Raw genomic sequence first — 115,343 nt, forward strand, 5'->3', positions numbered from 1 at the left:
GGGCGCTCCCATGGATTGTGCCCAGCCGTTGATCCCCCACATCACGGCGAACGTCACGAATATCACTGCCGTGGGAATTACGGAATGCGCCAGCCCCAGCAGTCCCATCAGGGCGTTCACCGCCGCCGAGAGGATGAGTCCCGTAGCCATGAAGCGTTTGATGTTGCAGTAGTCGGCAATGAATCCGTTTACGAATTTCCCGACGGCATAGGCGAAGAGGAGCGCCGATCCGATGACTCCCAGCTGCGAAGCATCCAGCGCTCCGCTGTCGAGAATGGGTTTCTTCATAACATTGAGACTCGTGCGGCAGACATAGTAGAGACTGTATCCGAGCGTCGCCGCCGCGAATGCCTGCAAACGCAGGCGGCGGTAGTATTTCGAGCGCGCGTCGGCATCCATCTCGCGGGCCGGGGCCGGGGGACTGATGCGGTAGAATTCCGTGAAGCGGTTCATGGGGTTCGGATTCGTCGTTGTTTAATCGAAAAGATCGTTCAATATGCGGGCAAGACGGTATCCGGCCTTTTGAATCTGACTCTCGACCAGCGGCAGCGCCTTGTTCAGGAAATCCTGCCCCAGCCGTTCGTCGGGTTTGGCCCATTCGAACTGCACTTCGCAGCACACGGCGGCATCGTGGAGCCAGTCGCGGGGCGTTCCGGAGGCGATGGCCTGCCGTTCGGCTTTGGAAACCCGGTCGAGTTCGTCGGCCCATTCGCTGACGGACCAGATGCGTGCGGTGGTGATGATCTCGTTGTCCCAGACGCTGTGAACGTAGAATTTGTGCGGTTTGTGGTACTTGTCCTCGAACAGTACGTCGTATTTCATGTCGTGGGTCGTGTATTTGATGTGCGCCGGGCAGTGCATGTCGCCCACCAGGTGAATGACGTATTTGAGGTTGACAGCCACGGCCGAGTCGGTGAGACTGCGGTAGTTTTTCAGGTTTTCGACGGCCAGTTCCAGTCCGTAGATGGCGTTGCCCCGTTTCGGGTTCAGCAACTCGTCGGTATAGCGGAGTCCGGCATCGACGGGTGCCGTGTGCCAGCCGTCGGTGAAGGCGTATTCGGGGGTTTTGCGGTATTCGTCCATCCATTTGGCGTAGTAGACGACGGAGTGTCCCCCGAGGTATTTTTCGATGCGTTTTTTAGCTCTCTTCGTCAGGTTGCGCTCGGCGATTTTGGCGATGGTTTCGTGCCCTTCGCGTCCCCATCCGAAAACGGGTCCGGCCTGAAGGAATCCGGCGCACAGCAGCAGGAACAGTAATTTTTTCATAGCGGTCGATGGTTTGGGGTTAATCGTGGAGTCCGCGCGAGCGGAGATAGGAGATCAGCAGTTCGGGACGGTCGGTCTGGATCATGGTGGCACCCATATCGACGAGCTTTCCGTAGACGGCGGCGGGATCGCCTTCGAAAGCCCTGTCGTCGTCCAGTCCGCCGCAGAGCGATGCCCAAAGCGAGTTGACCCAGAGTTTCGAACCTCCGGCGACGACTTCCCGCATGCAGGTTTCGACCTCGGGTGCCGGGCGGTCCCAGCAAATTTCATAGGCCAGCGGCACGATGCCTTTTTCGCGGTATTCGGCGAAGAGCGCCTGCCCTTTGGGTTTGAGGATGTCGATGATGGGCATGTACATCATGTTGCGGGGGTGTTCGGCGAACTTCGCGGCCACGATTTCGGGCGCGCGCTTGCCTTTGATGAGAATCTGCTCCGTGACGCCCAGCTCCTCGGTGACGGCCAGTACGAGGTCGTAGTATTCGTAGCCCTGGTCGATGTTCACCACGATACGGTCCTTGCAGGCTTTGAGCGCTTCGCGCAGCGTCGGCATCCGCAGGCTGTCGGTGACGACGTTGTGAGCCCGGCGCAACTTGCAGCGGCGGATCGAGTCGTAGGTGATGTCGCGGACGCGGCCCTTGCCGCTGGTCGTGCGGTCGATGGTGTGATCGTGGCAGAGCACCAGCACGCTGTCTTTGGTCAGTTTCAGGTCCAGCTCCATGATGTCTACGCCCATGCGGATCACCGATTCGATGGCCGGAATCGAGTTTTCGGGGTAGTTGCGCCAGTCGCCGCGGTGCGAAGCGACGAGGACTTTCCGCGAGGAGGGGTTGTGGATTTCGGTCACGATGGCTTCGGCGCGGTTGGCCGCAGTCGGCGTCCCGGCCTGTTCCCCGCAGGCGGCTCCCGAAAGAGCCGCTGCGAAGATCAGCAGTTTGTTGATTTTTCGTATCATAGGTTATCGTTGGATTAAGTATTCGTTTTCATGTCCCAGTACGACCTGCTCGGCGACGCTGCGCAGGTAGGCGGCCTTCGATGCCTCGATGCCGCAGTCGGCGGGTGAGTTGCCGAACGCCTCTCCGAAGAGCACGAGGTAGTTGACGCAGGCTTTCAGATAGGCGCCGTAGACCGACTGGTGCTTGTTGTCGGTGTGGTAGAGGTTGATGCCCGAAGAGCCTTCGCGCACGATACGGAACGCCACGCCGATCGGCGATACCCACGTTCCGGCGGCTTCGGCCATGGCGTGTGCGCCTTTGGCGTTGTAGTTTTCGAAGGTTGCGAAGTCGGTGAATCCGCCGTAGCTGCTGGCCGAGAAGGTCCAGGTCTGTTCGAGAATGACTTTGCAGGAGGCCGATTTCGCCCGGATTTTGTCTGCCAGCGCCGTGCAGTTGGCGGCTATCGACGCTGTGCCGTCGCGCCCGTAGGTCGCGGGATTCTGGCTTTGGTCCTGAATGAAGGCGTAATCGTAGCCTCCGATGTCGATGGCGTCGGTCGAGAATGACAGCTCCAGATGCTGCCCGAAATTCTGCGAACCCTTGAAGTGCCCTTTGACATTGAGGTAATGCCCCTCGTTCCAGGCGATCTCTTTGAGCATCCACGCTGGATTGCTGTAATAGGAGAACGAGTTGCCGAGGCAGAGCACCTTCTTCGTGTCGCCCGGGATCGCCGTGCCGAGGTTCTGGACATAGGAGCCCGAGAATCCGAACGGCGGCAGCAGGCTCGCCGAACTGCTCGCCGAGATGTTCTGCGTACCTCCCGAGCAGGTGTAACGTCCCACGGCGCGGCAGCGGATCTGCACCGCTCCCTCGACGGGATCGGTGAAACGGACGGTCTGCATGACGCTGGCGTGCTGGTAGCCGCTTCCCGTGGCTGTGCCCGAGCACTTGTAGGTGTAGCGGATCGAAGGGTCTTCGGGTGCGGTGAGCAGGTCCTCTTCGACGCTCTTCCAGACACCTCCGTCGAGATACTCCACGATGAAGTATTTGGGCGAATTGGCCTCGCCGGCCATCGTGGCGTCGAACTCCACGGCCGTGCCGGCTTCGAGCCGCTTCACGGGCAGGGTGTAGAGCCAGTAGTCGCCCTCGACCATCGTCGAGACGGCGGGCTTGTAGGAGTTGACCGTGCGGGTGAATTCCCGTCCGGCATTGGCCTCGCCGTGCACGACGGAGATGTAACCCGAGCTGCCCGAGGTGGCCGGGAGCATGTTCGACACACTCCACGGGGTATTGTACTGTCCGACAGTCGATGCCGAGAAGATCCACTGGCTCGGGAAGGCCGGGCCTGCCGCCTCCTGCGTGACCGATACGGTCGCCGTCTGCGTCAGGTCCGTGGAGGCGAAGGTAACTGTTGCGGACCGCGGCTCGGTCTGCGGGTTCACGTCGGCCGTGATGCGGATTTGCTGGACGTAGGGGCTTTTCGTGCCCGCTGCGAGCGGCGTGTCGTTCAGGTCGGTGACCTTCACCCATTCGCTGCCGCCCGTGCTTACGGTCCAGTCGTAGTCGGCGGCCGAGAGGCTCACGACGGCGGCGTCGGTTCCCAGGGCGTTCAGTCCGACCGATCCGGGAGCGACGTTGAAAGTCGCCTCGGCGGGAGTGGTCGATCCGGCAGGGTAGTAGAGGATGTTCTCCCGCGTGACGTTGACAGCCGCAGCGCTGTGGGTCCCGAGGTAGTCCATGTAGTTGTCGGCATTGATTCCGACCATGACGTAATTGCCGTCGTTGTAGGTTCCCACGTCGCCCTGCGCGATGCAGTTGCGGAATACGGCGGCCTTGTTGCACTGCCCGAAAAAGCTGCCTTTGTATTTGTTGTTGTCACGGTCGGAGATGACGCGGCCGTAGTTCTCGCATCCCACGAACTCGTTGTCGTCGTGGTTCACGAGGCACACGATGCTGCCGCAGCACCCTTCGTTCTTGCAGATCACGTCGCCGCGGTTCACGACCTTGGTGAATTTGGCGCCTGTGCCCGTGATGCAGGTGATGTTGCCGATGCGGGCGCCGCCTGCGGTGGCGAACTCGTTGAAATTGTTGCCGTAGTTGGCGCAGTCGGTCAGGTGGGTGTAGCGGTTGGCTGCCGCGACGATGCCCGATGCGCGGCCGACTTTGGTGGTGAGGTTGCCGCGGTTGACGCAGGCGGTGAACGCGACGGCGTTGGCCGAGCTGGCGTGGTTGGTGCTGAATCCGCAGATGCCGCCGATCTGTACGCCGGTTGCATCGCTCTTGCTGTTGCCGCCGTTTTCGGCCGTAAGGTCGGCTTCGTTGGTCAGACGGTCGAGCACGACCCCTTCGTTGGCGAACGCGAGTCCGATCATGCCCATCGTCATGCGGACGTTGCCCGCCGAGCCGTCGAACGACATCGGGGCTTCGTTGGTGACGTTGCGCACGGCGGCGTCGTAGACCAGTCCGGCGAGGATGCCGCAGTCGGTGGCTTTCGAGGCCGTGATTTCCAGCGAACAGGAGGAGTCGAAGACGAGGTTTTCGACGACGGCTCCGGGACCCAGTGCGCCGAAAAGTCCCCAGGCGCGGTTGGGAGTGGCGTTGTCGCACACCATCCTGAAATTGCTGATCGTGTGATCCTGTCCGTCGAAGAAGCCCGTGAAGGGGCGTCCTGAGCTGATCGTGAGGGCGTTGCTGGCCAGTGCGAAGGTCGCGTCGCCGATCGGCGTCCATGTTGTGACGCCCGTCATGTCTATGTCGTCGAGCAGTACGACGACGCCCTCCTCGTTCTGCCACGGGGCGAGGGTTTCGCCCGCGTTGACCGCTGCGGCGAACTCCACGAGGTCGTCGGCCGTCCAGATGCCGCCCGGAGGTGCGAAGGCGTAGAGCGCTTTCGCCAGATGGCGGGCCGAGAACACGCCGTCCTTTTCGTTATAGGTGCGGATGCCCGATTTGTAGACGTTTTTCGTGTAGGTCTTGTCATCGGCGGTCGTCAGCGTGAGTTTCAGCCCGGCCGGGGAGGTGAAGCGTCCGACGGGGAATTTGATGGTCTGGGGCTTGGTCAGATCGGCTCCTTCGGGAAAATCCAGCGTCAGCTTCGTGCCGGTCCCGTCGGGTGCCGGGGTGAGGGCGAGCGTTGCGGGATCGACCGTGCCGGTGAAGGTCAGCCAGCCTTCGAAACCCTCTTCCGAGGCGGGTTCTACGGTGATCGACCGGGCCGGACTGTCCAGCTCTCCGGCGTCGATGCGCAATTCGACGACCGAGAAGATGTTGCGGAACGAGACGTGCAGCGCCCCTTCCGAGAGGTTGTTTTCGAGCGGCGTGCCGACCAGCGGCGCGCAGGCCGTGTTGACCTGTTCCGCACTCTGGAACGAGATCGTGCGCCGGGCCTCCACGCCGACCGTGCCTTCGGCGGTCGTGGCGGGGTAGTAGGCTGTCAGCGGCTTGGACGCATCGTAGGAGGCGATGCCCGCTTCGCTGGTGAAGGTGGTCGTGGTGCCGGCTTCGGCGGCGGTGTATTCGTAGGCAGCGCCGTCGTATACGACCGTGATGCGGTCGCCGGCTTCCCACGTGCTCTTGCCTTCGTTGATGTCGGTGCGGGTCGCTGCCGTGCAGGCGGCTTTGATGATCAGCCCTGACGAGGCGGGAAGCGGGGCCGGGTCGGTGATTTCGGGGTCCCGGGTGCAGCCGGCGAGCAGCAGCGCCGCGCTTAACAGAATGATATGCAGTTTTTTCATGTCGGTCGGGATTTACTCTTTGTTCTTGTCGTCGTCGAATTCCGTATCCTCGATGCCGTTGTCGGGCTTCTCCTGGTCGATGTCCGACATGTCGGTCACGGCGTAGGGCGTTGCGAGGGCATAGCGTGCCGCCTGCAAGGCTATCGGGGCGTTGGCATCGGTGACGGGCGTCGAATAGCTGCCCGCCGTGGAGTTCGAGGTCGTGTAGCGGAACGTGTTGCCGTCGAGCGTCACGCCTCCGAATGCCGGAGAGATCAGTTTCTCGAAGACGGCGCACGAGGCGGCGTAACGCGCGATGCCGTAGTCCATGTGGTATCCGTCGCGGGTCATGTCCATCGAGTTCTGGAGCTTCGACGTGCGGAGGTTTTGCAGGACGGTTCCCGTGGCGATCACATCGTCGAACGAGACTTCGGCCATCACCTTTTTACCCTGCGCGACGATGGCGGCGTACATGTCCGCCTGCGACGAGGCGAAATTGTTGACGATCACCGTCTGCTGCGAGTAGCTGACGATCGCCGGGTCGCCGTAGGCTTGCGAGAGGATATAATAGAACTTGGGCATGGCTCCGGTCTGCGTCGATTTGACATTGTCGATCAGTCCCTGAAGGGCCTCCTTTTCGGTCGAAGTCCACGACCAGGCGTTGACCTTGCCGGTGTGCTCCTGGATGGTCACGATGTCCCATCGGTCCGATGCGGCGACCTCTTTGATCGTCTTGTTCATCAGTTCGGTCCATCCGGCGGCTCCCGGACCGCACTCGTAACAGCGGTAGTCGTTCACGGTGGCGAATCCGTTGTTGTACTCGGGGACCGTGCGGCCTCCGTAGTACATGTGCGTCATCTTCACCTTGTCGAGACCTGCGGCCTTCAGCATGCCGGGCAGGTGCTCCACGGCGTCTTTCGTGAAGCTGTTGCCGATGAAGAGGATGCGCAGTTCGGCATCGCCGCCCGTACCGCCTCCGCCCGTGCTGCCGATTTGGTAGACGATGTTCGTGAGCGTCGATTTGTTCGAGCCCTGCTTGCCCAGGTAGTTGGCCTGATCGGCTTCGGCGTAGGAGTCGAAGACGGGCGAGCCGTTGTTGTAGGTGCCGACTTTGCCGCCTGCGGTGCAGTCGGTCCACTGCGCCACGCCGTTGTTGTAGGCCCAGAAAACGCCGCGGTTGCCGTCGCTGAGGATCGTGCCGTAGTTGGCGCAGTTCTCGAACGTAGCGGTGTTCGACATCGACGTGATGCCGCCGCAGCGGGCGCCGGTCGTCGAGGTGAGGTTCCCGTAGTTCGTGCAGCCGCTCATCGACGAACCCGTGCCCATGTTGCAGGTGATGTTGCCCAGACGCCCGGCGTCCTCCTTGGGGCACGTGTTCATCTGGTCGCCGTGGTTGACGCAGTTGGTCAGCTGGGTGTAGCGGTTGGCCGCGGCGACGATGCCCGACGTGCGGCCCGTCGCCGAAGTCATGTCGCCGTAGTTGATGCAGTCGGAGATGATGACTTTCTGCTGCGACGATCCGTCGTTGGAGGAGAATCCCACGATGCCGGCGATGTGGTAGCCCGTGGCGCCTCCGGCGGTGTTGTTGTCGCGGTTTTCGGCCGTGATCGCGCCGTTGTTGTTCACGTTGTCGATCGTGACGCCCGCCGTTTCGGCGAAGGCCGTGCCGATCAGGGCCATCGTGATGCGGACGCTGCCCGCCGTGCCCTGAAAGTGCATCGGTGCGCTGCTCGTGATGTCGCGCACGGTGGCGTCGTGGACCATTCCGGCCACCACGCCGTTCGACGAACCTGCCGTGGCCGTGACAGTCAGCGAACAGCCCGTGTCGAACGAGAAATTCTCGACCACGGCGCCCGGGGCCAAAGCCCCGAACAATCCGTATGTCGCGCCCGCCTCGCTGCCCGCGGCGACCATTTTCAGGTTGCGGATGCGGTAGCCCTGCCCGTTGAAATGCCCTGCGAAGGGCGTTCCCGTGAGGGTGAGCTTGTTGCTTGCAAGTTCGAAAGCCGCCTTGCCGATGGGGGTCCACTCCGTGACCGCCGACATGTCGATATTGGTCAGCAGGCACACTTCGCCGTCCTCGTTCAGCCATTCGTCGAGCGATCCTCCGGCGTTGACCGCCGCTGCGAAGGCCACCAGATCGTCGGCGGTGCGGATGCCCTTGGCCGTCGAGATGTCGCCTCCGTATTTGGTGTTGGTCACCTTGTCCTCATTGCCCGTCTTGATCAGGCCGATGTAGTCCATGTAGTTGGTTTCGTCGATCTGCACCATCACGTAGTTGCCGCCGTTGTACGATCCCACGCCGCCTCCGGCGGTGTTGTTGTCCAGTTTCGCGCCGTTGTTGATGTTGGCCACGAGCGTTCCGCGGTAGGTCGCCAGGTCGGTGATCACGTTGCCGTAGTTGGCCGAATTGACGACCTCGCTGTCGGCGGAGTTGGTCAGACAGACGAGCCCTCCGGCGTGGGTCTTGGCATTGGTGGCAACGATGTCGCCGTAGTTCGTGCAGCCATCGACCGCCGACGAGGTGCCGAGGATACAGGTGATGTTGCCCAGGCGTCCGCCGCCCGATTCGCCGTAGGTGTTCAGCATGTCGCCGTGGTTCTCGCATTCGGAGACGACCGTAAAGGTGTTCGCTGCGGCCACGATGCCCGAAGCGCGGCCCGTCGAGACGGTCATGTCGCCGTAGTTCGCACAGCGTGTGATGAGGTTTCTGAAGGTCGATGTGCGCGAGGTGTTCGAGACGCCCGCGATGCAGCCCGGCTGCGTCGAGGTGAACCCGGCGCCGCTGGCGGCTCCCGGCACGGCCTTCATGGCACCGTAGTTCTTCAGCCCGATGAGCTTCGTGACGGTTTCGTCGCTTGTGCCGGCTCCGTAGACGAAGCCTACGAGGCCCATGGTCATCAGTTTGTTCGAAGCGCCGTTGCCCAGACACTCCATCGGGAGGTAGCTGGTGCACTCCTCGATCGTTGATTCGACGCTGGCCCCGGCGATAACGCCCGTCGAGGTGACGCCGTTGCCCGAGACCTTGAACGACCCCGTGTCGCCGTTTTCGGCTCCCAGCACGAGGTTCTTGACTGTCGCGCCTTTCAGCACGCCGAACAGGCCGTATGCCTGGTTGTCGCCCGTGAGCGCCGCTTCCATTTTGAGGTTGCGCAGAGCGTATCCCTGCCCGTCGAACGTCCCTTCGAAGGCGGCTCCGGAAGGGGTGGACGCCGCCGTCGTGGCGGCGAACGTGCCGTTGCCGATGGGCGTCCACTGGGCAACGTCTTTCAGGTCGATGTCGTTCATCAGCACGGCGGTCATCAGCTGTGCGCCCGTGCCGGCGTTGACATCGGCAGCGAACTGCACCAGTTCGGCGGCCGTCCGAATCTCGATGCGGTCGCTCGCGGCCTTTGCGAAGAAGACCGGGCGCAGCACCGTGTGCTCCATCATGTCGTAGGCCACCGCGATCAGGTGTCCCGCGCTGAATCCTGCCGGGAACGTGACGACGATCTGCTGCTGCTCCTTGTCGAGCGCGGCTTCGACGCCCTCGGCTGCGGCGATGCCGACCAATGCGTCGGCGGCGTGTTCGCCGTGCAGCGTGTATTTGACCGTCATCGGGGCGGATGTATCGACCACCGTGGTGTTGATCGCCGTCGAGAGCGTGAGGTTCAGCACCTGCTGGATGGGCAGCGTGATGACCTTCCCGTTGCCGAGCGTCAGCGACAGATTGCCGTTGGCGTCGCGGGCGATCTCCCTGAACAGACAGCTTTCGCCGTCGTTGGCCTCGATCGGGCGCCCTGCGGCGTCGTTCAGCCGTTCGCTGTTGACGGTCCAGAATCCCTGTTCATCGACCGACACCACGGGGGTGTGGCCGCTTACGGGAACCCGTTCGCCGTCTTTGTCCAGCAGCGGCGCGGTCTGTCCGTCGGCCGTCACCGTCCAGTAGTAGAGACCGCTTTCCGCATCGGGCTCCACGCCCAGCAGCGGAACGTTGAGCATCTGGTCAACGGTGGCCAGCACGACGCTCTTCTCCTCATCCTTGTTGTCCTTGTAGGTGATGATGCAGTTGCCTTCGGAATCCTGCGTCATCGCGGTGATGACGTTGCCCGAGGTCAGCTCGCTCAGGTCAGCGAGCTGCTCGTTGAGCGATGCGATGCGGCTTTGGAGCCTGGCGATCCGCTCCTTGAAACCGTCGATGCGGCCGCCGAGTTCCGAATCGTCGTAGTCGCTGCAACCTGCCGCGAAGGTGACGGCGGTCAGAAGCAAGAAATATAGGAATCGTTTCATGAATGTCTGGATTAAGCGTTAGTAGTTCTGCGACGGATCGAAATATTCGCTGTTGCGGTAACACAGAGCGTTGTCGTTCGTGGCTTCGGGGGCGCCGCTCGGGTTGTCCTTGTAGGTGTCCCATTCGCCGACGCGGCCGCCTTTGGCGCATTGCGTGACGAGCCCCTTGGCGCTGTAACCGCAGGCCCATCCGGGACCGTGCTGCGGCGCTCCTGCGTCGTAGGTGATGTTGGCCAGGATCGTGCCCTTGTTCACGCAGCCGACGATCGTGGCTTGGTTGTGGCCCACGAAACCGCCCGTGCGGCATCCCAGCTGCGAGAAGACATTGCCGTTGTTGGTGCAGTACTCGATGCGGATGTTGTTGTTCGTCACCGTACCGCCTACCAGACCGCCCATGCGCTTGTAATTGTAGTAGTCCCTGCTGCCGCCGTACTGGCCCGCGGCGTCGTCCTGCACCGTGCCGTTGTTGACCGAGTTGCTGACCGCAGTGCCGTTCTCCTCGCTCGTCGAACCGCCCAGCGTGCCGACCAGTCCGCCGCCGCGTCCCGTCGGGGCGCTCACTTCGCCGTTGTTGGTGCAGTAGTCGATCTTGATGCCTCCGCCGAGCGTGAAGGCGCAGATACCGCCGACGTTCATGCCCGTGCTGCCGTTGGCCGTGTTGGTAATGCGCCCGGTCTTCACGTCGCCGTTGTTGACGACGGCGTCGGCTTTCGTTTCACCGCCGATGACCGTGGATTTGGCGCATCCGGCGATACCGGCGAGCATCATCAGCGTCGCATCGGGGTTGTCGCCCGTGAGGATGACCGAAACGTTGTTGGTGACGGCGGTGATCGTCGAACCTTCGGCGTATCCCGTCAGCGCACCGACGGCCACGACGTTCTGACTGGCCCCCGTGACGGTGATTTGGTCGCCCGCGGCGCCCAGCTTGAGGTTCTTGACCGTGGCGCCCTTCAGCGCACCGAACAGGCCGTGGAGGTGGGTCGTCTCGCTCTCGGCGTCGAAGGTCCACTGAATGCCGCTGATCGTGTGGCCCTGGCCGTTGAATACGCCCGAGAACGGATTGACCAGCGTATTGTACGAGGGTGTTCCCGTGGCTTTGCCCGCTCCGATCGGAGTCCACTCGGTGAGCCCCGAGAGGTCGATGTCGTTGAGCAGCACCACTTCGCCCGAGGCGTTCTCCCAGCGGCTCGTGCTGCCGCCGGCGTTGACCGCTTTGGCGAAAGCCACTAGGTCGGCGCCCGTTGCGATGCCCGGTTCGGCCGGAGTGTCGGGAATGACGGGCGACTGGCGCACGCCGAGCGTCACGGTCACGCCGTAGGGACGGTTCGAGAAGGTGATCGACCCTTTGCGGTCGGCGCCGCTGTCGTTCTCATAGTAGTCGGCCACGAACGAATGGGTCGTGGTGACCATCTGCGCGCGCGTCGCAGGGGCGGGTTTGAGCCACGACTGGCACTCCTCGGCGATCGTCACGTCGTATGCGATGTCGGCCGACACCTTGATGTCGAACTCCGTGAATTCGCCTTCGAGCGCTACCTCGGTTCCGGTTCCGAACTGCGGGTCCCACGTCGGGGGTGCGATCTGGGCCGTTCCGTAGGTGAAGAAGAGGGGCTTGAGCACGGTGTTGCCTCCGGCCGAAACTAAGATGACCGTGTTGCCCTCTTCGGCTCCCTCGTCCAGTTTCACCGAGATCGTGCGGGTGTACTTGTCGATCTCGACCGTCACGTTCCAGGCCGTGAAATAGTCCACATACGCCTCTTCGGCTTCGCTGCCCGACACGGTGTACTTGATGTAGGCCGGAGCCGAACGGTCGGGGACGGCCGTCACGGGGGCGGCGTCGAACGTGATGCTCAGGGCCTCGAATACCGGAATTTCGAACGTGCTGCCGTCGGCGAGCGTGAAGCGGACCCTGCCGCTCTCCTCGTCGGTCTCGACCTTTTGGAACAGCGTGTTGCTCACGTCATTGGCCAGCACGGGTTTGCCGTCCTTGCCCGTGAACCGTTCGCCGTTGACCGTCCAGAAACCCTCGGCGTCGATGCCCATCGTGGGAGGCACGCCGCCCACGGGCATCATCTTGCCCCCGGCGTCCAACAGCCATTCATAGGTCTCGCCGTTGTCCGCCGTCGTGCGCCAGTAGAGCTTTCCTTCGAACTCCCCGGCTCCGACGATCGGGGCGGTCACCACGTCGTCCTGCGTGGCGAGGGTGATGGTTTTCGTCTCGCCGCCGCGGTCGCGGTAGCAGACGACGTAATTGCCCTTGTCGTCCTGCTTGAGGTAGGAGATGAAGCTGCTGTTGACCAGCGCTGTGAGCGAGTTCATCTCGTCGTTGAGCTCCGCGACGCGCTTTTCGGCCGCTGTAAGTTCCTGCTCGATGGCGTCGATGTTTTTCCGAAGCTGCCCGTCGTCGTACTCGTCGCATCCCCAAAGGAGGACGAAACCGGCGGTAAGCAGTATGATGTTCAATAACTTTCTCATTGTTCTCTCGGTTTAAGGGTTACTGTTTGATCCGCACATGCATGTAGTTCATGCAACTGCGCTCGCCTTTCGAGTCGGAGGGCTTGTTGACCACCTTGCCCGCACCGTCGGTGTAGAGCCACATGGTCGTCGAGCCGCCGCCGTCGAAACGGGTTACGTTCCAGCAGTCGAATTTCTGGGCGATGCGGACCATCTCAGGGAACTTCACGCCCATCGATACCCAGTCCTGACGGCCGTCGATGACGAAGAAATATACCTTCGTTTTGGACTGGTCCACACCCACATAGGTCATCGGGTCGTAGACCGACGAGGAGAGTTTCTTGTCCACGCCGTCGTCCAGCAGGTGATACATCGTCGAGTTCTGCGTGAGGATCGGGGTCGACACGCCGTCCACCGCCACATCGGCGCGGATGCGGAGCGTCGAACCCACGGAGAGTTTCGCGGCGAACGCCTCGGCCGTCGCTCCGGTGAGCTGTACGGCCCATTCGTCGGGGGCCGTGAGGTAGGGTGCCTCGGCGAGTTCCGTCGTGCGGCCGTCGTCAATGCGGGTCACGGTGGCTTCGAACCAGCCGTCGTTGACCGTCATGGGGTTGCCCGAGGTGTTCTTCGCAACGACGTAGAGCGCTTTTCTGAGCAGCGGGTTGGTCAGCGACGGAGTCCCGGGGTGGGGCGTCTTCTTGTATCGCGCCGTGTAGAGGTTGGCCTCCTGCGAGACGCTGCCCTGACGCAGGATCGTGTCGTTGATCGAGTGGTATTCGTACTCGGTGCCGCCGACCTCGATCCTGCCCGTGAAGACCTTCTTGCCGCAGCTTGCCGTGCGGTCCTTGAAGACGGTGAAGGCGTTGGCATGGTTGGTCAGCGACGTGCGCACGGTCTTGTTGTTGACGAAGTCGGGGCGTCCCTCCTCGATGTGCAGGCCGCGGGGGAATCCGTCGTGCGAATTGAAGAACCCGGTGTTGATGCCGGCGATGATGTTCTGCCCCTCGGCGCGCTTGCGGGCGCAGTTCTCCGACAAGGTTTCGCGGATGTTCTTGCCGTTGTTGCCGTTGTTGTTGCCGTTGGGGTTGGGCACGAGGTCGTCGGCCATCGAGGTTGCGATCTCCACGGACTCGTTCGTCAGGTCGATTTCCAGCACATGCATCTTGCGCGGCAGGTTGGTGAACTCGTAGTAGGTGTATCTCACGCCCGGGTGGAGCTGGACACTCTGTTTGAGCTCCCAGTCGTAGTAGGCCGGCAGCGACCAGTCCACGGTGTTCTCCTCGGTGTCGTAATTCGACTGCTTGTGGCAGACGGCCGTGGTGTGCATGGCCGCGGGAGCCGTCGCGGGGGCGTCCTTGTAGGTGTCGTAGTCGCCGACGAAGCCGTATCCGATGCAGCCCTTGATGAGCGATGCGCTCTGGTTGTATCCGCAGGCCCAGCCGGGACCGTGCAGGTTCGTTCCGTCGACGGTCACGTTGCCGATGATCGCCCCGGTGTTCTTGCAGTTGCGGATCGTGCCGAGGTTGTGGCCCGAGAAGCCGCCCGTGCGGCATCCCAGATGGGTGATGACGTTGCCGAGGTTGTTGCAGTTCTCGATGACGCAGCCCGTCGTGGTCGAACCGCCGACCAGTCCGCCCATGCGCTTGATGCCGTATTTGTCCTTCTGCCCAGCATACTGCCCGGCGGCATCGTCCTCGACGAGTCCGTTGTTCAGCGAGTTGGCGATGGTGCCTTTCTCGAAGGTTCCGGCCAGTCCGCCGCCGCGTCCCGAAGGTGCGTTCACGCGGCCGTTGTTGGTGCAGTAGCCGATGAGGTTGTTCTCCGCCGCCTTGACGTAGGCGCAGATGCCTCCGACCTGCATGCCCGTGGCGCCGTTGGCGGTGTTGGCGATGGGCCCCGTGGTGATGTCGCCGTTGTTGGCGCACTTCACCGCGGCGGAGGTGCCGCCGATGGTCGTTCCGGTCATCTGCCCGACGATTCCCGCGAGCATGACCAGCGTCCCGGCGGGGTCTTCGGCCTCGAACGAGATCGAGACGTTGTTGGTCACGCTTTCGAGGAGCGACTCCGTGGCGAACGCTGCGATGCCCGCTATGGCCGTTCCTGCCCCGGCGGTTCCCCGAATGGTGTGCTTGTCGCCCTTGACGCCGACCGTGAGGTTCCGGACGGTGGCCTGATTCAGCACGCCGAACAGACCGTGTGCCGTCGATTTCGCGGCGTCGGCCGTCCAACCGATGTTTTTGATCGTGTATCCCTTGCCGTCGAACTTGCCCGTGAAGGGATTCTCGGCCGTACCGATCGGCGTCCATTCCGTCGTGCCCGTCATGTCTACGTCGCTCAGCAGCACCACGTCGCCGCTCTCGTCGCGGTAGCGGTCGTAGCTGCGTCCGGAATTGACGGCCTCGGCGAATTTGCGCAGGTCCTCGGCGGTCTTGATGCCGTAGTATTCGGGCTTCGCGCTTTTGGCCGCGAGGCGCACGACGCGGATCAGGACGTTTTCCTCCGTGTCGCAGAGCATCACGGCGAAGCTGCCCTCTTCGAACGCATCGCCGAAGGTGACGGCGATGGTTCCGGCAGCGGTGTCGGCCGCGGCCGCGAGTTTCTCGGTGCGCATGATTTTGAGGATCGTTTCGCCGGCCTTCTCGCCTGTGATCTCGTAGCCGATCGTGAGCGGCTGCGAGGTGTCCTCAACGACATATTCGTCCCCGAGCACCGTGTCGCCGACCTTGAAGACGATGTTGAAGGCGTCGAAGACCGGAGCCGACACCGTCGAGCCGTCGCCCAGCGTGAAAACTGCGTTGCCGGCGGCGTCGCGCGAAATGCCTGTGATGAGCGATCGTTCCTTGCCTTCGGCTTTCAGCGGACTGCCTGCCGCATCGGTCAGCCGACGGCCGTTGACGGTCCAGTAACCCTCCTTATCGACAGCCACTTCGGGCGTGCGTCCGGCGACGGGGATTTTGGCCCCGTCGGTGTCTTTCAGGAAGTCGGTTTTGCCCCCTGCGGTGGTCGTCCAGTAGAGCACGCCGCCCTCCTCCTTCGTGCCGAGGATCGGCGCAGTGGTCACGTCGTCCTTCGTGGCGACGGTGACGCTGTGTTCGACGTTGTCGGCGCCTTTGTAGCGGACGACGTTGTTGCCCTCGGCGTCCTGCGTGATCGAGGTTACGACCCCGCCGTTGACGACGGACGCGAGCAGCCGCACCTGGCTGTTGAGTTCGTCGGCCTGTTTTCCGAGTTCGGTGAGCTGGTTGTATATCTCATCGACGCCTTTCCACAGCGCGGAGTCGTCGAAGTTGTCGCTGCACCCGCCCGCGAAGAGGAGGACCGATGCCAAAAGCGTTGTTATCATGGTTCGTTTCATTGCCGTTTGTTTTTTCGTGGTTGCAAAAAGCATCAGTCGAAATTGGTGCTGTCAGTCCATCCGGGATTCTGGGTCAGCAGTCCGCCCGTCAGCACGCGCTGGTCGGCCGGAATGGGCCACAGGTAGTCGCGTTCTTCGTTCCAGGTGTATTTCAGGGCATTCCACGCCACGACGTAGCCGCGGTTGTCGGCGGCTTCGGAGAGGACGATGTCCGAACCGATTTTCAACACCGTCAGTCCGTCGGCCGGGGTGCTGGTCTGCTGTGTGGCGTAGAGTTCCAGATCGTTTTTGCCGTCGCCGTCCATGTCGTAAAGGCCCGGGCCGGGGAAGTAGATGCCGTGGTAGGGTGCCGTTTCGTTGACCATCTGCGCACCCTCTTTCCAGCGGAACATGTCCCACATGCGCTGGCCTTCCATGACCATTTCCACGGTGCGTTCGCGGCGGATTTCGAGGATTACGCCCGTGTTGGCGCTCTTCGTGACATTGGGGTAGCAGGCCAGGAGGAACGGATCGGGATCGGCGTTGGCGGCCTCCATGTCGAGTCCGCCCATGCCGGCGCGTTCGCGGATCTTGTCGATCGAAACGGTCAGGTCGTCCTGCGTCAGCGTGCCCAGCTCGGCCTTGGCTTCGGCATAGTTGAGATACACCTCCGCCGTGCGGAACAGCGGCCAGTCGGACGTGCCCTTCGAGGCGCCGCTGTGGGCCGCCGTCGAGACGAATTTGATCGGCTCGTAACCCGTCATCGCGGTCATGTCGTTCGGCGTGGCCGAGCTTTCGCCCTTGGCGACGTATCCCGGGCAGAGCACCGTTTGCGCCATGCGCGGATCGCGGCCTGCGGTCTCCTCGGTGTAGAACATCGTTTCGTGGCCCTCCTTTTCGGTGAAGCGCGAGCCGTCGGCCATCAGATAGTGGTTCATGAAACGGCGCGTGAAGCCCGTCGCCGCATTGCGGATGTTGAACTGTACGCTGTGGGCGAGGTTCAGCCCCTCGAAATTGTAGAGACGGGCCAGAATGACTTCGCTCTGCTTGGCGTCGTCGCTGCAAAAGAGGTCGCGGTAAGGCTCCGTGCCCTCCTTGTAGAGCGAGTATCCGCTTTCGGCGATGAACGTCGCCGCGGCGTCGGCGGCCTGTTGCAGGTATTTGTCGGCGTCGGGCAGGCCGCGGTATTTGCGCCACGTACCTTCGTAGAGCGCGGCGCGCGACTTGAAGGCCAGCGCCGCCCAGCGGGTCACGCGGGCTACGTCCTTGTCGCGCGGGAGCATGTCGATCGCGTCGTCGAGGTCGGACATCACGTGGTCCATGATGATGCCGCGATCCTCGCGGGGCTTTTTCAGCAGCTCTTCCTCCTCGGAACCGATCACCGTGTCGTACCAGGGCACGTCGCCGTAACGGCGCACCTTCACGTAGTAGAAATAGGCGCGGAAGAAATAGGCCACGCCGTCGTATTTGGTGCGGGCCGCCTCGTCGGTGCAGTTGTGGGAGTTTTGCAGGTAATAGTTGATCTTGCGCAGGGAAGTCCAGGTCCAGCCGCTTTCGTCGGAGGCCATGCGGGTTCCCGAGATCACGTCGCCCATGCTCTTGTCCACCATGTCGTCGGCGTTGAGCCCCGAGGCGCTGTCGGGGGAGTCGAGCAGCGTGTAGAACTGATTGGTCCACAGGCGGAGGTCCACTTCCGACTGGAAATAGGTCTGCGGGGTGACCTTGTCTTCGGGAATGAGGGTCAGGTCGCAGCCCGAGCAGGCGGCGCCCAGCAGCAGGGTCGCCAGTATTTTGTGCAGTGTTTTCATCTGTCGTTCTCTTTATGCGTTAGAAGCTGATATCGACGCCTACCGAGAGGGTCTTGGGATAGGCGTATCCCGTTCCGGAGTCCTTCTTGCTGGTGCTCGACGATCCGGCGAGTTCGGGGTCGATGGTCTTGTTGTGCCGTTTCAGCGGCGACCAGTAGCAGAGGTTCTCGCCCGAAAAATAGACGCGGGCGCGGTCGATGCCGATCTTGCGCGTGAGTTTCTGCGGCACGGTGTAGCCGACCGTGAGGTTTTTCAGCCGCAGGTAGGCGAGATTTTGGATGTAGCGGTCGTTCGTCTCGCCCAGCGAGCCGCCGGCATAGGCGTTGTAGCCGCGCGGACGGGGGAAGTAGGCGTTGCGGTTGTCCTCGGACCAGCACTCCGAATAGAAATCCTTGTGGATGAACGACGTGGGCGGGAATGCGTAGGGGCCCCAGAAGTCGTAGGACGCCTGCCCGGCGGCCGGATACCAGTCGCGGCGCCCGATGCCCTGGAAAAAGGCCGATACGTCGAAGCCCAGCCAGTTGAATCCCACGCGGAACGAGTAGTTGTAGCGCGGCAGCGAGTTGCCGATGATGCGCTTGTCGCCCGGATCGTCCACCGTGCCCGAGCCTTCGGAAATCACGTTGTCGCCGTCGAGGTCGGCGAAGCGCACGTCGCCCGCGCGAAGGTAGTTGCCGGCCGGGCCCTTGCACTGATACACGCGGTTGTTGACCGCCTTGTCGTCGATCCTGGCCTGGTATTCGGCCGCTTCGCGGTCGGTCTTGAACAGTCCTTCGACGTGATAGCCCCAGATTTCGCCCAGCGTCTTGCCTACGTAGTGGTCCGAGATCAGCCGGTCGGGATTGTGGTATTTGGTGATCTTGGTGATGTAGTCGCCCACCGAGGCCGATACGTTGTAGGAGAAGGGGCTTCCTGCCAGCTGGAATTCATCCTGCCAGCTCAGGGTGATCTCCCAGCCCTTGGTGCGCAGGTTGGCGCAGTTGGCCTTCGGGGTCTTGGCGCCGAAAACGTCGGGCAGGGTGAGCGAGGTGGTGAGCATGTCCTTCGTGTCGCGGATGTAGTAGTCGCCCGTGAAATTGAGACGGCCGTTGAGCACTCCCACGTCGAGTCCCACGTCGTAGGTGGTCACGGTCTCCCACGTAAGTCCCGACGACAGCGGATCGGAGACGTTGGCGTAATAAGCCTTTTCCAGTCCGTCGAAGGTGTAGCTCATCTGGTTGTCGGTGCTGATCTGCTCGATGTAGGCGTATTCGGATACCTGCTGGTTGCCCAGGCTGCCCACCGAAAGACGCAGTTTGAGGTTGTTCATTACGTCGCGCACGGGCTCGAAGAACGACTCTTCGCTGATGCGCCAGGCGGCCGACGCCGAGGGGAAGAATCCCCAGCGGTGGTCGGGCTCGAAGCGCGACGAACCGTCGCCGCGGGCGCTCGCCTCGAAGATGTAACGCCCTTCGTAGTCGTAGTTCACGCGGCCGAAGAATCCCAGCGTGCGGTAGGTCAGGATTTCCTGTGAGAGGGTGATGGGGCCCGTCGCCACGGTGAACGAGTCGATGTTGTCGCTCGACAGGTCGGTCTGCTTCACGTCGAGCGACGTGGAACGGTAATCCTCGTACTGGCCGCCGGCGGTGGCTTTGAAATGGTGGCCGCCCCACGAATTCTCGTAGGTGCCGTAGATGTTGACGTTGTGGCCCTTGTAGCCGTAGTGCACCTCGCGGTAGGAGTTCTCGACCGATCCCGAGGTGAAGGTCTCCATGACGCCCTCCTGACGCGAGTATTCGAACGTGTTGTTGCGGTATTTGTAGAGCCGGTCGCGCTGGCGGTAGTCATAGGCCGCCGTGAGGACGAGTTTTTTGGCGATCGTGATGTCGAACTGGTTCGAAAGCGTCAGGTAGCGGTTCTCCTTCGAGTTCTTCGAACGGTCGGCGGTCATCTGCCCGCCGCGGCCGGCGCCGATCGGGGAGTTCTTGCCCAGCTGGTTGACGTACTGGACGATCGAGCCGTCGGGGTTGTAGGGGAGGAATGCGGCGCAGATGTTCGATTGCAGGGCGTTGATCGTTCCCTCGTAGTCGTAGTGTCCGCCGTATTTGTAGCCCGAAGTGTCGAAGCTGATGTTGTTCGAGTATTTCAGCCATGGGGTCATCTGGGCCGAGACCTTGGTGCGGAAAGCATAGTCGGTGTACTTGTCCTTGTTGATGTTGAACATGCCGTACTGCTGGTAGAAGCGGCCGCTGGCGTAGTAGGTCACCTTGTCGGTTCCGCCCGAGAGCGAGAGGTTGTGCTCCTGCTGCGAACGCACGCGGTTGTAGAAATAGCCGTACCAGTCGAAATTGCCGTAATAGTAGTACTTGCCGTCGTCGCCTACTTCGACCCACGGTCGGTCGGGATGTTCCGTGCGGTCGTTGCGGCGGTCGTAGAGCTTTTGCAGGCCGCCGTTCTCCTCGGTGTAGCGGAAGATGTTCATCGTGCCGTCCGACGAGTCGTTCATAAACTGGTTGACGATGCGCACGTGGTCGTAACCCGTGTCGATGAAATCGGTCGAGGTGGTGTTGCTGGCCCAGCCGAAGCGGCCGTTGTAGGTGATGCGCGCGCGTTCGCCCTTCTTGCCCGCCTTGGTGGTGATGAGCACCACGCCGGCCGACGCCTTGGCGCCGTAGATGGCGCACGACGAGGCGTCTTTGAGCACCGACACCGATTCGATGTCGTTGGGGTTGATCTGGCTGAGGCTCACCTCCACGCCGTCGGCCAGCACGAGCGGCGAACCGCTGTTGAGCGAGATCGAACCGCGGATGTTGATGGCGTAGGACGATTCGGGGGAGCCCGTTCCGAAGGTGATGTTCACCGAGGGGTCGGCGCCTTGCAGGGCGTTGGCGGCCGAGACCACCGGACGGGCGTTGAGATCCTTGCCGCTGATGGTCGCCACGGCGCCCGAGAGGTTGGCCCGCCGCTGCGTGCCGTAGCCCACGACGACCACCTCGTCCATCAGGTTGTCCGACTCTTTCAGGACGATTTCAAGCGGAGAATTTCCCCCCCCCCTCCTTGACTTCCACGATCTGGGATATGTAACCCAGATAGGAGACGTTGAGCTTGGCGGGGAATTTCATGTCCGTCAGTTCGAAATCGCCGTCCACGCCCGTCAGCGTACCTTTCTGGGTGCCCACGACGGCCACCGTCGCGGCGATGATCGGCTGTCCTTTGATGTCGGTCACCCGTCCGCGCACGGAGTTCGGTGCGGCGGCCGGTTTGGCTGCTGCCGAGGGTTGTTTCTTGGTGACGGAGATACGGTGTCCGTCGATGGTGCAGGTCACCTCCTGCCCGGCGAATACCTGGTCGAGGACTTCGCGGATGGTGGCGTTTTTGGCCGAAACGGAGATGCGTTTGGTGAGGTCCACCTCGTCCGAACTGACGATGATGGAGTAATTTTCCGTACGGTTCAGCGTGGCTATGGCCTCCTGAACGGTTACGTTCTTCAATTCGAGGTTGATTCTCTTCGTCTGGGCGAAAACCCCGGCGGGGCTGAGCAACATACAGAGAATAACCAGGTAGAGGAGTCTCGCAAAGCGAGTTCCCCGACGATTGCAGTCGTTTCCCATGATAGGTTTATTTAAGGTTCGAGTTTAAGGCGGGTATGCCGGGATCGGTGGCATCCGGGCGGGTCACAGAGAAGGAACAGAAAAAGGAGGGCGGTGGGGCGGTCAGTCTCTCATAGGCATTTCGGGTTTGTGTGTGAGGTTCGTTTTTCGGCGTAAAAGTTTAGCGGGATCGGTTCGACGAGAGGTAGATGACTCCGTCGCGGCGCAGAATCTGCATCTTGCGATCGGAATTGATGGCGGAAAGTATCTGGTCCAGATTCTCGTTGTTGGTGAAATAGGCGAAATAGCGGGCTTGGGCGAGCGCTTCGTCGAGGATGACGATGTGCGTGCCGAACAGCCGTTCGAGGTCCGAAGCGATGTCGCGCATGCGCAGGTTGAAGAAATGGATGGCCCGGTCGTCGGCGAAGGACTTGAAATGTCCGGGCTGGAACGTCGTGAGGTCGATGTCGCCCGTGGCGCGGTCGTACTGCACCATGTCGCCGGGCTTCATCGTCAGCTGTTGTTTGCGCGTCGGGGCGTCGATGTCGAACCGGACGGAGCCTTCGACCAGCAACACCTCGATACAGTCGGTATTCGCGTAGGACTTGAAGTTGAAGCGGGTTCCCAGAACGCGGATGCCGACTTCGCCCGACTGGATGATGAAGGGTTTGCGGGGATCTTTCGCCACGTCGGCGAATATCTCGCCTTCGACGAAAATCCGGCGCTCCTTGCCCGTGAAAGCCGACGGATAGGTGATGCGGCTGCCGGAGTTCAGGTGCAGCTGCGTGCCGTCGGGAAGTGTCAGGGAGGCCATTTCGCCGTACGGAACCTGCTGCTCGAGCCATTCCGCCTCCGGCTTGCGGTCGGCGTAGAGCAGCCAGACGGCGCACAGGAGCGGAACGACGAGTATGGCGGCGATCCGCTGGCTCCAGGCGACGATACGTGCACGGCGCGAGGGTGCGGACGGCTGCCCTCCGGCGATCCCGAGCCGGTGGGCGACGCGCCCGAAAGCCGCACGGGCCGCTGCGTCGTCGTCGATGTGCAGGCTGTCGAAAAGTTCGGCCAGCTGTGCTTCCGAATCCGGGCTGTCCCCGTGCTCGGCGAGCCACATCTGGATTTCGAGCTGCTCCTGCGCGGAGAGTTCATTGTCGAAATATTCGTTTAATTTGGTCATAGGTCCTTTTTCTCTGTTCGCCGCCGGATGCGGAGCCTCGCTCCGGTCATCCTGCTGTATAAAGAACAACCGAACGGCCCCGGTTGCGTAACCGGAACTGCAAAAAAATCGAAAAAAACGGAAAAATCAACAGAGCGAGCTGTGGAGGTCTTTCAGCGCCAGTTCGATGTGCTTATCGACGGTACGCACCGAGAGACCCAGCCGTTCGGCGATCTCGCGGTTGGAGAGGTGTTCGTAGCGGCTCATGCGGAAGATCAGTTGTCGCTGGGGCGGCATTTTCGAGATGCCCTGCATCAGCAGCGCGTTCAGCTCCGTATAATTGTATTGTTCCTCGGCCGAGGCTCCGCGGTCCGCCACGTCGCGGTCGCTGAGCTGAGGCAGCAGCGAGAGCATGGTGGTGCGCTTGGCCTTGAAGATGTTGTATATCTCGTGCTTGGCCAGCACGAAGAGGTAGTTTTTGACCGACTGCGTGCTGTCGAGCTTTTCGCGGTGTATCCAGAGCTTCATGAAAATATTCTGGGCGATGTCCTCGGACATGTGGTCGTCTTTGAGCATGCCGCGGATGAAGTGCAGGAGCGTGGGGTAGTAGCGCACGAAGAGTTGTTCATAGGCGCCGACATCGCCCCGAATGATCGCGGAGATCAGTTCGCTGTCGTTTTGCTGTCTGCCGAAAGTGAATTTCATGGACGTTTGTCTGGGTTTGCGTACGTGCCGTGCGGCGGCCTGCGGTTCAAAGATAAGAAAGTTTTTCACAAAGACGGAATACTTTCCTGTGACAAAATCGTAAAAAAACAGCCGGCATCGTAAAAAGATGCCGGCCCGGCGGATTTATCTCGCTGTCCGTAACGCTGTTATGGGAACTATGCCTTTTTGCCGGCTCCGCTTTCGAGGATCGAGACGATGGAGTAGAGCGTGAAGCAGATGGCCCCGAAGCCTGCTAATACGCGTGCAGGGACGAAAAATTTGGCCTGGAAGAGGGCCTCTTCGTAGAGGAATGCCGCGAGGAACAGGCACGTCAGAGCCGTCAGCACGGGGATGATCGGGATGCGGTTGGCCAACGGGAAATCGGCGTGCCAGATCTTCGCCAGCAGGATCACCTTGCTCGAGATGCTCCAACAGATCAGCGCCAGGCCGATCAGCACGAATCCCACGAAATTGATCGTTTCGCCCCGGAGTGCGAATATCAGGATCAGCCCCAGCACGAAAGCCAGCGATCCCATCGTCAGCACGAGTCCCATCCATTTGCGCTTCTCGGCCATCGTATAACTGCCGCGGGCCTGCCGGGCGATGCTGGCGACCAACGCGATGAGCGACGTGCAGACGCAGGCGATGCCGAACATCACGCTGCCCGCGACGATGTGTGCCGGGAGCGTTCCGAACACGTAGAGCAGGATGCACCAGACCCAGGCTACGGCGGCGACGGCCGAGACGATGAAGATCAGCAGCGACGACTGCGCCCGGGTGAATCCGGCGGTGTTGACCGAAAAGGTGTCGTCGGCGGAGTTCTTGGGGATCAGGCTGAACCGTGTCGATGAGGTCGCCGCCGTGGCCACGCAGGCCGTGATGAGGCCCAGTCCGCAGACGACGTGTCCGGTGACGAGTGCCCCGGTCCATTGCGACGAGAGGATGAAGGCGCCGCTGACGAGCGTCAGCAGGGCGAACGTGTATCCGATTGCCGGAAAAAGGTATTTCGCGGTAGCGGTGTAGGTGCCGATGATCTGGCGGATGATCGTCGCCGCGGTGCAGTAGAGCGCGACGCAGATCGCCCCGAGGTAGAAGACGACGGGACCTGCCGTGAGGCGTGCCGTGTCGGTCCCGGCCGAAAAGATGTAGGCCCCGTATGCGAAGCAGAAGGCAGCCATTGCGAGCGGAATGGCCCGGAAAAGAATGCTTATACCGTGATTCATGGCGATAAAGTTTTCCGGAGCCCTTGCAAATCCCGCACCAAGTCTCGGCAAAACCGCAAACGTCGTTTGCATTTGCTCTCGGCTTGCACTATCTTTGCGGCATGAAAAACATCGTTTTCGATCTGGGCGGCGTGCTGTTCGCCCGCGATAAAAGCAAGTGCACTCCCGAACTGCTCGAATTTTTCAGCTTCCTCCGCGCTCCGCGGATGCCGCTCTTCTGGGAGGAGTACGACCGCGGCACCTCGACGCTGGACGAGGTGACCGCCACGATCAGCCGAATGACCGGGCGCTCCGTGGAGACCTGCTCCGCCGTCCTGCAACTGGCCATCGACCTGCAAGAACCCGTGAAACCCACCGAACGCCTCGTCCGTGACCTGAAAGCGGCGGGGTATAAGCTCTATGTGCTTTCGAACATGTCGCGCGAGTTCATCGACTTCCTGCGCCGCTTCCCCGTCTACGGGCTTTTCGACGGCGAGGTCGTTTCGTGCGAGGAGCACACCGTGAAGCCCGAGCCGCGCATTTACGAGATTCTGCTCGAACGCTACGGCCTGACGCCTTCGGAAACGCTCTTCATCGACGACCGCGAAGCCAATATCGAAGCGGCCGCGGCCCTCGGCATCCACGGTTTCCTCTTCGATCACCGCGATCCCGCCTCTGCGTGCGAGGCCCTGCGGAGCCGGCTGCTGTAATCTAACGGAATAAACAAGGAGGGCAGGTTTTCACCTGCCCTCCTTTGTCGTATGCGGTTCCGAAGGATCAGTTGAAGGTGTAGCGGATGCTGAACATCGCCGACCAGGTCGATACCGTGCTGGCATACTTCGACCATTTGGGTGCGGTGAACGTGTAGTTGCTGCCGTCCCATGCCAGGATCGAACTGGAGTTCATGCGCTTGATGTTACCCCAGTCGCGGTTGAGCATATTGGCCAGGTTGGTGACATCGAGGCCGAGGGAGATCGTGTTGCGCTTGCCTTTGACGTTGATGTAGAAATCCTGCGAGAAGCGGAAATTCAGCGTGTGATACCACGGCATCACAGCCCCCCCCCGCTTGGAGTACTCGCCGACGTGCTCGGACAGGTAGCTGTCTTTCTGGATGAAGTTCCAGAACGCCTCCTTGTTCTCGTCGCTCGTGAACGGCATGTCGTCGAGTTCCGAACGGGTCGGGATATAGAGCAGGTTCACGGCACCGCGGTCGTTGGTCACCGCATTCTGATACTTGCCGCTCTGCACGTACATCGTATAGGAGTAGCGCGAATAGGAGTAGCTGCCGATGTAGCCGAGCTGGCTGGCCTCGTAGTAAAGGCCGAAATTCGAAGCGCCGTTCTTGTTGGCGAGGCGGTAGCCTACGTTGAGCAGGATACGGTGGGGCGATACGTAGGATGCGAATCCGGTTTCGGGTATGTTCGAACCGTTCTTGTTGAACGTGTTGGTGCTGAATGCCGAGGTTACCTGGTCGCCGATACCGTCGATTACGTTCTTGGCGCTCGAATAGGTGTAGGCCGCCATTACCGACAGACCGAAGCCCCACGTCTTCGACAGCTGTGCCGAAATCGAAGCATAGTATCCGTCCACGTCGTCGGTATTGGTGATCAGATAGGGGTTGATGGTCTTACCCTCTTTGTTCTTGATATTCTGGCTATTCCAGTAGACGCGCGCCTCGGGCTCGCCCGGGAGCTGGATGCCGCCCTCTTTCTCGACCATGCCGAGTTTGGTGACGGTTACCGAGTTGATGTCCTTGTTATAGATACCCTCGATATTGAGGTTGACATCGCCCGGCAGTTTGAGGTCCAGAGCCAGCGAGGTTTTCCACGTCGAAGGCATTTTGAGCTTTTTGTCCAGAATGGTCGGCTGCGTGTTGGCTGCCAGGTCCTGTTTCTGATAGGTTCCGCCGTATACGTCTTTCAACATGTCGCCGACATTGGTATGGAACGAAGGCATCTTATTTTCTCCGACCTCGCTTTTGTAAAGCGTCAGACCATTCTGGATACAGTTGCTGTTTCCGGCAACCGATACGAGCCATACGAACGGCAGGCGGCCGGTGAAGATGCCCGTGCCTCCGCGGAGGATGTATTTGCGCTCGCCGGTCATGTCCCAGTTGAAGCCTACGCGGGGAGCCACCGAAAGACGTGCCTTGGGCATGTCCGAGGTCTTGTAGCCGCCGTAGTCGGCGAAAGCCTGCGTGAAGTCCTTGTTCTCGTTGTCGGAGATCGACGGATAGACCGGAACTTCGAAGCGCAGTCCGACCGTAGCCTTGAAACGCTCGCTGAAATTGATCTCGTCTTGCAGGTAGATCGAATACTGCATATGGGTGAACGAAGGATATGCCTGTGCCAGGTCGTCGTTGTTGCCGTGGGCGATACGGAACGCCAGCGGCTTTTTGTTGTTTTTGAAATCGTCCCAGCTTTCGTAAACATAATAACCCGCGCCGCCCTGCTGGTAGCCGTTGGTCGTGAAGTTATGCTCGAATTGCAGACCGGCCACCAGATGATTCTTGCCGATGGTGTAGCCGATCTCGTCGGTTACGATGTGGGTCGATACTTCGCGGAGGTTGCCCTCGGTGAAAGGATCGAGACCGAACGAAGCGTACAGGGCGCTGACGCCTTTGTCCGTAGGCTCCAGAATATCCACTGTCGGGAAGATGCCGCCGTCGTAGCTGCGCGGCTCGTACTGATGCGAATAGGTGTAGCGCAGCGTGTTGGTCAGACGGCTGTCGAGGAAGCGCGAGTTCAGTTCGGCGGCTACCGACGTGAAATTCTGTTCCTGATAATAGCGCGAATTCTGGAAATACATGGCGTAGTTCGAGGTACGGCCGTAAGTGTCTTTGTCATACACTTTGCTGGCATCGAGCGGGGAGATCGACGACGACGGGGCCGACGAATACTTGTTCTGGGTGCGGCTGAAGCGTACGTTGAGCGCGTGGTTGCGGTTGATGTTCCAGTCCACGCGGGCCATGAGCTTGTAGCCGGGAGTTTTCACCGAGTAGTTCTGATAAGCGCCGGGGTTGTAGCCGTAGTTGTCGATCAGGAACTGGCTCATCTCGTCGAGTTTCGAAGCCGTCGGACGGTTGTACTGCGTATTGCCGCCGAATTCTCCGGTGTCGTTGGTCCGGGCCAGACGCGAGTTGCCCGGGGTGGTGTTCCACTCGCGCTCGAAGTTGGCGAACACGAAGAGCTTGTTCTTGATGATCGGGGCGCCGATGCTGAATCCGAGGGTGTTGTCGCGCATCTCGCTCAGCGACAGCTTGCCGCCGTCGTACTTGTCGCCCTGAAGCTGGTCGCTCTTGGAATAGAGGTATGCCGATACTTTCAGGTCGTTGGTGCCCGACTTGGTGACGGCGTTGATGGCGCCGCCCGTGAAGCCGCTCTGGCGTACGTCGAAGGGAGTTACCGATACCGATACCTGCTCCAATGCGTCGAGCGAGATGGGCGATCCGCCTGCGGGCAGGTTGCCGCCGATGCCGAACATGTTGTTGAAGGCGGCACCGTCCACCGTCACGTACGACTGGCGGTAGTTGCCGCCGCCGATGGCCAGGCCCGACGTGGTGGACGAAGCCTGCGGCGTGAGTTTCATGATGTCGTTCATGCTGCGGTTCACCGTAGGCATCAGTTCGATCTGCTCGTTGGAGATGCTGGTGACGGCGCCCGCACGGTTGACGTTCATCGAGCTGTTCTTGCCGTCGGCCTTGATGACCACGGCTTCGAGCTCCTGGCTGTCTTTGAGGAATGCGTCGCGCTTGAGGGTCTGGCCCAGCGACAGCATCAGTCCCGGGAACTCGACCGACTGATAGCCTACGAACGAGAAGGTCACCGAGTAGGGACCTCCCGTGCGCAGGCCCTGCAAGTTGTAGTTACCGTTCTTGTCGGTCACCGCGCCGTACTGGGTGCCCGAGGGGGTGTGGACGGCGATGACCGTGGCGCCGACGAGCGGCTGTCCGTTCTGGTCAACCACCGTACCGTTCATTCCCGATGTCGTCACCTGCGCGTTCGCGGCGCAACAGGCGAAAATCGAGAGCATGAGTAGAAAAAGTTTCTTCATACGCTTGTGAGTTTAATGGATAATTGGAAAGGGTTGTTTGTTTTTTATTGTTCGTAAAAGCATCGAGGGACATTCCCTTCGACAGGAATATCCCTCTTTATTCTTCATTCTACACGGTATGATACCGCCGCTTTCGCCACATGGAACCCATATTGCGATGGTACCCGGATTTATGACAGACCGATACCCGGACGATGCCAACCATAATTTTCATGGCACAAATATAAATCAAATATTTATGCGCCGCAATAGAATATCGGGATTTTTATTGGACAATGTTTCAACAATTTGCAGAACCGGCCCCGGAGGCTTGCGGCACGTTACTTGCGTCGGGGCGAAGTATGCTTTCGATCCGGGAAAAATACTGGCATTACTCGCTTTTCGTCCTGATCGTCGGGTTGGGCGTGACGATCTTCGTCGAGCTGACACCCTTTCTGGGGGGCCTGCTGGGAGCCGTCACCATCTACGTGCTGCTGCGGCGGCAGATGTGGTTCCTGAGCGAACGGCGGCGCTGGCGGCGGAGCCTTGCGGCTTCGCTGCTGCTGGGCGAAGCGGTGCTCTTCTTCCTGATCCCGATCAGCCTGATCGTCTGGATGGTCGTTGACCGGATTCAGGGTGTCACGCTCGATCCCGATTCGATCCTGACGCCCGTGAAGCATGTCGCCGGGCTGATCCGCGAAAAGACGGGCTACGACGCGCTCCAAGAGGGCAATGTCCGGTCGCTCATGGCCTTCATCCCCCGGATGGGGCAGTGGATCGTCGGCGGCCTTTTCGACTTCGCCGTCAATGTCGTCGTGTTGCTGTTCGTGCTCTACTTCATGCTCATCGGCGGCCTGCGCATGGAGACTTACTGCCGCGAACTCCTGCCTTTCAACCGCCGCACGGCGCGCAGCGCGATGCGCGAGATACACATGATCGTCCGTTCGAACGCCATCGTCATTCCGCTGCTGGCCGTCTCCCAGGGCATCGTGGCTTATGTCGGCTATTTGGTCTTTGGGGTTTCCTCGCCGCTTTTCTGGGGTGTGCTGACCTGCTTCTCGACGATCCTCCCCATCGTCGGCACGGCGCTCGTGTGGCTGCCGCTGGCACTCTACATGGGACTCGACGGCAACTGGGGCGCGGGGATCGGGCTGGCGATGTACGGCGGGCTGGTGGTCACGCAGATCGACAACCTCGTGCGGATGGTCATGCAGAAGAAGATGGCCGACACGCATCCGCTCGTCACCATCTTCGGGGTCTTCATCGGATTGTCGCTTTTCGGGTTCATGGGCGTCATCTTCGGGCCGCTGATGCTGGCGATGTTCATTTTCTGCGTCAATATCTTCAAGCGCACGTATCTCGACCGCAGGTCCGAGTGAGCTTTCCGCTCCGGACGACGGCCCGGAACATCGGGGTGGTTTCTCGGATGTTTCGTCTCGGTGAGCGGGCGAATATGCCGGTTCCGTTGAAAATTTTCCGGAAAATGATTGCATATTCATAAGGGTTTATTACCTTTGTTATTGAAATAACAAAGGATTCATGCCAAGAACCCTTATAAATCAATAAAATACAAAAATGGCGAGAAATCTCAAAATCAGAGACCTTACGTTGCGCGACGGCCAGCAGTCGTCGTTCGCGACCCGTATGAACCAGGAGCAGATCGACCGCTGTCTGCCGTTCTACAAAGATGCCAATTTCTATGCTATGGAGGTCTGGGGCGGCGCTGTACCCGATTCGGTGATGCGTTATCTCAACGAGAATCCCTGGACGCGCCTCGAAACGATCTACAAGGCGGTGGGCGATGTCTCGAAACTCACGGCGCTTTCGCGGGGCCGCAACCTGTTCGGCTACTCGCCCTATACGGACGAAATCATCGACGGCTTCTGCCGCAATTCGATTCAGAGCGGCTTGGGGATCATGCGTATTTTCGACGCCCTGAACGATGTCGATAACGTGAAATCGACGGTCAAATACGTCAAGCAGTACGGCGGCATCGCCGACTGTGCGGTTTGCTACACGGTCGATCCGAAATACCCCGAACTGGGCTTCTGGGCCAAGTTGACGGGCAAATCGAATCCCAAGCCGGTCTTCACCGACGCCTATTTCCTCGACAAGGCCAAGCAGATGGCCGCGCTGGGCGCCGACATGATCACCATCAAGGACATGTCGGGACTCATCCCGCCGCGCCGCGTCGCCACGCTCGTGCGGCTGTTCAAGAAGAACCTTTCGATTCCCGTCGATTTCCATACCCATTGCACCCCGGGCTACGGACTGGCCTCGGTGCTCTCGGCCATCATCGCCGGGGTGGATGTCGTGGACACCAACTGTTGGTATTTCGCCGAGGGCACCGGAGCTCCGGCCATCGAACTGATCCACGTCTTCTGCAAGAAGCTGGGCATCGAGACGGGCGTCAATATGGAGGCCGTCGCCAAGATCAACACCCAGCTGCGCGACATCCGCAAGGAGCTCAACCAGTCGGTGTTCGGCGTCGAGAAACCCGAACCCAAGGCGTTCAATCCGCTGACCGACACGCTGCCCGACGAGATCGACGCACTGTTCGACAAGGCCATCGCCGCCGCCCAGCGTGATGACGAGGACGCTACGCTCGACGCCTGCCGCAAGATCGAGGCTTACTTCGGCTTCCCGGCTCCCAACGAGCTGGTCCAGAAAGCCGAGATTCCCGGCGGTATGTATTCGAACATGGTCGCCCAGCTCAAACAGCTCAAGGCCGAGGAGATTCTTCCCCGCGCTATGGAGCTGATCCCGACGGTGCGCCTGGCCGCTGGCCTGCCGCCGCTGGTGACCCCGACTTCGCAGATCGTGGGCGCCCAGGCCGTCAACTGCGCTCTCGACGAGAAGGCCGGACGGCCGATGTACTCTAACAAGTCGTCGCAGTTCGTGGGGCTGGTCAAGGGCGAATACGGCAAAACGCCGGTGAAGGTCGATCCCGAATTCCGCTTCAAGATCTGCGGTGTCCGCGAAGAGACGCCCTACGACACGTCGAAATACCAGATGCAGCCCAATCCCGAACTGCCCGAGGCCGGCGGTGTGAAGCTCGCGGCCGACGAGAAGGAGGTGCTGTTGCTCGAACTCTTCCCGCTCGTGGCCAAGACGTTCCTTACCAATATGAAAGTAAAGGCTTACGAGGCTTCGAAGCCTGCCGAACCCGCCGTGAAGGCCGAGGAGAAGCCCGCTGAAGCGGCGAAGGCCGTGATTACGGGCAACACCGTGACGGCTCCGCTGCCGGGGCGCGTGATCGAACTCAAAGTGAAAGTGGGGGATACGGTCAAGGCGAACGACGAGGTTCTCGTGCTCGAAGCCATGAAGATGGAGAACTCCATCACGACCGATTATGCAGGTACGGTGAAGCAAATTCTGGTCGCCGAAGGCCAGACGGTCGCCACCGATGCCGTGCTGATGGAGATTGAATAAGCTCTCTCCGCTTTTTGCGTGCATTTTTCCGTCCGCAGCGCCCGAATGCGTTGCGGACGGAATTTTTTTGCGCCTCTTGCTGCTCTATTCCCGCTGCAAGGGCGTTCCGTCCATCCGGTCGGTGTAGAGGATGCCGTCGAGGTGATCGACCTCGTGCTGGAAAATGACGGCCGTGAAGCCTCCGATGCGCTCCGTCCGTTCGGCGAACTGTTCGTCGCGGTAGCGCAGCACGATCTGCTGCGCGCGCGTCACTTCGCCGTAGCAGCCGGGAATCGAGAGGCATCCCTCGCGTCCCGGAGCCGTTTCCGCAGAGTATTCGACGATTTCCGGATTCAGATAGATTTCGAAAGGCTCTCCCGGCTTGTCGAACCGCTGTACGGCGATCATCCGCCGCAGGATGCCCACCTGCGGGGCGGCTATCCCTACGCCGGTGTTCTCCGGGTCCCGCACCGTGGCGAGCATCCGGCGGCGCAGCGTTTCGTAGTCGTCCGAACGCTCCATGCCCTCGGCCATCGGGGCCGATTTGCGGCGGAGCGTCAGCGAATCGCTGCGGTCGGTGACCGTCAGTACGCGCATGATTCCGCCGTCTCCGGCATTTATGATCTCTTTCTCGGCGCTTTTGAATTTTTGCGAGCACCCTGCGAGCGCGAGTCCGGCGGCCGTGCCCAGACAGATTCTGCATAGTGTTTTCATGATGCAAATATAAAAAAAGAAAACCGGAGGTCCGACACGACCTCCGGTTTTTCGAAGTAGCGGGTCCGAGACTTGAACTCGGGACCTCATGATTATGAATCATGCGCTCTAACCAGCTGAGCTAACCCGCCATTGCTGAAAGCGAGTGCAAAGGTAATAGAAATTTTCAATCGTGCAAAATCTTTCGGCAAAAAATCGCATGAAAAATTCACCGCGAAATGCTGTGGCATTGATTTTGAACCTCCTGCATGAAAATTTCAAACCTATGTCCCTTACCGATACCGCCCGTGACGGGCTTGCCGATACGCTCGGCGCCGTCAAAGTCGCCGCAGGACTGGTGCTTCTCGCAGCTCTCTCGTGGGAGATCATCGCCGGAGACCATGTCCACATGTCCGGAACGTACCTGACCATTCAGTTTATCGTCTGTCTCGTCTTTCTGTGCGATTTTTTCGTCCGCTGGACCGCAGCCGAACGCCGCACCCGTTTTTTCTGGCGCAACCTGCCGTTTCTGCTGCTGTCGGTTCCCTACCTGAACATTCTCGCGTGGAGCGGCCTGCGCATGACCCACGACTGGGCGATCCTCGTGGGGCTGATTCCGTTGCTGCGGGCTTTTCTGGCCATGATTATCATCGTGCGGTGGCTCGTCCGCGGCACCAAGATGCGGCGGCTGTTCGTCGCCTATATCTTTACCGTGGTGGTCTTCACCTATATCTCGGCCCTCGTCTTCTACGACTACGAGGCGCTCGCCAACCCCAAGCTCCACGGCTTTGGCAACGCGCTCTGGTGGGCGTGGATGAACGTCACGACCGTCGGCGCCGAGATCTTCCCCGTCACGGTCATCGGCAAGATCTTCTGCGTGCTGCTGCCGTCGCTGGGCATGATGTTCTTCCCGATCTTCACGACCTATGTTTTGCAGGAGTATGCCCCGGACGAAAAGTCCGGCCAGTAGGCCGGACCCTTCGTGTCATTGCTGCGGTTTGGCGTCGTAGAAACTCTTGTAGTCGCCGTGGCGCGGCGCCCCGGGTTTGTCCGGATACCATCCCGGCAGTTCGTCAACCCGGGCTTTCAGCCGTGCGTGGAGCGCCTGTACCTCGGGCGTGCAGTCCGCAATGTCGAGAGGATGCTCTTCCAGCGGGTCTTCAGCGTAGTGGTAGAACCGTCCGTCCCAGTAATATTTGTACTCCTTGTCGTAGGCGCACCGCGCGGCCCGCGGGTAGGTCTTGTGGGGCCACAGCGGGTTGAAGTGCAGCAGCGAGAACTCCCTTTCGAGCGGCTCCTGCCCGCAGAGCTCCGGGTAGAGCGATATGCCTTCCGCGCCCCACTCCTTGGGAATCTCGATCCCCATAGCGTCGGCTATCGTCGGCATGAAGTCCGTCAGGTCCACCAGACGGTCGCTGACCCGTCCCTCGCGGATCTTGTCGCCCCATGCGATCAGCAGGGGCACATGCGTTCCGTAAACCGTCGGAGAGCCTTTTCCGCCCTCTATTTGCCGGCCGTCCTCCATCTGCGACGTGATGAGGGGGCAGGTGCCGTTGTCGCCGACGAAGATCAGGATCGTGTTGTCCCAGATGCCGCGTTCCTCGAGTTTCGCCACCAGCTGCCCGACCTGCTTGTCGAGATAGGCGACCATGTCCGGAAAATGGCGGGAGTCTTTCTTGAACCGTGTGTCCGGATCGTCGGTCCAGCACTCCGAATCGGGCGTGGCGACGTGCGGCGTGTGTACCAGCGGGGTGGGATAGTAGAGCAGGAAGGGTTTGCCGGCTTCGGTCTGCCGGTCGATGTATTCGAAGGCGTAACGCTGGAAATCGTCCGGCGCATAGTAGCTGAATTCGTAATGGCCGTTGTCATCGACGTAGGAGAATGCGTAGCGGTCCGTCGCCCGCTCTCCGGCCAGCTCCTTGTAGATTTGCAGCTGGGTGAGGCACCATTCGTCGAATCCGAGTTTGCCGACCATTTCGCGCGACCGTCCGAGCTGCCATTTTCCCACCACGGCCGTCGAGTAGCCGGCCTGTCGGGCCAGATGGGCGAACGTGTGGTCGTCGTCGTTCATGTATCCGAAATTGACATAATTGCGGTCGTTGTAGACGCCCGTCATCAGCTGCACGCGCGACGGGGTGCTGAGCGGTGTCGCGTGCATGTTTTCGTAGCGGATGGCCCGTTCGGCCAGCGCGTCGAGGTGCGGAGTGTTGTAACTGGTGCCTCCGTAGCATCCGAGACATTCGGCTCCCATGTCGTCGGCCAGTACCAGGATGATGTTGGGGCGCGTTTCCTGCTTCGGGGCGCATCCCGCGGCGGCGACCGCCAGCAGGCCGAGCCCTGCCGTTCTGAGTTCCCTGTTCATGGTTGGGTTTCGTTTTTATGGGTTTGTGTTTCGCAAAAATAATAATTTTCGGCTAAACAACAATCATTTCTTTCGGTTTTGTGTTTCGTTTTATTTTGAACCCGCTCACATACATCGAAAAATCCGGCTCCCTCGGGGAAGCCGGATCGCCGCAGGGCCGTTGCCGTGCGTTTATTTCTTCTGCTCTTTCAGCAGGTCGCGGATCTCCGTCAGCAGCAGTTCTTCCTTCGACGGTGCGGGCGGTTCGGGAGCGGGTGCCGGAGCCGCCTCCTTTTTCTTCATCAGGCGGTTCATCAGCTTGACCATCAGGAACACACAGAGCGCCAGGATGGTGAAGTCCACGCACTGCTGGATGAATGCGCCGTAGTTCCAGTAAATCGGTTCCGCGGCGGCCGCAGCCTGCGCGGCATCGCCTTGGGTCACGATGCCTTCTACGGACTGCACGGCGCTCGACGTGATGTCGCGCACTTTCGAGATGTCGAGTCGGAGTTGCGAGAAGTCGGTGTTCCCGATCAATGCGCCGATCGGGGGCATGAGAATATCGTTCACGAGCGACGATACGATCTTGCCGAATGCGCCGCCGATGATGACGCCGACGGCCATGTCCATTACGTTGCCTTTGAGGGCGAACTCTTTGAATTCTTTGAGAAATGCCATGTCTGTTACGGTTTTAGTGTTTTAATTGAGAACAAAAATAGGAATTTTTTCCGGTTTTCCAATAAAATATACGATCTTCTGCCGGACCTATAAAATCGGCTTCGTACGTCCGCCGTGTTCCTATTTTTTGTATCTTTGGGGGCGTAAAGAGACTTTTTTTCCGTAATTATGACTCCTGCTGCTGTCATTGCCGCCGTTTTGGGCTACATAGCCGTCCTGTTCGTCGTGGCGTGGGTTTCGGGCCGCCGTGCCGACAATGCCGGGTTTTTCACCGGAAACCGCCGCACGCCGTGGTACATGGCGGCCTTCGCCATGATCGGAGCCGCCATGTCGGGCGTGACGTTCATCTCGGTTCCGGGCTCCGTGGCCGTCGATTCGTTCTCCTACATGCAGATGGTCGCGGGCTTCACGGTGGGGCAGCTCGTCGTGGCTTTCGTGCTGATACCCACCTTCTACCGCCTGCGGGTGGTCTCGCTCTACGAGTACCTCGACGATCGTTTCGGCGTCGCATCGCACCGCACTGGGGCGTGGTTTTTCTTCATCTCCAAGATGCTGGGGGCCGCGTTGCGGGTTTATGTCGTCTGCGCCGTGATGCAGTTGCTGGTCTTCTCGCACTACGGCATTCCGTTTTGGGCCAATGCCCTGATAACGATGCTTTTCGTGTGGCTCTACACCCAGCAGGGCGGCGTGAAGTCGCTGATCTGGACCGATACGCTCAAAACCCTCTGCCTCGTGGCGAGCCTCGTGCTGTCGATCGTCTTCATCATGCGGGGACTCGGACTTTCGTTCTCCGATACGGTCCGTGAGGTTTCGGCCTCGCCGATGTCGCGGATTTTCTTCTTCGACGATCCCGCTTCGGACCGCTATTTCTGGAAGATGTTCGCCGCAGGCATCGTCCTGCTGGTCGCCATGACGGGACTCGATCAGGATATGATGCAGCGCAACCTGAGTTGCGCCACGCCGCGTGATTCGCAGAAGAACATCGTGCTGACGGCCGTGAGCCAGATCTTCGTCATCTTCCTTTTCCTGGTGCTGGGCGTGCTGCTGTACCTCTACATGGAGCGCAGCGGCCTGACGCCGCCCGCCAAGAGCGATCAGGTCTTTTCGCTGGTCGCCGTCGATGGCGGACTGCCGCTTGTCGTTGGCATCCTGTTCGTTGTGGGGCTTATCTCAAGCACCTATTCAGCCGCCGGATCGGCCCTCACGGCCCTCACGACCTCCTTTACGGTCGATATTCTCGAAGGCACGAAACGCTGCGGCGAGGAGCGTCTCACGCGCCTTCGCAAAGGGGTTCATATACTGATGGCGCTGGGCATGGCCGCCGTGATCCTCGCTTTCGAATACTGGGCCGACGACAGCGTTATCAACCTGGTCTATAAGGTCGCCGGCTATACTTACGGCCCGATTTTGGGTATGTTCGCTTTCGGGATGTTCACGCGCCGCAAGGTCCGCGACCGCTGGATTCCGCTGGTCGCCGTCGCGGCTCCGGTGCTGAGTGCGCTGGTGCAGTGGTGGGCCCGCGAGGCGTGGGATTACCGGATCGGGTTCGAATTGTTGATTTACAATGCCGCATTTACGATGATCGGCATGTCGTTGCTTGTTGAACGAGATGAAAAATAAAATTTTATCCCTGCTTATATCAATCTTTGCTTTAGGCGTTGTCTCTGCCGCCGAGGTCGGAACGGCCTCCCGTGCCGAAATCGCCCGGATGCTGTCGCGTGTCGTTTCCCGGGAGATCACGGGCGGCTATCAGAAAGCCGAACCGACCACCGTGCGGATCGAGGCCGTGAAAGCCTCTCGCAGCCGGGTGCAGATCTATGCCACGGTCGGATTGTCCTACTATCCGTTCCGCGAGGACAATGTGCGCGCCCTGCGCGATTCGGTGCGCGCGCTGCTGCCGCGGGAGTTCCGCAAGGCCCGCATCGAAATCTATACCGACCGGCGCGAGATCGGCGAACTGGTGCCGCTGGCCTGCCGCAACGCCGCACAGCTGAAGAAGCAGATTGCAAAACGGCAGATCGTGCCGTTCACCAACCGTTCCGAACGGCCGCTGGTCACGCCGCTCTCGGCCGCCGCGACTCCGTCGAAAGGACTTTCGGGGCGTCATATCGCCCTTTGGCAGAGCCACGGACGCTATTTCGACCAGCCCGAAAACTGTTGGAAATGGCAGCGCGCGATGCTGTGGCAGACCTGCGAGGACCTCTATACGCAGAGCTACGTGCTGCCGTATCTGGTCCCGATGCTCGAAAACGCCGGGGCCTGCGTGATGCTGCCGCGCGAACGCGACGTGCAGAAATTCGAGGTGCTGGCCGACAACGATGCCGCAGGGCAGTATGTTGAGACGGGGAGCTGGGAGACTGGCGGCCCGGGCTTTGCACACCTGCGGCAGGTCTATCATACGGGTGAAAATCCTTTCCGCGAAGGTACGACGCGCCGCACGCGGACCGTGTCGGACGATGCGACGGACCGTGCCGTCTGGCGGGCCGACATTCCCGAACAGGGCGAATATGCGGTCTACGTGAGCTATGAATCGACGCCCGAAAGCGCCGACGATGCGCATTATACGGTGCACCACCTCGGCGGCGAGACCGAATACGCCGTCAATCAGACGATGGGCGGCGGCACGTGGATCTACCTGGGGCGCTTCGCCTTCGCTCCGGGGCGCCAGGAGGTCGTGACCCTTTCGAACCGTTCGCGCGCGGCGGGCCGCATCGTTTCGGCCGATGCCGTGAAGATCGGCGGCGGTTTCGGCAACGTCGCCCGCACGCCCTGCGACTCGCTGCGACTGCCCGACACGGAGTATGTCGAGGAGACCAGCGGCTATCCCCGTTTCTGCGAGGGCGCACGCTACTGGCTCCAGTGGGCGGGTTTTCCCGAGGCGGTCTACACGCCGAAAAACAATACCGACGATTACAAGGACGACTACATGTCGCGCGCCCATTGGGTCAACGCCCTGATGGGCGGTTCGGAGCGTCTGCCCGACTCCGCGGGACTGCGCATTCCGGTCGATATGGCGCTGGCGTTCCACTCGGACGCAGGCGTCCGCGACGGCGACGGCATCGTCGGGACGCTGGGCATCTGCTACACCCGCGAGAACGGGGGCAAGTTCGTCGGCGGGGCGGACCGCTACCGTTCGCGCGACCTCACGGACCTCGTGCAGACGCAGGTCGTCGAAGACATCCGCCGCACGTTCGAACCCGACTGGCAGCGCCGCGGGCTGTGGAACCGCGCCTATTACGAAGCGCGTGTTCCGGGTGTTCCGACGATGCTGCTGGAATTGCTTTCGCACCAGAATTTCGCCGACATGCGTCTGGGCAGCGACCCGCGTTTCAAATTCCTCGTGAGCCGCGCTGTCTATAAAGGTATCTTGCGGTATATCAGTTCGCAATACGGATTACCTTATGTCGTGCAGCCGCTGCCCGTCGAGGCTTTCGCCGCGGAGTTTACGGCGGAGGATCGTGTCGCGCTGTCGTGGAGCCCGGTGATGGACCCGCTGGAAAAGAGCGCTGCGCCGACGGGCTATGTGGTCTATACGCGCATGGACGACGGCGGATTCGACAACGGGCGTCCGGTCGATGAACCCGGTCTGGTCGTCGAACAGAAGCCGGGACATATATACAGCTACCGGGTGACGGCCATGAACGAGGGCGGCGAGAGTTTCCCGAGCGAGACCCTCTCGGCCTGCCGCGTAGCGGATGAGAGGGGCCGGGTGCTGATCGTCAACGGGTTCGACCGTGTGAGCGCTCCGCTGAGCGAACGCAGCGATTCGCTCGCGGGCTTCCGCATGGAGATCGACGGCGGGGTTCCTGACCGGCAGGACATCGCATTCGCCGGGGCGCAGCATGTATTCGATCTCTCGCAGGCGCGCTGCGATGTGGACAGCATCGCCCTCGGGGCCTGCGGGTGCGATTTCGAGACCGACGTGATCGGCGGCAACACGTTCGACTATCCGGCTCTGCACGGGCGTTCCGTGGCAGCGGCGGGCTACTCCTTCTGTTCGGCTTCGCTGAAAGCCGTGGAGCGCGGTGAGACGACGCTCGGGCGCTATCCGGCCGTCGATCTCATCCTCGGCAAACAGCGGACGACGACGATCGGCCGCGGTGTGCAGGACCCCGCGTTCGAAACCTTTTCGCCTGAATTGCAGAGCGTTCTGCGGCGTTATCTGGCCGACGGAGGTGCGTTGTTCGCTTCGGGCGCCTATGTGGTCTCGGACCTTTGGGCGGAGGAGGCTCCGGGCGAGGGGCGTGCATTCGCCGAGGAGGTGCTGCATTGTGCGCTCGACACCGGGCGGGCTGCCGAGAGGGGCCGGGTGCGGGTCGTGACGGCGCACAAGGACTTTTCGCGCGGCGAATACCGTTTCAACGACGAATACCGCCCCGACCGGTACATCGTCGAGTCGCCCGATGCGCTGAAACCCGTGGGTGAGGGGGCTTTCGCCGTGATGCGCTACGTCGAGAACGACCGTACGGCGGCTGTGGCCTGCGAGGCGCAGGGGAGGACTTTCGTCGTGGGATTTCCCTTCGAAGCGATCCTCAGTCCTACGGAACGCGACCGGCTGATGCGCGACGCGCTGCGGTTCCTGCTGAATGAAAACATCAAATAGTCGGTACAGTAAACTTAAAATCAAAATACTATGTCGCTGGAACAACAGATCTCGAAAGGGATCATGGAGGCCATGAAGGCCAAGGATACGGTGCGTCTGAGCGCACTGCGCAATGCCAAGAAGTACATCATCGAAGCCAAGACCGCAGGTCCGGAGATCGCCGAACTGCCCGATGCCGACGTGCTGAAAATCATCTCGAAGCTCGCCAAGCAGGGCACCGATTCGGCGGCGATCTTCACCGAACAGAACCGTGCGGACCTGGCATCGGAGGAGTTGGCCCAGGTGGCCGTATATCAGGAGTTTCTGCCCAAGCAGCTGACGCCGGAGGAGCTGACCACCGAGGTGAAGGCCCTGATCGCCGAAGTCGGCGCCACGTCGATGAAGGAGATGGGCAAGGTGATGGGCGTTGCGTCCAAAAGGCTCGCGGGCCGTGCCGACGGCAAGGATATTTCGGCCAAGGTGAAGGAGCTGCTGTCGTAAGATGCGCCTGCTGGAACACCTGCACCGCAACGTGAAGACCGTCGCCATGCCGACGGCCATGGTGGTCGGGGCGTTGCTGTGCCGTCCGATTTCGGCGCTCGAAGCGTGGACGCATCAGATGATCACCCCGACGCTGATCTTCCTGATGCTCTTCGTCACCTTTTGCCGCGTGAAACCCAGGCAGATGAAACCTTCGATGCTGCACGTCTGGCTGCTTTTGTTTCAGACGGTGGTCTGCATCGGGGTCTACCTCGCGCTGCGGCCTCTGAACGACATCGTGGCGCAGGGGGCGATGATCTGCGTGCTGGCTCCCGTGGCGATGGCCGCGGTGGTCATCGGCGGCATGCTGGGGGCCAACGTCGCCACGATGGCCACGTACAGTCTGCTGTGCAACATGGCGGTCGCTCTGCTGGCTCCGGTGATCCTCACCTTCACGGGGACCGGGACGTGTACTTTCACGCAGATTCTGGCCCGCATCGCGCCGCTGTTGGTGATGCCTTTCGCCGCGGCGCAGTTCTGCCGCTTCGTCTTTCCGAAAGCGGCGCAATGGGTCGGGGATCACAGTCAGATTTCGTTTTACATGTGGCTGGCGTCGCTGTTGGTGATCATCGGCCGCACGACGGCTTTCATCATCGACCTGCACGATGCGTCGCTCTCCACGGAGTTGTGGCTCGCATTCGCCGCGCTGGTGATCTGCCTTGTGCAGTTCAAGGTGGGGCGCATGCTGGGCCGCCGTTACGGCGATCCCGCCGCGGGCGGACAGTCGCTCGGGCAGAAAAATACGGTGCTGGCGGTGTGGATGGCGCAGTCGTTCCTGAATCCCATTTCGTCGATCGCCCCCACGGCGTATATCGTCTGGCAGAACTTCGTGAACTCGTATCAGATATGGAGAAAGGACCGCAGGAAATGAACCGGGCGGGCAGAACGGTCTATCCGATCCTGCTGATGGTCTGTGCCACCCATCTGCTCAACGATATGATGCAGTCCGTCATTCCGGCGGTCTATCCGTTGCTCAAAGAGAAATTCGGCTTCACGTTCGCGCAGATCGGCCTCATCACGCTGGTTTTTCAGCTCACCTCGTCGCTCCTGCAACCTGTTGCCGGGCGGTTGGCCGACCTCCATCCGCGGCCCTATTCGCTGGCCGTGGGGATGTGTTTCACGCTGTGTGGACTGCTCGCGCTCGCCGCTGCCCCCGGATTCTCGCTTATTCTGATGTCGGTCGGACTGATCGGCTGCGGTTCGTCGGTCTTCCACCCCGAATCCTCGCGCGTGGCCCAGCTCGCCTCGGGAGGCCGCAAGGGACTGGCGCAGTCGATTTTCCAGGTCGGCGGCAATGCCGGAAGCGCCTTGGGGCCCCTGCTGGCCGCGCTGATCGTGATTCCGTTCGGGCAGGCTTCGATCGGGTGGTTCGCGCTGGCCGCGCTGTTGGCTATCTTCATCCTCGTGAAGATCGGAAACTGGTACAAACGCCAGTTGGCCCTGTCGGCCCGCAGGCCGGCCGCTGCCGTAGGTGCCGCGGGCCCCGGCCTTTCGAAACGGAAAATCCGGAATGCGCTCCTCATCTTGGGCGTGCTGGTCTTTTCGAAGTATTTTTATATCGCTTCGATGACCAACTACTTCACGTTCTTCCTGATGGAGAAGTTCTCGATGTCGGTGCAGGGGGCTCAGTACGCGCTTTTCGCGTTCCTCGCGGCTTCGGCGGCGGGGACTTTCATCGGCGGTCCGGTCGGCGACCGCGTCGGGCGCAAATACGTGATCTGGGGCTCGATCCTCGGCGCGGCTCCCTTTACGCTGATGCTTCCCTATGCGGGTCTGACCGGGACCATCGTGCTGGCCGTCGTCATCGGACTGGTCATCTCGTCGGCTTTCTCGGCCATTCTGGTCTATGCCACCGACCTGATGCCCGGCAAGGTCGGCATGATCGCCGGGGTCTTCTTCGGGCTGATGTTCGGACTGGGCGGCCTCGGCTCGGCCTTCTTCGGGTGGCTGGCCGACCGGACGAGCATCGAATTCATCTTCCGGGTCAGCACTCTGCTGCCCCTGCTGGGCGTCATCACGGGCTTTTTGCCGAACATCGAATTGAAAAGAGATGAAAAATAAGATATATCCCCGCGAGGGGGACCGGCAGACGGTCTATCTGAAAGAGGTCGTCAGCGACCCGAATATCGAGGTGGGGGAGTGGACGATCTACAACGATTTCGCGGCCGACCCCGTCGATTTCGAACGCAATAACGTGTTGTACCACTATCCGGTGAACGGTGACCGGCTGGTCATCGGGAAATTCTGCTCGCTGGCCTGCGGCGCGCGGTTCTTGTTCAACAGCGCCAACCATACGCTCAAGTCGCTGTCCACCTATCCGTTCCCGATTTTTTGGGGCGAGGAGTGGGGCATCGACAAGTCGGAGGTGGCTTCGGCGTGGGACAACCGGGGCGACATCGTTGTCGGCAATGACGTGTGGATCGGTTACGAAGCGGTCGTGATGGCGGGCGTCACGATCGGTGACGGGGCGATCGTCGCCTCTCGGGCCGTCGTGACGCGTGACGTGCCGCCCTATGCCATCGTCGGAGGCGTTCCGGCCAAGGTCATCAAATATCGTTTCGACCCGGCGACGGTCGAAAGCCTGTTGAGAATAAAGTGGTGGGAGTGGCCTGCGGAAAGGATTCGCCGGGCCCTGCCGCTGATCCGCGGCGGGAAGGCCGAAGAGCTGGCGCTATTTGCGGAAAATGAAGTAGACAGCCAGGATCAGGCATAGGAATCCTGCGAGGTGGTTCCAGCGCAGAGTGTCGGATTTCATGAAAACCAGCGCGAAGACGGTGAACACCGAGAGCGACACGACCTCCTGAATGACTTTCAGCTCCCAAATCGAGAACGGGCCCCCGAATTCGGCGCTTCCGATGCGGTTGGCCGGGACCTGGAAACAGTATTCGAACAGCGCGATGCCCCAGCTCAGCAGGACGATGGCGAGAAGCCCGAAGCGTTCGAGTCTGGATTTGAAGGCGATATGCCCGTACCACGCCAGCGTCATGAAAGCGTTGGAGACGACGAGCAGCAGAATGGTGGCGATTCCCTTGAACATGACGCACTAAGCCAGCAGGGCGCCGAGGTCGGTCAGCTCGGCGAAATTGTTGACGATCATGTCGGCCGGGGTTTCGCGCTCCAGCACCGCACGCGGCAGGGTGGTCGTGAGGGCCACGATGCGGCCCGCTCCGGCCCGGCGGGCGGCTTCCAGCCCCGCTTTGGCATCCTCGAAGATCACGCAATCGGCGGGTGCGACGCCCAGCGCGGCGGCAGCCGTGAGGTAGATTTCCGGATCGGGTTTGCAGCGCGTGACCATGTCGCCCGAGATCTTCGCGTCGAAGTAAGGGCCTATGGAGCACTTTTCGAGCACGAAATCGACGTTGGCCTTGCATCCCGACGAACCCACAGCGCAGCGGACACCCGCGGCGCGGAGCCGTTCGAGCAGTTCGACGAGCCCTTCGACGGGGTGGATGTCGGGGGCGTAGATTTCGCGGTAGATGGCCTCCTTCTCGTCGGCCAGCGCCGCGAGACCCTTTTCGCGGATGATCTCTTCGGGCATGACGGCGCGCATGATGTCGTCGCTGCCCATGCCGAAGCTGTCGGCGAGTTTCTCTTTCCAGTCGGTCACGCCGTAACGGGCGTAGAATATCTCAAAGGCACGGACATGCACCGGGGAGTTGTCCACCAGCGTACCGTCCATGTCGAACAAGGCTGCTTTTTTCATCGTCGGTTTCATTTTGACAGCGCAAAGGTAGTCAAAATCCCCGACACCTCCGCGGGCGTAGGTCAGAATTTGAGCCGCAGGCTGAGGTTGACGGCGAAATTCTGCGTCTCCTGCCCGGGTGTGGGGTCGCGGTGGGTGAGCCTCCAGATGCAGTCCACGCGGAAGAGTCTGAAGATGTTCTCCACGCCGAATCCCATCTCCACATAGGGGTCCGATACCGAGGTCATGCCCACGGGGAACAGCAGGTCGGCTTCGGTTCCGGCCAGCGAGCCGTTGTTCTCTCTCGACAGCGTGCCCCAGACTCCTTTGCAGACCAGCACCTCGCGCCATTTGAGTTTTTTGATGAGCGGCAGGCGCCCCAGCAGGATGCCGTTGAAGTGGTGCTCCCAGAACCACGACACCCAGGTATCGGAGGCGAATTCGTAAAAATTCATGCACGAAAAGGCGTAGGGATCGTAGAAATAGGTGCCGTTGCCCTCGTGGAGTTTGAGCAGCAGGTAGGGAACCTTGCCGAAGATGCGGCCGCCCTGCACCGTGATGTCCGAATAGCCCACGGGCGGCAGTTCGGGGCGGTAGCGGATGCCGGCGTCGAGACGGTAGTATTCGGGACTGCCGGAGAGGGCGTCGCGTATCCCGGCCGTGAATCCGAGCGTGAGGACAGGGTAGGTCGATCCCAGGTACTGCTTGTCGAAAGGCATGCGGTAGACCGTCTCGTTCTTCGAAAGGCGCAGCCCGACGCTCGCCGCGACATCCGATACGGAGTTGACCGGCGTGCCGTCGGGCCTCAGCATCGGGACGTAGCGGTTGGCGAAGATGCGCTGCATGCGCGCTCCCGCGAACGCACTCACGCCGTGGCGCCACTCGTGTTCGTAGACCGCTTCGCCGCGGTTGACCATCGAGAGCCGCTGGTCGCCGCGCGAGAGGATCGACGAGAGTATGTTGCTTTCGGTCAGGGCGTTCTGTCCGGCGCCCAGCTGCATCACGTCGTGCCGGGCCGAGAGGGTCAGCTTGCGCGTCAGCCGCCGGTTGAAGGCCAGTTCGACGCTTCCGCCGCCCTTCATGTCTTCGTCGCGCGTGCCGTAGGCCACGTAGCCCCCGACACGCACCGTGCGGCTGACGTTGGTGGTCGTGCGCCCTCCCAGCTGCATGCGGAAGCCTTCGAGCTTGTTGAAACTGGCGAGTTTGTAGTAGGGACCTATGCCGATGTATTTCGTGTTCCAGTAGCCGACGATGACGGTGTTGACGAAGGTGTAGATGTTGCGATAGAGGGGCACGTTCTGCACCGAATCGACCATCGAATAGATGCCCTTCTCCTTTTCGCTCAGCGAGTAGGGGCGTATGCGCTCCCAGTAGGCTTCGTCGTGCTGCCCGGGCCGGTCGTCGCAGACTACGACGTTGTTGTCCATGCGCAGGATTTCGTCGGGAATCGGTTCGCCGATCCGCACGTCGCTGTACGCCACCTCGCGCGTGCCGATGAACGACGTGAGCTTCGACGAGTCGGCCGTCGAGACGGAGAACTCCGCCGACACGCGGTCGCGGCTGCGGAACCAGCGGCCGCCGTCGGTCCGCCGGTTCTCGTTTCCGAGCATCAGGTGCCTGATCCAGTTGACGTTGACCCCTTTGGGCATGCGTGCCGACGCCGATTGCAGGGCGTAGGTCGCCGAGTCGATGTTGACCTCGCCGTCGAGCACCGGGGTCGTGAGACGCTTGGGATGGAAGCGGATTTTGTAGGTCTTGCGGCCCTCGTGCATCACGCTGTCCACGAGGAAATAGTTGTAGAACGAGCGGCCCCCGTCGGCCAGCGGACTGGCGAAACGCACGTTGAAGATGTCGATGAAGTTGTCGTAGAAATTCACGTCGCCGTGCATCCCGCCCGTGAACTGCGCCACGGCGAAACTGTCCTCGACGCCCGAAACGCGGCTGGCGAGGATCACCTCGCGCTTGAACTCCGGACGGCTGCTGCGGTGGAGCTCGGCCGTCGATTCGGAGATCATCGCCGGAAGGTAAGCCTGCCCCGTGAGCGCCGAGGTGTCCACATAGTCGAACACGAACCCGAAGTTGCGTTGCAGGCGCTTGCTCCGGAACTGCGGCCTGATGTTGGTCAGGTCGAGTTCCATCTTGGTATAGGTGCGGCAGCTGTACGTGTCGTAGCGGTCGGGGTCGTTCTGCGGTTTGTTGCGGATCACGCCGTCGAGGATCGGATGCGCGGGGTTCTCGCCGGGGGTGATGACCACCTGCCCGATGCCGAACTCCACGGCTTCGAGGGCGAAATCCACGTGGTTGAACGTCCCGGGCGTCACCGGGAGGGTCTGCGTGGCGTAGCCGACCATCGAGGCTTGCACGCGGCTCACCGTGTCGCGGGTTTCGAGGGCGTAGATGCCCTGCTCGTCGGTGGTGATGCCCGTCGTGGTGCCGGGGAATACGACGCTGACGAATTGCAGGGGCTTTCCGTCGGCGGCGTCGGTCACCCGTCCGCGGACACGTGTGGTCTGTGCCGAAGCTCCTGCCGCCCAGAGGATTCCGAGCAGAAACATGATGATCGTCCTTTGCGTCATACCGCGGCAAATGTAGCAAAAATGTACACATTCGGGCAATTTGAATTACCTTTGCGGCAGATTAGCCGATAAAAGGAACAATATGGCACACGGGAGAATCGAGAAGACAAATGCCGCGCGGCTGCTCGACCGCGCGAAGATCGCCTACGAACTGATACCTTACCGGGTGGACGAGGAGCATCTCGCCGCCACGCACGTCGCCGAACAGCTGGGCGAGGATATCGCCTGCGTCTTCAAGACCCTCGTGCTGAAAGGCGACCGCACGGGTTATTTCGTCTGCGTCGTGCCGGGCGATCACGAGGTCGATCTGAAAGCCGCGGCGAAGGTCTCGGGCAACAAGAAGGTCGATCTGATTCCGATGAAGGAGCTGCTGCCCGTGACGGGGTATATCCGCGGGGGCTGTTCGCCGATCGGCATGAAGAAAGCCTTTCCGACCTACATCCACGCATCGGCTTCCGAACACCCCTTTATCTATATCAGCGCCGGGGTCCGCGGCTTGCAGCTCAAACTCGCTCCCGCCGACCTGGCGGCCTACGTGCGGGCGGCGTTCGCCGAGATCAGCCGGAGAGGCGAAAGCTGAAAATGGGACAGGTCCGATGGATCGTGTCATTGCGGGGAGGACGTGCCCGACGCGGTGATCTGCGCCGGAGTTGCAACGTCCCGATTTTCGATCGGATTGCCACGCTCGCCGCGCTCGCTCGCAATGACGGTAGCGGCGATTTTACTTTTTATATATCTCTTCGTAGTATTTCTCGTACTCTCCCGAGGTGATGTCGTCCATCCATTGTTGGTTGTCGAGATACCAGCGGACGGTCTTTTCGATCCCCTCCTCGAATTGCAGCGAGGGTTCCCAGCCTAATTCCTCTTTGAGTTTGCGCGAGTCGATGGCGTAGCGCAGATCGTGCCCCGCGCGGTCGGCGACGTAGGTGATCAGCTTCTCCGAAGTCCCCTCGGGACGCCCCAGCAGGCGGTCGGTGACCCGGATGACGACCCGTATCAGGTCGATGTTGCGCCACTCGTTGAATCCCCCGATGTTGTAGGTTTCGCCGTCGCGGCCCCGGTGGAAGATCGTGTCGATGGCCCGGGCGTGGTCCTCGACGTAGAGCCAGTCGCGGACATTTTCGCCCCGGCCGTAGACCGGCAGCGGCCTGTTGTGACGGATGTTGTTGATGCACAGCGGGATGAGCTTTTCGGGGAACTGGCAGGGGCCGTAGTTGTTCGAGCAGTTGGTGACTACCGTCGGTAGCCCGTAGGTGTCGTGGAACGCCCTGACGAAATGGTCCGACGAGGCTTTCGACGCCGAATAGGGGCTGTGGGGGGCGTAGCGCGTCTCCTCGGTGAAGAGTCCGCCATCGAGCGGCAGGGCTCCGTATACCTCGTCGGTCGAGATGTGGTAGAAGCGCTTGCCCTCCCATGCGCCGTTCCAGGCTTCCCTGGCGGCTTGCAGAAGCGTGAGCGTTCCCAGGACGTTGGTCCGCGCGAAGGTGAACGGATCGCGGATCGAACGGTCCACGTGGCTCTCGGCCGCGAGGTGGATCACGCCGTCGATGGCGTGTTCCGCGAACAGCGCGCGCACGGCGTCGTAGTCGCAGACGTTCCCCCGGACGAAGGTATAGTTGGGGGCGTCCTCGATGTCGCGGAGGTTGGCGAGGTTGCCCGCATAGGTCAGCAGGTCGAGGTTGACGATCCGGTAGTCGGGATATTTCGTGACGAACAGCCGCACGACGTGCGAGCCGATGAATCCGGCGCCGCCGGTTATGAGGATGGTGCGTTTCATGGTTGCATCGTTTTCAGACAATATAGCAGCGACTCCCGCCAGTGGGGGATTTCGATGCCGAACGTCGTTTTGAATTTGCCCTTGTCGAGGACCGAATAGGCCGGGCGGGGGGCCTTGGTGGGGTACTCCGCCGTGCGGCACGGCTCGATACGGCATTTGTCGTGCCCGGCCGCCGCGGCGATCTCCACGGCGAAGTCGTACCAGGAGCAGACGCCCTCGTCCGAGAAGTGGTATAGTCCTTCGTGACCGCGCAGCTGTCCGCCCTCGATCACCGAGAAGATCCCCAGCGCGAGGTCTCCGGCGTAGGTCGGGGTTCCGATCTGGTCGAAGACCACCTTCAGCGACTCCCGTTCGGCCGTCAGCCGCAGCATCGTTTTCAGAAAATTGTTCCCGAATGCCGAGTAGAGCCACGCCGTGCGCAGGATCAGATAGCTGCATCCCGACGCCTCGACGGCCTGTTCCCCGGCGAGCTTCGTGCGGCCGTAGACGCTCAGCGGCGCCGTCGGGGCCTGCTCGGTGTAGGGCGTGTGGGCCTTTCCATCGAATACGTAGTCGGTCGAAATGTGGATCAGCGTGGCTCCCGTGGCCGCTGCCGCCGCCGCGAGGTTCGCAGGGGCAAGGCGGTTCAGGAGATCGGCCGCCTCCTCGTTCTCCTCGGCGCGCTCCACATCGGTGTAGGCCGCGCAGTTGACGATCGCTTCGGCGCGGGTCTGCTCCGCGGCCCGGCGAACGGCCCCGGCGTCGGTAACGTCGAGCTCCGCTGCGTCGGTGAAGATGTAATTGTTGGGCGATACGGCGCCCAGACGCTGCATTTCGCTGCCCAGCTGTCCGTTGGCGCCCGTTACTAATATGTTCATGGTTTTCGGTATTCAAACAGTTCTTCGGCCTCGGCCAGCGTCGGACGGCGGCGGTCCTTCTCCGAGAGCACGACGGCGTCGGCCGGAAGCCGCCAGTCGATGCCCAGCGCAGGGTCGTCCCACGCGATGCCGCCCTCGCTCGCAGGGTCGTAGTAATTGTCGCATTTGTACTGGAACACGGCCTCGCCGTTCAGCACGGCGAATCCGTGTGCGAATCCGCGGGGGATGAACAGCTGGCGGCGGTTTTCGCCCGAGAGCTCCGCCGCGACGTGGCGTCCGAAGGTGGGCGACCCGCGGCGGATGTCCACCGCCACGTCGAGCACCGTGCCCGAGACTACGCGCACCAATTTGGCCTGCGCGGCCTCCCCGCGCTGGAAATGAAGCCCCCGGATGACGCCGTAGCACGATTTCGACTCGTTGTCCTGCACGAAGTCCACCGCGCCTGCGGCCTCCTCGAAACGCCGCCGGGAGAAGCTCTCGAAGAAATAGCCCCGGGCGTCGCCGAACACCTCGGGTTCGAGGATCAGCACCCCTTCGATGTCGGTCCGGTATATCTTCATCGGTGTTCGTCGATAAGTTTGAGCAGGTATTGCCCGTACTGGTTTTTGAGCATCGGCGCAGCCAGCTCGCGGACCTTCCCGGCCGTGATCCAGCCGTTGCGGTAGGCGATGCCTTCGAGACAGGCGATTTTGAGCCCCTGCCGCTTTTCGATCACCTCCACGAAGATCGAAGCCTCGGCCAGCGAGTCGTGCGTGCCCGTGTCGAGCCATGCGAAACCCCGCTGGAGGGGCTGCACCTTCAGCTCCCCGTCGGCAAGGAACGCCTGGTTCACCGAGGTGATCTCCAGTTCGCCGCGTGCCGAGGGCCTGATCGATTTGGCCACCCGGACCACCTTGTTGGGGTAGAAGTAGAGCCCCACGACGGCATAGTCGGATTTCGGATGCGCGGGTTTCTCCTCGATCGAGAGGCAGTTGCCCGCCGCGTCGAACTCCGCCACGCCGTAACGCTCGGGGTCCTCGACGCGGTAGCCGAAGATGGTCGCCCGGTTCTGCTCCTCGGCGCTGCGGACCGCTTCGCGGAGCATCCCCGTGAAGCCCGCCCCGTGGAAGATGTTGTCGCCCAGCACCAGACATACCGAATCGTCGCCGATGAACTCCTCGCCGATCAGGAATGCCTGCGCCAGTCCGTCGGGCGAGGGCTGTTCGGCATAGGAGAGGCGCACGCCGTAGTCCGAGCCGTCGCCCAGCAGGCGGCGGAAGGCCGGCAGGTCGGCGGGGGTCGAGATGACGAGTATGTCGCGGATGCCGGCGAGCATCAGCGCCGACAGCGGGTAATAAACCATCGGTTTATCGTAGATCGGGAGCAGCTGTTTGCTGACACCCTTGGTTATCGGATAGAGGCGCGTTCCCGAGCCTCCCGCCAAGACAATGCCTTTCATATCGTTGCGTGTTGATCACTCCCTGCGGTTCGCGCACAGGGGAATTTCAGTCGAAGGTACGGCTTTTTTACGAATTTCCGGTATTCAGGGGCCGATTTTTTAATTGATTCCGCTGTGCAGGAGAGGGCGCGGACGGATATGCGGCTTTGAACCTGCCGCTGAAAACGCCGCTTCGCTCACAGCTCGATGGTCTTCGTGACGCCGACCTCCTCGGCGAAGCGGCTGTCGTGGGTGACCAGCAGCAGCGTGCCCCGGTAGCTGCGGATCGTGTCGGTCAGGATGCCGAGGCTTTGCAGATCGAGGTTGTTCGTCGGTTCGTCGAGGATGAATAGGTCCGGCACGTGGTTTCCGATCATCAGGCAGCAGAGGTTCAGCCGCATCCGTTCGCCGCCGCTGAGCGTGTCGCACGCCTTGTCCCACGTTTCGGCGGGGAACAGCGCCCGGTGGAGCCGCATTTTCAGTTCGTGGTCTTCGAGGTGGCTGCGGTTGTACGCCTGCGCGGTTTCCAGTACCGTCGCCGGGGTGTCGAGACGGCTGTATTCTTGATCGAGACAGACGTACGAAAATTCGCTCCGGCGGATTTCGCCCGCCGTGGGCTGCAACTCCCCGGTCAGCAGCTTGACGAAGGTGGTCTTGCCCGCTCCGTTGCCGCCCCGCAGGCGGATGCGCTCCCCGCTGCGGATCGTCGCGTCGAGGGGTTCGACCCAGAGCGGCCTGCCCCCGGGGTAGGCGAAATCGACGCCCCGGAACTCCGCCAGCAGCTTGCCGTCGTGGAGCTGCGCATCGTCGAAATCAATCCGCAGCAGGCATTCGCGCTGCTGCCGGGCGCGCAGTCCGGCGATCTTCTCGCTGTCGCGGCCGATGATCTCGGTGTGCTGGTTCCGGAGGCGTGAGGCCGTCCGTTCGCCGCTGTCCTTCAATCCTTTGCGCAGGATGCGCGGAGCCTGGTCCTTTTTCCTTTCGCCCTGCGCCGCACGTTTCTCCTGCCGCTCGCGGATCTCCTGCGCCCTTCTGCGGGCTTGTTTCAGGGCGCTCTGCGCGGCGTCGATACGCTGTTCGAGGGCCTGCCGTTCGATTCGTTTCTGCTCCCGGTAGATATCGTAGTTTCCGCCGTAGCGTTTCAGCCCCAGCGGCGAGAGTTCGTAGGTCGTTTCCAGCAGGTTCAAAAGCGTGATGTCGTGGCTCACGACCACCACGGTGGCCCGCGTGTCGCGGACGAAGGCGCAGAGCTGCCGCCGCCCCTCCTCGTCGAGGTGGTTGGTCGGTTCGTCCAGCAGGAGTATTTCGGGTTTGCGGAGCGACGCTCCCGCCAGCAGGAGTTTGGTCCTCTCTCCGCCGCTCAGGGTGTCGGCCGGGGTGTCCGGCCCTGCGCGGTGGAGCCCCCAGCCGTCGAGCGCCGCACGGCATTTCGCTTCGATCTCCCAGTCGTCGCCCAGCGTGTCGTAATGGACCGGATCGGTGCTTCCGGCGCAGATGGCTCGCAGGGCCGCGATCTTTTCGGCAGCGCCCAGCGCCTCGGCGACGCTCAGGCCCGCCAGGTCGGGCTGTTGGGGGACATAACAGGGACGTGCGGCGCAGGCGACGCTGCCCGACACGGGCGTGAGTTCGCCGGCCAGCAGTTTCAGAAGCGTGGATTTTTCCGTTCCGTTGTTGCCGACGATGGCAGCCTTTCCGCCCGGCGGCACGGAAAATCGGATCGCTTCGAACAGCGACTGCCGGTTGGTATAGCGATAGGAGAGATCGCAGACGACGATATGCATGAATACACAATAAAATGGGGGTCTTGCGTGAAGACCGGTTAAACCGATGTTTCGTTCCGGGCGGATACGGCGTCGGTCCGACTGACCCCGATCCGTTTTATTGTCGTATTCTCATCGCAGTGATTAATTGGTGACGGCGCAAAGATACGGATAATTTCGGAAATTCCGCACCTTTGCGCCGTCTTTTGTCCCGGGAGCGCCTTACAGGGCTTTCAGCCGGTAGTCCCCGGCTTCGGCGACGGCCCGCTGCAACTCCTCGTCGGAGTACGTGCGGCCCGTGAACCGGACCTCGGCCGCCGGCGGGTCGAGCGTGACCGATGCCGATACGCCTTCCAGGGCGTTGAGCGCTTTTTCCACGTGCATGCGGCAATGGTTGCACATCATGCCTTCCACTCGATACTTTTTCATGACAGGTTGTTTTTTATCGGTTTTTTCCTTGTACAGTTTTGCACGTTTCAGACGCAGGCTGTTGCCCACCACGCTGACGCTGCTCATCGCCATCGCGGCCCCCGCGATCATGGGGTTGAGCTGAACCCCCAGCAGCGGGTAGAGCGCCCCGGCGGCCACGGGCACGCCGATCAGGTTGTAGACGAACGCCCAAAAGAGGTTCTGACGGATGGTGCGCACCGTGAGGCGCGAGAGGCGGATGGCTTCGGCGATCTTCGTGAGGTCCGACGAGATGATCGTCACCGGGGCCGCCTCCATCGCAATATCGCTGCCGCGCCCCATGGCGATTCCGAGGTCTGCACGGGCCAGCGCCGCGCTGTCGTTGATGCCGTCGCCCGCCATGGCCACCGTGTGCCCCTCTTCCTGAAGCGTGCGGATGAATGCCTCCTTTTGGTGGGGGAGCACTCCCGCACGGTAGTTGTCGATGCCTGCCTTGCGGGCCACCTCGCGGGTGGCCGCCTCACCGTCGCCGGTGAGCATCCAGACCGCGATGCCCTGTTCGCGCAGCTCCCGGACAGCCTCCGCCGAGCCCTCTTTCAGACGGTCGGTGATCCCCGCCACGGCCAGCGCCCGCTGCGCATCGGCGAACCAGACGACGGTTTTGGCCTCCCCGGCCATCCGTTCCGCCGCCGTGCGGAGCTCTTCGCCGACGGCGATGCCGTGTTCGTCGAGCAGGGCTTCGTTTCCGGCGTAGTAGGTCCGTCCGCCGACGATGCCGCTCACGCCCCGTCCGGTAATGCTCTCGAACTCCTCGACTGCCACCGGGGCGCACCCTTCGAGATGCGCGGCGACGGCTCCGGCCAGCGGATGTTCCGAAAGTTTTTCGAGGGCGCAGAGTATATTCCGGTGCGAATCGTCGTCCCCGGCCCATACGAGGTCCGTCACCTCGGGACGCCCTTCGGTCAGCGTTCCGGTCTTGTCCAGCACCACGACATCGACCCGGACGGCCGTTTCGAGGCTCTCGGCGTCCTTTATCAGAATGCCGTTCTCGGCCCCTTTGCCGATTCCGGCCATGATGGCCGTGGGCGTCGCCAGCCCCAGGGCGCAGGGGCAGGCGATGATGAGCACCGTGACCAGCGCCAGCAGGCCGTGCGAAAATCCGTTCTCCGGGTCCAGCAGCACCCACGCCGCGAACGAGACGAGGGCGATGCCGATGATCACGGGCACGAAGACACCCGCGATGCGGTCCACGAGCTTCTGCACCGGGGCTTTGCTGCCCTGCGCCTCCTGCACCAGCCGGATGATCTGCGCCAGCAGGGTTTCGCTCCCGACCTTCGCGGCCGTGAAGCGGAAACTTCCCCGTTGGTTGACGGTTCCGGCGAACACCGCGTCCCCGGGGCCTTTGGCTGCCGGCACGGGCTCTCCGGTGAGCATGCTTTCATTGACGTAGGAACTGCCCTCGGCGACGGTTCCGTCCACGGCGATCCGCTCGCCGGGACGTGCCAGCAGCAGGTCGCCGGGCCGGATTTCGGCGACCGCGACCTCGTGCTGCCCTCCGTCCGGCGCGATGCGGACCACCGTTGCGGGCTGAAGTCCCATCAGCTTGCGGATGGCCTCCGAGGTGTGGTCGCGGGCGCGGGCTTCGAGCAGGCGTCCCAGCAGGATGAAGGCGATGATGACGCTCGCCGCCTCGAAATAGACGTGGGGATGGATGCCCCGGGCCTCCCAGAATCCGGGGAAGAGCATGTTCGCCACGCTGAAAAGATAGGCGACCCCGGTGCTTCCGGCCACCAGCGTGTCCATGTTGGCCGAACCGCGGCGGAGCTGTCGCCAGGCGTTGACGAAGAAATCGCGTCCCAGCACGAACACCACCGGCGTTGACAGCAGCCACATGAACTCTTCGGCATAGGGCATTCCCATCCAGAACATCCCCACGACGACCACCGGCACCGACAGGGCTATGGCCCACACCGTGCGGCGTTTCAGCGAACGATAGCGTTCGCCCGCGGCCTTTTCGGCCTCCCGGGCGGCATCCCCGGCTCCGACGATCAGATCGTAACCTGCCTGCCGCACGGCCTCCCGCAGGGCGGCGGGGGAGCATTGCGCGGGGTCGTACTCCACCAGGGCGGTCGCCGCCGCGAAATTCACCGCGGCCCGGCTCACGCCCGGAACGCTGTTCAGAACTTTGTCCACCTTCGCCGCGCACGCCGCACAACTCATGTCGGCGACCGGGAAGGTCTGTTTTACGCTGTGGTTTTCCATCTCCGTTACCTTGTTCGTGCTTCGTTGCAAAGGTAACGCCACGGGGCCGCGGAGCCGTTACAGAATTATGGAATAGATTTACAAGATTCCGGCAGCTACACCTTGTCGAGGGGTTTCCGGTCGCCTTCGGACTGCTCGCGGAAGCGGGTAGGGGTCATTCCCGTCAGGCTCTTGAACTGCGCGCTGAGGTGGGCGGCGCTCGAATAGTTCATCAGGTCGGCGATCTCGCCGAGCGACAGCTCGCCGTAGGCCAGCAGCTCTTTCACCCGCTCGATCTTCTGGGCGATGAAGTATTTTTCGACGGTCGTTCCGGTCGTCTCGGAAAAAAGTTTGCTGATCTGGCTGTATTCGTGTCGGGTGATTTCGGACAGCCGGTCGGAGAGATTGACCCGCAGGGCCCCGTTGTCGCGGTGCACCAGCCGGATGATCTCGGTCTTCACCTGCTCGACGATCCGCTGCCGGGGTTCGTCGAGGAGTTCGAATCCCAGCTCCCGCAGCCGTTCGCCCAGCCGTTTCCGCAACTCTTCCGCCACCGGAGCCGCCGTGCGCACCACGCCCAGCTCGACGGAGCGGGTTTCGATGCCGAGTTCCGCGAACAGCTCCCGCACGACCATCCGGCAGCGGTCGCACACCATGTTGCGGATATATATGGGTTCGTTCGTCTCCATCACTCGATCGTCAGATCCTCCGGACGGACTTTGGGAACGTAGTGCGTGCCGCCCTCGCGGTAGTAGGCGCGGTCGCCGTCCGCACCGATCGGCACCAGTTCGATCTTCTCGATGCCCCGGCCGATGGCGAGGATCAGCAGCGGCTCCCACTCCAGCCCGAACTCCTGCCGGATGCGCTCCTTGTCGAAAGCCCCGATGCAGATGCCGTTCAACCCGATTTCCGCGGCTTGCAGCAACATGCTTTGAGCCGAGATGCCGAGGTCGATGTCCACGTAGCGGTCCTCCGCTGCGGTCGAACAGACGATGATGAAGGCGTTGGGCTCGGTGCCCGGCAAGGGGAGGTGCAGGTGGGGCAGGGCCCCTCCGAGACGGATGTGCGCCAGCACCTTCTGCGCTTCGCCGGACAGCACGGGGCGGAACCTCAGCACCTGCTGGTTGCGTGCCGAGGGGATTTTGGCGTTTACGGCGATGATGCGCCGGAGCTGGTCTTCGCGGACGATGAAATTCGCGTCGTAACCGCGGTGGCTGCGGTTTTTCAGCAGCAGTCGGCTGAGCGTCGCCAGGGGCCTGCGGCTGCCTTGTGCGGCTGCCGTCCGGGCCCGGTACTCCTCCATTTTCCGTTCCAGATAGTTGTCTGCCATGATTCGTTTCCGTTAGTCGAAGCAAAGATAGTACAAACCGGGTACAAAGACAAAAAAAAGCGGCTGTCGCATGACAGCCGCTTTTTTCCGTGAACCCGCTGGGGCTCGAACCCAGGACCCCAACATTAAAAGTGTTGTGCTCTACCTGCTGAGCTACGGATTCTCCGTGTGCCAAATAGGAATCGCTTCCGTTTTGGTGGTGCAAATGTACGGATTTATTTTTAATTTGCAACACCTGACCTGCAAAATTTGCGCAAAACCTGCTTTTTCGTGTTTCGGTTCGCCGGGATCGTGAAAATTGCTGCGCCGATTTTGATTTGCCGAAATAAAAAGATATTTTTGTAGGCGTTAACGCGAAATTAACTCTAAAATTCCAATAATTCTATGTGTAAAGCGCTGATTATCGGTGCGGGAGGCGTCGGCACCGTGGTGACCCAGAAGATCGCTGCCAATCCCGTGTTTACGGATGTGATGCTGGCCAGCCGCACCAAATCCAAATGCGATGCCGTGGCGGCCGCCATCGGCGGCAACCGCGTGAAGACCGCCGAGGTCGATGCCGACAACGTGCCGCAGCTCTGCGAACTTTTCCGCGCGTTCAAACCCGACATCGTGGTCAACGTGGCGCTGCCGTATCAGGACCTGACGATCATGGATGCCTGCCTCGAATGCGGCTGCAACTACCTCGACACGGCCAACTACGAGCCCAAGGACGAGGCGCATTTCGAATACTCGTGGCAGTGGGCCTATCAGGACCGCTTCAAGGCCGCGGGTCTCACGGCGATCCTCGGCTGCGGCTTCGACCCGGGCGTTACGGCCATCTTCACGGCCTATGCCGCCAAGCACCATTTCGATGAAATCCACTACCTCGACATCGTCGATTGCAACGCCGGCAACCACGGCATGGCCTTCGCCACGAACTTCAACCCCGAGATCAACATCCGCGAGGTGACCCAGAAGGGCCGTTACTACGAGAACGGAGAGTGGGTCGTGACCGAGCCGCACGAGATCCACAAGCCGCTCAGCTATCCGGGCATCGGCGAGCGCGAGTCGTACGTGATCTATCACGAGGAGCTGGAGTCGCTCGTCAAGAACTATCCCACGATCAAGCGGGCGCGCTTCTGGATGACTTTCGGACAGGAGTATCTGACGCACCTGCGCGTGATTCAGAATATCGGCATGGCGCGCATCGACCCGATCATCTACAACGGCGTGGAGATCGTCCCCATCCAGTTCCTCAAGGCGGTGCTTCCCGACCCCAAGTCGCTGGGCGCCAACTATCACGGACAGACCTCGATCGGCTGCCGCATCAAGGGCGTCAAGGACGGCAAGGAGCGCACGTACTATATTTATAACAACTGCGACCACGAGGAGGCTTTCCGTCAGACTGGGACGCAGGCCGTGTCGTTCACGACGGGCGTTCCGGCGGCGCTGGGCGCTTCGATGTGGGCCAAGGGGCTGTGGCGCGGCGCCGGGGTGTTCAACGTCGAGGAGTTCGATCCCGATCCGTTCCTCGCCGAGCTGGGCGAGCAGGGGCTTCCGTGGCACGAGTTGTTCGACGTGAACCTGGAGGTCTGATTTTCCGGTTCTCGAATAAAAAATTGCGGATGCGTTTTACGTGTCCGCAATTTTCATTATATTTGCCTTGGAAACCAACTTATTTCAGCCTATGATATAACCCAAATGACTTTCGATCGGGACGCCCGGACATAGGCGTCGAACATATAAAAGCGCATCGGCTTTTTTCTTACTCGCGAAAATTGGACACTTTCAGGATAGTAAGGAACAAAGGTTGATGCTCGCGCTGTTTTTCAGCGTGGGCATTGTCTTATATCCTGCTATCTGGGTCGTCCAATACCTCGCGAGTGGATATAATGATATGTCCACGTTTTTTTTTATTGAACCAATCAATCGTTTATTATGAAAAGGTACATTTTGCTTGTCTTTTGCATCCTCCTGGGATTCGTCTATTTTTTCATACCGCTGGCCTACGTCGAAGGTGTCGTTGGGAACGGTGGGGTATATGGTTTCGGTCGCTACATTGAAATCAGCAATGCCAAAGGCGATGCCGTGGTGATGGTTGCTTTGCTGACTTCATTACTGTCCTATTTTCTGATTTTTGTGGCATTGCTGTTCCGATGGATTCGGGCCGCCAAATGGCTGAGCGTGCTGGCGCTCGTTTCTCCGGTTGCTGCGTTGTTCCAGCTCGATTTCGTAAGCGGCGTAAATTATGCCGGAGCGTTCGTTTACGTTTTGTTGAGTGTCGTGTTTTTTATTCTCTGTTTGACACTTAGATCCTCTGACAGGGAGCCTAAATAGCTCGTGTTATCCGGGCGAGTAGGTATAAATACCTATTTTTGCGTGAAATCATCGGACGGGCGTCGCTCCGTGCCGATGATTTTGCTATTTTTGCAACTGTTTTGGACGTTTTCGCTGAACGAGGGCAGACCGGGCTTGCCCGGATTGTGCCGAGTGGAGAAAACGAAGGATGAAATCCAACTAAAAACGATTCGATGATTGACTTTCTGAAACTGCCGTCGCCGTGTTACGTCCTCGACGAGAAACTGCTCGATGCGAACCTCGGGACGATCGACCGCGTGCGCCGGGAATCGGGTGCCGAAATTATCGTGGCCCTGAAGGCTTGCGCCATGTGGAGCGTCTTTCCCGAACTGGCGCGGCACTCCGACGGAGCGACTGCGAGTTCCGCCGCCGAGGCGCGCCTCGTTTTCGAGGAGTTCGGGAAGCCCGCCCACACCTACGCCCCGACTTATACGGACCGCAATATCGACGAGATACTGCGTTGCAGCGACCATATCACCTTCAACTCCGTCTCCCAGTTCGAACGTTTCGGGCAGCGGGCCCTTATCAGCGGCCTTTCGTGCGGCCTGCGGATCAATCCGCAGTATTCGCCCGTCGAAACGGACCTCTACAACCCCTGCGTTCCCGGCTCGCGGCTGGGCGTCACGGCCGAACAGCTGGCGGCGCACGGCGGACTTCCGGCGGGCATCGAGGGGCTGCATTTCCACGTCCTCTGCGAATCGCGCCCGGAACACCTGCGGAAAGCGCTGGAAGCCGTCGAAACGCATTTCGGGGCGTATCTCGATCGGATAAAGTGGCTCAATATGGGCGGCGGCCATCTGATGACCGCCTCGTGGTACGACTGCGACGAACTGATCGCCGTTCTGAAAGATTTCAGGTCCCGGCATCCGCACCTGCGGCTGATCCTCGAACCCGGCAGCGCCTTCACGTGGCGAACGGGCTATCTGGTTTCGACCGTCGAGGATGTGGTCGAGAACGGCGGGGTGCATACGGCCATGCTCGACGTGTCGTTCGCCTGCCACATGCCCGACTGCCTCGAAATGCCCTACAAACCGGCCATCGTCGGGGCGCACGAGCCCGCCGAGGGGGAGAAGCGCTGGCGCATGGGCGGCACGAGCTGCCTCGCGGGCGATTTTTACGGCGACTGGGCTTTCGACCACGATCTGAAGGTGGGGGAGCGCATCGTCTTCGAGGATATGATCCACTACACGATGGTCAAGACCACGATGTTCAACGGCGTCCAGCACCCCGCGATCGTCATTGCACGCCGTGACGGACGTGTCGATGTCATCCGCGAGTTCGGCTACGAAGATTTCAGAAACCGCATGTCGTAAACAATACAAACAACGATAAATGAAAGATTTTACACCTACTTCCTACACCTTGGAGTGCGTCGCCACGGGGCGCGAATTCGAGGACACCGGCTGGATGCTCGCCGACCCGCAGTACAAGGAACCGTCGCTCGTCCGCGCCAAATACGCCTGCAAACAGCTCGACGTGAAGCCCGCCGAGTGGGGGCTCTACCGCTTCTGCGACTGGCTGCCCGTGCGGCGCATCCTCAAGGGCTCGTCGGCTCCCGTGACCTACAAGAGCAAGGGGCTGGCCAAGCACCTCGGGCTGGAAAACCTCTGGATCACCTTCAACGGCTATTATCCGGCCATCGGAGCCACGATGACTACGTGTTCCTTCAAAGAGACCGAAGCCTATTCGGTCTGCGGCCGCGCCGCTGCCGACGAACAGCGCGTGCTGGTCGTGGCCTCGGCCGGAAACACGGCCCGCGCCTTCGCCAAGGTCTGCTCCGACAACAACATCAAGTTGCTGTTGTCGGTTCCCTACGACAATATCGACGCGCTGTGGTTCGACGAACCGCTGAACCCCTGCGTGAAACTCATTTCGTGCGACAAGGGGGGCGACTATTTCGACGCCATCTACCTGAGCGACCTGGCGCTGAAAGGTCCGGGCTTCTATGCCGAGGGCGGGGCCAAGAACATCGCGCGCCGCGACGGCATGGCTTGCACGGTCCTCTCGGCCGTGACGACCATCGGCCGCATTCCCGACTACTATTTCCAGGCCGTGGGCAGCGGTACGGGAGCCATCGCCGCCTGGGAGGCCAACATGCGCCTGATCGAGGACGGCCGCTTCGGCACGAACACCATGAAGATCATGGTGTCGCAGAACGCGCCGTTCGTCCCGATGTACGACGCCTGGCGGGCCGATTCGCGCAAGATGCTGCCGTACGACGCCGACAAGGCGCGCCGCGATGCGGAGATCATCGACGCCAAGGTGCTGTCGAACCGCCGTCCGCCCTACGCCATCGCCGGCGGACTCTACGACGCGCTGAAAGCCACCGGCGGCGAGTTCTTCGTAGCCACTAACGCTATGGCCCGCAAGGCCCGCAAGCTCTTCCACGACCTCGAGGGCGTCGACATCTATTCGGCAGCCGGCGTCGCCACGGCATCGCTCATCAACGCCGTCGCCGCCGGAAAGATCGAGAAGGACGCCACCGTCATGCTCAACATCACGGGCGGCGGCGAGGAGCATTTTAAGGAGGGCAAGGAGCTCTGGTACCTTAAGCCGAGCCACGTCTTCCCGCTCGACCCCGACCCTGCGAACGTGGTGGAGACGGTCGAGGCATTGTTCAACTGACGCTTCAGATCAACCGGGTTATGAAAAAGATTGTCATCGTTTTGGCTTTCGCGGTGGCGGCTGTTTCGGCCGCTGCCCAGACGCAGCCGGAGGTGTCGTCCAAGCGTTTCGCCGATGCCGTGAGCCATTGGAACAAGGAGCACGGCAAGCAGACTTACGAACGCTACATGCCCGACCAGTTCCGCGGGATCGCCGACAATATCGTGGCCTACCAGAACGCCGACGGCGGCTGGCCCAAGAACCTCGACATGATGGCGAAACTCGATCCCGATTCGGTGAAAGCCTCCCTCAAGCCGCGCCACCGGCTTTCGACGCTCGACAATGCCAATGTCTACACGCAGGTCGAGTATCTTTCGAACGTTTTTCTGCTGACAGGCGACAGCGTTTACTGCCGATCCGCCCGCCGGGGCATGGAGTACATGCTTGCGACGCAATACCCCAACGGCGGCTGGCGGGGATGGGACGCCGACGCAGTGACCTTCAACGACGGCATCATCTGCGGCGTGCTTTCGACCTGGCAGGAAGTGCTCGCTGGAAAACCCCTCTATGCGTGGGTGGACGACGGTCTGAAAGCCCGGATACAGGCTTCGTGGGACCGGGGCATCGACCTGATCCTCAGAACTCAATGGGTGCAGGCGGGCGTAAAGACCGTCTGGGCCCAGCAGTACGACCACGAAACCCTGCAACCCGTCAAGGCCCGGGCCTATGAACTCCCGGGGTTGTCGGCTTCCGAGAGCGCCGACATCGTGATGCTGCTGATGCGCATCAAAAAGCCGTCGCCCGAGGTCGTCGAGGCCGTCGAAGCCGCCGCCGCATGGTTCGACCGCACGAAGATCACGGGCAAAAAGGTCGAGACCGTTTCGGTGCCCGAAGGGTTGGAAGAGGACCGGAAGATCAAAAAGGACCGGATTCTGGTCGATGATCCCGATGCCGCCCCGATCTGGCCGCGTTACAGCGAGTTGTCCGACAACCGGCCTTTCTTTGCCACGCGTGAGGGGGTGAAGGTCTACGATCTGCGCGAAGTCCCCGCCGAGCGGCGCGTGGGTTACTCGTGGTACGGAACGTGGGGCGGCAAGGTGCTGAAAAAATATCCCGAGTGGCATCGGAAACTCGGAAAATAGCCGCGCTTCGGGCGCAACTTCTCAAAACGTCAAAACGGGCCTTCGGGGCCCGTTTTTTGTGCCGAGCGTGGTCGCAGCTGAGTAAATTTGACATTGCGCTCGCCGATCTTTGGCTGTGCCGAAGATCTTCCCGTCCGGCAAAATGCGAGCGAGCTTGCTTTTGCGCTCGCTTATCCGTATCTTTGCGGCGGTTTGGGCCGAGGGGTGCAGCCGGACCGGCTCGAACCGCTGTTTTTTATTAACCCAAATTTCAAACACATGGAAAACATCCAGGCAAAACAATGCCCCGCTACTCACTGGCGGCGTTGGAACCGCAAGGGCTGGTCGGTCTTTGCGAGTCTGCGCCGCTGCTGGGCGATCGGGGTTCTCTCCGTCGGGATGTCGATCCTGCTGCTTGCGACGCAGGGTGCGTCCGCGCAGAATGCCGATACGGCCGCTGTCCTCAAAACGTGGAGGATACGGGAGGTCGGCATCACGGGGAGCCAGACGGCTCCCGTGCGCAGCGCCCAGTCGCACACCCCGCTTTTCGACCGGAAAGCCCAGGCCCCGGCGCCTGTCCAGACTCTGGAAGCCGCCCTGCGCCTCGCTCCTTCGGTCGATGTCCGCGAACGCGGAGGCAAGGGAGCACAGGCCGACATCTTCATCCGGGGAGGCTCTTTCGACCAGACCATGGTCCTTCTCAACGGCATCGACTTCACAGATGCACGCACCGGACACCAGTCCCACGCGCTGCCCGTCGATCTCGACTGCATTTCGTCCGTCGAACTGCTCGACGGCGTGCCGGGCGTCGGCGCCTATGCCGGGGCGGTGAACATCCGCACCGCGCCGCTGCGGCCCACTTACCTGCGCTTCGAGGGTTCGGGCGGCCAGTACGGCTATGCTTATGCCAACCTCTCGGGAGCGGTGACCTCGGGCCGTTTTTCGGTGCTCGGGGCGGCCTCCTACCGCCGCAGCGACGGCTACCGGCACAACACCGATTTCTCGAATTACAACGCTTTCGTGCGTGCAACCTGCGACGGCGGGCGGGCCGGGTTCTTCGACCTGCAAGCCGGGTGGCAGGACCGCGATTTCGGCTCCAACGGCTTTTATGCGGCTTACAATCCCGACCAATGGGAGCACACCGCAACGGCGCTGGCGTCGTTGCGGTGGCTGAAGACCGCGGGCCGCTTCTCGCTGGGAGCCGCCGTGAGCTACCGCAAGAATTTCGACCGCTACGACTGGACGCGCGGAACGGCGATGAACCGTCACAACACGGACAATGCGGGTGCGAAAGCGTGGGCCGACTGCGATTGGGCGGCGGGTAAGACCTCGCTGGGCGCCGACTGGGCCTTCAACCATATTTACAGCACGAATCTGGGCGAGAAACTCGCGGTTCCCGAAGGGCACTACACCCACGCCAAGGCGCGCCATACGGGCAACATCTGGCTGCGGCACGCGAAGGAGTGGCGGCATTTCGATGCGGCCGCTTCGGCGGGCGTCAGCCTCACACCCTACGGCACATCGGCGTTGTGGAGCCTTTCGGCCGGGTGGACGCCCGTCGAGGAGCTGCGCGTCGGCGCAGGGGTGTGGCAGTCGATGCGCCTGCCGACCTTCACGGACCTCTACTACACGTCGCCGGCCCAGATCAACAATCTTGATCTCGTGCCGGAACACGCTGTGACATACCGTATCGGCGCCGATTATCTCAAGCATTGCTGGAACATTTCGGCGCAGGTTTACTACCGGGCCGGACGCGACATCATCGACTGGGTGTGGCGCGAGGATATGGGCGACAAATGGCACTCCGAGCAGTCGAGCCGTCTCGACACTTTCGGGGCCGAGCTGGCGGGCGGCTACGCCTCGGCGGAAGGCTTCCTGCGGCGCGTGACGCTCTCCTACGGCTACATCACGACCGACCGCAACGCGGATGTCATCGCCCGGAGCGCTATGGACTTCATGCGCCACAAGGCGGCATTGGCCGTCGAGGTGCGTTTCCTGCGGCGGATGTCGCTGGCGCTGACCGGCTCGGTCTACGACCGCAACGGCAGCTACACCCACTATCCGGTGGCGGGGGATGCCTCCGTCACCGAGGTCCGCAGCTACGAGCCCTATTTCCTGCTCGACGGGCGTCTGTCGTGGGAGAAGGGTATCTGCCGGCTCTATGTCGATGCCACGAACATCACCGACACCCGTTACTGCGACATCGGCGGCATTCGTCTGCCGGGTTTCTGGTGTACGGGCGGGGTGGTGCTGACCATCGGCCGCTGATTCTTTCCGGGCCGCGGACTTTTGTGAAACGCGGCTCTTCCCGGCTGCAACCGAGGGTTCGGCGCATCGCGCCGAACCCTTTCTGTTTTTTGCCGGATTGCCGGGAAGCCGGCATGCGAAGGGTACGATGTCGTGACGGAGACCTCGCCGTTTTGGCCGGAGCTTCGGCGGCCGTGCGGAAAAACGCCTCCGGGAGGTACGGAATGCGGATATATTGCTTACTTTTGCGGTCGTAAACGGAATCGTATGAATCGTGTCGAAGGTATTCTTTGGGCGGCCCTCTCGTCATCGACTTTCGGACTGGCTCCGCTGTTCACCCTGCTGCTGATCGGCGCGGGGTATTCGTCGTTTGAGGTGCTGACCTACCGCTGGGGCGTGGCGTCGCTCTGCTTGGCAGCCTACGGCGTGGCGACGGGGTGCAGTTTCCGGCTCGGCGGGCGTCAGCTGGGCACGGTGTTCCTGCTGAGCCTTTTCCGGGCCGCCACGTCGCTGAGCCTGGTGATCGCCTACCAGAACATCGCCAGCGGGATGGCTTCGACGATCCATTTCATGTATCCGCTGGTCGTGGCGCTGGCCATGATGTGCTTCTTCCGCGAGCGCGGCTCGGTGTGGACCTTCGCCGCCGTCGGCCTGTCGATCGTCGGGGCCGTGCTGCTGTCGCAGGGAAACGCTGGATTCGCACGCGGAAACACGACGCTGGGCATCGTGTCGTCGGTGGTGTCGGTCGTGGCCTACGGCGGCTACATCGTGGGCGTGCGTAAGAGCCGCGCCGTGGAGATCGACTCCACGGTGCTGACCTGCTATGTGATGGCTTTCGGTGCGCTGATGTTCATCGTCGGCGGATGTTTCACGGGCGGCATCCGTCTTGAAACCGATCCGCATACGTGGCTCTATATCCTCGGCATCGCCCTGCCCGCGACCGCCGTGTCGAACATGGCGCTGGTGCGGGCCATCAAGTGCATCGGGCCGACGCTGACCTCGATTCTCGGCGCTATGGAGCCGCTGACGGCCGTGGTGATCGGGGTGTGGGTCTTCGGCGAGCCCTTCACGGCGCAGGGGGCGGGAGGCATTCTGCTGATCGTCGCGGCGGTGACGACGGTGGTTCTGCACAGCCGGCGGGCCTGACGAAAAATCCCGGAGCGACGAGCTCCGGGATTCTTGTTTCACAGCGTGAAGGTCATGGCGATCGGGTAATGGTCCGAGATGAACGGCGCCCCGTAGTTGCCGTCGAGCGTCGTGAAACTCAGGCACCTGAGCTTGCCCCGCCAGTAGAGGTGGTCGATCACGATCGTGTCGGGGGCCGAGCCGAATCCGTTGAAGGTCCCTTTGCCGTCCGTCTTCGGCGCCTTGTCGCGGACCGATTTCATGTATTTGGCCAGCGGTCTGAAGATCGGGCTGTCAACCGGGGTGTTGAAATCTCCGCCCAGTACGGCCGTGCCCTTCGGGCCTGCTATGCGTTGTATCTCGCCGACGATCAGTTTGACGGACTCTTCGCGGGCGATCTTGCCGCGGTGGTCGAGGTGGGTGTTGAAGTAGAAAAACTCCTTGCCCGAATTTTTGTCGCGCAGTTCGACCCATGTCATCGTGCGGTTGCAGGCGCCGTCCCAGCCCCGCGACACCTCGGCAGGGGTTTCGCTGAGCCACAGCGTGCCGCTGTCCACCAACTCGAAGCGGTCGCGGAGGTAGTAGATCGCCATGATCTCGCCGCCTTCGGCTCCGTCGTCGCGTCCCACGCCGACACGGGCGTACTGCGGGCATTCGGTGTCGATGTATTGCAGCTGGTCGATCAGCCCCTCCTGCACGCCGAATACGTCGGGCGCCTCCTGCCGGATCATCTGCGGCGTGGCGTGGCGGCGTTTCATCCAGGCGTTGTCGCTGTCCCGGGCGCCGCTGTTGCGCAGGTTGTAGGAGATCAGTTTGATCGGCCGCGGGCCGTCGCCGGCGATTGCCGGCATGGAAAAACAGGCTGCGAGGAGCAGCAGAAGTGCGGTTTTTTTCATTATCGTAGAGTTAGTGCTTTTTTCAGTCGTTCGAGCCCGTCAGCCAGCAGCGTCCGCGGGCAGGCGATGTTCAGGCGGATGAATCCTTCGCCCGCCGCGCCGTAGATCGACCCGGGGTTGACGAAGAGGCGTCCGTCGGCGAGCAGCCGCGCCGCAAGCGCCTCCGAGGTCATGCCTGCGGCGCGGCAGTCGATCCACGCCAGATAGGTGCCTTCGAGGGGCAGCACGGGGTATTGCGGCAGTTCCCGGGCGAGGAAGTCCCGCAGGAAGAGGTAGTTTTCGTAGAGATAGGCGTTGAGCGCGTCGAGCCACTCGGCGCCCTCGTCGTAGGCCGCCGTAAGGGCTTCGATGGCGAAGGGGCTGATCTCTCCCGTTTCATTCAGGGCGAGCGCCTGGCCGATGCGCTCCCGGATTGCGGCATCCGCGGCGAAGATGTTGGCCACTTGCAGTCCTGCGAGGTTGAAAGCCTTGCTCGGGGAGGTGCAGGTGACCGAGCGGCGTGCGAATTCGTTCGAAAGCGAGGCGAAGGGTGTATGGCGGAATCCGGGCATGATGAGCTCGCAATGGATCTCGTCGGCGACGACGAAGACATCGTTGCGCAGGCAGATTTCGCCGATGCGCCGCAGTTCCTCCGGTGTCCAGACGCGCCCCGCAGGGTTGTGGGGATTGCAGAGAATCATCAGCTTCACTGCCGGATCGGCGGCCGTGCGTTCCAGGGCGTCGAAATCAATCGTGTAGGTGTTGTCGCGGCAGGTCAGTTCGCATTCGGCGGCCGCGCAGCCGCTGTTGGCGACGGAGATGAAGAAGTGGTTGTAGACGGGAGTCTGCATCAACACCTTGTCGCCCGGGCGGGTCAGCGCCCGGAGGATGGCCGAGAGGGCGGGAATCACGCCGGTCACGGGGCGTATCCATTCGCGCGCGGGAGCCCATCCGTGCCTCCGTGCGAACCAGCCCGTAATTGCCGCATAGTAGCTCTCCGGGACCTTCGCATAGCCGAAGATGCCGTGTTCGACCCTGCGGCGAAGCGCCTCGACGACGGCCGGGGCCGTCCTGAAATCCATGTCCGCCACCCACATCGGCAGGATGTCGTCGGCGGGTTTCTCATCCCACTTCAGCGAGTGCGTGCCCCGCCGCGGGATCGGTTCGTCGAAATCGTAGTTCATCATACTATGTAATACGCAGAATTGCCGCCGAAGGTTTCAGCGGCTGTTTTTATTTCCGTTTTTCGTTCCGCGCGATGGCGGGGTGTCGCTGAAATGATATATATTTGTGCCGGGAACGACTCTCGAAGACTATGGCAAAGATTCTGATTATCGACGACGAACAACAGCTGCGTGGGCTGCTGGCCCGGATCATCTCGCTCGAAGGGTACGATGTGACGGAGGCCGTGGACTGCGCCTCGGGGCTGAAAGCGCTCCGCCGCTGCGATCCCGACGTGGTGCTGTGCGACGTGAAGCTGCCCGACGGCAACGGCGTCGAGATGGTGGCGAAGATCAAGGAGGCCGCACCGTCGGCCGAAGTCATCCTGCTGACGGCTTACGGCAACATCCCCGACGGGGTGCAGGCCATCAAGAACGGCGCCTTCGACTACATCACCAAGGGCGACGACAACAACAAGATACTGCCCCTGCTGAGCCGTGCCGTCGAGAAGGCCCGGATGCAGCGGCGGCTGGCCCGCATCGACGACTCCCTGTCCGAACAGCACTCGTTAGACCGGATCATCGGCCGTTCGGAATCCCTGCGCCGGGCCGTGGAACTGGCCCGCAAGGTCGCCGCCACGGACACCTCGGTGCTGCTCACGGGCGAAACGGGAACCGGCAAGGAGGTCTTCGCCCAGGCCATTCATCACGCCAGTCCGCGGGCTCGGGAGGCTTTCGTCGCGGTCAACTGTTCGGCCTTTTCGAAGGAGCTGCTCGAAAGCGAGCTGTTCGGCCACCGTGCAGGCAGTTTCACGGGAGCCGCCAAAGACAAGAAAGGACTCTTCGAAGAGGCCGACAAAGGCACGCTGTTCCTCGACGAGATCGGGGAGATGCCTGCCGAATTGCAGGCCAAACTGCTGCGGGTGCTCGAAAGCGGGGAGTTCATCAAGATCGGCGAAACACGCCCCACGCGGGTCGATGTGCGTCTGATCGCCGCCACGAACCGCGACCTCGAACGGGAGATCGCCGCAGGCGGTTTCCGCGGGGACCTCTTTTTCCGGCTGTCGGTTTTCCGCATCCAGCTGCCGCCGCTGGCCGAACGTCGGGGCGACATTCCCGAATACGTCCGCTTCTTCGCGGCGCAGTTCGCCGCCAAAATGGGCAAACGCATCGACACGATCGACGACCGCTACATCGCGGCCCTCGAACGCCATCCCTGGCCGGGCAACGTCCGCGAACTGCGCAACGTCGTGGAGCGCAGCATGATCATGGCCGACGGCAACAGCCTCACGTTCGACTGCCTCGCCCCCGAGTTTTACACGGCGGCCGTCGGCTGCGCGCCCGATTCGCTGACGCTCGAAGACCTCGAACGCCGCCACATTCTCCGGGTGCTGGACCACACCGGGGGCAACAAGGCCGAAGCCGCCCGTCTGCTGGGCATCGGCATCGCCACACTCTACCGCAAACTCGAAAGCTACGGGGTGAAATAACCCTTTGGGCTTTTCATTTCGAGAGGGCCGCCTTATCAAAATGATAGGGCGGCCCTCTTTTTTTGTGCGTATCGAAAAATCGCAACGGGTTATTCGAGAGCGACTTGCATCCGAAACTGCGGTTTTGGCACCGCCTTCGTATGCTATCCGGGCAAACCGAACGAGGAATTCGACATGGCAACTTTGATAACCATACTGCTGATCGCGCTGTTTTGCGGCGCCATGTTGCTGCTGGACCGGATGCTGTGCGGTTATGTAAAAATGATGTCTAACTCAAAAAAAACGAAGCGATGAACGCAATCGTACTTTTCATTCTGCTCTGCGCCCTGGGGGCGTTGTGCTACTGGTTCTATTTCAAATGTGTGGATTGGTTCGAAAAAATCTGAAGGAAAAATGTTTACAGGACTGCTTATTCTGAGCATTGTCGGATTCATCTATCTGATGTACGTGCTCGTAAAACCCGAAAAATTCTGATTGTCTGACCCGTAAAAAAAGCGAATAAATGAATACGGAAATTTTAGGCGTGATTCTGCAATGGGTGGCTCTGGCGGTGCTCTGCTATCCGCTGGGGCGCTACATCGCCAAAGTCTACCGCGGCGAGCGCACCTGGCTCGACTTCATGGCTCCGCTCGAAAGGGGCATTTACAAGGTCTGCGGCATCGATCCCTGCGAGGATATGGACTGGAAGAAGTTCCTCAAGGCTCTGCTGATGGTCAACCTCTTCTGGTTCTTCTGGGGCATGGTGCTGCTCTGCTGCCAGAGCTGGCTGCCGCTCAATCCCGACGGCAATGCCAACCAGACGCCCGATCTGGCGTTCAACACCTGCATCTCGTTCATGGTCAACTGCAACTTGCAGCATTACAGCGGAGAGAGCGGGCTCACTTATTTCACGCAGCTGTTCGTGATCATGCTCTTCCAGTTCATCACCGCGGCGTGCGGCATGGCCGCCATGGCCGGCATCATGAAGGCGCTGGCGGCGAAGACCACGAAAGCCATCGGCAATTTCTGGGTTTATCTGGTCAGGAGCACGACCCGCATCCTGATGCCCCTGTCGCTTCTGGTCGGCATCCTGCTGGTGATCAACGGCACTCCGATGTCGTTCGACGGCAAACAGACCATCACGACGCTCGAAGGCGCCGAGCAGGTCATCTCGCAGGGCCCTACGGCAGCCATCGTGCCGATCAAACAGCTGGGTACCAACGGCGGCGGTTATTTCGGCGTCAACTCCTCGCATCCGCTCGAAAATCCCAACGCCTTCACGAACATTCTGGAGTGCTGGTCGATTCTGATTATCCCGATGGCGATGGTCTGGGCTTTCGGCTTCTACATCCGTCGCCGCAAGCTGGCCGCCTGGATCTTCGGCGTGATGCTCTTCGCCTTCACGGCAGGTATTTTCGTCTCCGTTCCGCAGGAGATGGGCGGCAACCCCAATATCGACGAAATGGGCATTGCGCAGGATCTGGGCTCGATGGAGGGCAAGGAGATCCGCATCGGTTCGGCCGCATCGGCCATGTGGGGCATGGTGACGACCGTCACGTCGAACGGCTCGGTGAACTCGATGCACGACTCGCAGACTCCGCTCAGCGGCATGATGCAGATGCTCAACATGCAGATCAACTGCTGGTTCGGCGGCGTCGGAGTGGGGTGGATGAACTACTTCGCCTTCCTGATCATCGCCGTCTTCATCAGCGGACTGATGGTGGGCCGCACGCCCGAATTCCTCGGCCACAAGGTCGAGGCGCGCGAAATGAAGATCGCCACGCTGGTCGTGCTGATGCACCCCTTCCTGATTCTCGTCGGTACGGGCATTTCCGCCGCCGTGGCCGCCGCGAACCCCGAAATAGGGTGGCTGAACAACCCCTCGTTCCACGGACTGAGCGAAATGCTCTACGAGTACACCTCGGCCGCCGCGAACAACGGTTCGGGCTTCGAGGGACTCGGCGACAACACGCCGTTCTGGAATATCATGACCGGCATCGCCCTGATCATGGGCCGCTATTTCCCGATCGTGGGCCAGGTTGCCATCGCCGGCCTCCTCGCCTCGAAGAAATTCATTCCCGAGAGCGCCGGAACGCTGAAAACCGACACGTTCACCTTCTCGCTGATGACCTTCGCCGTCATCATCATCGTGGCCGCCCTTTCGTTCTTCCCGGCACAGGCTCTGGGTCCCATCGCCGATTATTTAAGTTTCTAATTCGGATTTGAAAAATGAAAAATCGAGTAAATAATTCGTTGTTCAACAAACAGCTTGTAAACGCAAGTTTCGTTGAGTCGTTCCGCAAGCTCGATCCGCGGGCGATGATCAAGAACCCGATCATGTTCACCGTCGAGGTCGTGACGTTCGTCATGCTGCTGCTGATCGTCTGGATCGCCGTGACGGGGAACACGTCGCAGGGTTCGCTGGGTTACAATATCGTGATCTTCCTGGTGTTGCTGGCTACGGTGCTCTTCGCCAATTTCGCCGAAGCGCGCGGCAGGGCGCAGGCCGATTCGCTGCGCAAGACCCGTGAGGAGACCCCTGCCAAACGTATTGAGAAGGACGGACAGTCGCATATCGTCAGCAGTTCGGCGCTGCGCAAGGGCGACGTGTTCGAATGCGTTGCCGGCGACACCATTCCTGCCGATGGCGAGATTGTCGAGGGGCTGGCGTCGATCGACGAAAGCGCCATCACGGGCGAATCGGCCCCGGTGATCCGCGAGGCGGGCGGCGACAAGAGTTCGGTCACGGGCGGCACGAAGGTGCTCTCCGACCGTATTCTGGTGAAAGTGACCGTACAGCCGGGCGAGAGTTTCCTCGACAAGATGATCGCCCTCGTCGAAGGCTCCTCGCGTCAGAAAACCCCGAACGAGATCGCGCTGACCATCCTGCTTGCGGGCTTCACGCTCGTTTTCGTGATCGTTTGCGCCACGCTCAAGCCCTTCGCCGACTATGTGGGCGCCAACATCACCGTCGCGGCCTTCATCTCGCTGTTCGTCTGCCTGATCCCGACCACCATCGGCGGCCTGCTGTCGGCCATCGGCATCGCCGGCATGGACCGCGCCCTGCAAGCCAACGTCATCACCAAGTCGGGCAAGGCCGTCGAGACCGCCGGCGACATCGACACGCTGCTGCTGGACAAGACCGGCACGATCACCATCGGCAATCGCAAGGCCACCGAGTTCTATCCTGCGAACGGAGTGAATCCCAAGGAGTTCCTCCATCTCTGCGTCCTTTCCTCTGCGGCCGATGAGACTCCCGAGGGCAAATCCATCGTCGAACTGGGGCGCGAACACGGTTTCCGGCTCAGTCAGACCGATCTGGCGGGCGTGCGCATGGTGAAATTCACGGCCGAGACCAAGTGTTCGGGCGTGGACATGCCCGACGGCCGCCGCATCCGCAAGGGCGCTTCGGAGGCTATCCGTGCGATCGCGCAAAAAGCGGGCAACGGATTCTCTCCGGAAGTGGAGAAGATCGTGCGCACGATCTCGGAGAACGGCGGGACGCCCCTCGTGGTCTGCGAGAACGAACGGATCATGGGCGTCATCGAATTGCAGGACATCATCAAGACGGGTATCCGCGAGCGTTTCGAACGTCTGCGCAAGATGGGCGTGAAGACCGTGATGGTGACGGGTGACAATCCGCTGACAGCCAAATATATCGCCGAACAGGCAGGTGTCGATGACTTCATCGCCGAGGCCAAGCCCGAGGACAAGATGGAGTATATCCGCCGCGAACAGCGGGCCGGCAAACTGGTGGCCATGATGGGCGACGGTACGAACGACGCTCCGGCGCTCGCGCAGGCCGACGTGGGCGTTGCGATGAACAGCGGCACGCAGGCCGCCAAGGAGGCGGGCAACATGGTCGATCTGGACAACGACCCCACGAAACTGATCGAGATCGTCGAGATCGGCAAGCAGCTTCTGATGACGCGCGGTACGCTGACGACCTTCTCCATCGCCAACGACGTGGCCAAATACTTCGCCATCGTTCCGGCGCTGTTCATCACCTCGATTCCGGCGTTGCAGACGCTGAACATCATGCACCTGCATTCGCCCGAAAGCGCCATCCTCTCGGCTGTGATTTTCAACGCGGTCATCATTCCGCTGCTGATTCCGCTGGCTCTGCGCGGCGTCGCCTACAAACCGATCGGAGCCTCGGCCCTGCTGCGACGCAACCTCTTCATCTACGGCCTGGGCGGCATCGTCGTTCCGTTCATCGGCATCAAGCTGATCGACATGTTGGTAAGTGTGTTCTTTTAACGTATTGCTTGAATTATGAAAAATCTTTGGATTTCAATCAGGATAACGCTGGCGATGTGCGTCGTGCTGTTCGTCGGTTATGTATTGGTGCTGCGCCTCGTGGCGTGGGTGGCATCGCCCAATGACGGTGAGGCTCCCGTGGTGACCTATAACGGCCGGGTGGTCGGGGCAGCCAACGTGGGGCAGGTCTTTACGGACAGTGTCTATTTCTGGGTGCGTCCTTCGAACGTGGACTACAACGGCGAAGGCTCGGGCGGCAGCAACAAGGGCACGAACAATCCCGAATATCTGGCCCAGGTGGAGGAGCGCATCGACGCTTTCCTCGCCGCCCATCCCTACCTCTCGCGCGAGGAGGTTCCCGCCGAGATGGTGACCGCGAGCGGTTCGGGCCTCGATCCCGACATTTCGATCCGCGGCGCCGAGGTGCAGATCCGCCGTGTGGCCGCGGCCCGCGGCATGTCGGAAGCCGAGGTGAAGAAGATCGTCGAAGAGAATGTCTGCAAACCGTGGCTCGGACTCTTCGGCACCTATAAGGTCAATGTCCTGAAGCTGAACGTGGCGTTGGACACCGCACAGAACGAATAAAAGCGTGAGGAACTTATGGAAAAGCTGGATAAACCGGCCAGACGCTGGCTGATCGTGCTGATCGTATTTTTGGTCGTGTTTCTGGTCACGGACTTGATTTGACAATTCGGCCGGTTTCCGGCTTTCGTAAGTCGGACCATGCAAAACAAGCATTTCCCGTCGCGTACGCCCGGACCCGGAGACGGGTTTCGGGGCGCAACGGACAAAAAATAATTCGAATCGAACAAGAAGAAACCTATTTGAAAGTTTATGAAACGCATTTTACTCGGAGCATTGGCCGCTGCGGCCTTGTTTGGAACGAATCACGTTGCCGCCCGAAACGAAGGAGTGTCGTTCGGCGGCGGTTCCGATCTCGTAAGTTCGTATTACTGGCGCGGTGTCAGGGAGTCGGGCCCGGCCCTGCAACCCGCGCTGACCATGACGGCCGGAAACTTCTCGGTGACGGCCTGGGGGTCGGTCGATTTCAGCGACAGCGGCTATAAGGAGATGGATCTCACGCTGGCTTATCAGCTGGGGCCCGTGACGCTTTCGGTGGCCGACCTTTATTGGACCGGACATGACGATGACCGCTATTTCGTGTTCGACAGCCGTTCTCCCCACCGCATCGAGGTGGGTGCCAGCTGGGTCGTATCGGAAAAACTGCCTTTCACGCTGTCGTGGTACACGATTCTGTTCGGCGCCGCCGACCGGAACCATAAGGGAGAACGCGCCTATGCCTCCTATTTCGAGGTGGCCTGTCCTTTCACGGTGAAGACGATCGACATGAAAGCCGGCGTGGGTATGGTTCCCTGGAACGCTGCCGCGACCTATAACTGCGGCGACCGCGATTTCTACGTACAGAATGTCTTCCTCAATGCCGGCAAAACCTGGGACATCAAGGGTGCCGACGGTATGAAAATTGGAATTTTCACCAATTTGATTTGGAATCCCGCTCTCGACGATGTTAACTTTGTCGGCGGATTCTCGTTCAGAATGTAGCTGTATGGATACCCATGACACCCGGAGGAGCGCCGAGCACTTTCTCGATCTGATCAAGGAGTCGCATCGCGGCAAGTTCAAGGTCTATATCGGCATGAGTGCCGGCGTGGGCAAGACTTACCGCATGTTGCAGGAGGCGCACCAGTTGCTCGACGCAGGTGTCGATGTGCGTATCGGATATGTTGAGACGCATGGCCGTGCGGAAACGGAAGCCCTCGTAGCGGGGCTTCCGTTCATTCCCCGGCGCAGGCTCTTTTACAAGGGCAAGGAGCTTGAAGAGATGGACGCGCAGGCGATCGTCAACCTGCATCCGGAGATCGTCGTCGTTGACGAATTGGCCCACACCAACATCGAAGGAAGCGAAAATCCCAAGCGGTGGCAGGACGTGATGCAGATTCTCGATGCGGGGATCAGCGTCATTTCCGCAATCAACATCCAGCATATCGAAAGCCTCAATGAACAGGTTCAGGAGATTACCGGTGTGGAGGTTCACGAGCGGGTTCCGGACAGCGTGCTGGCGATGGCCGATGAGGTGGTGAATATCGACCTGACGGCGGAGGACCTGATCGACCGTCTGAAAGCGGGCAAGATCTATAAGCCGGAAAAAATCCAGACGGCCCTGAACAACTTTTTCCGGCAGGAGCACATCCTTCAGCTACGCGAGCTGGCGCTGAAAGAGGTGGCGCTGCGTGTGGAGAAGAAAGTTGAAAACGAGGTCGTCAATACGGCGCAGCTGCATGGCCGCATCCTGGCGGTGATCGACAGCAGCGAGAAGCGGGCCCGAAAGGTCATCCGCAAAACGGCGCGTATGGCCACGCATCTCAACGCCGGATTCACGGTTCTCTACGTCCAGAGCGACCGGGAGGCTCCGGATCGGATTCCGCTGGCGCGGCAACGCTACCTGATCAACAATTTCAATCTGGCGCAGGAACTGGGCGGCGAGGTGATGCGCGTGCATTCGAACCGGCATATAGATACGATTGTCGAGGCGTGTATCGACAGGAAGATCAGCAACGTCTGTATCAGCAAGCCGGAGTTTTCCCTTTATTCTTTGATCGTTACGGCGATACGACTGCGCTTTCTGCTGAATCGCCTGTCGCGTTTGAATATTGACTTAACCATTTTATCGTAATTTATGAAACTGCGTTACCGATTGACATTGGGTATCGGATTCCTGTTCGCCCTGATTCTGCTGCTGGGCATTCAGTCCGTCAGTTATGTGCGGCAGTTGTCGAAGTCGTCGAAGGAGATTCTCGCGGACAATTATAATTCCCTGCATTATGCCAAGGATATGCTGCGCTCGTTGGATCGCATCTCCCGGGATTCCGCTTCCCGGCAGACCCTGATCCGCAGCCTCGAATTGCAGCGGGAAAACATCACCGAAGCCAACGAGCGGGAAGTCACTGCGGCGCTGGGCGATAAGATTGCGGCGCTGACGGACAGCATGACGGATACTGAGATCAGATTGATTCGGGACGATCTCTATCGGATCATGGAGCTGAACATGACTTCGATCCGCATGAAAAGTTCCGATACGGCGACGAGGGCTGCGGATGCGATGTGGTCGCTGACGATCGTCTCCGTACTTTGCGTTTTACTGGCCATGATCTTTCTGATTCGTTTCCCGGCGATCGTATTGAGGCCCATCGACCGGTTGAAGCAGGGGATCACGCAGATCGCCAACCACAATTACGATCAGCGGCTCGATTTCGGCGACGACCGGGAGTTCGGGGAGGTGGCGCAGTCGTTCAACGACATGGCCGCCAGGCTGGACGAATACCGGCGCAGTTCGCTCGACAAGCTGATGACTGCGAAGACCCGCGTCGAAGCGATCGTGAATACGCTGCATGAACCGATCATCGGTCTGGATTCGTCCCGCAATATCTTGTTCATGAATAACGAGGCTCTCTCCGTGCTGAATCTCAAAGAGGATGTCGTCGGACGCAATGCGACGGAAGTCGCGCTTTCGAACGACTTGCTGCGGCGTCTTGTCCGCGGACTTTACGGCGAACAAGAGAAAAAAGATGACCAGCAGCCGCTGAAAATCTATGCCGACAACAAGGAGAGCTATTTCCAGGTGGAAAATACGCCGCTTTACATTACGCCCGTAGGCAGTACGGCGCAACAGTTCATCGGCAACCTGATCGTGCTGAACAATGTGACGAAATACAAGGAACTGGATTCGGCCAAGACCAATTTCATCTCGACCGTTTCGCACGAGATGAAAACCCCGATCTCCTCGATCCTGATGAGTCTGCAACTGCTGGGCGACACCCGGCTGGGGCAGCTCAACGACGAGCAGAAACAGCTTGTGGGCAGTATCAAGGACAGCAGCGACCGTTTGCTGAATATTACGGGCGAACTGCTCAACATGACGCAGGTCGAGTCGGGAAAGCTCAAACTCATGCCCAAGGTCGTGAAACCTGTCGAGCTGATCGACTATGCCGTGCACGCCACTCAGATCTTGGCGGAACGGTTCCATTGCTTCGTGGAGATTGATTATCCCGAAAAGATTTCGAAACTCTTCGTCGATAACGAGAAGATCGCCTGGGTCATCACCAATCTGCTGTCGAACGCCATCCACCATTCGCCCGAGAAATCGCGCATCATCATCGGCGCCGTGCAGCGTGAAAAGGCGGTGGAGATCTACGTGCGCGACTTCGGCCGCGGCATCGACCCGCGCTACCACAAGAGCATCTTCGAACGCTATTTCCGCGTTCCCGGGACCAAGGTGCAGGGCAGCGGGCTGGGGCTGGCGATCTCGAAAGAGTTCGTCGAGGCGCACGGAGGAACGATCTCGGTCGAAAGCGAGATCGGCAAGGGCAGCCGCTTTTCCATTCTGTTACCCGCCTGATCCGGTCAGGATTCCGCCGAAACGGTCCGGGGCCGTGGGGCGCATGCCGCAGAGCTGATCATTCGGCCGCATCTTCGTCGGCATCGCCGAGGCTGAACTCCTTGTCGGCGAAGAGTTCGGCGAGGCCCGTGATCTGTTTCAAACGCAGCAGCTCGTCGCGGTCCATGCCGATATGACGCATGATCCACTGGTCGGACATCCGCGCGCGGGTCAGTTCGGCGACGATCTCGCTCATCAGCTCGACGTTGTGCGTTCCCCGCGCCCGGTTGTGGCGGATGGTCGAGGCCATGCGGTTCGAAAGGTCCTTTTCGATCACGGTGACGGGCAGCAGCCCCCGTTCGCGTTCGTAGATGCGCTTCGAGGTTTTGAGCACCAAATAGCGGTGGTAGCCGTCCACCAGTTCGTAACGGTCCCTTTCGGCGTCGTAATAGCAGACGCACGGCATCGTGTAGCCGTCTTCCCAGATCGACAGTTCCAGCAGTTTCATTTCGGGCGGCGCCACGACATTGGGGTTGTAGCTGTTCGCCACGATCTTCTCCACCGGTACGGCGCGGACGTTATAGACAGGGCTCCGGAAGTTCTTCTCGGTCGGATGTTCGTAATAGCGATTCATATTTTTCCATGATTTTCCTGCGGCGCTGCGTTTCGCTCTTGTTGGGCGAAAAACCCATGTATTTGCAGGCGTGGTCGTTTTTCAGGATGCAGATGCAGATGCGCTTGAACGTGGGCAGCTGGCTGAATTCCGGCAGGTCCGTGTCGTCGAGATACTCCATGCGCACCGGACGCTTGTCGGTGCGGTAGGCGCTTTTGTCGCCGACTTCGATGCGGATGCCGGCCTTTTGCAGTCTGGCGATGGTCTCTTCGGAGAGACATCCGCCCTTTTCGCGCCAGAAGCGGATGCTCACGGAGAGTTTTTCGAGGTAATTGCGCCGCGTCGGCTCCGGGAGTGTCGAGAGCAGGAAGTGCATGTAACGCTCCCACGTCATTCCCTTCGGCAGACGCACCGACTGCCAGCCGACGGCCGTCGTCCTGCCGTACAGCGCCGCGAAATTGGCTCCGTCAACCCGGCCGACCATGCGTCCCCACATGTCCGGATCTATGGCTTTGTAGAGGTGCAGGCTGGCGATGGCCGGCGAGATGAACGGACTGGCCACGCGCTGACTGTCGAGCGGCACGCCGGCCCGGTAGAAAAGGTCGTACAGCCGGTTGTAGGGCCAGCCGAAACGTCCGTTCGCCGTCCAGATGTCGGTCGTCAGCCAGTCGTAGAGCGGGTAGGCGTTGCAGATGCCCTTGCCGGTCCGCTGGCGTATCCACCGTTTGTCCGAGAAGCGGTGGTGGTTGCGGTCGCTGTATATCGTGCGCCAGCGGTTGAAGCTCTCCTGCGTGCGGATGCCGATCAGACAGCACGTGCGCGCCGCGCCGCTGCGTGCGTGGAGCCATTCGGCGAAGCGGTTCTGGAATTCGTAGTCCCACATTTCGTCGGTGAAGAACGGGAAGTCGCGCCGTGTGAGAGATCCTTCGGGCATCTCCCGCACCCAAATGTCCCGCTTCGACTCCTCCCACGGCCGCCAGTACTGCCGGAACATCGAGGTGCAGGTCTGGACCTTGAACGGCACGCAGACCCGGTAGACATCGAGAATGTCGGCGTTCGCGGCCAGCGTCCGGTCCACGTAGTCGAGCGTGTCGCGGTACTGGATTTCGTAATCCATGTGGAATACGCCGATCCGGCGGCGCAGTCCGTGACGCCGAATGTAGTCGATGCAGAGGTTGAGCAGCACGCCGCTGTCCTTGCCGCCGGAAAAGGAGACGTAGATGTTGTCGAAAAGGTCGAAGACCGTTTTCAACCGCCGCTGTGTCCGCTCGTAGACGTTCATGGCTGCCGTTTTTTCCCGTATTGCATCGTCACGTACTGCGTCCACTCCTTCGTGGGGACGAAGCCCTCGGTGCGGAACACCTCGGCGTGGCGGAGCAACGTCACGGAACGTATCGTATAGTCGCGGTGGTAGTATCGGATGATTTCGCGCAGGAAGCGCGACAGCAGCTGCGGATCGTCGCCCGAAACGTAGTAGTTGTTGATCTTGGCCACTCCGCCGTCGGTGATCTCCACGGGCATGAACCCGAAGACGGTCTCGCCTTCCCACGCGACGAACCACGTATGCGCACGCGAGGTCCAGAACGGATAGTTATTGTTCTGGCGCAGCACGCTGCGTCGCATGACCAGCGGAGCGACGAGTGTATAAAGGCGGGGCGAAGTGCCGTCCAGTTTCTCGATTGTCATATCCGAAAGGTTATAAAACGACCGAATGTTATATGTCTGGGACCGAATGTATTAAATACGCATTCGATCTTTACAAAGATACGGAATATCGGTCGTTTTCTCAAATTTTCCGGTTCGAAGCGTGTGCCGCCGGGGCTTCGATGGCCTCCTTCCGAAGCGGAACAGAGGCTGGCGACGCCGAACCGGTCCGCGGTATCGGGGCGGAGGGCCGGAGCTTTCCACATCCGGAGTGTGGAGTTTTTCCACACTCTTGTAGAGCTCTTCCACACGCTGCGGAGAAAGTTCCCCGCAGCAGGACTTTGATTTTCAGTCGATTCGCCGCTTCGTTCCTGCTTTGGCATCCCGATTGAGCCGGGTCCGGACAAACTCAAATCCGATTTATGAAAAGATGCTACTCCTCTCTTGCGGGCAGGCGGACATGCGTCCTCCTGCTCTTGTTGTGCTGTCTTTCCGCGTCGGCGCGTGCGGATGAGAAACCCGCGGCCGCCACGGCCGTCGAGGCGGCGCGGCCTGCCGAACGCACCGTTTCCGGCAAGGTGACGGACGAACACGGCAATCCGTTGATCGGCGCCACCATTGTCGTCAAGGATGCTCCGACCGTGAGCGGTACGATCACCGGTCCGGACGGCTCCTTCTCGCTGACGGTGCCCGCGCGTTCGACCCTGCTCATCACCTATGTCGGCTACAAGAGCCTGACACTCCCGGTGCTGAACCGCGATGAATTGAAGATCGTCCTCGAAGAAGAGGCCGAACGGCTGGACAACGTGGTCGTCGTGGGGTACGGAACGCAGTCGAAATCGGATCTGACGGGCTCCATCGCTTCCGTGAAAGCGGATGATTTCAAGGACGTTCCGGCCCGTTCCGTGGCCGAGGCTTTACAGGGCAAGGTGGCCGGCGTGATGGTCTCGAAGACCAGCGGCAAGCCGGGCAGCGGTTCGGACATCGTGATCCGCGGCGTCGGGTCGATCAACGGGCTGAATCCGCTGTTCGTCATCGACGGCGTGGCCTGCGACAACAACAGCAACTACAACCTGAACGACATCGAGTCCATCGAGGTCATCAAAGACGCCAGCGCCGCGGCGATCTACGGTTCGCGTGCGGCCGGCGGCGTGGTGCTCATCACGACCAAGAAGGGCAGTTTCAACGCCAAGCCCAAACTCTCGTTCACCAGCCATGTCGGCGTCCGGCAATATACGGACATGTACGATCTGCTGGGCACGACCGACTATATCCGCGTAAAGCAGGCGTTGGGCGAGAACTATCCGATCTGGTCCGATCCGGCGTCGCTTCCGAATACCGATTGGGTTGACGAGATCTACCAGTCGGGCATCGAGCAGAGCTACAACCTTTCGCTGACGGGCGGCAGCGAGAAATTCCGCTACTACCTTTCGGGGGCTTACGAACGGGAGAACGGGATTCAGATGAACAACTACTGGGAGCGCATCTCGGCCCGTCTGAACGTCGATTACAAGGTGAACAACTCCGTCACCGTCGGCACGCGCATCTATCTGGCCCGTCTGCGCGGGAATCCCTACACGGAGTCTTTCCCCTGGGTCTCGATCCCTTATATGAACGTCTACGACGAGGACGGAGGCTATGCGGCGGTTCCTTCGGGAATCGACTTCGACGGTTCGAATCCCGTGGCCGTCATCGCGCTCCAGCATCAGAAGCAGTCCGACCTGCTGGCCAACGCCGACCTTTTCGTTGACTGGGAGATCGTCAAGGGGCTGAAACTGAACCTCACGGGATCGGCCCAGCTGGGCGGCGGCTACGACGACAACTATTCCGAGCCCAACAACCTCGGCCGTTCGCCCTCGAAGGACAGCTACACCAAGGCGCTCAATTACGACGAGCAGTACACCTTCACGGCCACGCTCTCCTATGCCCGCAAGTTCGGACGCCACGATTTCAAGGCGATGCTCGGCTGGGAGGCCAAGAACGCCCATTTCGCCGACCTGAGCGCCACGGCGACCGATTTCCCGGTGAACGATCCGCTGTCGTTCGCACTCTCGACGAACATCAACAAGACCGCTTCGGGCGCCCTGAGCGAAGACCGCTTCCTCTCGCAGTTCGGCCGCCTGAACTATTCGTTCGACAACCGCTACCTGCTGACGGTCAACTTCCGCCGCGACGGATCGCCGAAATTCGGCCCCAAGAACCGCTGGGGCGTCTTCCCGTCGGTGTCGGTGGGGTGGAAGATCTCCGAGGAGCCTTTTTTCAAGTCCTGGAACCAGCAGTGGATCACCTCGCTCAAACCGCGTTTCAGCTGGGGAATCCTGGGCAATGACCAGGCGTTGAACAAGTTCGCCTACATGGCGGCGTTCCAGAACGTGACGGTGCATTCGTTCGACGGCACCACAGCCGTCGGCGGCTACAATAACATCAAGGTCATCAACGAGGACATCAAGTGGGAGTCGATCTACAACACGAACGTCGGTCTGGACCTCGATCTCTTCCGGAACCGCCTCTCGTTCTCGTTCGACTATTACCAGCGCATCACCAAAAACATGATCTACGCCCTTTCGACCCCCAATTCGGCGGGCATTACGTCGATGGGCGGCGGACTGACTGCGATGAGCACGATGCCGGTGAACATCGGCCGCATCGACAACGAAGGCTGGGAGCTGTTGGTCAGCTACCGTAACAACATCGGTTATTTCAACTATGCCGTCAGCGGCAACGTTTCGCAGAACCGCAACAGGGTGGTCGATCTGGGCCTTCCCACGGCCTATATCTATGGCGGCGGCGGGCATCCCAACACGGGCCCGAGTCCCTGCAAGACGGTCAACGGGCAGCCGATCAGCCAGTTCTGGGGGCTGAAAACCGACGGGATGATCACCTCGCAGGAGGAAATCGACGCACTCAACGCCAAAGCGCAGGCCAACGGCCACGACTACTACCACCAGCGGCTGACGGGCATCGGCGACCTGAAATACGTCGATCTGAACAACGACGGCACGATCGACGACGAGGACTGCACCTTCATCGGCAATCCCTGGCCGAAGGTGCAGTACGGGTTCAACATCTCGCTCGAATGGCGCGGCATCGACTTCTCGGCCGACTTCACGGGCATCGCGGGCAACGACGTGATGAACCTTTCGAGGTCCTACACCGAGAGCGTGCAGCAGAGTTCCAACACCACGGCCGATGTCTTCGGAGCCTCCTATTTCCTGGGCAACGGGCTGACTTCGCGGCCGCGCATCGTCACGCCCGACCCGGCCAACGGCAACGCTCCGGTCAAGGACCCGAACTACAATTACCAGCGTTATTCCGACTATTTCGTCGAGGACGGCTCGTATCTCAAACTCAAGAATATCACGCTGGGCTACACCTTCCCGAAGCGGTGGACGCGCAAGGCGAAGATCGACCGTATCCGCATCTACGTATCGGCCAGCAACCTGCTCACCTTCACCGATTTCTCGGGCCTCGACCCCGAATTCTCGACGACGACCAAGACCGCTTACGGCATCTATTACGGCAGCACCTATCCGCAGACCAAGATGATCTCGTTCGGACTCGACATGAACTTTTAACCGTTTCCCGACATGAAAAAACTGATTGCATATCTTCGAATCTCCGCCCTCTCCGGTTGTGCGGCACTGGCGGTCTCCTGTACGAATTACCTCGACCTGAACGATCCCGATTCGCTCTCCAAGGGCAATTTCCCCACGTCGATCGGGCACATCGACCTGCTGGTGAACTCGGTCTACGGCGCCCAGCACCATTGGTGTTTTCTGGGCAACTACTGGGCCGGATACGTCATGTACTGCCTCGACCACACCATCGACCTCCAATGGCACAACGATCAGGGATGGGTCGATATTTGCTCCGGCGCCGTGAAGACCGGCAACAACAAGGTGACGGACCCCTGGACGGCGCTCAGCATGGGTGTCTACTACGCCAATACGGCCATGGAGGAGATCGACGCCTACCGGGCCGCCGCTCCGGCGTCCGAGGCGGCATCGCTGGACAATTACGAAGGCGAATGTCTCTTCTTCCGGGCTTTCTACCGGTGGCACATGCTGTCGCTCTACGGTCAGCCCGACATGGACGGCGTGGGCATTCCCATCATCGACAAGGTTCCCAAGACGCTGGAGGAGATGTACGTCGGACGCGCGAAGACGGGCGCCTGCTACCAGGCCATCATCGACGATCTGGACCGGGCCGTGGGGCTTCTCACGCAGACCGACAACCACCGCGTGACCGTCTGGTCGGCCAAGGCTTTCCGGGCCAAGGCGTGCCTCTTCGCGGGACAGAACGACAAGGCGAAGACCGATCTCGAAGACTGTATCCATAACAGCGGCAAAACGCTGGAGCCGTTCGAACGCTACCGCATGATGTTCAGCGGTTACGACGAATACGAGTTCAACAGCGAATCGTTCTACGAGATGGCCAACAAGGCCGATCCGACCAACGGTTCGGCCTATGGCAATCAGAATACGGGTTCGACCCTTTCGCTCTACTACCCGCCGTTCTGCATCGCTCCCGACAGCACGCGGACGGCCATGTCCTACGGCAACCAGTACATGCACGACCGCAACCTGCCGCGCTTCGGCTACACCGATGCCGCGCCGCTCGCCGAAGGGCACGTCCTCTCGGAAACGAAGCCCGACGGTTCGCTGCGCTATTCGCTCAGCGAGGAGTATATGGATCAGCAGCTCGCCCACCGCAGGAAACTGGGCAAATGGGAGCCGGGAGAGCCCGACCCGCGGCTTTTCGTCTGCTCGCTGCAACCCTTCGTCGATTCGGTGCAGATGACCATCGACGGCGTGAACGCCTACCGCAAGGTCGCGCAGGTGGAGTTCAACAAATGGTGGGAGATGGACCCCAACACGGGCAACGACCCCGAGACCTTCTACGGCTGGCCCGTGCGGAAATACAACTATCTCGACGGCCATTTGGCCGACGCCACGCGCAACGTCGCCGGTTACAACATCTATTTCATCCGCCTGCCGGAGATTTACCTGATGTACGCCTATCTGCTGAAAGACTCCGATCCGGCCACGGCGCTGGAATATGTCAACAAAGTGAAGCGCCGCGCCTACGGCTATTCGCCCGACGGGGCCTCGCCCGTCGATTACGGGTCGCTGACCGACCGCACGCTGACCGCCGATGCGACCGACCATCTGGCCAACGATCCGCTGCTCTACGAACTTTGGGCCGAGTTCTTCGGCGAAATGCGCTGGTGGGAGTACGTGCGGTTCCTGCGCCTGGGCAAGCAGGAGGCCGATTATTACAAGACGGTGTCCGGCCCGGGAGCGGCCAAGACGAACATCGTCTGGAAGGACACCAACTACGCCATGCCGATCCCGACCTCGGAATTCGAATCGAACCCCAATCCGGATATGGTGCAGACCCCCGGCTATTGAGCGTATGTATCTGAAAAGAGGAAGCCCGCCTGTTCGCGGGCTTCTTCGGTTATTATGGCCGGATGAAATCCAGCCGTTCCTTCTCCTCGGCGAAAAGCAGCGCCGTGTTGACGATCGCCAGATGCGAATAGGCTTGCGGGAAGTTTCCCAGTTGTTCCTTGGTGTCGAAATCGAGATGTTCGCTGAACAGCCCCAGGTGATTGCCGTATCGCAGGACCTGACTGAAAAGTGTCTTGGCTTCGTTGCGCTGTCCCGTGACGAACAGCGCGCGGATGAGCCAGAAGGTGCACATCGTGAATGCCGAGCTGGGGACGCCGAAATCGTCCTCGCTGTTGTAGCGGTACATCAGCCCCTTGCGGAACAACGCCTTGCGGACGGCTTCGACCGTCTTGCGGTAGTGCGGGTCGTTTGCGGCGATGAATCCGTAGGGCTCCATGAGCAGCAGCGACGAATCGAGCGCCAGATTGCCGTAAGCCTGCGAAAAGCTCTGTATTTCGCTCTTCCAGCCGTGTTCCATCACGTCGCGGCGGATCGCTTCGGCCTCCTCGCGCCAGCGGGCCGCGAACTCCTCTTTTCCGAGTTTCGCCGCGATGCGGGCCCCGCGGTCGAGCGCCACCCAGCACATCACCTTCGAGGAGACGAAATGCTGCTCTTCGCCGCGGATCTCCCAGATCCCCTTGTCGGGATTGCGCCACTCTTCGGCGACGGTGGCGAGGATGCTCTTGACCATCTCCCACATGTCCTCGATTTCGTCGAGCGTGCCCGGCATCAGCCGGTAATACTGCCAGACGAGGTCCATCAGGTAGCCGAACGAATCGTTCTGCTTCTGGTGGTAGGCGTCGTTGCCGATGCGCACGGGCTTCGAGCCCTTGTATCCGTCGAGATGTTCCAGAATCACTTCGGTCAGTTTCCGTTCGCCGCGGATGCCGTACATGATCTGGTAGTCGTGGCGTGACATGAACGAGGACTGGATGAACTTCATGAACCGCCGTGCGGCGCCGGTGTGTCCGACGCGGAACATCGTCTCGATGGACATCGAGGCGTCGCGCAGCCAGCAGAAACGGTAGTCCCAGTTGCGCACTTTGCCCACGGTTTCGGGCAGGCTGGTGGTCAGCGCCGCCAGCATTGCACCGTTGTAGTAGGAGAGCAGTTTCAGCACCAGCATGCTCCGTTCGACGACTTCGTTGTAGCAGGTGTACTGCCGGGTCCGGTTGGTCCAGTTGAGCCAGTAGACCAGCGTGCGGCAATATTCGATCTTTTCGCGTTCGATGTCGATCGGGATGACCTTCTCGTTGTACGACAGTAGCAGGAATTCGTCCTTTTCGAGCCGGATCTCCTCGCGGCCGGCGACGGCTTGCAGCGGAATCGAAGAGTAGAGATACTGGCGGTCCTTGTTGTCGGCGGAGCTGTAACTCTCGATGAATCCGGCGGTCCGGCGAATGCGCACCTCGCCCTGCGCATAGTTCGGGGCAGGGTCGTAGCGAATGCGGAAGCGGGGCCGCCCCTTCACGAAACGGATGTAGCGGTAGAGCTCCGCCGGCAGGTAGTGTTCCTTTTCGAACGAGCGGTAGCAGGGCATGTAGTCGAGCACCTCGAATTCGCCTTCGTCCGACGCGAAGCGAGTCGAGAGGATGTTGGTGTGCGGGACGTAGCTCTGCCGGACAGCATAGCCGTCGGGTACGTCGAATCCGAACGATCCGCCTTTCGTGCGGTCGAGCAGGGCGGCGAACACCGAGGGCGAATCGAAGTCGGGGAAGCAAAGCCATTCGATGCTGCCCCGTTCGGAGATGAGCGCGGCGGTCCGGCAATTGCCGATGACGCCGTAATTGAGATTATTTTTCATCGTCGTATTTCTTGTTGGTCAGCAGGTTCCTCACGGCTTTCCAGACGGTCCGGACCCCTCGTGCGAACGTGTCGCGGACCGATCCGCCGGTATGGCTGTTTTGGGCGAACGTCGTGAGCAGCGGCAGTACGTCGGCCTGCCGCGGCAGATTGTAGCGGGCATATTCCGAGGCGGCGCCGACTTTCACCGTGACGGCTGCCCGGGGCAGGGCCCGGAACATGTCGTCGTCGGTCGTGTCGTCGCCGATTGCGAGGATGAAGTCGTAACGCTCCTGACGCAGCAGACGGCGGACCTCCGAACCTTTGGAATATTCGGCCGACTTGACCTCCACGACCTTGTTTCCGGGCATGATTTGCAGGTGCAGGCGCATGCAGAGCGGAATGAGGGCCGTCACCAGCTGTTGTGCCCGCAGCGTTCCCAGCCATTCGTCCGTTTCGCGGTAGTGCCATGCCAGAGCCGTCTGTTTCTGTTCGAGATGCGAACGGGGCGTCCGTTCGACAAAACGGTTCATCAGCTCCAGCAGCTCCGAATCCCATGCGGCACGGTGCAGGTTTTCGTGCCATCCGCCCCGGCACTCCTTGTAGAATGCGCCGTGTTCGGCGGCCAGGGAGACGGGCAGTTTGCCGAACCATCGGTCCAGGGTCGCACGGTCGCGGCCGCTGCTGATCACCACGCGGTTGCTGCGGTCGGCAGCGAGGGCGCACAGCGCCTTGTAGAGTTCGCGTCCCGGCACGGCCGCCTCGGGGCGGCGGCAGATGGGCGCCAGCGTGCCGTCGTAGTCGAACAGCAGAAGACGCTGGCCGGTGTGCCGGTAGGTATGGAGAATTTGTTCCAGCGTCTCGGGTGTCAGTTGGCGCCGTCTGACCGAGCGGTTTTTGCGGCACACTTCGGCCAGTCCCGCCATGAAGTCCGCGGCCCACCGGTTCACGGTCTGTTCCGATACGACGGCCTGCATCCGCCGTATCCGCTGCAACTGCTCCCCGACGGGCATTTCCAGCGCCCGGACGAGCGCCGAAACGATCTGCTCCGTGTCGTTCGGATTGATCCGGATGGCGTCGGCCAGCTCCACGGATGCTCCGGCCATTTCGCTGAGGATCAATACGCCCGGATTGCCGTCCTTGACGGCGACGTACTCCTTGGCCACGAGGTTCATGCCGTCGCGCAGCGGAGTGACCAGAGCTATGTCGGCGACGTAGTACATGGCCGCCAGCTCCTCGAACGAAAAGCCGTGGTAGAAATAGCAGACCGGCGTCCAGTCCATCGTGGAGTAGCGGCCGTTGATGGCGCTGATCTCCTCGTCGATGCGGGTTTTCAGGTCGGCGTAGGAGCCGACCCGGTCGCGCGAGGGAACGATCACCATCGCCAGCGTCACCTTGCCCAGGTATTCGGGATGTTGTTTCAGAAAGGAGTCGAATCCGTGCAGACGGTGGCGGATGCCCTTGCTGTAATCGAGCCGGTCAACCGAAAGCACCAGTTTCCGGTCGCCGAAGTGGGCCCGCGTGCGGGCGATCAGCTGCCCGACGGCCGGCGAGGAGGAGATCCGGTGGAATTTTTCGTAATCGATGCCCATCGGCAGGGCATCGACCCGCACGAAACGGTTGCCGATCTGGGTTTCGTCGAGTTTGAAATCCATGTGCAGGACCCGTTCCGCCGTGCTGATGAAGTGGCGCATGTAGTCGTGCGTGTGGAAGGCGATCAGGTCGGCGCCCAACACGCCCCGCAGCAGTTCGGCCCGTTCGGGCAGAATCCGGAACAGTTCGTAGCTGGGGAACGGGATGTGGTGGAAATAGCCGATGCAGAGCGTGGGCATGATCTCGCGGAGCATGCCGGGCAGCAGCATGAGCTGGTAATCCTGCACCCAGACGATGTCGTCGGGACCGACCAGGTGGCGCACCTCCTCGCAGAAGAGCCGGTTGACTTCGCGGTAGCTTTCCCGGAAATCCTGCCGGTACTGCGTGTAGGAGAAGAAATAATGGCACAGGGGCCAGATCGTGCTGTTGCTGTACCCTTCGTAGTAGTTTTCGATCTGTTCCCCGGTGAGGAACACGGGATGGAAGTCCAGTTTTTCCAGCTCTTCACGGATGTGCTGCCGGTCCTCGGCTTTTTCCACGTCGAGTCCCGGCCAGCCGATCCAGTGTTTTTCGTATTGGGTCTGCAATGAATCGAGCCCGGTTGCGAGTCCGCCTTCGCTCCGCGTGAAAAGAAGTTCTCCCTCTTTTTCCGAAACCTTTACGGGCAGTCTGTTGGATACGATAAAAAGTTTCATGCCGCAGAAGAGACCAACCGGAATGCCACATCGGGAAGCTCACGCTATCTGCCTGACTGCCAGTATGCGTCTCTTTCGTGCCTGCCGTGAAACCGTTTCAAAATGAGAACTTCCATTCTCATTTTGAGATGCCGCTCGCGCGCCAGATCGTTTGCCTCTGAAACGCACGGGATTACCAGCTGAACAGGATGGTCAGCATCCACGTGTCGTGCAGCGGGGAACTCTCTCCGGCGAGCAGATAGGCCGCATCGGCCGCGACGTATTTCCAACGGAGGCCCGCGCCGACCGAGCCGTAACGCTGTTCGCCCGCTGAGCGGTCGCCCAAGCGGTAGCCTCCCCGCAGGGCCGCGATTCCGCAGCATCGATATTCAGCCCCGAAGCGGCCCGACCACGCCCGCGACTCCGCAGGCCGGAGCCGCCAGTCGGCTTCGGCGGTCAGTGTCAGGCGGTGTGCCTGCGCCAAGACGAGGTCCGCGGCAACGCCCGCTTTCAACCGCCACGGCATCGGCTGCCCGCCGCCCCCGCAGTCGATGCCGCTGCCGAAATTCGCCGCCTGGAATCCGAAGTTCAGCGCATGCGACCGGGAGAGCGTCTGCCGGTAGAAGAGCCCGGCATCGAAAGCGACGGCGTTTCCCGTATGGCCCGTTCCCGCATCCGAACGGACGTAACGCCCCGTAAGGGCCGCGGAGAGTCCTTTGGCGATTGTGCGGGAGTAACCGATGTCGAAAGCCATGTCGCGGGGACGCAGCTTCCCGAGCACATTGCCGTTGTCGTCGGTGCGTTCCGAACCGTATTGGGTGAAGTGGCGGAACCCGAGCGACACGGCCTGTTTTGCGTTGGGCTTGAAGTAGGCCGCTGCGGCATGCAGGGTCGTTTCGGGAATCAGACTGCGCATCCACGGCAGATAGGTGTAGCCTCCGCCGGCCCGCGTTTCGGCGGAGGACAGCGGGGCGGCGTTGCGGAAAGCGGAGAAGGCATCGGCGGAGAGTGCCGTGCCGGCGCCGCCCATCGCTGTGCTGCGGGCGTCGGCGGGAATGTCGAGAAAGGCCGCGGCCCCCTGAGCCGCTGCGGCGCAAGGCGCAAGGAGGAGGGTAGCGGCGAGTAGTGTGCGGAGAGATAACGAATGCATGGCGTTGTTGTTTTCAGAGTTTGACGATGGTGCGAGTGAGCGATCCGCCGGCATGTTCGAGGCGGATGGTGTAGGCGCCGCTGCCGAGCGCCGAAAGGTCGATCTCGGCGGGTTCCGTGGGGGCGATCCCTACGGTGCGCCGCAGCACCGTGCGTCCTGCGGCGTCGTAGAGCGTAACGCCGAGCTCCCCCTGGACGCTGCGGCCCATGCGGATCGTCAGGAGGCTTTCGACCGGATTGGGGTAGAGGTCCGCCTCGCGGGAGTCGTCGCGGCACAGCACGGCGAATGAATTTCGGGCTGCGAGGCCCTCCTCGTCGGTCGCCGTGACGGTCACCTCCGAACGGCCGTAGCGCAGGGGCATGATCCGGTATCCGCCGCCCGCGGTGGCTTGCAGGTAGAGTGCGTCGGTGTCGTATTCGAGTGCATAGGTCACCGTTTCCGGGATTTCGTCGTCGAAACCTGCGGCGGGCGTGAACTCTGCGGTCTCCTGCATCGAACTGAGGTATACGGGCGCGAAGGCGTTGTTCGGAACGGGCGGCAGGTTGGGCTGGAGCGTGAAATCGAACGAGGCCGCGTCGGAGGCCCCGAAGCTGTCGGAGACGGTGATCCGGGCCGTGTAGCTGCCCGGCACGCGCTTGTAGTTGCGGATGTCGAGATAGAGACGTTCGTCGTCCTTGCGGGGCGTGACGGCACCCGAAGGGTCCTGCAATTCATAGGTGAATCCGTGGCTGTCGGGGTCGGAGACGAGGAACGCGACCGTGCGGGTCTCGTTGTAAGGAATGCTTACCGCCGTATCGCCTTCCCGGACGAGCGTCGGCGGGGTGTTCGCCGGGGTTCCGAACGAAATGACGCTCGTCGGAGAGCGGTTGCCCCAGGGATCGACGGCGATGACGGCCACGACATAGCGGGTTCGTTCGGCGATGTCGGTCAGTATGTAGGAGATCGTCTCCCCGGCCTGTTTGTCGCGTACCGGAACGGTGGCCGTGAAGGTACCCTCGGGCAGGTTGTCGGGATCGGGGTTTTCGAGCGTCCCGACCCGCCACATCAGGATGAACAAGTCTGCGCGTCCGTCGTCCCCGTCCTCGGGAACGGTCCACGTCAGTTCGACTTCGCCCGCCGTATCGCTGTGCCGCAGGTCGGTGACCGGATCGGGGTCGATGCCCCGGTCCATCGACACGGCGAGGTAGGCGTCGATCAGCCCCGCGCCCAGACGCCCCTTGTATTCGGGGTTGTAGCTGTCTACCTCGTGCACGCCGCGTTCGAGGTAGGTGCGCAGCTTGTCGGGGGTGAAGCCCGGACCGCCGTATTTCGCCACGGCCAGCGCGGCGATGCCCGAGACATGGGGGCAGGCCATCGAGGTCCCCTGCATGTAGCCGTACTTGTCGCCGGGGAGCGTGCTGTAAACGGCGCATTCGTCCGAATAGCGGCCGTTTGTCCGGTAGGTCCCGCCGGGGGCGGCCACGTCGATCCATGACGAGAAGTTCGAATACCAGCTCTTTTTGTAGTCGGGGGCGAGGGCGGACACGGCGACGACCTTTTCATAGCAGGCCGGATAGCTCATGTAGTCCCTTTCCTCGTTGCCGGCGGCGAAGATCACGATGCCTCCCTTCATCGGACCGACCTGTTCGCCGTTCTCGTCCGTGCCGGCGTATTTGATGAAGTATTCGATGGCATCCTTGGTGACCTCGGGCATCGAATAGACGTTGGTGTAGCCCCAGCTGTTCTGACTGATGACCGCACCCGCATCGGCGCCGTATTTGAGTGCGGCTACTTCGTCGCCGTTGTCGCTCTTGTTCTCGGTGAACATCTGGCAGCTGATGAGGCGCACGCCCGTATGGCCTCCGCGGCCTCCGGCCACGCCGCAGACCCCCTTGCCGTTGTTGTTCTCCGCGCCGATCGTTCCGGCGACGTGCGTGCCGTGCTCCACCGGGGTGATCTTGTTCGAACCGTAAGGGTAGGCCGATGAATAGATGAAGTTCCAGCCGTAGATGTCGTCCACATAGCCGTTGCCGTCGTCATCCACACCCTCCTGTCCGTAGAGTTCGGCCCGGTTGCCGACATTGCCCGACAGGTCTTCGTGCCGGAAGTCGATGCCCCCGTCCACCACCGCCACGACCACCTCCGGGGCTCCGGAGGTCACCTCCCAGGCCCGGAACAGATTGATGTCCGCTCCGGCCACGGCGTCGGTCAGGGTGCCGTCGTTGTCGTAGTGCCATTGCAGGGCCAGTCCGGGATCGTCGAACGGAGCGGCTGCCGCGCGGGAGGCCGGGGGAGCCGCCGGAACGGCCGTGCCGGAGAAACCGATCGGGCGGGTCGTATAGACCGGTTCCACCCGTTCGACGCCCGGCAGCTGCGAAAAGTCGCCGGCCGCCCGTGTCACGGGCGTCACCGAGTCGAACCAGACATCGTACCAGCGGTGAAGCCCTTCGCGGCGCGTGCGCTCCTCGAAGCGTCCCGCAGGCGGGAATACGCGCTGCATGCGAGTGACGCCGAGGCCGGCCGCAGCCCGGTCGAATTTCGCAAGTCCGGTGCGGATGCCGCTGCGGGTTTCGGCGACGGCTGGGGGCTCCTCGCCCTCCCGGAATTTGAGGCGTATGCGGCCGCCGCATACGGCGGTCGTTTCGAATTGCGGAACGGACGGCTCCACGCCGTCGGATGTCTCCCGGAGTTGCTCCGAGGTGCAGGCGGAAAGCAGCGCCGCCGCGCAGAGAGCCGTTTTTGACCAGTGCATAGCGTTTGATTTTGAAGCCTCAAAATTAAGCTCTTCCGCCTTTTCGCACACTCCCCATTTGTCGGTATATTGCATTTGCGAAATACCGAATCATACCGATAGGAGTGCGCGGTTTCTTGTTCTATTTTTGCGCCGTTATCCTTTCGTGTGATTCCGATATGACGCATATCTATAAAGGTGTTTGCATTCTGTTGTGCATGCTGACGGTTACGGGCCGTGTCGCGGGACAGCAGCGCGCTGCCGCGGTGCGGCTCGGCGGTTCGGTGACCGACGAGCAGGGGCGGCCCGTGGTCGGAGCCAACATCGTCGCCTACGACGCCGGGCGCAAGCCGCACGGCACGGTGGCCGACGCCGCGGGCCGCTTCGTCTTCGACTGTCCGGCCGGGGCTTCGGAATTCCGTGTCCGCATGCTGGGCTACCGCGAGCGGGTGGTGAAGATCGTCGCCGGAAAGAGTTCCTACGACGTTCGCCTGACGGAGAGTTCCGAGAACGTCGCCGATGTCGTGGTCACCGGCTATGTGGACAAGAAAAAGGAGAGCTATACGGGCGCCACGCACGTCATACGCCGGGAGGAGATCGAAGCTATGGTGCACACCAACGTGCTGAACATCATTCAGCTGCGCACGCCGGGGTTCGAAATCTTCGACGACATCGCCAACGGCTCCGACCCCAACAAGGTCCCCGATATGGTGCTGCGCGGCCGCAGCAGTTTCATCGAGGACGACCGGACCAATGTCCCGCTTTTCATCCTCGACGGGACGGAGGTGGACATCTCCTATGTTTTCGATATGCCTTCGGACGACATCGAGTCGATCTCGGTGCTGAAAGATGCCGCGGCGACTTCGTTCTACGGCTCGAAAGCCGCCAACGGGGTGGTGGTCATCACCACGCGCCCGACGCAGGCCGGGCGGCTGCAAGTCAGTTACACCGGGAACTTTCAGGTCAGCGTTCCCGATTTGTCGGACTACCGCCTGCTCGATGCGCACGAGAAGCTCGAATACGAACGGCAGGCGGGCGTCTACGGCGATTTCTCGGGGAGCAACAGCAGCGATGTCGAGCGGCAGAAACAGTATTACGAGCGGCTCGCACGGGCCAATGCCGGAGTCAACACCGACTGGAAGCGGATGGCCCTGCGCACGGGATTCAACCACATCCACAACCTGATGCTTTCGGGCGGCAGCCAGGATTTCCGCTACAACGTTTCGGGCAGCTGCAACTCCACGACGGGTGTCATGGAGAAGTCGGACAAGGAGGTGGCGTCGCTGCACATCAACCTTACCTACGGCGACATGAACAGGCTCTTTTTCCAGAACATCGCTTCGCTGAGCCGCAACGCCTCGGACGACGTGCCTTACGGGAGCTTCTCGGACTATGTTCGGCTCAACCCTTACGACAGCCCCTACAATGCCGACGGATCGCTGAATAACGACCTGGCGTTCTACGCCGCCAATCCGCTTTACGAAAAGAACCTGAGCAGTTACATCAGAAGCCGTTCGGGCAGTTTCATCGACACGTTCCGCATCCGCTGGACGATCCTCTCTTCGCTGCGCGTCGAAGCCTCCTTCTCCTACACGCAGACCAAAAGCGAGGGCGAAACCTTCTACTCTCCGCTTTCGAAACGCTTCTACGACAAGGATGCGGCCAAGCGGGGCAGCTTCGACGTGTCGAACGGCACGGCCGTCACGCTTTCGGGCAATGCCTTCGTGGTCTTCAACAAGGGCTGGGGCCGCGACAACGCGAACCTGCTGAGTCTCACGGCGGGCGTCAACGTCGAGTCTGCGCAGTCCGAAAGTCATTCGTTCAGTGCGCTGGGTGTGCTCTCGGATAAGCTCGAACACCCCTCTATGGCCACGGGATTCGCCGAGAGCAGCCATCCCGGCGGCAGCGAGGACCGTTCGCGCATGCTGGGCTGCTACGTCAATGCCAACTACATCTGGGGCAACCGCTATTTCGTCGATCTCTCGTTCCGTTACGAAGGTTCTTCGAAATTCGGCGACGACAACAAATACGCTCCGTTCGGTGCGCTGGGCCTCGGCTGGAACCTCCACAAGGAGCGTTTCATGCGGGGCACCGCGGTCTCCCTGCTCAAACTGCGCGCCAGCATCGGCTATGTCGGCAATGCCGGATTCAGCCCCTATCAGGCGCAGCTGGCCTACCAGTACAGTTCGGATCTGCTCTATAACGGCAGCATCGGCGCCGTGCCGGTGTCGATGGTCAATCCCCGCCTGAAGTGGGAGCGCAGTCTCAAACGGAATTTCGGCGTCGATTTCGGGTTCTGGAACGACCGTGTGAACGGCAGCGCGGACATCTATTACGACACGACCAACGATCTGGTGATGACCATCGCCAAGCCCGATCACATCGGTTTCTCGAACGCCAAGGAGAACCTGGGCAAGATCCGCAACAGCGGCGTGGAACTGTCGCTGCGCGGCAATGTGCTTCGGCGCAGCCGTTCGAACCTGAATCTCTATCTCAACATGAGCCACAACCGGAACCGGATCGTGGAGATCAGCGACTACCTGAAAAACAAGAACAGGGAGAACGAGGAGAGTGCCGTTTCGTCGCTTCCGGCGGCTTTTTACGAGGAGGGCGAGTCGATGACGGCGCTCAAGGTGATGCGTTCGGTGGGAATCAATCTGGCGAACGGGCGCGAGGTTTTTATCCGCAGGGACGGTCAGCTGACCTACGAATACGACTACCGCGAAAAGCAGGTCGTGGGCGATACGACGCCCAAAGTGCAGGGCTCGTTCGGATTTTCGTTCGGCTGGCGGGCGTTCGACCTCTCGGCGACGTTCGCCTACCGCCTCGGGGCCACGGTTTACAACCAGACCCTCGCCACGAAGGTCGAGGGAACGGACCCTACGGCCAACGCCGACCGCCGGGTGTTCTACGACCGCTGGAAGGCTCCCGGCGACCGGGCGCTCTACAAGAACATCGCCAGCCGGGAGACCACGCCTCCGACCGACCGGTTCGTCGCTGCGGAGTATGCCCTTGAAGGTTCGTCGCTCAAACTCTCCTATTCGCTGCCGGACAGCTTCTGCCGCCGTCTTCACCTGCGGCGCATCCGCGTGGCGGCCTCGACGGGCGATTTGTTCAATATCTCGACCATCCGCCGCGAACGCGGTCTGGACTATCCCTTTGCGCGCGTCTTCCAGGCGTCGCTGACCGTAAACCTCTGACCGATGAAAAAACGCACCGTACTCCTTTCCGCGCTTCTCCTCTCCTCGGGCCTCGTGTCGTGCGATTTTCTCGACATCGACACCCCGGGCATCGTGAATAAGGACAAAATGTTCGAGAACGAGCAGGGATTCATCGACGCCATGAACGGCGTCTACGCCTCGTTGGCCGACGGCGATCTCTACGGCGAACAGCTCTCGTTCGGCTTCGTCGATGAGATCGCACAGCTTTACTACAACGACTACGAGGCCAGCGAAACGGTGCTCAACCGCACGTACGACCTCAAATACCGCGACGAGGACGTACGTGCGAAAGTCGATGCCGTCTGGTCGCGGGGCTACAACGTCATCGCCTCGGTGAACAGCGTGCTCGACAATGCCGCAGGGCGGGACTACGCGATTCTGCCCCGCATCCGCGGCGAGGCGCTGGCCATCCGGGCCTTCGTGCATTTCGACCTGCTGCGGCTCTTTGCTCCGAACATCGGGCGCGGCGATGAAGAGGCGATTCCCTATGTCGAGCACTTTTCGATCGACCCCGTTCGGCGGGGAACCGTGCGCGAGGTCTATGCACACATAGTCGGCGATCTGACCGAGGCCCACGAGCTGCTGCGGCAGGCCGGGCCCGTCGCAGGGCGCACGCCCGAAGAGCTTTACGTGACGCAGTATGCCGCCGCGGCCCTGCTGGCCCGCGTCTCGAACTGGGGCGGCGACCGCGAGACGGCCGAACGCTATGCCCTCGAAGCGCTGAAAGGCGGCTTCTCCTTCATCCGCGAGGAGCAGGTGAAAAACCTCTTCATGGGCTACACCGCCCGGACGGAGTGCATCTGGGGCCTGCACGCCCCCAAAATGTACCTCGACATCCGCAGCCGCCTCTATCCGACCCGGCTGACCGAGACCTTCAACATGGTGCGCGACAACTACCAGACGATTTTCCGGGTCTCCTCGTTCACCTCGGTCAACAACGACTACCGTTACCAAGCCTATTTCACCCGCACCAAGTGGGAGCATTCGGTCGTCACGCTGACCAAACTCTACGACAAGAACTACGACGAAGAGCAGACCGTGCCGAGCGGCCGCACGCCGGGCATCAATCTCGTGCGTCTGCCGGAACTCTTTTACATCCTCGCCGAATCGGTCTACGACCGCGATCCTGCGGCGGCGCTGGACTACCTGAACCGGGTCGTCACGGCCCGCGGCCTGCTGCCGCTCGAAGCCGGGGATATCGACACCCCCGGGAAGTTCCGCGACGAACTGATCAACGAGATCACCAAGGAGTATTGGGGCGAGGGGCAGATCTTTTTCACCAACAAGCGCTTCTGGCTGGCGATGGAGGGCGTGAACGGCAAGCGTCACGCGGCCAGCGACGAGACCTATGTGCTGCCGCTGCCGGAAAGCGAAAATTCGGAAGGCATAAACTGACGACGATGAAGACAACCCGCACGATCCGACTCTTTTTCGCTGCCGCGGCGCTGCTTGCGGCGGCCTGCGGCTACAAGGAGAGTTTTCCCTATTCGGGCGACGACAGGATCAATTTTACCGCCGATTCGCTCTACTTCTCTTTCGGTGCGGAGCCCTTTTCGGTGACCGACACCACCTTGATCGTCGGGGTCGAGATCGTCGGCTCTCCGTGTGAATACGACCGGGAGTACCGCATCGCGCTCGATGCGGAGCATACGACGGCCCGCCAGGGCGATCATTACGACGCCCTCCGGGAGTTGTATACGCTGCCGGCGAACGCCTCTTCGGCAGGCGTTCCGGTGCATGTCCACCGCCTGAATCTCGACGACGAAACGGTCTATGCCGTGCGGCTGCAACTGGCCGAGACCGGGGATTTCCGGTTGGGCGTGGCTGAAAACCGGGCCGTCAAGGTCTGCTTCACCAACCGGCTCGACTGTCCCGGCTGGTGGAATGAACTCTCCAAGTGGCTCGGAGAGTACAATGTCCGCAAATACCAGAAATTCATAGAACTCTACGGCCGGCCGATCACCGACAAGGACATTGCGGAGAACCGATACGGCATCCTGCGCGTTTTCAGGCAGGTGAAGGCGTATTTCGACGAGAATCCCGAATACGGGGTCCTCTTTCCCGATGTCGCATGGCCCGTCTGATCATATCGAACCGAATGTCTAACTCAAATAATTTGCACCATGAAAAAAATCTCTCTCCTGTTTCTGATCGCAGCCTTTGCGGGCTTTGTCTCCGTATCTTGCAGCGACGATCCCGAAGAAAAAGTCGTTCCGCCCGATGTCGAATCCGTGGCGGGCATCGAGCCGAGCTATGCCAAGGGCCAGCACGAATACCTCGAAATAACGCCCGACGTGTCGCTTTCGAACGACAACGAACAGGGCGTGACCTACGAGTGGAACATTGATTACAAAGTTGTCGGAACCGAAAAGGCTCTTTCGTACAAGTGCAGCGAGCTGGGCGATTTCAAGGGCTATTTCAAAGCCTCCAGTTCGACGGGCGCCAAGATCGTCGAATTCACGCTCCGCGTCTCCTCGCCCTACGACCGGGGACTGTTGCTGCTGAGCGAGACTTCCGAGGGTTCGATGCTCTCGTTCAAGCGTCTCGACGTGATGGAGACCCCGGTCAGCCCCTCGGCGTTCAAGGATAATAATCCCACGCTCTCGCTGGGAAAGACTCCGCTGGCGCTCTGCTGGAAGGGCGAAGGCATCACCTCGCCGAATGCGGCGTCGCTGACCGACGAAGATTACGAAGTGGTGATCGGCACGGGCGATCCGACCACGGTCTACACGCTCGATTCGAACACGCTGGAGGTCAAGAATACGATCGTTTACGACGGAGCGGGCGAATTCCATCCCAACCGCATTCTTTGTCCGCTGGGCGTGCAGGAGGTCTTGTGGCAGGGAGCGCTCTACTTCGTCGGCGGAGGGCGCGATTACATCATGACCGGAGAGAAAACGTTCGTACTGCCCGAAGAGGACGAAAAACTGCCCGACGGGGCGCAGATCGCCGATCATACCTGCTCGCTGATAACCGAATACGACGACCGCGTGCGCGTCTATTTCAACAACAGCACCAAAAAGCTGCTCTATGTATCGGCCGTGTTCGGTCTCGAAGTGGAGGAGGGCAGCACGGTCTGCGATGTAGAACCGATGAACCTGATGGCCTGCGACGGCATGTATTACAATCAGCGTTACGATCCGGGACATGTGATGCTGGTGGGCTCGAACGGCAGCAGCGTGAAGGTGTTTCGTTTTGCGACATCGGTCGGTATTGCCGATACCGAGGAGAAACTCAGCGAGATAGATGCCACGGGGCATATCCTGCCGACCTCGGCCACGGGTGTCAACCCTGTCAAACCGATGCTCTATTACTCGCGCGGGGGCGACATCTACCGGCTCAACTACGACGGCGGCAATTTCGATGCTTCGCCCTATATCTCGCTGGGCGGCGATTTCGACGTGAAGCAGATCGTTTTCAACCCTTTCGATGCCAACACGGTCTATATCGCCGCGGATAATCTCAGCGAGGCGGGCGAGATGAAAGCCTCGGTGTTTGTCTACGACGTGTCGGACAACACCTCGGCCGAAAAACTCTTCGAAGGCCATCGGGCCGGCGGCTCGGTCAAACAGTTGATCTACAAGGGTAACGGCAAGGAATACGAGTCGATTCCCGAAAGCGGGCAGTCGGCGTTGAGAAAACTCTTCCGCTGATCAGGCCCGATCCTGTCATCGAATGCCGGAAGCTGATCCACCGTTACGGCGAACGGCTGATTTATGAAAACCCGAGTTTCGAGGTCCCGCCCGCACGGGGCCTCGAACTTTTGGGTAGGGACAGCACGGGCAAGATCACGACCATCGACATCCGGGGCGCTTACTTTGTCCCGGAACGCCGGCCTGCTGGTGCTCGACGACTTTTCGATGGGGCTCGGTCCTGGCTATCGGCGTCTGTTCGTGGAGTGCCTGCGCGACTATGCCCGCGTCGAAGAGAAGCCGATTTTCCTTTCGCCGCCCCGATATGCTGCTGCCGTGGAACGCGTTGTTGGCCGTCTGCACATCCGGCGGGGATGCCAGAACTAATGCCGATTCCATGATGATGCGAACAAGCTCTGCATAAATCTCTTTTTTGGGGGCGCGAAGCTAATGTGTGCCGATCCGCTGAAAAGAGGTCGTTTCCTTTGTTATGTTGGATGATTCTTTATATCCAATCACGTTTATCTGATTTTTGCACTATCTTTATGGTCGGAATAATCGAATGCGTATGATGAAACGGAGTATAGGGACCTTATGCCTTGCCATGATATGCGCCTGTCCGCCCGCCCTCTGTGCGCAAGAGTTGTCCGAAGGAGTTTCGGCCGTGACCGTGAGCGTCGGCGCAGACGAGGCTTCGTCGTTCGGCATCGGGATGATCGGACTGATCAACACGACCTCGCCGTGGCCCGTATTCCCGATGCTGGTCTACCGGCATCGTTTCGATAAGAGATGGTCGATGGAGATCATGCCGCCGCAGTTCCGCCTGACTTGTGCTGTGAACCCGTCCAACCGGATTACGGCCGGGCTGGCCATCGACGGCGACCGCTTCTATGTCACGCCCCGCAATCCGCAGCTGCCGAAGGCCTGTCTGTACAGCAAAAAGCCTTATGCGGCCGGAATTGAAATTGAATAAAGTTCACTCGATTGCCCCGTCAAATCGGGATCAGGTTAATTTTGTACCAGATATGGGACGCCGAAAGTGTTGCTCCCTTTAGAGAATGCTAAAATTAGTTGTTTTATGGAAAAACCGAAACGTATTGTCACCAAGATCGGGAATGTGTTCTGTGTGCAGATCAGCCCGCATGAAAAGAAATATTTCCAATACATTGCCAATGATATGTTACAATTGAACAGCAGCGTTATAAGAGTTTTCGAACGCACTTATCCGACTGATCAAGAGCCCAAACTGACCGATGTGGTGCAGGGGGAGGTTGAATTCTATGCGCATACGGTACTGAGTTGGGGTATTCGCTTGGAGAAATGGACAAAAGTAGGTAAAGTTCCCTTTGAAGAACCGGTTATTGATGTCTGGTTTATGAATTGGTGTAGTGATGATATGACTAATATCCCAATCCGTTTACATATTTCGCCGCAAAAAAGATGGCGCATTTGGCGTATTGGAGATGCTGACTTTTCGTATGTTGAAAATGAAGCCTTTTCATACGATGGTTATGACCTTCATGTCCATAGCCCACTATTTAAGAATGAAAAATATCTTGAGGTGGGAAGCGTGATACCTGCGGTCGATATTGTTCATCGTATGCAGACCGGACGATATTATTACAAGAGACTCTGGCCACGGATGGATAAGGATGAATAAAATCCTATCTTCTCGATAATGATATCAATATTATATATTAGGACTTACCCGGACCCATGACAAGGTGTTCATTGTGAAATGAAATATTGAAGGAAGCCGACAGCAAACATCCGATCTGACGAACGCAAACTACATATAAATCTGCGATCTTTGCTTTGTGTATGTATTCAGATATGAAAAATACAAAACCAACACCCAATTTCACATTTTCGGATGTAAAATTGGGTGTCTATTTTATAAAAGATTGATTTTCAATCTTCCTTGCGGTGCGTAGGGGATTTTAATCCTCCGACGAAACGCGCCGTTTATCAGTAGGTTACGCTTGCTTTTGCAGTTTCGGGTCACAACGTGGTTATGCCGTTTCGACGCTCGAAAATCGACGTCCGCGAATGCCCGTCCTTCAAAGAACTTTCACGGTTCAAATGTAACCTATCTTTACAGAGTATCCAAATTTATAACCTAAAAATGTCTCAAATTTTACGGTTGTAAAAAGCGGTATTCGTCATATGATCGATAGATATTTTTTACCGATTGCCGGCAGATATGTTTCGAGCATATCGCTTGTTTTTATCCGCAAGCTGCACGTGTTGTCGTTGGGGTGGCAGACGAAATAATCCGACTCTGCCACCTCCTTATCTATCAGCAGTTGTATTTGGTTATTCGTGTCGAATAGCAATCCGAGAGGGCTGACGGCTCCCGGTTTCGCATGAAGAAGCTCGTCCAATTCTTTTTCCGATGCGAACGACAGATGAGAACAGCCGATACATTCCGAGAGTTCTTTGGACGACAGACGCTTGTTGCCAGGAAGCAATACCATGTAGTATTCCTTTTTGCGGGAGCGCAACAACAAGCACTTGCAGGGCATGGCGTCCAGTTTGCCGGCAATCTCCAACCCTGCCTCCACCGTATAAATCGGTTCATGAACCGATTTGCGACAGGCTATTCCCAACTCTTCGAGTTTGGCGACGATCATATCACTCGTTTTTCCCATACTCGGCTGTAAGTAAATCCATATCGTTGAAATAGTCGATGCGCATGGAATGGCGTACTTTGTCGAGCGTCTCGGCAGCCACGGTGCGAGCCGTCTCGCTACCCTGACGGAGCATGCTGAATACGGCCGGAATATCCTGTTCGTATTCTTTGCGACGACTGCGTATCGGAGCCAGTTCCTCCTGAAGAATCGCGTCGAGGAATTTTTTGACTTTTACATCACCCAATCCCCCGCGTCGATAGTGTGCCTTGAGTTCTTCGAGAGAACCGTATTCCGGCAGGTATTGCATAAAATGCTGCGGACGGCAAAAGGCATCGAGATAGGTAAATACAGTGTTTCCCTCGACTTTTCCGGGGTCGGTTACCCGCAGATGATCCGGGTCGGTAAACATCGTTTTGACACGTTTGCTTATATCGCTCTCCGAATCGGAAAGATAGATGCAGTTGCCGAGTGACTTGCTCATCTTGGCCTTGCCGTCGGTGCCGGGCAGACGCAGGCAGGCCGAATTGTCGGGGAGCAGTATTTCCGGTTCTACGAGCGTATCGCCGTAGGTGGCGTTGAAACGTCGGACGATTTCGCGTGCCTGTTCGATCATCGGTTCCTGATCTTCTCCGGCTGGAACAGTCGTAGCGTTGAATGCCGTAATATCGGCAGCCTGACTGATCGGATAAGTAAAGAACCCTACTGGAATATTCGCCTCGAAGTTGCGCATCTTGATTTCGGTTTTGACCGTAGGATTCCTTTGCAGGCGCGACACCGTTACGAGATTCATGTAGTAGAATGACAACTCGCACAGTTCAGGCACCTGCGATTGTATGAAAATCGTGCTTCGGGTCGGGTCGATACCGCAAGCAAGATAATCGAGCGCTACCTGAATGATGTTTTGACGTACTTTCTCCGGATTGTCGGCATTGTCGGTCAATGCCTGCGCATCGGCGATCATGATGTAGATTTTATCGAAGCCTCCCGAATTTTGGAGTTCGACACGGCGTTTCAACGAGCCGACATAGTGTCCGAGATGAAGACGGCCGGTCGGACGGTCGCCGGTAAGTATAATTTTATCCATGATTGAAATAGATTATTGATTCATTTTATTGCGGAATTCCTGCGGTGAAATGCCCTCCATCCGTCGGAAAAAACGGCACATATACGACGGATCTTTGAAGTGCAGTCGTGTCGCTATGTTTTTATCCGTCCAATCCGTATTGGACAGATAGTTTTTTATTGCCGTCAGGACCTGTCGGTCTATCAGATTTTTGGGCGATTCGTTCAGCACTTTGAACGTCACCTTATACAGATAGGATGTCGATATGCAAAGTTTATCGGCATAGAATGCGACGTCCCGATGGTCGAGGTGATATTTGGCAACAAGTTCAAGGAGGTTGGAAGCCAGCATCCTCGACCGATTGTCTTCTTTCAAGAACGAATCGTTTCCTGCAATCTGGAGTTCGGAATCTATCACCATCAACAAGTTGTGGACGCAGTTTTTCAAAACTTCGAGTTTGTAACTTTCGATAACATGATTCATGACCCACGTTATTTGTTGCCACCATGTGCGGATTTGGAGCAATTGCCTGTCGTTTAACGGGAATACGGGAGAATTATAAATAAAATTCCATAACCGGCTCGTCGTGACTTTATAGATAGGTTCTTCGATGAGATTATAGGGAAGCGTGATCACTATACATTCGAATTGTGCGGACATCTGCTCGAACATGACGATGTCGTCATAGAACATGACTCCCAGATATCCTTTGCGCATCGAATAGAGCTGATAGTTGATTTTACACTTTGCGCAACCGCTCTTGACAAACAATATGGCGCACCCTTTTATGAAGAACCGCTTGCCGCAATACGCTTTCATGTCGGAAATGTCGAGCGAGCACGTTTCCGAGAAATTGCCGGTATCCGATATTGAATTGACCATATTCGAGTTCTTTTACGGCAAAGTTATCGAATTCTTCCGCACGAAACGCTACGATTCCCGAAAAGTACCCGACACCGAAATAAAATGAACGTGCGGGATATATCTGTCCCGAAAAACACCAGACATGGAAATAAAATGCAATCCGTCGGCACAGACCATTTTCTACCTTTGCCCGCTAAAAAAAGGAATTATGGATAAAAACGAATCGAAAACAATGGATTTGGGAAGAGATAACGTAACGTCGTTGTTCTTCAGGTTGTTTTTCCCTACTCTTCTCGGCTTGTTGAGTATGGCTGCCGTTACAGCGATAAACGGAGCGTTTATCGGGCATGGAGTCGGAAGCGACGGTCTTGCCGCCGTCAACATTACCGTGCCTTTATGGATGGTTTTTTCCGGACTGGGACTGATGTTCGGAGCCGGATGTTCGGTCGTGGCTTCGTCTATGTTAGCAAATTCCGATGCGAATGCTGCCAAACTCCACGTTGCGGTCGCTTTCTCGTTTGCCAGCGCGATCACTATCGCCGTATCCGTTGCGGTAATGTGTTTCCCGGCCGCCACCGCCCGTCTTTTCGGAGCTTCCGAGCATCTGCTGCCGCTCGTAAGGGATTATCTCGCATTGGTCATGCCGTGTTTCGTATTCCAGATGTGGAGTGCCATCGGACTTTTTATCATTCGTTTGGACGGAGCGCCGAAGGTGGCCATGTGGTGTAATATCATCACGGCCATCTTGACACTCGGAGGCGACTATATGATGATTTATGTATGGGAAAAAGGATTGCAGGGAGTGGCCGTTTCGACTTGTGTTGCCATTGTTACCGGCGGGCTGATTGCGGCAATTTACATTCTTTTTTATGCCAAACAATTACGCTTCGCATGGGCATCGTTACGCCGGAGTTCTTTCGAATGTATCCTCCGAAGTATCGTATATCAGTGCAAAATCGGTTCGGCATCGCTGTTAGGAGAACTGATGCTTGCTGTTCTGGCATTCGTGGGCAACTATGTTTTCATGCGCTATCTCGGAGACAACGGTGTCGGAGCATTCGGTATCGCTTGTTACTATACGCCTTTTATTTTTATGATTTCGAATGCAATCATCCAGTCGGCACAACCGATTATCAGTTATAACAACAGCCGCAAGGCGTATGACCGTGTAGCACAAATCAAGCGTCTGTTATTCATTGCCGCTTTTATCGCAAGTTTATTGTTGACGCTCGTATTCGTGTTTATGCCCGATATGCTCGTCCATTTCTTTGTCGGCAAAGGCGATGCGGCTGCCCCGATAGCTATCGAGGGATTCCCTTATTTTGCGGCAGGCATTGTCTTTTTCATTCTCAATGTCTGTATCATCGGATATTTTCAAAGTCTTGAAATAATGGGACCGGCGCTCGTATTGATGTCTCTTAGGGGTTTCGCTCTGCTTGTTCCGGCTTTTCTGATTTTACCGAAGTGCTTGGGAACTTCCGGCATCTGGCTCGCCATGCCGACTTCCGAAGCCGCCACATTCTTATTCAGCGTCTATTTCCTTTTTAGAATCAAAAATAAGCGACAATATGAGAACTCGTAGATTTTTATTATCAATCGCACGCCCGTAATATTAAAGACCATGAACAAAAAAGAACTGATACGTGCCATATCCCGGGAAGTCACTCCGCCCATGTCGCAGGATAAAATCGCTTTGGTACTCGACGAAGCCGTCGAGATAACCAAGCGTACATTTGCGACAGGCGAACCTGTGAAATGGTCCGGATTCGGTTCTTTTGTTATGAAAGGCATGATAATTAGGAAATCTCTGTCGTGTCTTTTTGTCAACGCATGAATGCACTGGTCGACTCAAAATTATTCCGATTGTTATCGGTTTCCGATTCTTTTGACCGTGCAGAGGTCGAATCGGCCTACGACGATTTTCTCCGCACGGTCATCGAAGTCTGCGACAATACGACCGATTATAAACTGCTTTTTCGGATCTTGACGCATACGCAAGTACGACTGGAGATGTTGTATCCGTCGCGGACACGGGTTAAATCGGGCGCTGGCGAGGTATCAGCCTCCCGTTATATCGCAGCAGCTAAACGAATCGTCGAATCGGAGTTGAGTCTTTTGAATGAACGGGTCATGCATCCGTCGTTGTTTCAGCCGCCCCGTAAAAACGATATTCCGGATTTGTTTTGGAGTTCGGAGTTCACGAAGCGGGATTTGGTAGAGCTGCTCTCCGCTTTGGAGTATCTCGGTCCGATTTTGAATGCCGTGGGTAAATACGCTCCGTTTTCGGTGTTGGTGGCATTCGCCGAAAAGACGCTCAATGTTTCCTTGCCGAATGCCTATAAAATCCGCGAGGAGGTTTTGAATCGCAAGACGAAGAGTACGGATTTTTTGGAACGGCTGATCGATGCTCTGATCGAAAAGAGCACGAAATAAATGATCCAGCCCGATTAAGATGACAGGTGGGACTCTGTTGATAATTTGTTTTTATTTCTGAAATGCACTATATTTGCAGCATTAAAGAAATAAAATAGCAAATGACTTATCTGGAGTTCAGAACGCAGTTATTCGATTTGGGATGCTTCAGCATACGACAGGTGTATGCGTGGCAGCCCGATTTCGATCGCAATAATCTGACAAGATGGATCAAGAAGGGATTGCTCGTCCGGCTGCGGCAGGAGTATTTCGCTTTTCCGGAATATCTCCGACGACCGGATTTCGCGCAATATATCGCCAATCGGATCTACCGACCCTCTTATATCAGTCTGCATACGGCTCTATCGTTCTACGGATTGATTCCGGAGGCGGTCGTGCAGATAACGAGCGTATCGACGCTCAAAACAGCGACCTTCCGCAATCCATTCGGCGAATACTCCTATAAAAGTATCAAGAACGAATTGATGTTCGGCTACGAACCTCGTTCGATAGCCGACGGGCGAACGCTCCTTTTCGCAACGCCGGAGAAGGCGTTGCTCGATTTGCTCTATCTGTATCCGTTTTACGACAAGGAAGAGGAATTGGAACAGCTGCGGCTCGATGAAGATTATATGCAGGAGGAGCTGGATCGGGAACGGTTCGGCGAATATCTCGGTCGGTTCCGGAGCAAGGCTCTCGAAAAGCGGACGGCTGTGCTGATGAAAATTTACGAATTATGATCGATATGGATTTCGTGCGGGGATACTTTCCTCCGCAGATGCGCGAAAATGCGCTTTTCGACAAACACATGCTCAAGGAGTATCTCCAGTCTATGATTCTGGATTTTCTCTCCTCGACGCCCTACATGCGTAAGATGGCCTTTATCGGCGGTACGAACCTGCGGCTCATCAAAGGTATCGACCGTTTCTCCGAAGACTTGGATTTCGACTGCAAGGAGATGGACAAGGAGGAGTTCATGCGGATGACCGACGAAGTGCTGACTTTCTTGCATCGCAGCGGACTCGCGGTCGAAGCGAAGGATCGGGAAAATCCGAAATTGACCGCGTTTCGGCGCAACATCCATTTTCCGCAACTGCTGTTCGATCTCGAACTGACCGGACATCGAGACGAACGATTTTTAATAAAAATCGAAACGCAAGATCAAGGTATAGCCTATACGCCGACGATCGCCAACGTAAAGGTGTGCGGCTTCTTCTTTCCTTTGCCCGTGCCGCCCGACGGCGTACTCTGTGCTATGAAACTCGCCGCATTGCTCGCGCGCGGCAAGGGACGCGATTTCTACGATGCGATGTTTCTCTTGAGCAGAACCGCTCCCGATTTCGATTTCCTGAAAGCCCGCTGCGGAATCGGCTCGTCCGAAGAGTTGAAAACGGCCGTGCGGAAGATGCTCGAAACGACCGATCTGAATGTCAAGAAGCGCGACTTCGAGCACCTGCTGTTCGACCGGAGGAATGCGGACAAAATACTGCGGTTCGGTGAATTCATGGAGAGCATCTGACCGAAAAAGTATCCGTCGTATGCACCGGGAGGGATTTCAGTTCTACAAGCCGTGTAAGGTGTTACAGCCTTATATCAGGTACTATTGGGCATTCCGAAGCCATCGGCCGATGAGTGTTCTGACCGTTCCGGTCGGTTGTCCGCAGATCATCTTTCACAAGCGGACACCGCTCTATATTCCCGAACTCGACGTCGAGCAAGCCAGGCTGACCGTAAGCGGTCAGGTCGATTTTCCCGCTCGGCTCTGTACCGACGGCGACACCGAGATGATCGTGGTCGTATTCTGTCCCCAGTCGATGGGCGTATTCTTGCACCTGCCCGTTTCGCTGCTTTACAATCGGGAGGTTCCGGGGTACGACCTCGAAAATCGAAGTCTGCACGAATTGGCGGAGCGAATTTTCGACTGCAGCGACGATGCGCTCTGTGTCGGTCTCATCGAACATTGGTTATTGTCGCAGCTTGCAGCAACGATCTGCCGGGACGGTCGATACGGTAGCGCGGAGACGAATCTCCGAAGAATCGATGCGACCGTAAAACGGATATTCGCCGAGCCACGGACCTCGGTTGCAGAGTTGGCTTCGGATGCCTGTCTCGGCAAAAAGCAATTCGAACGGATATTCGATTCGTTCGTCGGTATAACTCCGAAAGCATACGCCGGTATCGTCCGGTTCCATAAAGCACTGTGGTATATGCAGCATCGGCAAGACGATAGGAACTATGCGCAGATCGCACTATCGAGCGGCTATGCGGATCAGTCGCATTTCATCCGGGAATTCAAACGATTCACCGGACATACTCCCGTATCCTTATCGAAATCGGCGTATCCCTATTCGGATTTATTTACCGACCCTGCATAATGTCCCTTTCATTCTATTTCTTGCAGAATGCTTCCGCTACTTTTGTTGTCTGATTCAAGAACAAAAGTATGAAAGAAGTAAATCCGAAAGAGACGACCCGCGCCTATGCCTTCGAGATGTGGATGCAGGCGCCCATGCCGATGGTGACGTTTTTCCGGACGCTCGATGTGTCGCGTCTGGTCCGGATTTCGCGCCGGAAAGGATCGAAGTTCAACATGCTGATGTGCTGGTGCATCGGCCGTGCTGCAAGCGGCATCAAGGAGTTTTATATGTTGCCTGTCGGCGACAAGTTAATACGGTACGATACGATCGCGGTCAATACTATCGTCGCCGACCGACGGGGTGAGGTCAGCTCATGCGACATTCCCTTTTCGGACGATCTGCAACGGTTCAACGACGACTATCTGCGACTTACACGGCAGGTGGCCGAATCGTGTACGAACCACGATCTGCCCGACTGCATGGTTATCGGCACTTCGGCGTTGGCGCAGTATGAGATCGATGGTGCCGTAGGCATGTACAGCGGCGTATTCAACAATCCGTTCATGATTTGGGGCAAATGCCGGCGCCGTTGGCTGAAGACTACGCTTACGGTCTCTTTCCAGTTCCACCACACCCAGATGGACGGCGCCCATGCGGCGCGCTTCCTCGACGCTTTGCAAAAGGAGATCGATACGTTGACCGTATAACCGAGTAAATGCAGGGCAGCGGAGGGCGATCATAAAATCGAAGCGGAGTTTTTGAATTTCGATTTTTTTCATGTAATTTTGTATTACTATGAAGTGGCAACGCTGCATATAACTATCCTGCTCCGGGTGTGTCGGGGAGTCTCTCTTCGGCATAGATTCATTATGCTCCTATCTCCCGGAATTTTCAATCGATTATTCGAACAACAAGATCGCAACCCTTGCGAGGGGTTGCATTACTATATCGATAATACAAATGATGACAAAAATATATCCCCGTACCGGGGACCTGCAAACGGTTTATCTGAATTCTGTAGTCCGCGATCCGTCGATCGAGGTCGGCGACTATACGATTTACAACGATCTCGTGAACGATCCATGCGATTTCGAGCGGAATAACGTGTTGTATCACTATCCGGTCCATCGCGAACGGCTCGTTATCGGCAAGTTTTGTTCGATTGCCTGCGGCGCGAAATTCCTGTTCAACTGCGCCAATCACTCGCTGCGGTCGTTGTCCACCTATACCTTCCCGCTCTTTTACGAGGAGTGGGGACTGGATCGGGCCGATGTCGCGTCGGCTTGGGACGATAAGGGCGACATCGTCATCGGCAACGACGTCTGGATCGGATTCGAGGCGGTCATCTTGTCCGGCGTTCATATCGGCGACGGCGCGATCATCGGAGCACGGGCAGTTGTAACGAAAGATGTTCCGGCTTATACGATCGTCGGCGGAGTACCTGCACGCGAGATCCGTAAGCGGTTCGATGCGGATACGATCGACCGCTTGCTGCAATTGCGATGGTGGGATTGGCCGATCGATAAAATACGGGGAAATATTCCGCATATCACGAATGGGGGACCGGATGCATGTTGTTCGTCGGATATTCGCAGATATTTATGAATCCGTTAATCGACACGCCTTTCATAAACTTATTATTCACGCTTCGTCCTTGTCGTCGAGAAGAATTGGAATCGGCCTACGACGATTTTCTCCGCACGGTCATCGAAGTCTGCGACAATACGACCGATTATAAACTGCTTTTTCGGATTTTGACGCATACGCAAGTACGACTGGAAATGTTGTATCCGTCGCGTACACGGGTTAAATCGAACGTTGGCGAGGTATCTGCCTCCCGTTATATCGCAGCAGCCAAACGAATCGTCGAATCGGAATTGTGCTTGTTGAATGAACGGGTCGTGCATCCGTCGTTGTTTCAGCCGCCCCGCAAAAACGATATTCCGGATTTGTTTTGGAGTTCGGAGTTCACGAAGCGGGATTTGGTAGAGCTGCTCTCCGCTTTGGAGTATCTCGGTCCGATTTTGAATGCCGTGGGCAAATACGCTCCGTTTTCGGTGTTGGTGGCATTCGCCGAAAAGACGCTCAATGTTTCCTTGCCGAATGCCTATAAAATCCGCGAGGAGGTGTTGAACCGCAAGACGAAGAGTACGGATTTTTTGGAACGGCTGATCGATGCTCTGATCGAAAAGAGCGCGAAATAGACATATTGAATAGCAGGCGAATAGAAATATTCTTGCGGGTAGTAATGCGGGTACTGCCCGCATTTTATTTTTCGACTATTCGGAACTTTGTCCACGGAAATCGAAACGGAAAGATTATGAAATTAGACGCTATCATCGAAGATATGCAGGGTTGCATCTTCTCGCTGCAACAGCGGGTCGAAGAGTTGAAGACGATGGACGACAAGTCGGCCGAAACGATTCTGATGACCCGTCAGGAGGCTGCCGATCTGATCGGCAAGTCGCTGCGGCAATTGGATCGGGATTGCCGGCGATACGGCATCCGAAAGGTCCATGCCAACGGAGGAATCCGAATCCCCAAAATCGACCTGCTCGTGCATATGGGGCTGGTTGCACGACCGGCGGAGCCGCGCCAAAGCGAATTGCAACGGGTATTAGGCAGATTCGGACGACGATGAACTACCTTGCGGAGGTAAAACTCTTCAACGAGTGGCTCGAAACCGAACAGCTGCCGTCCAATGCCATCGTATTGTGGTATGCCTTGATGTTCACGGCGAACCGCTGCGGCTGGCGCGACGAATTCGCAGTATCGTTCTCCGTATTGCAGAGCCGCACGAAACTCGACCGATCGACCGTCTGGCGGATGCGTAAGGTTTTGGCGGATAGAGGTATTATCTCCGTGGAGGAGCGGGGTGGCAATCGGAGTGCGCTTTATCGGCTGCATTCGTTCGAGTGGCTGTTTGCGTCGCAACGTACTGCGCTGACTGCAACGCAATCCGACACGAATCCGTCCGAAGCGTTGCAAGGTGCGACGCTGTCTGCAACCGTACATAGACTGAACAGAGATTTTTCTGAAAAAGAAAAAACAAGCAAAAAAGAAAAAGGGCGTTCGGCGGGCGAAGAGAGAAAAAGTTGCGCGAAAAAGAGAAAAATGCCGCGTTTGAACCGAGCGCAGTTCCTCTCGACGCTCGATCCGGCGTGGCGAGAGCCGATGACTGTATGGCTGGAGTACAAGCGTACTCGTCGCGAGAGTTATCGCAGCGAGTCGGGAGCGAGGAAATGCCTGTCGCTGCTGCGCAGCCTTTCGGGCGAGGATCCGACGGTTGCTGCCGCCATCATCGACCGCAGCATCGCTAACAACTGGGCGGGGCTGTTCCCGTTGCAACCGGCACAGCCTGCGCGAGGACAGCATCCCGGACAGATCATCCATCCTGCGACCGACGAACGAACCCGACGGTTGTTGGAAAAACTCGACCGCAAATAAAATGTGGGACAATGACCTCTTTGCGCAAATACCGACGAAACTATTTTCACACGACAAAACGACACACCGTATGAACCGCATCGCATCGCTTATCGACCGCATGGTCGCAGACAAACGCCTCGTCGTCCGTTCGCCGCACAACCTCTCGTGGGGCGACAAGGACTATTGCGAGGGTCTGTTCTGCGAAATCTTCCGGAGGGTCGATACCTCGATCGTGCGCTACCGCCACCTGCCCGAGTATGCCGGGATCATCGACTGGATGACCTCGACCGAAGGGCGCGGACTGCTGCTCTACGGCGATTGCGGACGCGGCAAGAGCATCATTCTTACGGGCGTCGTTCCCGTGCTGCTGGCGATGAAGGAGCGGATGACGGTCGCCATTCACGCCGACGAACTCTCCAAGCCTTACGACCTCGCCCTGCGGACCGCCGGATACGATGTGCATACGACGAACCTCGACTACCTGACCCGCACGGCCTATCCAATTATCGACGAGTTGGGTGTCGAGCCGCTCGTGAATGACTACGGCGAGAAGTACGAGGGTTTCAACCGCGTCATCAACGCTGCCGAACGCTATCTGCGGCCATTGTTCATCTCGACGAACCTCACCCGTGAACAACTGCTTCGCCGTTACGGAGAGCGGACTTTCGACCGATTGACGCGCTTGTGCCGTCCGGTGAGGTTCGAAGGCGAGAGCCTGCGCTGATAATCGAAAAACAGAACACGATATGAAACTGCAACGAATCATTCATCATTTGGAAGACGGCCGCCGCAAGTATGTGACCCATAATGGCGAGATGGAGAAATGGACGGAGGTCGAAATCGAAAACCTCCGCCGGAATACGGAACAGTACGGTCCGGCAGCCTATACCGCCGACTTCGCCAAGTACGGCATCTCCGCTCGCGAGCTTCGCGAACGCTATCCCGATGCGAAGATCATCCGCATCGTCGGCTTCGAGACCGAGGATCACGACCTGCCGTTGAACCCCGAAATCATCTTCTGACGATGCCGCACCTCAAACGTACCGTCCGCCGTCCGTGGCTGCCGGAGCATAAGCCGCAGTCGGGACGCCGCCACGCCAACACGGAGTTCTACCGTTCCGCCGCATGGCGGAAACTGCGCCTCGTCAAATTGGAACAGCAACCGCTGTGCGAGGAGTGCCTGAAACACGACCGGCATACTCCGGCGCAGATAGTCGACCACATCGTCCCGATCAATCGGGGCGGGGCGCCGCTCGACTTGCAGAACCTGCAATCCCTCTGCAACTCCTGCCACAACCGCAAGAGCGCTCGGGAGCGAAGATAACACGATGTCGAACCTCTAAAACGAATGCCTATGATGTAAAGCGAGCAGGCGGTACGAAGACCTTGAATCGATATTGTAAATCGAATATGGGAGAGATTGGCTGTTGGAAAAAATCTTTTCGTATCGCCTGCATTTTTATCATAGACCTGACGACTATGCGAACGACCCTTAACCTGAATGAAATCATCTCCGAATGGATTTCGGAGTGCGACATACTCCCCGCCACCAAGCGGGACTACCGGCGCAAAATCGCGCTGTGGTTCCGGTGGCTGTCGGCGCACGATGTCGATACCCGTTCGCCGGAGCGTCGGCACGTTCTGGAGTACAAACAGCAGCTGCAAGCCGAAGGCAAGAGCGTCTATACCGTGAACAGCCTCGTTACGATCCTCAAGCTGTTTTACGGCTTTTGCGAGCGACAGGGCTACTACGACAATATCGCTGCCGGGATCCGCAGCAGCAAACGCCATACGG

General features: G+C 59.6%; 89 protein-coding genes, 2 tRNA genes and 1 pseudogene (1 of these 92 running past the window's edge). 50 read left to right on the forward strand and 42 right to left on the reverse strand.

The features are described from left to right. The 13 genes from WMO46_RS04470 to WMO46_RS04525 all read right to left on the reverse strand — a co-directional run. Positions 1-453, reverse strand: a 453-nt coding sequence (locus WMO46_RS04470) for an MFS transporter (protein ID WP_349093895.1), incomplete at its 3' end; no start/stop codon positions are given. Positions 454-474: 21 nt separating this feature from the next. Then, positions 475-1,266, reverse strand: coding sequence for a S1/P1 nuclease (locus tag WMO46_RS04475; protein ID WP_288660324.1), 792 nt, complete (start codon positions 1,264-1,266; stop codon positions 475-477). Positions 1,267-1,285: 19 nt separating this feature from the next. Further along, positions 1,286-2,218 carry a glycerophosphodiester phosphodiesterase family protein gene (locus tag WMO46_RS04480; RefSeq protein WP_349093896.1) on the reverse strand — a complete coding sequence of 311 codons (933 nt, stop codon included), beginning with the start codon at positions 2,216-2,218 and terminating at the stop codon, positions 1,286-1,288. 3 nt (positions 2,219-2,221) lie between these two features. After that, a complete protein-coding gene (locus tag WMO46_RS04485) occupies positions 2,222-5,932 on the reverse strand; it encodes a BACON domain-containing protein (protein WP_349093897.1) in 3,711 nt (1,236 codons plus the stop codon). 12 nt (positions 5,933-5,944) lie between these two features. Next, on the reverse strand, positions 5,945-10,180 hold the full coding sequence (locus tag WMO46_RS04490) for a DUF4886 domain-containing protein (protein ID WP_349093898.1): 4,236 nt from the start codon (positions 10,178-10,180) through the stop codon (positions 5,945-5,947). A gap of 18 nt (positions 10,181-10,198) precedes the next feature. After that, positions 10,199-12,652 (reverse strand): PL29 family lyase N-terminal domain-containing protein, encoded by a 2,454-nt coding sequence (locus WMO46_RS04495; protein WP_349093899.1) that lies wholly within the window; start codon positions 12,650-12,652, stop codon positions 10,199-10,201. Between the two features lie 19 nt (positions 12,653-12,671). Next, positions 12,672-15,986 carry a phosphodiester glycosidase family protein gene (locus WMO46_RS04500; protein WP_349093900.1) on the reverse strand — a complete coding sequence of 1,105 codons (3,315 nt, stop codon included), beginning with the start codon at positions 15,984-15,986 and terminating at the stop codon, positions 12,672-12,674. Positions 15,987-16,018: 32 nt separating this feature from the next. Then, positions 16,019-17,773, reverse strand: coding sequence for a RagB/SusD family nutrient uptake outer membrane protein (locus WMO46_RS04505; RefSeq protein WP_349093901.1), 1,755 nt, complete (start codon positions 17,771-17,773; stop codon positions 16,019-16,021). 19 nt (positions 17,774-17,792) lie between these two features. After that, complete coding sequence (locus WMO46_RS04510; protein WP_410520078.1) at positions 17,793-20,753, reverse strand: SusC/RagA family TonB-linked outer membrane protein; 2,961 nt, start codon at positions 20,751-20,753, stop codon at positions 17,793-17,795. A 28-nt stretch (positions 20,754-20,781) separates the two neighbouring features. Continuing rightward, a complete protein-coding gene (locus tag WMO46_RS15625; protein WP_410520079.1) occupies positions 20,782-21,297 on the reverse strand; it encodes an STN domain-containing protein in 516 nt (171 codons plus the stop codon). 226 nt (positions 21,298-21,523) lie between these two features. After that, entirely contained in the window at positions 21,524-22,516 is a 993-nt protein-coding gene (locus WMO46_RS04515; RefSeq protein WP_195496878.1) for a FecR family protein, read from the reverse strand. A 126-nt stretch (positions 22,517-22,642) separates the two neighbouring features. Further along, entirely contained in the window at positions 22,643-23,200 is a 558-nt protein-coding gene (locus WMO46_RS04520; RefSeq protein WP_019150468.1) for an RNA polymerase sigma-70 factor, read from the reverse strand. Between the two features lie 176 nt (positions 23,201-23,376). Continuing rightward, entirely contained in the window at positions 23,377-24,423 is a 1,047-nt protein-coding gene (locus WMO46_RS04525) for a DUF2776 family protein (RefSeq protein WP_349093902.1), read from the reverse strand. Positions 24,424-24,524: 101 nt separating this feature from the next. Here WMO46_RS04525 and WMO46_RS04530 point away from each other — a divergent pair, with 101 nt between their 5' ends. After that, positions 24,525-25,112: an HAD family hydrolase gene (locus WMO46_RS04530; protein WP_276716039.1), complete on the forward strand. Its 588-nt coding sequence runs from the start codon at positions 24,525-24,527 to the stop codon at positions 25,110-25,112. Positions 25,113-25,179: 67 nt separating this feature from the next. On the opposite strand, the gene WMO46_RS04535 is transcribed toward WMO46_RS04530, so the two are convergent. After that, the gene (locus tag WMO46_RS04535) at positions 25,180-28,455 is read right to left on the reverse strand and encodes a TonB-dependent receptor (RefSeq protein ID WP_349093903.1); all 3,276 of its coding nucleotides are present in this window, start codon (positions 28,453-28,455) and stop codon (positions 25,180-25,182) included. Between the two features lie 341 nt (positions 28,456-28,796). On the opposite strand from WMO46_RS04535, the gene WMO46_RS04540 reads away from it, so the two are divergent. Beyond that, on the forward strand, positions 28,797-29,813 hold the full coding sequence (locus WMO46_RS04540) for an AI-2E family transporter (RefSeq protein ID WP_129652047.1): 1,017 nt from the start codon (positions 28,797-28,799) through the stop codon (positions 29,811-29,813). A gap of 196 nt (positions 29,814-30,009) precedes the next feature. Beyond that, positions 30,010-31,866, forward strand: coding sequence for a biotin/lipoyl-containing protein (locus tag WMO46_RS04545; protein WP_195496873.1), 1,857 nt, complete (start codon positions 30,010-30,012; stop codon positions 31,864-31,866). An 84-nt stretch (positions 31,867-31,950) separates the two neighbouring features. Here WMO46_RS04545 and def read toward each other — a convergent pair whose 3' ends face one another. Both def and WMO46_RS04555 read right to left on the reverse strand, forming a co-directional pair. Beyond that, a complete protein-coding gene (def, locus tag WMO46_RS04550; RefSeq protein WP_195496872.1) occupies positions 31,951-32,559 on the reverse strand; it encodes a peptide deformylase in 609 nt (202 codons plus the stop codon). A gap of 57 nt (positions 32,560-32,616) precedes the next feature. After that, positions 32,617-32,690, reverse strand: a tRNA-Met gene (locus tag WMO46_RS04555). A 134-nt stretch (positions 32,691-32,824) separates the two neighbouring features. Here WMO46_RS04555 and WMO46_RS04560 point away from each other — a divergent pair. Then, entirely contained in the window at positions 32,825-33,508 is a 684-nt protein-coding gene (locus WMO46_RS04560; protein WP_129652049.1) for a potassium channel family protein, read from the forward strand. Between the two features lie 15 nt (positions 33,509-33,523). On the opposite strand, the gene WMO46_RS04565 is transcribed toward WMO46_RS04560, so the two are convergent. Both WMO46_RS04565 and mscL read right to left on the reverse strand, forming a co-directional pair. Then, a complete protein-coding gene (locus WMO46_RS04565; RefSeq protein WP_349093904.1) occupies positions 33,524-34,900 on the reverse strand; it encodes a sulfatase-like hydrolase/transferase in 1,377 nt (458 codons plus the stop codon). Positions 34,901-35,071: 171 nt separating this feature from the next. Continuing rightward, positions 35,072-35,557, reverse strand: a complete 486-nt coding sequence (gene mscL / locus WMO46_RS04570) for a large-conductance mechanosensitive channel protein MscL (RefSeq protein WP_129652051.1) — start codon at positions 35,555-35,557, stop codon at positions 35,072-35,074. 168 nt (positions 35,558-35,725) lie between these two features. Here mscL and WMO46_RS04575 point away from each other — a divergent pair, with 168 nt between their 5' ends. Genes WMO46_RS04575 through WMO46_RS04600 form a run of 6 tightly spaced genes read left to right on the forward strand, consistent with a single transcriptional unit; the run spans position 35,726 to position 43,392 of the window. Then, complete coding sequence (locus tag WMO46_RS04575; protein ID WP_349093905.1) at positions 35,726-37,177, forward strand: sodium:solute symporter; 1,452 nt, start codon at positions 35,726-35,728, stop codon at positions 37,175-37,177. Next, a complete protein-coding gene (locus WMO46_RS04580; RefSeq protein ID WP_349093906.1) occupies positions 37,167-40,160 on the forward strand; it encodes a golvesin C-terminal-like domain-containing protein in 2,994 nt (997 codons plus the stop codon). Before WMO46_RS04575 ends, WMO46_RS04580 begins: the two co-directional genes overlap by 11 nt. Positions 40,161-40,190: 30 nt before the next feature. Continuing rightward, positions 40,191-40,640, forward strand: coding sequence for a GatB/YqeY domain-containing protein (locus WMO46_RS04585; protein WP_349093907.1), 450 nt, complete (start codon positions 40,191-40,193; stop codon positions 40,638-40,640). Between the two features lies 1 nt (position 40,641). Beyond that, positions 40,642-41,550: a transporter gene (locus WMO46_RS04590; protein WP_129652054.1), complete on the forward strand. Its 909-nt coding sequence runs from the start codon at positions 40,642-40,644 to the stop codon at positions 41,548-41,550. Beyond that, positions 41,547-42,740 carry an MFS transporter gene (locus WMO46_RS04595; protein ID WP_349093971.1) on the forward strand — a complete coding sequence of 398 codons (1,194 nt, stop codon included), beginning with the start codon at positions 41,547-41,549 and terminating at the stop codon, positions 42,738-42,740. Before WMO46_RS04590 ends, WMO46_RS04595 begins: the two co-directional genes overlap by 4 nt. Further along, on the forward strand, positions 42,730-43,392 hold the full coding sequence (locus WMO46_RS04600; RefSeq protein WP_349093908.1) for a CatB-related O-acetyltransferase: 663 nt from the start codon (positions 42,730-42,732) through the stop codon (positions 43,390-43,392). Before WMO46_RS04595 ends, WMO46_RS04600 begins: the two co-directional genes overlap by 11 nt. On the opposite strand, the gene WMO46_RS04605 is transcribed toward WMO46_RS04600, so the two are convergent. From WMO46_RS04605 to WMO46_RS04615, 3 genes are all read right to left on the reverse strand, one after another. Continuing rightward, positions 43,351-43,716 carry a DMT family protein gene (locus tag WMO46_RS04605; protein ID WP_019150452.1) on the reverse strand — a complete coding sequence of 122 codons (366 nt, stop codon included), beginning with the start codon at positions 43,714-43,716 and terminating at the stop codon, positions 43,351-43,353. The genes WMO46_RS04600 and WMO46_RS04605 overlap by 42 nt on opposite strands. Before the next feature lie 6 nt (positions 43,717-43,722). Next, a complete protein-coding gene (locus WMO46_RS04610; RefSeq protein ID WP_349093910.1) occupies positions 43,723-44,382 on the reverse strand; it encodes an HAD family hydrolase in 660 nt (219 codons plus the stop codon). A 62-nt stretch (positions 44,383-44,444) separates the two neighbouring features. Next, positions 44,445-46,937 carry a DUF5686 and carboxypeptidase-like regulatory domain-containing protein gene (locus WMO46_RS04615; protein WP_349093911.1) on the reverse strand — a complete coding sequence of 831 codons (2,493 nt, stop codon included), beginning with the start codon at positions 46,935-46,937 and terminating at the stop codon, positions 44,445-44,447. 82 nt (positions 46,938-47,019) lie between these two features. Between WMO46_RS04615 and ybaK the strand changes: the two genes are divergently transcribed. Beyond that, positions 47,020-47,517 carry a Cys-tRNA(Pro) deacylase gene (gene ybaK, locus WMO46_RS04620; protein WP_129652058.1) on the forward strand — a complete coding sequence of 166 codons (498 nt, stop codon included), beginning with the start codon at positions 47,020-47,022 and terminating at the stop codon, positions 47,515-47,517. Positions 47,518-47,658: 141 nt separating this feature from the next. On the opposite strand, the gene rfbB is transcribed toward ybaK, so the two are convergent. The 9 genes from rfbB to WMO46_RS04665 all read right to left on the reverse strand — a co-directional run bounded on the left by rfbB (position 47,659) and on the right by WMO46_RS04665 (position 56,890). Further along, positions 47,659-48,714, reverse strand: coding sequence for a dTDP-glucose 4,6-dehydratase (gene rfbB / locus WMO46_RS04625; RefSeq protein WP_129652059.1), 1,056 nt, complete (start codon positions 48,712-48,714; stop codon positions 47,659-47,661). Further along, on the reverse strand, positions 48,711-49,571 hold the full coding sequence (gene rfbD / locus WMO46_RS04630) for a dTDP-4-dehydrorhamnose reductase (RefSeq protein ID WP_129652060.1): 861 nt from the start codon (positions 49,569-49,571) through the stop codon (positions 48,711-48,713). Before rfbD ends, rfbB begins: the two co-directional genes overlap by 4 nt. Continuing rightward, positions 49,568-50,131: a dTDP-4-dehydrorhamnose 3,5-epimerase gene (gene rfbC / locus WMO46_RS04635; protein ID WP_129652061.1), complete on the reverse strand. Its 564-nt coding sequence runs from the start codon at positions 50,129-50,131 to the stop codon at positions 49,568-49,570. The genes rfbD and rfbC overlap by 4 nt, the downstream gene beginning before the upstream one ends. Beyond that, the gene (rfbA, locus tag WMO46_RS04640) at positions 50,128-51,009 is read right to left on the reverse strand and encodes a glucose-1-phosphate thymidylyltransferase RfbA (protein WP_276716085.1); all 882 of its coding nucleotides are present in this window, start codon (positions 51,007-51,009) and stop codon (positions 50,128-50,130) included. The genes rfbC and rfbA overlap by 4 nt, the downstream gene beginning before the upstream one ends. Before the next feature lie 176 nt (positions 51,010-51,185). Next, positions 51,186-52,769 (reverse strand): ABC-F family ATP-binding cassette domain-containing protein, encoded by a 1,584-nt coding sequence (locus tag WMO46_RS04645; RefSeq protein WP_349093912.1) that lies wholly within the window; start codon positions 52,767-52,769, stop codon positions 51,186-51,188. A gap of 201 nt (positions 52,770-52,970) precedes the next feature. Continuing rightward, positions 52,971-55,418: a heavy metal translocating P-type ATPase gene (locus WMO46_RS04650; RefSeq protein ID WP_349093913.1), complete on the reverse strand. Its 2,448-nt coding sequence runs from the start codon at positions 55,416-55,418 to the stop codon at positions 52,971-52,973. Positions 55,419-55,513: 95 nt separating this feature from the next. After that, the gene (locus WMO46_RS04655; protein ID WP_349093914.1) at positions 55,514-56,086 is read right to left on the reverse strand and encodes a helix-turn-helix domain-containing protein; all 573 of its coding nucleotides are present in this window, start codon (positions 56,084-56,086) and stop codon (positions 55,514-55,516) included. Then, entirely contained in the window at positions 56,086-56,727 is a 642-nt protein-coding gene (locus tag WMO46_RS04660; protein WP_019150441.1) for a nitroreductase family protein, read from the reverse strand. The genes WMO46_RS04655 and WMO46_RS04660 overlap by 1 nt, the downstream gene beginning before the upstream one ends. Positions 56,728-56,817: 90 nt before the next feature. Beyond that, positions 56,818-56,890, reverse strand: a tRNA-Lys gene (locus WMO46_RS04665). Between the two features lie 221 nt (positions 56,891-57,111). Between WMO46_RS04665 and WMO46_RS04670 the strand changes: the two genes are divergently transcribed. From WMO46_RS04670 to WMO46_RS04700, 7 genes are all read left to right on the forward strand, one after another. Continuing rightward, positions 57,112-58,302, forward strand: coding sequence for a saccharopine dehydrogenase family protein (locus WMO46_RS04670; protein WP_019150440.1), 1,191 nt, complete (start codon positions 57,112-57,114; stop codon positions 58,300-58,302). A 342-nt stretch (positions 58,303-58,644) separates the two neighbouring features. After that, a complete protein-coding gene (locus tag WMO46_RS04675; protein WP_349093915.1) occupies positions 58,645-59,043 on the forward strand; it encodes a hypothetical protein in 399 nt (132 codons plus the stop codon). Positions 59,044-59,237: 194 nt separating this feature from the next. Continuing rightward, a complete protein-coding gene (nspC, locus tag WMO46_RS04680; RefSeq protein WP_019150438.1) occupies positions 59,238-60,377 on the forward strand; it encodes a carboxynorspermidine decarboxylase in 1,140 nt (379 codons plus the stop codon). Positions 60,378-60,396: 19 nt separating this feature from the next. Next, the gene (locus WMO46_RS04685) at positions 60,397-61,689 is read left to right on the forward strand and encodes a cysteate synthase (RefSeq protein ID WP_195496853.1); all 1,293 of its coding nucleotides are present in this window, start codon (positions 60,397-60,399) and stop codon (positions 61,687-61,689) included. 20 nt (positions 61,690-61,709) lie between these two features. Next, the gene (pelA, locus tag WMO46_RS04690; RefSeq protein ID WP_349093916.1) at positions 61,710-62,810 is read left to right on the forward strand and encodes a pectate lyase; all 1,101 of its coding nucleotides are present in this window, start codon (positions 61,710-61,712) and stop codon (positions 62,808-62,810) included. 258 nt (positions 62,811-63,068) lie between these two features. Then, positions 63,069-65,057, forward strand: a complete 1,989-nt coding sequence (locus WMO46_RS04695) for a TonB-dependent receptor (protein WP_349093917.1) — start codon at positions 63,069-63,071, stop codon at positions 65,055-65,057. Positions 65,058-65,303: 246 nt separating this feature from the next. Then, on the forward strand, positions 65,304-66,182 hold the full coding sequence (locus WMO46_RS04700) for a DMT family transporter (RefSeq protein ID WP_019150434.1): 879 nt from the start codon (positions 65,304-65,306) through the stop codon (positions 66,180-66,182). Positions 66,183-66,220: 38 nt separating this feature from the next. On the opposite strand, the gene WMO46_RS04705 is transcribed toward WMO46_RS04700, so the two are convergent. Both WMO46_RS04705 and WMO46_RS04710 read right to left on the reverse strand, forming a co-directional pair. Next, positions 66,221-67,057 (reverse strand): endonuclease/exonuclease/phosphatase family protein, encoded by an 837-nt coding sequence (locus tag WMO46_RS04705; protein ID WP_349093918.1) that lies wholly within the window; start codon positions 67,055-67,057, stop codon positions 66,221-66,223. Beyond that, entirely contained in the window at positions 67,057-68,220 is a 1,164-nt protein-coding gene (locus WMO46_RS04710) for a MalY/PatB family protein (protein WP_349093972.1), read from the reverse strand. Before WMO46_RS04710 ends, WMO46_RS04705 begins: the two co-directional genes overlap by 1 nt. Positions 68,221-68,351: 131 nt before the next feature. On the opposite strand from WMO46_RS04710, the gene WMO46_RS04715 reads away from it, so the two are divergent. From WMO46_RS04715 to WMO46_RS04750, 8 genes are all read left to right on the forward strand, one after another. Next, positions 68,352-69,686 (forward strand): sigma-54-dependent transcriptional regulator, encoded by a 1,335-nt coding sequence (locus WMO46_RS04715; RefSeq protein ID WP_349093919.1) that lies wholly within the window; start codon positions 68,352-68,354, stop codon positions 69,684-69,686. A 393-nt stretch (positions 69,687-70,079) separates the two neighbouring features. Then, positions 70,080-70,160, forward strand: coding sequence for a potassium-transporting ATPase subunit F (locus tag WMO46_RS04720; protein ID WP_044118610.1), 81 nt, complete (start codon positions 70,080-70,082; stop codon positions 70,158-70,160). A 28-nt stretch (positions 70,161-70,188) separates the two neighbouring features. Beyond that, positions 70,189-71,880 (forward strand): potassium-transporting ATPase subunit KdpA, encoded by a 1,692-nt coding sequence (kdpA, locus tag WMO46_RS04725; protein ID WP_026076454.1) that lies wholly within the window; start codon positions 70,189-70,191, stop codon positions 71,878-71,880. Positions 71,881-71,894: 14 nt separating this feature from the next. After that, on the forward strand, positions 71,895-73,925 hold the full coding sequence (gene kdpB / locus WMO46_RS04730) for a potassium-transporting ATPase subunit KdpB (RefSeq protein WP_349093920.1): 2,031 nt from the start codon (positions 71,895-71,897) through the stop codon (positions 73,923-73,925). A gap of 15 nt (positions 73,926-73,940) precedes the next feature. Then, a complete protein-coding gene (locus WMO46_RS04735; protein ID WP_083870986.1) occupies positions 73,941-74,510 on the forward strand; it encodes a K(+)-transporting ATPase subunit C in 570 nt (189 codons plus the stop codon). 327 nt (positions 74,511-74,837) lie between these two features. Then, positions 74,838-75,488 carry a hypothetical protein gene (locus tag WMO46_RS04740; protein WP_019150426.1) on the forward strand — a complete coding sequence of 217 codons (651 nt, stop codon included), beginning with the start codon at positions 74,838-74,840 and terminating at the stop codon, positions 75,486-75,488. 4 nt (positions 75,489-75,492) lie between these two features. Next, positions 75,493-76,620 (forward strand): sensor protein KdpD, encoded by a 1,128-nt coding sequence (locus WMO46_RS04745; RefSeq protein ID WP_195496846.1) that lies wholly within the window; start codon positions 75,493-75,495, stop codon positions 76,618-76,620. A gap of 3 nt (positions 76,621-76,623) precedes the next feature. Next, positions 76,624-78,342 carry a sensor histidine kinase gene (locus tag WMO46_RS04750; RefSeq protein ID WP_129652074.1) on the forward strand — a complete coding sequence of 573 codons (1,719 nt, stop codon included), beginning with the start codon at positions 76,624-76,626 and terminating at the stop codon, positions 78,340-78,342. Between the two features lie 58 nt (positions 78,343-78,400). Here the strand turns inward: WMO46_RS04750 and WMO46_RS04755 are convergent, their stop codons facing one another. From WMO46_RS04755 to WMO46_RS04765, 3 genes are read right to left on the reverse strand one after another with little or no spacing between them, the layout of a single operon-like run. Continuing rightward, entirely contained in the window at positions 78,401-78,955 is a 555-nt protein-coding gene (locus WMO46_RS04755) for an IbrB-like domain-containing protein (protein WP_019150423.1), read from the reverse strand. Further along, on the reverse strand, positions 78,900-80,216 hold the full coding sequence (locus WMO46_RS04760) for a DUF3440 domain-containing protein (protein WP_019150422.1): 1,317 nt from the start codon (positions 80,214-80,216) through the stop codon (positions 78,900-78,902). Before WMO46_RS04760 ends, WMO46_RS04755 begins: the two co-directional genes overlap by 56 nt. Next, positions 80,213-80,620 (reverse strand): hypothetical protein, encoded by a 408-nt coding sequence (locus tag WMO46_RS04765; protein WP_042493965.1) that lies wholly within the window; start codon positions 80,618-80,620, stop codon positions 80,213-80,215. Before WMO46_RS04765 ends, WMO46_RS04760 begins: the two co-directional genes overlap by 4 nt. A gap of 380 nt (positions 80,621-81,000) precedes the next feature. On the opposite strand from WMO46_RS04765, the gene WMO46_RS04770 reads away from it, so the two are divergent. Continuing rightward, complete coding sequence (locus WMO46_RS04770; RefSeq protein WP_278964166.1) at positions 81,001-84,153, forward strand: SusC/RagA family TonB-linked outer membrane protein; 3,153 nt, start codon at positions 81,001-81,003, stop codon at positions 84,151-84,153. Positions 84,154-84,165: 12 nt separating this feature from the next. Further along, positions 84,166-85,989: a RagB/SusD family nutrient uptake outer membrane protein gene (locus tag WMO46_RS04775; RefSeq protein ID WP_349093921.1), complete on the forward strand. Its 1,824-nt coding sequence runs from the start codon at positions 84,166-84,168 to the stop codon at positions 85,987-85,989. 52 nt (positions 85,990-86,041) lie between these two features. Here WMO46_RS04775 and WMO46_RS04780 read toward each other — a convergent pair whose 3' ends face one another. The 4 genes from WMO46_RS04780 to WMO46_RS04795 form a co-directional block, all read right to left on the reverse strand. Continuing rightward, on the reverse strand, positions 86,042-87,832 hold the full coding sequence (locus WMO46_RS04780; protein ID WP_349093922.1) for a glycoside hydrolase family 15 protein: 1,791 nt from the start codon (positions 87,830-87,832) through the stop codon (positions 86,042-86,044). Then, a complete protein-coding gene (locus tag WMO46_RS04785) occupies positions 87,822-90,098 on the reverse strand; it encodes a bifunctional alpha,alpha-trehalose-phosphate synthase (UDP-forming)/trehalose-phosphatase (protein ID WP_349093923.1) in 2,277 nt (758 codons plus the stop codon). Before WMO46_RS04785 ends, WMO46_RS04780 begins: the two co-directional genes overlap by 11 nt. 172 nt (positions 90,099-90,270) lie before the next feature. After that, positions 90,271-91,227 carry a PorV/PorQ family protein gene (locus WMO46_RS04790; RefSeq protein ID WP_349093924.1) on the reverse strand — a complete coding sequence of 319 codons (957 nt, stop codon included), beginning with the start codon at positions 91,225-91,227 and terminating at the stop codon, positions 90,271-90,273. 13 nt (positions 91,228-91,240) lie between these two features. Beyond that, positions 91,241-93,958 carry a S8 family serine peptidase gene (locus WMO46_RS04795; RefSeq protein ID WP_349093925.1) on the reverse strand — a complete coding sequence of 906 codons (2,718 nt, stop codon included), beginning with the start codon at positions 93,956-93,958 and terminating at the stop codon, positions 91,241-91,243. Positions 93,959-94,155: 197 nt separating this feature from the next. Between WMO46_RS04795 and WMO46_RS04800 the strand changes: the two genes are divergently transcribed. The 7 genes and pseudogenes from WMO46_RS04800 (at position 94,156) to WMO46_RS04830 (ending at position 102,450) form a co-directional block, all read left to right on the forward strand. Continuing rightward, positions 94,156-97,137: a SusC/RagA family TonB-linked outer membrane protein gene (locus WMO46_RS04800; protein ID WP_349093926.1), complete on the forward strand. Its 2,982-nt coding sequence runs from the start codon at positions 94,156-94,158 to the stop codon at positions 97,135-97,137. Between the two features lie 3 nt (positions 97,138-97,140). Continuing rightward, positions 97,141-98,553 carry a RagB/SusD family nutrient uptake outer membrane protein gene (locus tag WMO46_RS04805; RefSeq protein ID WP_129652082.1) on the forward strand — a complete coding sequence of 471 codons (1,413 nt, stop codon included), beginning with the start codon at positions 97,141-97,143 and terminating at the stop codon, positions 98,551-98,553. Between the two features lie 5 nt (positions 98,554-98,558). Then, entirely contained in the window at positions 98,559-99,242 is a 684-nt protein-coding gene (locus WMO46_RS04810) for a DUF4843 domain-containing protein (protein ID WP_302588172.1), read from the forward strand. Between the two features lie 39 nt (positions 99,243-99,281). Then, a complete protein-coding gene (locus WMO46_RS04815; protein ID WP_349093927.1) occupies positions 99,282-100,811 on the forward strand; it encodes a hypothetical protein in 1,530 nt (509 codons plus the stop codon). After that, positions 100,811-101,105: pseudogene (locus WMO46_RS04820) on the forward strand (hypothetical protein); the annotation flags it as partial. The gene WMO46_RS04815 and the pseudogene WMO46_RS04820, both read left to right, overlap by 1 nt. Before the next feature lie 256 nt (positions 101,106-101,361). After that, on the forward strand, positions 101,362-101,763 hold the full coding sequence (locus WMO46_RS04825; RefSeq protein ID WP_129652085.1) for a hypothetical protein: 402 nt from the start codon (positions 101,362-101,364) through the stop codon (positions 101,761-101,763). 105 nt (positions 101,764-101,868) lie between these two features. Next, positions 101,869-102,450: a hypothetical protein gene (locus tag WMO46_RS04830; protein ID WP_019150408.1), complete on the forward strand. Its 582-nt coding sequence runs from the start codon at positions 101,869-101,871 to the stop codon at positions 102,448-102,450. Between the two features lie 502 nt (positions 102,451-102,952). Here the strand turns inward: WMO46_RS04830 and WMO46_RS04835 are convergent. The 3 genes from WMO46_RS04835 to WMO46_RS04845 are packed head-to-tail and all read right to left on the reverse strand — an operon-like array spanning position 102,953 to position 105,368. Then, positions 102,953-103,423 (reverse strand): prolyl-tRNA synthetase associated domain-containing protein, encoded by a 471-nt coding sequence (locus WMO46_RS04835; RefSeq protein ID WP_129652087.1) that lies wholly within the window; start codon positions 103,421-103,423, stop codon positions 102,953-102,955. A 1-nt stretch (position 103,424) separates the two neighbouring features. Further along, positions 103,425-104,507 carry a tryptophan--tRNA ligase gene (gene trpS, locus WMO46_RS04840; RefSeq protein WP_129652088.1) on the reverse strand — a complete coding sequence of 361 codons (1,083 nt, stop codon included), beginning with the start codon at positions 104,505-104,507 and terminating at the stop codon, positions 103,425-103,427. A 12-nt stretch (positions 104,508-104,519) separates the two neighbouring features. After that, positions 104,520-105,368 (reverse strand): helix-turn-helix domain-containing protein, encoded by an 849-nt coding sequence (locus WMO46_RS04845; protein WP_129652089.1) that lies wholly within the window; start codon positions 105,366-105,368, stop codon positions 104,520-104,522. Between the two features lie 190 nt (positions 105,369-105,558). Between WMO46_RS04845 and WMO46_RS04850 the strand changes: the two genes are divergently transcribed. The 15 genes from WMO46_RS04850 to WMO46_RS04915 form a co-directional block, all read left to right on the forward strand. Continuing rightward, positions 105,559-106,932 carry an MATE family efflux transporter gene (locus WMO46_RS04850; RefSeq protein ID WP_129652090.1) on the forward strand — a complete coding sequence of 458 codons (1,374 nt, stop codon included), beginning with the start codon at positions 105,559-105,561 and terminating at the stop codon, positions 106,930-106,932. A gap of 39 nt (positions 106,933-106,971) precedes the next feature. Beyond that, positions 106,972-107,184, forward strand: a complete 213-nt coding sequence (locus WMO46_RS15600) for an HU family DNA-binding protein (protein WP_129652091.1) — start codon at positions 106,972-106,974, stop codon at positions 107,182-107,184. Further along, positions 107,181-107,783, forward strand: a complete 603-nt coding sequence (locus WMO46_RS04855) for an RteC domain-containing protein (RefSeq protein ID WP_129652092.1) — start codon at positions 107,181-107,183, stop codon at positions 107,781-107,783. The genes WMO46_RS15600 and WMO46_RS04855 overlap by 4 nt, the downstream gene beginning before the upstream one ends. Positions 107,784-107,884: 101 nt before the next feature. Further along, positions 107,885-108,502, forward strand: a complete 618-nt coding sequence (locus tag WMO46_RS04860; protein WP_129652093.1) for a type IV toxin-antitoxin system AbiEi family antitoxin domain-containing protein — start codon at positions 107,885-107,887, stop codon at positions 108,500-108,502. Continuing rightward, positions 108,499-109,281 (forward strand): nucleotidyl transferase AbiEii/AbiGii toxin family protein, encoded by a 783-nt coding sequence (locus tag WMO46_RS04865; RefSeq protein WP_129652094.1) that lies wholly within the window; start codon positions 108,499-108,501, stop codon positions 109,279-109,281. Before WMO46_RS04860 ends, WMO46_RS04865 begins: the two co-directional genes overlap by 4 nt. 19 nt (positions 109,282-109,300) lie before the next feature. Beyond that, positions 109,301-110,137: a helix-turn-helix domain-containing protein gene (locus tag WMO46_RS04870; protein ID WP_349093928.1), complete on the forward strand. Its 837-nt coding sequence runs from the start codon at positions 109,301-109,303 to the stop codon at positions 110,135-110,137. A 68-nt stretch (positions 110,138-110,205) separates the two neighbouring features. After that, the gene (locus tag WMO46_RS04875; RefSeq protein WP_129652096.1) at positions 110,206-110,826 is read left to right on the forward strand and encodes a CatA-like O-acetyltransferase, family 2; all 621 of its coding nucleotides are present in this window, start codon (positions 110,206-110,208) and stop codon (positions 110,824-110,826) included. 253 nt (positions 110,827-111,079) lie between these two features. Then, entirely contained in the window at positions 111,080-111,724 is a 645-nt protein-coding gene (locus tag WMO46_RS04880) for a CatB-related O-acetyltransferase (protein ID WP_129652097.1), read from the forward strand. Further along, entirely contained in the window at positions 111,721-112,323 is a 603-nt protein-coding gene (locus WMO46_RS04885; RefSeq protein ID WP_165357789.1) for an RteC domain-containing protein, read from the forward strand. Before WMO46_RS04880 ends, WMO46_RS04885 begins: the two co-directional genes overlap by 4 nt. A 116-nt stretch (positions 112,324-112,439) precedes the next feature. After that, positions 112,440-112,760, forward strand: a complete 321-nt coding sequence (locus tag WMO46_RS04890; protein WP_129652099.1) for a hypothetical protein — start codon at positions 112,440-112,442, stop codon at positions 112,758-112,760. Next, a complete protein-coding gene (locus tag WMO46_RS04895; RefSeq protein WP_129652100.1) occupies positions 112,757-113,566 on the forward strand; it encodes a hypothetical protein in 810 nt (269 codons plus the stop codon). The genes WMO46_RS04890 and WMO46_RS04895 overlap by 4 nt, the downstream gene beginning before the upstream one ends. A 70-nt stretch (positions 113,567-113,636) precedes the next feature. Continuing rightward, positions 113,637-114,272, forward strand: a complete 636-nt coding sequence (locus WMO46_RS04900; RefSeq protein ID WP_129652101.1) for a P-loop NTPase family protein — start codon at positions 113,637-113,639, stop codon at positions 114,270-114,272. Between the two features lie 22 nt (positions 114,273-114,294). After that, on the forward strand, positions 114,295-114,570 hold the full coding sequence (locus WMO46_RS04905) for a hypothetical protein (RefSeq protein ID WP_165357790.1): 276 nt from the start codon (positions 114,295-114,297) through the stop codon (positions 114,568-114,570). Positions 114,571-114,572: 2 nt separating this feature from the next. Continuing rightward, positions 114,573-114,872, forward strand: coding sequence for an HNH endonuclease signature motif containing protein (locus WMO46_RS04910; RefSeq protein ID WP_165357791.1), 300 nt, complete (start codon positions 114,573-114,575; stop codon positions 114,870-114,872). Positions 114,873-115,027: 155 nt separating this feature from the next. Continuing rightward, a protein-coding gene (locus WMO46_RS04915; RefSeq protein WP_349093929.1) for a tyrosine-type recombinase/integrase crosses the window boundary here: on the forward strand, positions 115,028-115,343 show its 5' end (the start). 620 nt of this gene lie beyond the right edge of the window; 316 of the gene's 936 nt are visible here — the first part of the coding sequence; it begins with the start codon at positions 115,028-115,030; its stop codon lies off the right edge, out of view.

Source organism: Alistipes intestinihominis (assembly GCF_040095975.1).
Classification (GTDB): Bacteria; Bacteroidota; Bacteroidia; order Bacteroidales; family Rikenellaceae; genus Alistipes; species Alistipes senegalensis.

Coding starts and splice junctions, on each gene's coding strand:
- WMO46_RS04475 (WP_288660324.1), bottom strand. CDS start 1,266: ATGAAAAAATTACTGTTCCTGCTGCTGTGCGCCGGATTCCTTCAGGCC.
- WMO46_RS04480 (WP_349093896.1), bottom strand. CDS start 2,218: ATGATACGAAAAATCAACAAACTGCTGATCTTCGCAGCGGCTCTTTCG.
- WMO46_RS04485 (WP_349093897.1), bottom strand. CDS start 5,932: ATGAAAAAACTGCATATCATTCTGTTAAGCGCGGCGCTGCTGCTCGCC.
- WMO46_RS04490 (WP_349093898.1), bottom strand. CDS start 10,180: ATGAAACGATTCCTATATTTCTTGCTTCTGACCGCCGTCACCTTCGCG.
- WMO46_RS04495 (WP_349093899.1), bottom strand. CDS start 12,652: ATGAGAAAGTTATTGAACATCATACTGCTTACCGCCGGTTTCGTCCTC.
- WMO46_RS04500 (WP_349093900.1), bottom strand. CDS start 15,986: ATGAAACGAACCATGATAACAACGCTTTTGGCATCGGTCCTCCTCTTC.
- WMO46_RS04505 (WP_349093901.1), bottom strand. CDS start 17,773: ATGAAAACACTGCACAAAATACTGGCGACCCTGCTGCTGGGCGCCGCC.
- WMO46_RS04510 (WP_410520078.1), bottom strand. CDS start 20,753: ATGGACGAGGTGGTCGTCGTGGGCTACGGCACGCAGCGGCGGGCCAAC.
- WMO46_RS15625 (WP_410520079.1), bottom strand. CDS start 21,297: ATGTTGCTCAGCCCCGCCGGGGTTTTCGCCCAGACGAAGAGAATCAAC.
- WMO46_RS04515 (WP_195496878.1), bottom strand. CDS start 22,516: ATGACCAAATTAAACGAATATTTCGACAATGAACTCTCCGCGCAGGAG.
- WMO46_RS04520 (WP_019150468.1), bottom strand. CDS start 23,200: ATGAAATTCACTTTCGGCAGACAGCAAAACGACAGCGAACTGATCTCC.
- WMO46_RS04525 (WP_349093902.1), bottom strand. CDS start 24,423: ATGAATCACGGTATAAGCATTCTTTTCCGGGCCATTCCGCTCGCAATG.
- WMO46_RS04530 (WP_276716039.1), top strand. CDS start 24,525: ATGAAAAACATCGTTTTCGATCTGGGCGGCGTGCTGTTCGCCCGCGAT.
- WMO46_RS04535 (WP_349093903.1), bottom strand. CDS start 28,455: ATGAAGAAACTTTTTCTACTCATGCTCTCGATTTTCGCCTGTTGCGCC.
- WMO46_RS04540 (WP_129652047.1), top strand. CDS start 28,797: ATGCTTTCGATCCGGGAAAAATACTGGCATTACTCGCTTTTCGTCCTG.
- WMO46_RS04545 (WP_195496873.1), top strand. CDS start 30,010: ATGGCGAGAAATCTCAAAATCAGAGACCTTACGTTGCGCGACGGCCAG.
- def (WP_195496872.1), bottom strand. CDS start 32,559: ATGAAAACACTATGCAGAATCTGTCTGGGCACGGCCGCCGGACTCGCG.
- WMO46_RS04560 (WP_129652049.1), top strand. CDS start 32,825: ATGTCCCTTACCGATACCGCCCGTGACGGGCTTGCCGATACGCTCGGC.
- WMO46_RS04565 (WP_349093904.1), bottom strand. CDS start 34,900: ATGAACAGGGAACTCAGAACGGCAGGGCTCGGCCTGCTGGCGGTCGCC.
- mscL (WP_129652051.1), bottom strand. CDS start 35,557: ATGGCATTTCTCAAAGAATTCAAAGAGTTCGCCCTCAAAGGCAACGTA.
- WMO46_RS04575 (WP_349093905.1), top strand. CDS start 35,726: ATGACTCCTGCTGCTGTCATTGCCGCCGTTTTGGGCTACATAGCCGTC.
- WMO46_RS04580 (WP_349093906.1), top strand. CDS start 37,167: ATGAAAAATAAAATTTTATCCCTGCTTATATCAATCTTTGCTTTAGGC.
- WMO46_RS04585 (WP_349093907.1), top strand. CDS start 40,191: ATGTCGCTGGAACAACAGATCTCGAAAGGGATCATGGAGGCCATGAAG.
- WMO46_RS04590 (WP_129652054.1), top strand. CDS start 40,642: ATGCGCCTGCTGGAACACCTGCACCGCAACGTGAAGACCGTCGCCATG.
- WMO46_RS04595 (WP_349093971.1), top strand. CDS start 41,547: ATGAACCGGGCGGGCAGAACGGTCTATCCGATCCTGCTGATGGTCTGT.
- WMO46_RS04600 (WP_349093908.1), top strand. CDS start 42,730: ATGAAAAATAAGATATATCCCCGCGAGGGGGACCGGCAGACGGTCTAT.
- WMO46_RS04605 (WP_019150452.1), bottom strand. CDS start 43,716: ATGTTCAAGGGAATCGCCACCATTCTGCTGCTCGTCGTCTCCAACGCT.
- WMO46_RS04610 (WP_349093910.1), bottom strand. CDS start 44,382: ATGAAAAAAGCAGCCTTGTTCGACATGGACGGTACGCTGGTGGACAAC.
- WMO46_RS04615 (WP_349093911.1), bottom strand. CDS start 46,937: ATGACGCAAAGGACGATCATCATGTTTCTGCTCGGAATCCTCTGGGCG.
- ybaK (WP_129652058.1), top strand. CDS start 47,020: ATGGCACACGGGAGAATCGAGAAGACAAATGCCGCGCGGCTGCTCGAC.
- rfbB (WP_129652059.1), bottom strand. CDS start 48,714: ATGAAACGCACCATCCTCATAACCGGCGGCGCCGGATTCATCGGCTCG.
- rfbD (WP_129652060.1), bottom strand. CDS start 49,571: ATGAACATATTAGTAACGGGCGCCAACGGACAGCTGGGCAGCGAAATG.
- rfbC (WP_129652061.1), bottom strand. CDS start 50,131: ATGAAGATATACCGGACCGACATCGAAGGGGTGCTGATCCTCGAACCC.
- rfbA (WP_276716085.1), bottom strand. CDS start 51,009: ATGAAAGGCATTGTCTTGGCGGGAGGCTCGGGAACGCGCCTCTATCCG.
- WMO46_RS04645 (WP_349093912.1), bottom strand. CDS start 52,769: ATGCATATCGTCGTCTGCGATCTCTCCTATCGCTATACCAACCGGCAG.
- WMO46_RS04650 (WP_349093913.1), bottom strand. CDS start 55,418: ATGGAAAACCACAGCGTAAAACAGACCTTCCCGGTCGCCGACATGAGT.
- WMO46_RS04655 (WP_349093914.1), bottom strand. CDS start 56,086: ATGGAGACGAACGAACCCATATATATCCGCAACATGGTGTGCGACCGC.
- WMO46_RS04660 (WP_019150441.1), bottom strand. CDS start 56,727: ATGGCAGACAACTATCTGGAACGGAAAATGGAGGAGTACCGGGCCCGG.
- WMO46_RS04670 (WP_019150440.1), top strand. CDS start 57,112: ATGTGTAAAGCGCTGATTATCGGTGCGGGAGGCGTCGGCACCGTGGTG.
- WMO46_RS04675 (WP_349093915.1), top strand. CDS start 58,645: ATGAAAAGGTACATTTTGCTTGTCTTTTGCATCCTCCTGGGATTCGTC.
- nspC (WP_019150438.1), top strand. CDS start 59,238: ATGATTGACTTTCTGAAACTGCCGTCGCCGTGTTACGTCCTCGACGAG.
- WMO46_RS04685 (WP_195496853.1), top strand. CDS start 60,397: ATGAAAGATTTTACACCTACTTCCTACACCTTGGAGTGCGTCGCCACG.
- pelA (WP_349093916.1), top strand. CDS start 61,710: ATGAAAAAGATTGTCATCGTTTTGGCTTTCGCGGTGGCGGCTGTTTCG.
- WMO46_RS04695 (WP_349093917.1), top strand. CDS start 63,069: ATGGAAAACATCCAGGCAAAACAATGCCCCGCTACTCACTGGCGGCGT.
- WMO46_RS04700 (WP_019150434.1), top strand. CDS start 65,304: ATGAATCGTGTCGAAGGTATTCTTTGGGCGGCCCTCTCGTCATCGACT.
- WMO46_RS04705 (WP_349093918.1), bottom strand. CDS start 67,057: ATGAAAAAAACCGCACTTCTGCTGCTCCTCGCAGCCTGTTTTTCCATG.
- WMO46_RS04710 (WP_349093972.1), bottom strand. CDS start 68,220: ATGAACTACGATTTCGACGAACCGATCCCGCGGCGGGGCACGCACTCG.
- WMO46_RS04715 (WP_349093919.1), top strand. CDS start 68,352: ATGGCAAAGATTCTGATTATCGACGACGAACAACAGCTGCGTGGGCTG.
- WMO46_RS04720 (WP_044118610.1), top strand. CDS start 70,080: ATGTTTACAGGACTGCTTATTCTGAGCATTGTCGGATTCATCTATCTG.
- kdpA (WP_026076454.1), top strand. CDS start 70,189: ATGAATACGGAAATTTTAGGCGTGATTCTGCAATGGGTGGCTCTGGCG.
- kdpB (WP_349093920.1), top strand. CDS start 71,895: ATGAAAAATCGAGTAAATAATTCGTTGTTCAACAAACAGCTTGTAAAC.
- WMO46_RS04735 (WP_083870986.1), top strand. CDS start 73,941: ATGAAAAATCTTTGGATTTCAATCAGGATAACGCTGGCGATGTGCGTC.
- WMO46_RS04745 (WP_195496846.1), top strand. CDS start 75,493: ATGGATACCCATGACACCCGGAGGAGCGCCGAGCACTTTCTCGATCTG.
- WMO46_RS04750 (WP_129652074.1), top strand. CDS start 76,624: ATGAAACTGCGTTACCGATTGACATTGGGTATCGGATTCCTGTTCGCC.
- WMO46_RS04755 (WP_019150423.1), bottom strand. CDS start 78,955: ATGAATCGCTATTACGAACATCCGACCGAGAAGAACTTCCGGAGCCCT.
- WMO46_RS04760 (WP_019150422.1), bottom strand. CDS start 80,216: ATGAACGTCTACGAGCGGACACAGCGGCGGTTGAAAACGGTCTTCGAC.
- WMO46_RS04765 (WP_042493965.1), bottom strand. CDS start 80,620: ATGACAATCGAGAAACTGGACGGCACTTCGCCCCGCCTTTATACACTC.
- WMO46_RS04770 (WP_278964166.1), top strand. CDS start 81,001: ATGAAAAGATGCTACTCCTCTCTTGCGGGCAGGCGGACATGCGTCCTC.
- WMO46_RS04775 (WP_349093921.1), top strand. CDS start 84,166: ATGAAAAAACTGATTGCATATCTTCGAATCTCCGCCCTCTCCGGTTGT.
- WMO46_RS04780 (WP_349093922.1), bottom strand. CDS start 87,832: ATGAAAAATAATCTCAATTACGGCGTCATCGGCAATTGCCGGACCGCC.
- WMO46_RS04785 (WP_349093923.1), bottom strand. CDS start 90,098: ATGAAACTTTTTATCGTATCCAACAGACTGCCCGTAAAGGTTTCGGAA.
- WMO46_RS04790 (WP_349093924.1), bottom strand. CDS start 91,227: ATGCATTCGTTATCTCTCCGCACACTACTCGCCGCTACCCTCCTCCTT.
- WMO46_RS04795 (WP_349093925.1), bottom strand. CDS start 93,958: ATGCACTGGTCAAAAACGGCTCTCTGCGCGGCGGCGCTGCTTTCCGCC.
- WMO46_RS04800 (WP_349093926.1), top strand. CDS start 94,156: ATGCTGACGGTTACGGGCCGTGTCGCGGGACAGCAGCGCGCTGCCGCG.
- WMO46_RS04805 (WP_129652082.1), top strand. CDS start 97,141: ATGAAAAAACGCACCGTACTCCTTTCCGCGCTTCTCCTCTCCTCGGGC.
- WMO46_RS04810 (WP_302588172.1), top strand. CDS start 98,559: ATGAAGACAACCCGCACGATCCGACTCTTTTTCGCTGCCGCGGCGCTG.
- WMO46_RS04815 (WP_349093927.1), top strand. CDS start 99,282: ATGAAAAAAATCTCTCTCCTGTTTCTGATCGCAGCCTTTGCGGGCTTT.
- WMO46_RS04825 (WP_129652085.1), top strand. CDS start 101,362: ATGAAACGGAGTATAGGGACCTTATGCCTTGCCATGATATGCGCCTGT.
- WMO46_RS04830 (WP_019150408.1), top strand. CDS start 101,869: ATGGAAAAACCGAAACGTATTGTCACCAAGATCGGGAATGTGTTCTGT.
- WMO46_RS04835 (WP_129652087.1), bottom strand. CDS start 103,423: ATGATCGTCGCCAAACTCGAAGAGTTGGGAATAGCCTGTCGCAAATCG.
- trpS (WP_129652088.1), bottom strand. CDS start 104,507: ATGGATAAAATTATACTTACCGGCGACCGTCCGACCGGCCGTCTTCAT.
- WMO46_RS04845 (WP_129652089.1), bottom strand. CDS start 105,368: ATGGTCAATTCAATATCGGATACCGGCAATTTCTCGGAAACGTGCTCG.
- WMO46_RS04850 (WP_129652090.1), top strand. CDS start 105,559: ATGGATAAAAACGAATCGAAAACAATGGATTTGGGAAGAGATAACGTA.
- WMO46_RS15600 (WP_129652091.1), top strand. CDS start 106,972: ATGAACAAAAAAGAACTGATACGTGCCATATCCCGGGAAGTCACTCCG.
- WMO46_RS04855 (WP_129652092.1), top strand. CDS start 107,181: ATGAATGCACTGGTCGACTCAAAATTATTCCGATTGTTATCGGTTTCC.
- WMO46_RS04860 (WP_129652093.1), top strand. CDS start 107,885: ATGACTTATCTGGAGTTCAGAACGCAGTTATTCGATTTGGGATGCTTC.
- WMO46_RS04865 (WP_129652094.1), top strand. CDS start 108,499: ATGATCGATATGGATTTCGTGCGGGGATACTTTCCTCCGCAGATGCGC.
- WMO46_RS04870 (WP_349093928.1), top strand. CDS start 109,301: ATGCACCGGGAGGGATTTCAGTTCTACAAGCCGTGTAAGGTGTTACAG.
- WMO46_RS04875 (WP_129652096.1), top strand. CDS start 110,206: ATGAAAGAAGTAAATCCGAAAGAGACGACCCGCGCCTATGCCTTCGAG.
- WMO46_RS04880 (WP_129652097.1), top strand. CDS start 111,080: ATGATGACAAAAATATATCCCCGTACCGGGGACCTGCAAACGGTTTAT.
- WMO46_RS04885 (WP_165357789.1), top strand. CDS start 111,721: ATGAATCCGTTAATCGACACGCCTTTCATAAACTTATTATTCACGCTT.
- WMO46_RS04890 (WP_129652099.1), top strand. CDS start 112,440: ATGAAATTAGACGCTATCATCGAAGATATGCAGGGTTGCATCTTCTCG.
- WMO46_RS04895 (WP_129652100.1), top strand. CDS start 112,757: ATGAACTACCTTGCGGAGGTAAAACTCTTCAACGAGTGGCTCGAAACC.
- WMO46_RS04900 (WP_129652101.1), top strand. CDS start 113,637: ATGAACCGCATCGCATCGCTTATCGACCGCATGGTCGCAGACAAACGC.
- WMO46_RS04905 (WP_165357790.1), top strand. CDS start 114,295: ATGAAACTGCAACGAATCATTCATCATTTGGAAGACGGCCGCCGCAAG.
- WMO46_RS04910 (WP_165357791.1), top strand. CDS start 114,573: ATGCCGCACCTCAAACGTACCGTCCGCCGTCCGTGGCTGCCGGAGCAT.